Source organism: Candidatus Chlorobium masyuteum, assembly GCF_011601315.1.
Classification (GTDB): domain Bacteria; phylum Bacteroidota; class Chlorobiia; order Chlorobiales; family Chlorobiaceae; genus Chlorobium; species Chlorobium masyuteum.
The window spans coordinates 674362-757610 of record NZ_JAAORA010000001.1 but is presented as its reverse complement, the minus strand read 5'-3'; the positions used below and the strand labels follow the sequence as shown (position 1 = coordinate 757610).

Below are 83249 nucleotides of genomic sequence, written 5' to 3'. Positions count from 1 at the left end.
CATCTCGAAAAAATGGACGATGCCGATTCGGAACTGGGGCTCGGTTATCAATCAGCTTTCCATTAAATTTGAGGGCAGAATTCCGTTATGACAAATGGCCGTTTACACAGTTTTCTGTACAGACCCTAGTCGTCGGGAAACTCGCCCATAGAAGTTCAGAATGTTTTAATCCCCAGCTTCGTTCAGTTCTCGGTAAATGTCCCAAGCTTCTTGATATCCATTATTGAATGCCTTTCAGAGTCACTGTTTTCCTTTGTGCTTGTCCATTATGAAGCCGTGGCCAGCGAAATACATCTCCCCGAGTAAGCCTTGTGCTTCTTCATGACCTTGCTCGTCTTTATTAGAGGCAACATCTATATTAAGACACAGGAGATGGAGGTCAGTTAAAATCTCTATCTTTGACGAATTACGGTTTTTTATGACGATCCGCAGTAGATCGTAGAAGATTTTGTATCAATAACTTAGAAGCACTTTTATCATGTCGCAATCTGATGACTTAAGAGATGGTGATTTGTTATTGGTTAGAGGTAGAGATAAACTCTCAGAATCCAATGTTGCTCTTCAAGGTGCGTTAAAGCAAATGAATAAAAATCCTCGCAGCGAGTTGCTAGGTATTTTGAACTCCATTTATATTTTTCGAAGCAAGCTTCGGGGAATTAGACCTTTAGAGATTAAACCAAAATACTCACATGTTGCGATGGTGGTTGGTCCATGCTTGGCTATACATTCAATACCAAAAACCGGTGTTGATTATGTTGGTATTGGAAAACTTCTTGATGAGAGTGTTTTCTGGGAAGCTTGGCGATTAGTTACAGTACAAGATGACGATAGTATTCGGAAGGCTGCCAATTTTTGCTCAAGAAAGACTTATAATTTTAAAATTTATATCACTCGGTCAAATAAATTTGATTATGAGTATGAGAATGCGTTTTGTTCAGAGCTTGTTGAGGATATATATCGTCGTGCTGGCTATGATACAGGCCTTTCTGACAAAAATTTATCAAAAGTGCTGCCAAGTGATTTTGAGGGTATCGTACAAAAAAGCGATAGCTGGAGAAATGTAACACATATATATGAGAAGTATTTAAGTAAATATCAAAATAATTCATTTAGGGATAAAGATTTTGAGAATGAATACTGTGCAAATGGTAAAGAAATTGCCAATGCTCAAGCTGTTGCTGGCAGGGCCTTTATTGATTCGGTATTGACGTGTATGGAGGCAGCAATGCTTGAGGCAATAACCGATAAAAAGAAAGATGAGGATATAATGGAGTTATGGGAGCAGAAGTATGCAAAGTATATGGATGAAGAAACTGAAAAAATGATTAAAGAATTAGGGCTTTTGAGGCATGATTTAAAAAATCATATACACAAAAAAGCTATACTATGTGGCGGTACTAATAAGGAAAAAATTAAAATGATGAATAAATTTTTATTTGGCTATTTAGTATACAACGTAAATAATTTTCTGACTCGTATAAGAAATTCTGTTATTGGCTGTAATAAATAATTTACTCAGAATTTTTATTGCTTAAATTTGGCCCGACCCTAAAAAATAGACCATAAACTTGGATTGGGAAAAATTGAATCCCCTCCTGTAAGCTACATTAAATCATAATGTTGGCGGTATGTTTTCAATGCAGAAAGGTGCACTGCGAATAATGAAGTCAGTTAGAGGCTCAGAGGAATAAATGCTTCAGCTTCGTCTTGTCATCTTTCAGGCTCTCTGAAGCCCCCTCATAGGCAATTTGGCCGAGCTTCAACGAATAGACTTTCTTGCTGATATCAAGAACCTCGTGGACCTTTTGTTCTACGATCAGGATGCTGACCCCAACCTCCCGGTTTATTTCGACGATCTTCTCGAACACGACTTTAACTAGATTTGGCGATAACCCAAGTGAAGGCTCATCAAGCATCAGTAACTTCGGTTTGGGTATGAGCGCACGGGCCAACGCGAGCATCTGCTGTTCACCCCCGGATAGTTTGCCTGCGTCATATCGGGCACGCTCCTTCAGTACCGGAAACATCTTAAATATTTGCACGATACGGGTCTTCAATTCATTTCGAGAAAGCTGAAATCCTCCAATTTCCAGGTTCTCTTTAACTGTGAGGTCGGCGAAAACTAGGCTTCCCTGGGGAGCGAAGGTGATACCTTTTGCGACATTTCTGGCCGGATTGGAACCCTTGATTACATCACCATTGAAGCGTATCTCGCCCTTCCAAAGAGGAAGCAGGCCACATACTGCTTTCAGCACAGTGGACTTGCCAGCCCCATTAGGTCCGATGAGTGCAACAATCTCACTCGTACAAACTTCCAAGTGCATGCCAAAAAGCACCTGCTTCTTGCCATATCCTGTTTCGAGTTCTTTGATCTCCAGCATTCTACTCCTCAGTCTATGTAAGCATCTATGACCCTTGGGTCGCACCGTACCTCATCGGGGGTGCCTTCGCTGACCTTGAACCCTGCGTTCATGAATAGGACTCTATCGCAGACTTGCATCACGGCATCGATATTATGCTCAATTAGAATTATTGATTTGCCTTTGCCGGGCAGATCGCGAATGATTCTAAGTATATTCTCTATCATCTCCGGTGCGATACCTGCCAATGGTTCATCTAGGAGAAGGACATCCGATCCCGATGCCAGGCAGCATACAAGACTAAGCAATTTCTGTTGTCCATACGATAGTTCTTCCGCCAAATTGTCTGCTTTTTCAACTAAACCTGCCTCCTCAAGGAGTGCTATTGCTGCTTTTTGATTCTCGTGCTCTCGTTCCTGACTATGCCACCAATTGAAAAAGACGTTTCGCAATTTCTCTCCTGGCTGCCCCTGGAAAAACAGCATCACGTTGTCGATCACGCTGATCTGGCTCACAAGTCGCAGGTTCTGGAAAGTGCGGCTGATTCCAAAGTTCGTGATACGGTGAGAGGGTATCCTAGCGAGATCGCTACCTTTAAAGTTAATACTACCGGAATCCGGTCTGAGAAAACCGCTCACGATGTTGAAAAACGTGGTCTTCCCTGCTCCATTCGGCCCGATGAGGCCAAGAATTTCGCCTTGCCGAACAGTGCAGGAGAAGTTGGAAAGCGCCCGCACTCCATCGAAGCTTTTTTCAAGCCCTTGGACTTCCAAGAAAGCACTCATTGCCTGGTCTCCTTGACTTGGAAGGCATACTCGCCAAGTAATCCGCGCGGCCGCCACATCATGAAGGCGATTAACAGACCCCCATAAATAATTTGCCGTAGGTTTGCCGACGCAGAACTTGGCAGGCCGATGAAGCGGAGAAGCTCTGGCAGGACAACCAGCAACACAGAGCCAACTACTGGCCCCCATAGGCTACCGGCCCCGCCGATAATCACAATGGAGATAATGAAGACTGACTCCATCACGGTGAAACTCGTTGGATCGATAAAGCTGACATAGTAAGCATACATAACCCCGGCTACGGCTGCCATCCCTGCACTTATAACGAAGACGAGCACCTTGTAGGTTGCGATGTTCTTTCCCGCTGCTTGGGCGAACACCTCATCCTCACGGATTGCCTTCAAAACCCGCCCGAAAGGCGAACGCGCGATCCGATCACTAATCAACAAAACCATAGTGCAGAAGATTGCAACAAGAATCAGGACGCTGAGATTAGATGTAACCTGCAAACCAAAAATTGTCGGTTGCGGAATGCCTGGTAGCCCCATAGGGCCACCAGTAAAGGACACCCAGTTGTTCAAGATGCTATATGTGATAACCTGGAAGGCAAATGTTGTGATAACGAAGAAATCGTCACGGATGCGAAGTGAAGGGATTCCTACCAATGCGCCGAGCATGCCACTCAGGATAATCGCACAGATCAGGTTGAGAAGGAACGGGCTTTGAAGATTGATGGCCATAAGAGCAGCAACGTAAGCCCCCACGCCATAGAATGTAGCGTGCGCGATTGAAAGCAAGCCTGTGTAACCCGCAATCAGATTCAGAGATACTGACAGGATTACGTAAATACCTATCAGTATCAGAATGTGTATCAGATACTCCATCGTTTTACTTGCTCAAACTGTTATTTTCCTGAGTTTCTTGCCCATCACTCCTTCCGGCCTCACAAGTAGGATTGCCAGCAAAATTATGAACGCAATTGCATCCTGCCACTGGGAACCAATATGCCATGCAGCAAAGTTTTGAACCAAACCCAGGATTAAGGCTGCAAAGGCGATACCCGGTATGCTCTTAATTCCACCAATAATAACAACTACCAAACCCATCATCAATGCTTGTAACCCCATTGTTGGTGTCATGTCAACATCAAGAGCAACCAATATTCCAGCTACTCCCGCCAATGCGGATGCCAAGGCAAATGTGAACAGCACAATACTCTCACTGTCGATTCCGGAGATACTGGCGAGGGTCGGATCGCTACCAACTGCTCGCATCGCTCTCCCTACTTTACTCCATTTCAGCAAAGCTGCAACCCCTATAAGTAGCAAAACACTCAACCCGACAGATAGCATTCTGATATGCGTGATTCTAGCACCGAAAAGATCCATTCCTTCCTCAAAAGATCGCTGTTGAATTACCTTGGCGCCATCCCCGAAGGCCATTGAAATGATGTTTTGCAGTACGACGTATATACCAAGGGAGGCTATAAGGACGACAAGAGAAGAAGAATGCCTGCGCCTTAATGAGCGGTAGATCATAATCTCCATAAGGCAACCAAGAATGGTTGCCAGCAGAACACCAATAACAATCCCAAATAATAATGGCAATTTGAGCTGTACCTTGAGCAGAAAGACAAAGTACGCGCCCCACACGAAGACCGCAGCGTGTGCGAAATGGTAGAATCTGCAGACTCGAAGGACTAACCCGAAGCCAAGGGCTACAAGCGCGTATATCGACGCAGCAACTAGGCCGTTTAAGAATACCTGTACTAACATTTTAGCTCTTCTCCTCAGCTCTACACTCGTTCTAAACGACTACTTGAAAAGAGTAAATTTGCCTTGACGTACAGTGTAGAGAACAAGATTTTTATTTTTATTGTCACCATTATCGGCAAACTCTATTTTTCCGGTTACCCCATTTACAACGAAGTCGCGTCTCTTTAAAACATTTATGACAGCAGCACGCGTCGGCTGCGAAGCTTCTCCAATAGCATTAACCACTACTTTGCCAGCATCATAACCTAACGGAGCGAAGCTGACTACTTTCCCATATTTCGCTTCGTATTTTCTGAAAAATTCTGTGGTTTCTTGAGAAGAGGCTTGATCAGGTGCAATGAAGCTCACGATGGTACCTTCTGCAGCATCACCAGCCTGCTCCAAAAAAGCGCTTCCATAACAGCCATCACCGGAAACCAATGTCGCATTGAGGCCAAGTTCCTTCATTTGTCGGGCAAAAGGCGCCCCCATGTCGTAGGTAGCGCCGAGCAGGATATATTTTGGATTTAAAGCCTTGAGCTTGGCTATCAGCGTCCTGAAATCACGTGATTCTTTCAGCGCACCATCAAAGGCAACAATATTTCCCCTGTTCTGTTTGAAGGTATCACGAAACGCCTCAGCGAACCCGAGTCCATATGCTGTCAAGTCATGCACAACCGCAACAGGAGCGCCAGGATCTACTGACAGTAGGTACTTTGCAAGAAAGGGAGCCTGATCGTTGTCGGTTGGCGGTATTCGAAAAAGACTTGTGTACCCCATTTGGGTAATCTTCGGATTAGTCGGTACCGGCATAACAACCGGAATTCCCGCTCGATCATAGACCGGTGCGGCAGCAGACATGCACCCGCTTGTAAGATGCCCAATGACCGCAATAAACCGAGGGTCTTGGCACACTCGGTTTGCTACACTCACAGCAGCCTTTTGATCTCCCTGATCATCGAACATCACATAGTGGATAATCCTGTCTTTGGTGTGAGGGGTCTCATTCGCTTCGTCGAAGGCTAAGCTCGCACCATTGGAAGTATCCTTACCATTCTCAGCCAAATCACCCGTAAGAGAACTTACAATAGCTACATAGACCTCTTTTTTCCACTTTGGATCTCCGCCATTTTGTCTCAAGAAAGGGCCCCAAATCACCGCTGCCAAAAGGGCCACTGCAATGACGATTGCAAACCAAATGCTCCTGTTCATGGTTACCTCCTTGCCGTTTTATAACATTTTCCGTAACACAGTTGAGTTAAAGCGAGAACCTTTTCTCCGATCTTGAATCAGCACTGGTCATTCATTGCTATTACAAGTACTATCCTGAAACGTTGCATGATCCCCTTGATGATGATCCAGGAATTCAGCAACAACCATCTCCCATTTTGGTGGTAAAATATCCCCTGCTCTGTCACGAAACGGACATCCATGATAAATCCCGTAGCCGGGATAATCAGGTGAGTTGAATGGAGCGCTATCGTATGCAAAGCCGTGTTTTACATAGTGCCTGCGATAAGGATTCATTTCAATGGCTCGCTTCAGCGCTCCCGGTGCGAATACATCACCAAGATTCTCAATACTACCGTCTTGTTGAATCTCAGGGCACCCGCAACAAGGATAAATTCGCCCCTGCGCATTGATGTACAAACCATAAGGCAGTTGCGAACATGGCAGGCCGCCGAAATATGGCGAAGCACCCTGGAATGGGATTCCAAGTTGCTTGTTCATGGCGTAAAGCCTCAGAGCTATTTCAAGTATTTCCTCTTTAGGAATGTCTATACCCAGGCGCTTTCGCCACTCCGCTGAGCGCGTCAGACCGACAGGAACTGCTGGATCCAAATCTACATAGAGACGCTTGGTCGCCTTCAACTGATAGATGCGCTCAACATCCTGAACGCACGGTTGAGTGATCACACTCTCCAGCCCCAGACGTGTCCATGGCTCGGCGGCTTCCCCATGAGCAAAGCCGGTCATCAAAAGCTTTTCCTTAGCTGTTCTGAACGTGGGCACCTCATTGAAACCGGCCTCAATGAGGCAATCAAGAACCTTGTTCCGTTTGGCCGCATAGCCTGGTACACCTACAAGTGCATCTTCAACCTTCTCATCAAATGAATGGAATTTTAACATGATACTTACACGAAGCCCCTTCAGCCGTTCGATGAGAGCACGGGAGCTGAGGCCATGTATTCGGTAGCACTTCGCTTCATTTGCCAAGACAAAGCCGTTAGTGAACATAACTATCCACATCCCGAGTTGTTCGCTTGCGTACTCCAAAAAATCGAGCAAAGCCTTTTCCTGAAGAGGCTCCTGATCACCTACCAATTTGGCGCTCTTGCACCCGAGCGCCGAAGCATCCGCGAAAACCCTTTTCATCTGGCTTACATTAAGTTTGCCTTGGGGTTTGGTGACAATCCCAACGCGTTCACGCTCATCTGTTTCTACGAAGCAATACTTGCATTTAAGATCACAAGAAGAAGTACATGGAAAATCAAAATCAATTGTCAGCAGCCTAGGTGCTTCGCTACCTAGGAGCATTCTGATGGTTGTCTCGGGATATTGCCACCCCACTATACTATTTACCCCATTCATACTAATTGCTCATTATTTTGAATCTTCTGAAAACGTAAGGATGTCGTGGTACTTAAGAATATGGTCAGTTGGCGGTGAAATAAATATTTTATCCAATACCTTTCGAATTTCACTTGCAGAGTTATTGTTTGTAGAACCAGAAGAAGCTGCAGCCATAGAAACCAAATCCAAGACTGGAGCGAACGCCAAGTTAGCATCTGTCTTTTGCAATGTACTGGAACCTTGATCGAGTCCTATAAGGAATATCCATTGTGTACCTTCACTCGTTTGAAGATCTCTGATTGCAAAGAAATCCGTGGGAAAATCAAATGAGCGTTTGCTCCGATTGTTACCTTCGCTATTTCTTTTGTAGGGATGACTTTCAATAACAATTTTATTATCAACACAATCTTTTTCACAATCATCCATACAGCGAAAACTAAACCGCTGATTAATTTTAGGGTCTTCAGGACTTGTATCTATTTTCAAACCATGGTAGGTGAGAAGTACATCCTTAAGTTTACACCAACCTTTATCTTCAGGAAGCTGCGCAACACTCCTACCGGCAAGGGTTGCACCCAAAGATAAATCAATACCCTTTAAGAAGTCTTTTTGGATCTCCTTCCCTTCGGGTCCCGACGGAAAATATTGGTTATATTCATCTTCGGAGTTCACTATGCGGGGGAGCCAACCATCCTTTTCTGTAAGTACATATCCCATATCAAAGATTTTCTTTATTTCCCTTGGCGTGATAAAACCTTTGGGATGTGTCGGATTCTTACTGTAAGCAAAATATCTCCTCCATACTCCTTTCTTGTTTTCAACTCGCTCATTCTGAAATTCATGGTAGCCTTTCAGGAACTCCCGCCATTCTTTAATGTCCGTGGAGTTACCAAAACGAAAGAGTTCTAGTGGAGACTTTGGCATAAGTGTGTAAAATTCATATCGATCAGGCCAAGGGTTCAGCGCTTTGACAATTGCTTGGATAGTTCTTGTGTAATAGACAAAGGAGGTCATATGAAGGAGTACGCCCGGGAAGTGCCGCTCCATTGCTTCAGCTTCAAAATATCTGCCGATCGCAGTAGCCATATAAGCAGGATGTGGCAAATCATTCGGATTACTTTTTTTTATTCGTTCTGCGTATTCAATGACCGGATCATTTGTCTTCTTATCCTGAGGAGGTGTTGTTCCTGGTGGAAGAAATGGGTGCAAAGCCACTATATGATACTTTTCTAGCGCCTTATACATTCTTTCTATCGCGTCACCAACTGGCTCATACTTTTGTCTTATATCGTTAGCGGCCAATATAAGCGCTTGAACCCTTGCTGCCGCAAGCGTTGCTGTTATGGAGGTATAAATGGATCTGCTGATGACCTCAACCTTAGAGAAATGTTTTGTAATTTTTTTTGACATTGTACTTACTGTATCACTTGTATGCGTTACATCTGTGTTAGCATTCTCGGTACGGGCGATCACTAAATTGAGATTTCTTGTCAGATCGCCTACATTGGAAAATGCTTGAGCAAGAACTGAGGTTATAACTGCAAGGAATGCCGCTTGCAGTATGTCTTGTGCAAGCTTTGGGGTTACTGTCTCCCATCTAATTGACGTAAGATTTTTATTATTCTGGCCGCGTTGATTAATTGTAGACTTGGCTGCGCTGGTATCTACAGTGCCGCCCGAGCTGATTTTATTAATCCCTACAAGTTGGGTGATTGCTGATTTGGCAGGACTTTTTTCCGCACCGCTGTCCAGGCTATTACTATTAGACTGTATCGATTGGTTGATTGCTGTTAGTACCGCAAAATAAGTTCCAACTAGAAAAACGACGTACCAAAGACTAGGGAATGACCATAGGCGATTCCCGAATCTTCCATATCCACCCAACCATCCGTTCTTCGCGCAAGGCCAAGAGCAAATAAGTAGAAATCCTGAGATAATTACACACAATATGATAGGTATGATCGTCTGATTTTGAATAATCATCCACGACGAAGTACCTACAAGAATACCGAGCGCAGTCAAAAAAGAGATAAATACATCACTTGGGGTTAGACCCTCATGATTTGGTTCACTGTTGTTTGACCCTTTTTGAGGTGGTTCACCATCAGGAAGGAATTGGTTACCTTTTGTCATGAGTACATCTCCCATTTGATAAGGATAAGTTCATGTTCTCCAATCTATTCTATGTACCCCATTAACTTCTCGATTCGCCGCAAGGCCAAAGGCAAGCGCTTACTCTTGCCGAGCTGCCAACGGTTCACGATCAAGAAAGGAAGCCCGAGCTTGGCTGAGAACTGCTCCTACGTTAAACCTACCATTGAGCATAACTCCCTCTTTGCGCCAAATCGAAGCCCTTAGCTTCTGGCATAAATTATTGCCGACCTTCAACAAGAATTACTGCTTTTAAAACCGTATTAAATTAAGAAATTATCATTATAAACACTCGTGATTTCAACAGGGGAATGGTAGACATGGTTGGTTTGCAGTATCAGATGACAGCGAAGTATTCCTCGTTCTTTGAGAGTTTTTATTCGCATTCATTACAAGGGAGACTTTCCAGTATTCCTTTTTAGTATTATTGGAAATCTCATACTACTGAGGAGTTTGTCTAATTGTTTAAACGCAGAACGCGCTTTCGGAGTAAAAATTCTCAAAATTTCCCTCAAAATACACTTGCGATATTTTTGTTAAGAGGGATACCGTGTATGTAAAACTTGATTTATGCCGATATAGACAGCATCAGGTTGTTAATTAATGTATCTAATCGCATATATTTTTCAGCGGTTCTGCGCAAAAAATAAGACTAAAATAGCATTCACCAATACCCATCAGCATGTGTTATTGGCAATCATTTCTTTTATATTTAGTTGTGATAATGTATTTTATCATAACTAAATACCCCATCCAGTCCAGATCAATCAAGCACCGCTGAACCTCTCAGCCATTCAAGTTTTTCCGCTAAACAAACAATCCCGCCCTTTTATCAATCCGGCAATCTTCCGATATCCATCCCGATAAATATTAGAGGGTGAATAGTAAACTCAGAGCCCTGTTTAGTATCGGGAGCCCGAGGGGACGTTCATGATTTACTGTATTTGCTACCAATGTTTCGCCTCCAAGGAGGCTTGAACAGGAAGATTTTGAACTCTGGATGCTGAATTCTTTATTGCGGACTGCAGGGCACTTATTTCATCAGCTCGCGCCGAAACCTTGCGGGATCATTTGACGGCATGGTCAACCCCTGACGGTCCCTTAGGTCTCGACTTGTCCGGTTGGCGTGAGAATAGTTATGACTGACCGCCTCCTTTGCCCAACTCTTCAAGTAATCTGCGGCCTTTTTCGGTGAGCCGGTATTTCTGTAGGCGAGTGGTGGGTTTTTCCGGGATGGTATATTCGACCTGTCCACTTTCGACCAGTTTCTGTAAGGTTCGCTTGAAAGCACCGGTTTTTGACTGAAGCCCCAAAGCCACAGCAAGTTCGGCAGCCGATAACGGTTCTGTTCCAAGATTCTTCAGAATCGCTTCGGACTGGGCCCCCGACTGGGCCCCTGAGTCAGACGTTTTCCTCCGGATTGTCAACACAAAAGAGTCTCCGTCAAGCCTGATTTCAGGTTCAGGAAGTCCGGCGTTTTTACATCGGCGGATCAGGAACGCAATTAGGGGACGGTATTAATAACGGGTAGTTATTTGCTCAACGAGAGGTTCTCGCGCCTTTCGATATGGTGAGTGCCTGATCCGGAATCGGGTGTAAATGGGTCTCTTAACGGGTGAAAGGTGGACATAGCAGGAGTGACATGACCAACAGTGTCACTATAATTTCTGATTCAACATAAATCGAGACTTCTTATCTTGTGACGAAAAGATAACTCTCGCTTATGGCTAAAAAAATCAGCATAAAATACCATGCCACTGATACCGGTGAGTAGGAACCCGGATCGAACGCTGCGGTCTTGAAAAATCTTCTTGGACTGAAATCGAAAAAGGAAATCGACGATGCCGAAGTCGCAGCTTACGCCAGAGCATTTCAATTTACCATGCACAATTTCGCTGCCGATCAGCAACTGAGTATGGCCGATATTGATGCGATTCATCAAGCCTTTTTCGGATCGATCTACTCCTGGGCAGGACGTCACCGGGTAGTCAACCTCTCAAAAGAGGGATTTACCTTTCCCGCTGCGCGGTTTTTAACCCAATCGTTGGAGACGTTTGAAGAAACAATCCTTAAGCCCAATACACCCTGCTCCGGCACACAAGAGGAAGTCTTAGCAAAAACAGCACTGGTTCATCTTGAATTGCTCTTTATCCATCCATTCAGGGAGGGAAACGGTCGGACGGCAAGGTTGGTTGCAACCTTGATGGCTGTTCAGGCAGGTTATAACGGATTCGACTGGAGTGTCATCGAAAAGCGATTCGATGAGTATGTTTCAGCTATACAAAAGCTAAACCTTGTGCTGATGAGGGATCTTCTTCGAAATGCTTTGCTTGCCTGATACCTCTTCCTTGTACCATTTATTAAGAGCAGCTTTGGCGTTCCTGATCCCCTCGATTTTTGAAGAGCTAACAACTTCACGAAACAGCATCTCTTTCATTCCTGCTGCTGACTGAAGCTTTGGATGGGTTTGTGCAAGCGTCTGCTTCATCTCTCTTCTGTTTACTTTTTCCATGCCCTCAATATAACGCTTTCATCACCATCCCGGAAACATTGCGCACGGGCGACACTGAACATCCAGCCCTTTTCCGATGAGAACAACCCTGCTCCGACACGGTCTAATCAAGCACCGCTGAACTGATTGCATCTTGAATCATCCCTCACAAAATTCCTCTTGCACGACATACGGCATTGCCGTACATCAATTGCAACGCCAGATTATTTAGGCGAAGGCAAAGGAGTTAAAAACCATGTCAAAAGCAGGAAGTAAACTGATCAAATCCGCCTCTCAGGCCCTGACCTATGCTCGTGGTGAAATCAGCGAAGGATTTATTGCCCATGTTCCGGAGGAGGTTGACGTCAAGTCGATCCGAACCCGCCTGGGACTTACGCAACCCGAATTTTCTTTGCGGTTTGGTTTTGATGTTCGAGCGGTACAGGACTGGGAGCAAAAACGCCGTCAGCCTGACCGTTCAGCACGGATTCTCCTGACCGTCATTGCCCATGAACCTGAAGCTGTCAGCCGGGCTTTGGCTCATTAAAGCAGCAAGTAAAACCGGTTCAGCACTTCAGGCTTGCTGAACCGGCAGAGAGAGCGGGAGGGTTACTTCTTCATAACCGAGGCGTCTTCCATAAACTTTTTCAGGCCGAGGTCGGTCAGCGGGTGGTTGACAAGCTGGCGGATTACACTGAAAGGGATGGTTGCAATATCGGCTCCGATCAATGCAGAGTCAACAACATGCTGCGGATGGCGCACGCTTGCAACAATAACCTCGGTCATGTAGCCGTAGTTGTCGTAGATGGTGACAATCTGCTCGACAAGGGTCATCCCTTCGGTGCTGATATCGTCCAGCCTCCCGACAAAGGGGCTCACATAGCTTGCTCCGGCCTTGGCGGCAAGGAGCGCCTGGTTGGGCGAAAAGACAAGCGTTGCGTTTGTTTTGATCCCTTTCTCTGAAAAATGGCGGATAGCCTGCAGGCCGTCAATGGTCAGGGGGCATTTGACAACCACATTGTCGTGAATGGCTGCCAGATCCTCACCCTCGATAATCATCTCCTGCGCCTTGAGTGTTGTCACCTCGGCACTGACCGGGCCGTCAACAATATCGCAGATCCGGGCAATATGATCCTTGAAATCCTGATAGGTAAAGTTCGCCGGGTCACCGACGATTTTTGCAATCAGTGAAGGATTGGTGGTCACACCGTCAAGAACACCAAGTTCGCGTGCGGCGTGAATTTCATCAAGGTTAGCGGTATCAATAAAAAATTTCATCAGGGCATCTCCTTAATCTACAGGTTAACCTTCAAGCATGGCGTTGAAATTTTTAGCCTTGCGACCCTCCCAGTTGCGTTTGTGGTAGGCATAACCGGCGATGAGCGGCAGGGCAATGGTTGCTTCGGCAAAGACCATCTGCTCATAAACCGTATCAACCTTGCCCCACGAGCTGGCCTCCTTGAGGGTTGAGCCGGAAAGCGCACCATCACGCTCGTCGGCAACGGTAATCTGGACGGCATAGGTGTGCATGGATACGTCTTCGTAACCAAGTACCTCAGCTGCAACAACAATATCCTGTGTAAAGTTTTTCGGTACGCCGCCGCCGATCATAAAAATACCGGTTCTGTCGTTCTCGATCTTGATTTTCGTGAGTTCGCGGAAATCCTTTACCGAGTCGATGGCAACATGGTTCTCCGGATTGTGCCACTGATGATGCACCAGTCCGAAGCCTGCGGAGCAGTCCGAGAATGCGGGGCAGAAGATCGGCACCCCTTTTTCGTAGGCCTTGTAGACGATGGAGTTTTTGTCGTGGTTGTTGGCTTCGATGTATTTGGCCATCTCCACAATGAACTCACGGGAGGAGTAGCTTCCCGGCTTCATGGAGTTGGCTATGATCGCTGTCGTGTCATCACAGACCCGGAGATCATCCTCATCGATATAGGTATCGTAAATACGGTCGATGTGCATATCACGGAGAATGGCATCATCAATAAAGGGGGTTCCCTTGTAGTGCCTGAAGCCGAGCGCTTCAAAAAAGTCCTGGTCAACAATATTGGCGCCGGTGGAGACAATGGCATCAACCATGTGGTTGTCGATCATGTCAATAATAACCTGCTTCAGTCCGGCACTGATCAATGAACCGGCAAGGGTCAAAATAACGGCGCACTCCTTGTCCTGCTGCATAAGGTCAAGAATCGAAGCTGCCCTTGCAAGATTTCTGGCCTGAAAAGCCGTATCGTTCATCTGGTCTATAAGTGGAACAATATTCAGCTGCTTGATATCAATATGGCGGACCGGTGCGCTCAGTAACTCCTCTTTTCTGACTCCTGATTCCATTTCTGCTCCCGACGTGGTTTATAATTGGGTAAATAAAAAAAGAGAGTAAGCTAACTATATCACACATTCATATTACCGGATGCTGCTTCCTTCCGGATCTGACATGGTTGGGTAACTGAATGTTGTATAGGACTTACTCTCCTAATATATCGGTTTCAAATTCTTCTTTTTGATACGAACCTGAAACAAGTTGGATAATATAGTGCAAGCAATACAAAAAACAAACAAAGCCCTTTTATCTTTCTGTGAACTGTTATAACTTCTTGGGCATTCAGAGCTTTATAAAAACCACGACCCCGCCTGAAACAGCCGCACGTTCTGCCGGTTGACGCGGCAACAAAACTTTTATGGGAACACTTCGAATTTTAAGCGGTATGCGGCCGACCGGCAAGCTCCATCTTGGTCACTATACCGGAGCGCTTGAATCATGGGTTGAGCAACAGAATCAGAGAAACGAAGCGGGCGAACGGGTCTATGAAACCTGCTTTCTGATCGCCGATTATCACAATCTGACAACGTCACTTGAAACCGGTGAAATCTATACAAACACGCTTGACATGCTCATTGACTGGCTGGCCGCAGGGGTAGACCCTGAAAAAAGCCCGGTTTTCCGTCAGTCACAGGTCAAGGAGCACACTGAACTCTTTCTGCTCTTTTCGATGCTCATCACCTCATCGCGCCTCGAAAGGAACCCGACCCTGAAAGATCAGATTCGTGACCTGAATATGGAGTCACTGACCTACGGTCATCTCGGTTACCCCGTCCTGCAGGCGGCTGATATACTGCTCTATAAAGGCAATGTTGTTCCTGTCGGTGAAGATCAGCTCCCTCATGTGGAGATCACCAGGGAGATTGCCCGCCGCTTCAACAACCTCTACCAGCACCCTATTTTGGGAGAGGTATTCCCTGAACCAGCGCCGAAAATCACAAAATTCTCGCGACTGCCGGGGCTTGACGGAAAGGCAAAAATGTCCAAATCCCTTGGCAACACCATTCTGCTCTCGGACAGCCTGGAGGAGATTGCAAAAAAAATGCGCACCGCAGTAACCGACACCAGAAAGGTTCGCAAAAACGACCCCGGCCATCCGGAAGTGTGCACCGTGTTCAGCTACCATGAAAAATTTGCTCCGGAAGAACAATTATCCGAGATAGAGGCAGGCTGCCGGTCCGGCTCGCTTGGATGTGTAGACTGCAAAAAGATGTGCGCGGCAAATATTGCAGCAGAACTCTCCCCGCTGGTTGAAAAAAGAGCTTATTATGAAACGCACATGGAACTGGTGAAATCGATTCTGCTTGAAGGCGAAGCAAAGGCCAGAGCCATAGCCCGAACCACCATGCAGGAGGTCCGAACCGCCATGAAACTTGGAGAGATCACCTGCTGAATCAATCGATCATGCTTACTACCGACCCGAGATACGCCTTTATTTTTGATATGGATGGCGTCCTGACAGACAACATGCGTTTCCATGCGGATTCATGGGTTGAGCTTTTCCGGGATTTCGGACTTGAAGGACTTGATGCCGAGCGCTATCTGGTTGAAACCGCAGGCATGAAAGGCCATGATGTTCTCCGCTATTTCCTCGACCCGGAGATCAGCGAAGCGGAAGCTGCGCGGCTTACTGAACTCAAGGACTTTCTCTACAGGATCATGTCACGCGAACTGATCAAGCCCATGCCGGGTCTGGAGCTCTTTCTTGACCATGCGGCGGAAAGCCGTGTACAGCTTGGTATCGGTACCGGTGCCGGGCCGCGTAATATCGAATACGTCCTTGATCTGCTCGGCATTGCTGGCAGATTCCAGGCAATTGTAGACCCGTCACAGGTCATAAACGGCAAACCCGCCCCGGATATCTTTCTTCGGGCAGCCGGGCTGCTTGAGGTACCGCCATCAAACTGTATCGTATTTGAGGATGCCCTGCCAGGTGTTCAGGCTGCCCGGAGTGCCGGAATGAAATGTGTCGCAGTTACGACCACAAACAGCGCCGATGCATTCCGGGAGTTCGATAACGTTATTCGAATCATCGACAATTTCTCCGGGCTCCTCCCCATTGAACTCTGTGCACTGCTCAATCAGGAGCAACCAACGACCCTATCATAAAGAAATACAATGCATGAATTTTTTCTCCCGGTCATAGCTCGGGCAGTTGAAGCGGCCGGAATAGTAACCGAAAATCCGATCCGGATTGAACAGCCTGCCGACAAGAAGTTCGGCGACTTTTCAACCAACATAGCCTTTCTTGCAGCAAAAGAGTTACGAAAGAATCCCAGGGAGCTGGCCCAGCAAATCATACCCCACCTCTCTTTCCCTCCGGATACCATAGCTAAAATTGATGTTGCAGGAGCCGGGTTCATCAACTTTTACCTCACGCCGGTTTTTATCATGCAGAGTGTAGAGCAGGTGCTGCTCCAGACTGACCGGTACGGAGAGGGGGCGAGTGGCAAAGGGAAGCGCGCTATCGTGGAATATGTCAGTGCCAATCCCACCGGCCCTCTTACCATCGGAAGGGGACGGGGTGGCGTGCTTGGTGACTGCATAGCAAATCTCTATGCAACGCAGGGCTATGATATAACCCGTGAGTATTATTTCAACGATGCCGGACGCCAGATGCAGATTCTCGGTGAGTCGGTCAAACTCCGTTATCAGGAACTCTGCGGCCGCGTGATCGAATTTCCTGCCACCCATTATCAGGGCGACTATATCAGGGAGATTGCTGAACAGGTTTTTAAAGATCATGGTGCCGCTCTTGCCGACACGGAAGAGATTGAGCTCTTCAAAAACACGGCCGAAAGCATCATCTTTTCGGCAATACGCGCTACACTTGAACGACTCGGAATCCGCCATGACTCATTTTTCAATGAGCATACCCTCTACACTCCCGATGAGACCGGGACAACGGCAAATCAGCGGGTAATTGAGGCTCTCGGCGAAAAAGGCTTTATTTCATCGTATGACGGCGCCACCTGGTTCATGACAACAAAGTTGGGGCAGGAGAAGGACAAGGTGCTCATAAAATCCACCGGAGAACCGAGCTACCGTCTGCCGGATATTGCCTATCACCTCACCAAGTATCAACGCGGGTTTGATGTGATCGTCAATGTGTTCGGCGCCGACCACATCGATGAATATCCCGATGTGATTGAGGCTCTGAAAATCCTTGGCAAGGATACCAGCCGGATCCGTATCGCCATAAACCAGTTTGTCACCACAACGGTTGACGGCCAGAGCGTCAAGATGTCAACAAGAAAAGGCAATGCAGACCTGCTTGACGATCTGATTGACGATGTTGGCGCCGATGCCACCCGCCTCTTTTTCATCATGCGGGGCAAGGATTCGCACCTCAACTTCGATGTAGAGCTGGCAAAAAAACAGTCACGGGAAAATCCGGTATTCTATCTGCACTACGCTCATGCACGCATATGCAGCCTGCTGCGCCTTGCAAAGCAGGAGATTGGATTCGATCCGCACTCCGACCCGGATTACCACCTGCTCCGGCTTCTTGACAATCCTGCAGAGATTCAGCTCGGCTTTGCCCTGCTCGATTACCCTGATATGATCACAACAAGCCTGCGTCTGCTTGAACCGCAGAAAATGGTAGAGTACCTGCACTCACTTGCAGAGCTCTTTCACCGTTTTTATCAGGAGTGCCCGATTCTCAAGGCTGAGCCTGAAATTGCCAGGGCAAGACTCTTCCTCTCGCTGGCCACCCGCCAGGTTCTGCGCAACGGGTTCAGGGTACTGGGTGTGTCGGCACCGGAATCAATGTGAGCGCATCTCTCTTTATTTGTTCCGAAACCCGATTACTTCGTTGGGTGGTGCTCGAAATCCTCATCCCAGCCCCGACCTCGTCGGGACTGCGCTACCAATATGTCGCCCCTCCGGGGCTTGAACATCAAAACGCTCACGGACGGTAGATGCTGTGCTCTGCGATATAGCTGGCTATTGAAGAGGGGACATATTGTGCAATGGATTGCCCTGAAGCCGCAAGCTCACGGATGGCGGTTGAGGAGAGCGGATAGGCAAAATCGATAAATCGCATCCCCTCTCTTCCCTCCCGGGAGGCAGGCGAGGGCTCGCCCAGGGAGGAAGCTCTGCCAAAGACACAAATTTCAGCAAGCGAATAGAGCCTTTCATACGCTTTCCAGGAGTTGAACTCCCGGAAACTGTCCTCTCCCAAAAGAAGGGTAAGCCGATCATGCGGGTAAAGCGCGTGGATATAGTGCAGAAGATCAACGGTATAGGAGGGGGTGCGCTTTTCAAGCTCCCACCCACTGACCTCACTGCTCCACCCGGTAAGATTTATTTCGGATGAGAGAAGGGATGCCATGCGCTTTCTGTGCTCATCTGAGGTGCCCCTCCTCTGCTTGAGAGGATTGTTTGATACCGAAACGATGATCCGGTCGATCTTCAGCAGCTCCCTGGCAAAAAGAGCGAGAGCAAGATGGCCATTGTGCGGAGGATCAAATGTTCCGCCAAAAACTGCCAGATGCACAGCACTCTCCGTTCAGCTGTTTTTAAGATTCCGTACTATTTTTTCGCGTTCTCCGGCCATCTCCTTCTCTTTAGCCGGATAAAGCTGCAGATACTGATCAAGCGCCTGCTCTGCATCAAACCACTTTTTACGCTTCATCTGCATATCAATTTTTCCTGCCCAGGAGTGATGAATATATCCGGTATCGGAATAACGCCGGATAATCTCATCATAAAAGATCTCCGCAGCCTTGTATTTGCCGAGCTGAACATAGTTGCGGGCAATGGAAAATGAATTTCTCGCCAGCTTCTCCCTGAATTCCTGAATGGTTCTTGCCGCATAACGAACGCTGTCAACCCTCGCATACTGAGCAGAAGCCCTTGCATAGCTCTCTTTATAGGATTGATTATCAGGATTGATTTTAAGCAACTCCCTGTAGGTCACAACGTCATTTGAAATCTTCAGCGAATCAGTGGCAGGATAGAGGTCAAGATAGACGGAGAACTGCTCAATGGCTTTTACGGTGTACTGCTGATCAAGTTCATAATGCGGTGAGAGCTGCTCATATGATTTGGCAAGCATGAACTGTGCTGTTTTCGCATAGGGGGTAGAGGGGATCTGCTGAAGCAGGCGGGTGTAGATATCTCCTGCAAGCAGGTACTCTTTCGAACGGTAATAGGTCTGCCCGAGAAGAAAGAGCACATCATCCTCAAGTGCTGTAGCACGGGAGGTAAAGATCAATGATTCAAGGGCAAGTGAAGCTCCGGGATAATCCTTTTTGGCAAACAGTCTCTCAGCTTTTGCATAACCTTCATTGACAAGTGCAGTTACCGTAGCCGGAGGCTTTGTTGATGAACACCCCGACAGCACTAAACTACCTGTCGTACATATCAGCAGCATTGAACGTACAATAAATCTGGTCACCGGCATAAAGCAACTCCATTATCCTTTTATTGAAATCGAAAACATAGTATACAAAACTGCAGAAAAAGAAACATACCTGAACACCTTTTGCTCTCATATTTTCAGCAGGATAACGTAACTGCATGACGAAGCTGACCGGGCATGAAAAATCAGGATGGTGGATTTACCGTGACACGGGTCATCGAAAAGGGGGCATGAACACTGCCTGAAAGGTGCTGCAGATCACTGAAGCAGGAGTGAGAGCGGAATACCTGTGGAGCTTAGGGGAGTCGAACCCCTGACCTTCTCATTGCGAACGAGACGCTCTACCAACTGAGCTAAAGCCCCATGACTCTATGCTACAAATTTCCGTGAATGCTTACAAGCCTGTCCGGATAAATATCTAAAAAAAATAGCCTGCTGCTGCAGGCTATTAAAAAATAAAACTCGGGAGAGGGCGTTTTTATACTGCGTCCGTCATAAGTGAGTGCTTCAGCATCTCAAGCTGATGACTGACACTGCCGTCAAGAATAGTGTCTCCGATTTTAACCGAAACACCACCAATAAGATCAGCATTAACCTTCATCTTTGCCCTGATCGTCTTGCCGGTCGAAGCCGTGAGCTTGCTGACAAGGTCCGATACCTGAAGATCCGAAAGTGCAACGGCACTGGTAACGTCAGCATTGAGCACGCCTTGTTTCTCATCAAGAAGAACCTGAAACTCGTCAATAATCTCGGGAAGAAGCCCGGCTCTCTTCTTTTTTGCGATAAGGCTCAAAAAGAGATGCATTTTCTGGCCTACACTATCCCTGAAAATCTCTTCGAGAATATGAACTTTCTTGTCGCCCTGGATCAGGGGGCTTCTCAACACATGAACGAGGTCACGGGAATTGTTGAGAACCTCCCTTATCTGTTTCAGCTCTTCAACAATAGTATCAAGAAAACCACCCTCTTCAGCTGATGAAAGGAGAGCAGATGCATATCGACGGCTTGCAATTAGACTGGACATTTCGTGACCGTTTTCAATTACGTTTTGTAGAAAAATCCTGGATCATGCTGTCAACGATCTTTTTCTGCAGATCGGCATCAAGAGAGCCTCTGATAATTTTCTCGGCCCCTTTTACAGCAAGATCGGCAACCTCCGTTCTCAGCTCATTGAGTGCGCGGCGTTTTTCCTGCTCAATTTCATCCTTGGCCATGGAAATCATTTTCTGCGCTTCAGCCTGGGCTTTTTCGGTAATATCGCCGCGAAGTTTATCGGCAAAATCCTTTCCTTCACGAATGATCTTGTCTGACTCCGCATCAGCCTTGGCAAGCAGTTCACTGTTCTTGCGAAGAGCAGCTTCAGCCTCATCCTTTGCATGATATGCACGGTCGATAGATGACTGGATACCCTTTTCTCTCTCTTCCAAAGCAGTGAGGATAGGTCCCCAGGCTACTTTTTTGAGAATAAGCAGTACAATCACGAATGTAACCGCAGTCCAGAAAATAAGGCCGGGTTCCGGGCTTAAAAGACTGCCGGCAAGAAGAATAACTCCTGACGTAAGCATGAACAATGTTTCCGTTAACGATTAATAAAACCCGACTGCGGTGCTTTGAGTGTGCCGCAATCGGGATATCTTCTGTATCGAATCTGTAACAGCTTCACGCTTACTTGAGAGCGAGAAGAACGCAGATAACTTCGCCGAACAGACCAACACCTTCAATAAGAGCTGCTGCAATAATCATGGTCGTACGGATATCGGATGCAGCCTCAGGCTGACGAGCTGTTCCCTCTGTTGCAGAAGCAGCGATATTACCAATACCAAGACCAGCACCAATAACAGCAAGACCGGCGCCAATACCTGCACCTAAATAAGCTAAACCTAAACCATCCATCTTGTAATTACCTCCGTTTATTTGTTGTAAGTTTTTTGCTAAAGAGTAATTAGCAGTTTTGAACCCGTTAAATCAAAATCATAAAAATAATACTTATTCCTCAATATTCCTGACATCAAATTAATGATGGGCAACTCCGGCCTCATGCTCCTCATGTCCTTCGTGGGCAGTAGCCAGACCGATAAAGAGCGCTGAAAGCATGGTGAAGATAAATGCCTGAAGGAATGCAACAAAGAGCTCAAGCAGATAGATAAAGATCGCGAACGGAACCGAAACCGCTGCTGCAACAATATAGCTCTTGAGAATGAAGCTGATAAAAATAAGACTGAGGATGATAATGTGACCGGCGGTCATGTTGGCAAAAAGTCGAACCGTAAGAGCAAACGGCTTGGTGAAGAGTCCGATTATTTCGATAGGCACAATAATAATCCAGAGCGCCCAGTGGGTTCCTGCGGTAAGATGCTTGACAAATCCGACGAAACCATGCGCCTTCAGTGCCGCAATCTGGGTGATGATGAAGGTGAATACCGCCAGAGTCAGGGTAACATTGATGTTGCCCGTGGCCGTAGCGCCGTAGGGAATAAGGCCGAACAGATTACAGAAGAGAATAAACATGAATACCGTAATCAGATAGGGAAGGTGCTTCTCATACCCCGGGCCGATATTTGATTTTGCAACATCAAGCCTGACGAAATCAATAAGCGCTTCCATGGTATTGGCTACACCCTTCGGCGCCTGGCGGGCATTCATGTTCTTGTACTTCCCTCCGACTATGGAGAAAACGATCAGAAGGGCTCCGGATACAAGCCAGAGCATCACAACATGCTTGGTAATGGAAATATCGATGCCTGCAACTTTGGGCAGGGTCGGGAGTTCTACCTCGCCGAAAGGGGGAAAAGCAAAAACGTTGTTGTTCAGGATATGATGCATGATAACATCACCGGCCTTCTCCTCCTCTTCAGGAGCGTGAGCAGCGGCAGGCTCACTACCGGGAACAGCCGGGGCTGCACTATGCACAGCAGGAGCAGACTCTTCAGGAGATGCTGAAGCAAAGCTGTTAACACAGAACAGAAGCGGGACGACAAGCGCAATTACCCTGAAAAAAGCTGTGGCCTGTTTGACGTTAAAGCGTTTCATGCAGTATTCTTTTTCTGTTTGTTTTTCTTTTGATACCCGAGAATTTCAACAATCAAATAAATACAGTAAAAAGCAAAAAGCGAGACCACAAAGTCGTTGATAACCGCCAAATGCCGGTAAATGATAACAAAAACAAGCACCATAAGTAACAGCAGCCTTGCGGTAAGGCCGCCGAACACCGCTATGGTAAAAACCCGTGATTCCCTGGCGAACGCATACTCAAAAATCAGGTAGCCTGCCAAAGTATTTGTCGCGACCATTACCCATGCGATAAATACCGAACGATAGTCAACAGTGCCGGGATCAAGCAAGGAGTAAATCATCCCCCATAAAACGACTGTCAAAATACATAACTTTAAAATAAAATCAAACAATGGCTTCATATAAGAGCGATTCTTTCTGTTTTCGCCAAATAATAGGGGCGGTTCTACTGTTTTTTATTTGCCGACCGGACCACCTTCATGAGAATAAGCGCCATTCCGACCATACCGACAACTACTCCTGCAAGAAGCAGAAATGGAGAAGTTCCGAGCTTCGTGTCCGCCCAATATCCAAGAAAGACAAAAAAGGCAAAGCTGGCGGCAATCTGGAGGCCAAGCCCCATATAATCAGAAAGTGCTCTAACAGAACGGCCGAACTTGTCAGGAAAGCGTTCATCATCAGGACGTTTCATCATGCATCACTCCAATCCACCGACAGTGGCAACAAGATTTACTGCTGAAAAAAGTCCACAGATACGATTATCGAACTGAGGAAAGATAATACTCTTCATGAAATAATAAACCTTTATCGAAATTCTTGTCCATGGTTGCGAAACGATCGGTTAATAATCATATTTTTTTCAGAATACCTCTTTACTCTCCGGCTGCCCCGGTTTCAGAAACAGAGAACAAGCCGGGAGAGCACAAACATTTTCCTTATGGATACGACCATGGGCTATAGTACGACGGCTTCCCTGCCTGATCCTGAAGTTCTCACCCCGATCATCTTTTCCCGCTTCACCGGGCTTGTTGCCCTTCAGAGCACAAGAAAGGGAGGTAAAAGCACGGGCGATTACGCTTCGCTGAATCTTGGGAACAATACCGGAGACGAGCCGGAGCTTGTCCGGCAAAACACCCTCCGCCTCTGCACGTCAGCCGGAATCACTCCTGATATGCTGGTCAGCTCAATCCAGGTACACGGCACGGAGATACTCCATGCCGAAGCGCCCGGTCGTTATGAAGGCTATGATGCCTTCATAACCGACAAAAAAGATCTCTACCTCTGTATCTTTACTGCGGATTGCTTCCCGGTGCTGCTTTACGACCCGCAACACGAGGCTGTGGGCGCGGTGCATGCAGGATGGAAAGGGAGTGCGGGCAACATTGTCATAAAGACCCTTGCCGCAATGCAAACGAGCTTCGGCTCCATACCCGGAGAGTGCCTTGCCTGGATCGGAACAGGTATATCCGGAAGGCACTATGAGGTTGGCCGGGAGGTAGCCTCAGCGTTTAACGATGATGATTGGCAGTTGTCGCCTGAAGGTGCGGATGAAGAGAAATACCTGCTTGACCTCGGCAAAGTAAACTTCCGGCAACTGCTGGCCGCCGGAGTTCCTGCATCGAATATCGAATGCTCTCCACACTGCTCCTTCTCCCGAAGTGACCTTTTTTACTCATACCGTCGTGATAACGGCCATACCGGACGAATGGTCACGCTGATCGGGATCAGCAGCGGCAGCAACCCCGGGCCGTTTTAGGCGACAGTGATTGCCTTCCGGGTTGCTCACTCCATGAATCTTCTTCCATAAGAGCCGTAGAGCTCATGCGCCTGACGGCTGATATCCTCTCTGAAATCAGGATGGGCAATGCTCGCAAGTGCTTCAGCTCTCTGCCGAAGATTCTTGCCATGCAGATTGACAATACCGAACTCTGTCACGACATACTGCACATGCGCCCTTGTGGTAACCACACCGGCACCCGGCTTGAGTTGCGGCACAATCCTTGACTCGCCTCTGCTTGTCGTCGAAGGGAGTGCAATGATCGGTTTCCCCCCCGGGGAGAGTGCGGCTCCGCGAATAAAATCCATCTGACCGCCGACACCGGAAAAGTATTTCTGACCGATAGAATCGGCACAGACCTGCCCGGTCATGTCAATTTCAAGCGCACTGTTAATTGCCGTTACCCTGGGATTTGCCCGTATCGACCGGGTATCGTTAACATAATCGGAAGGAAGCATCTCAACGAAAGGGTTGTCATCGACAAAATCGTAGAGTCTTCGCGTACCGACCAGAAAACTGGCCACAATCGTCTCTTTATGCGTCCGCTTTTGACTGCCGTTGATCACCCCTTTTTCAACAAGTTCGATCACTCCATCCGAAAACATTTCAGAGTGAATACCAAGATTCCTGTGGTTGAAAAGGGCGGCAAGTGTTGCATCGGGAATAGCACCGATGCCCATCTGCATGGTTGCCCCGTCTTCAACAATGGAAGCGATATGGCGGCCGATACTGATCTCCGTCTCACTCAGCTTGTGCACGGGCGTTTCGGGAAGGGGGTCGGAGACCTCAACCATTGCATGAATCCTGCTTACATGAAGCATTCCCTCCCCATGGGTTCGGGGCATGTTGGGATTCACCTGGGCAATAACCAGCCTGGCTGCGTGAACGGCGGCGAGGGTGGCATCGACCGAAACTCCGAGAGAACAGTAACCATGCCGGTCGGGAGGCGAGACATGAACGAGCGCTACATCAAGCGGAAGAATTCCGCTCCTGAAAAGAGAGGGAACCTCGCTCAGAAAAACCGGAATGGCATCGGCATCACCATTCTGAACGGCCTCGCGGATATTTCTGCCCACAAAAAGGGCATTCATTCTGAAGCTATCCCGATACTCCGGCTTTGCGTACGGGGCGGCGCCTTCGGTATGCAAACTGACAATTTCAACGTTCCTCAACTCTCCGGCCCGGGCGACCATCGCCTCTATCAACCGTTGCGGAGTAGCCGCTGCTGTGTGAAGGTATACTCTGTCTCCTGACTTGATTTTTGCCACCGCATCTTCTGCGGAAAGCATGCAATAACCCATAACAACCTTTATTGATTATGAGAAAGGCTGTTTCAGATTCCGTTTTTATTTCCTGCGGAGATATGCCGGTGTATCTGTTGACCCTTTCTGAATTTTATCATCACTATCTCCTGTTCCTGCCGGTACTGTCGTCTTCTGATCAGTTGTTCCGGAATTTTTTCTGCCCTCCACCTCATGCGGATCATGGATAGACAACTGGCGCCGGATATATGCGGGAATACGCAAATCCTCTTCCTGTCGTTCGGGGTAAACGGAGCTGGACTGCCTGACAGACGAAGAGAGAGTCTGCCCCTGACGGAATCCCTGCGAAGCAGATGAAGAGCTGCGCTGTGCACTCTCATGCTCATCACCCTCCGCCACCCGCTTGAATCCGGTTACAATAACGGTAACCCTGATCTCTCCGGAAACCTGCGGTTCATCAACATAACCGTTTATAATCTTGGCATTGCTGCCGACCTGCTCCTCTATGTAGCTCATGGCATCCCTCATGTCACGCATGGTGACCTCGCCGGTAATGTTGACCAGCACCCCTTTGGCTCCGTTTACCGACACACCTTCAAGCAGCGGGCTGTTGAGAGCATCCGATGAAGCCTTCAGTGCCCGGCGCTCTCCCGACGCAGCCGAAGAGCCCATAACCGCATCACCGGCTCCGGACATAATGCTGCGAACATCAGCAAAGTCAACATTGACATGCCCGTGGCGGGTAATAATATCAGCAATACCTTTTGCCGCCCGGTAGAGTACATCGTTGGCCATGTTGAATGCCTCTGTGGCACTTACCCCCTCCTCGGCAATACTGAGAATCTTCTCGTTTTCAACAAGAATGAGCGTATCAATATATTTGCGGAGCTCGGAAATACCGCCATCAGCAATCTTTGCCTTGACCTGGCCTTCAAAATTGAAGGGTCTGGTTACAACCCCGATCGTCAGGATCCCCATATTCCTTGCAATAGAGGCAATAACAGGAGCTGCGCCGGTACCGGTTCCCTTGCCCATACCTGCTGCAATAAAAACAAGATCGGCACCCCTGAGCTGGGCGGCTATAATCTCCCGGTCATCCTCTGCTGCCTGCCGGCCTTTGGCGGGATCAGCTCCTGCGCCAAGCCCGTTGGTCGCTTTCTTGCCGATCTGCACCCTGATCGGCGCCTTGGAGTTCAGCAGCGCCTGGCGATCGGTATTGAATACGATATATTCAACACCGCTGATTTTCCGGTCAATCATATTGTTTACAGCATTGCCGCCGCAACCGCCGACACCGACAATCCTTATGGTAACCCCTTTTCCCTGCTCACTGTCAAACAGTCCGGGATCCAGCTCAAACGCCATCAGTCAGTTCTCCCTTTAAATCGCTCATGTTTGCTGCGACCATTACAATTGCTCCCAGAATTTCTTCATACGATCCACAATTTTTTTACGTGCCGGCCCCGACTCCTGAACGGGACTCTCTTCGTCAATGACGGCCTGCGCAGAATTCGGCAACACCTCGGCTGTTGAAGCGAAACCATAATCGTCGGGAGGGGTATACTGAAACGAATGGGCAACAAGTCCCATCACGGTAGCATACATGGGATTGTTGATTGAGCCCTTGATTCCGCCCGATACGCCTTCCGGATATCCGATACGGACATCAAGCCCGAGCACATCGCGGGCAAGCTCCTCGGTACCCGGCAGGAGCGAACCGCCACCGGTGATAATGGCTCCGGCATTGATGTACTCATAGTAACCCGACCGTTTGACCGAGTCCCTGACAAGCTCCAGAATCTCCATCATCCGGGCTTCGATGATCATGGTCAATGAACTTTTGGGAAATGACTTTTGCGGCCGGCCTTCAATTCCCTCAATAAGCAGCTCTTCATCTTCACCGCTCAACTGGGCATAGGCGCATCCATGCTGAATTTTAAGCTCTTCGGCCACTTCATACAGCGCCTTGACTCCGTGAGCAACATCGTGCGTTACATCATTGCCGGCGACCTTGATCACTTCAGAGTAGCGGATCGCTCCGTTATTATAGATGGCAACCTCGGTGGTACCGCCGCCGATATCAATAACAACAACTCCGCTCTTCTCCTCACGCTCTTTTATGACCGCCATACCGGAGGCTACAGGCTCAAAGGTCAGCCCGTTTATCTCCAGTCCGGCCTTCTCGACACACTGCTTGATATTGCGGATCTTGGTGCGCTGACCGACCACAATATAGGCGCTGCCGCGCATGGTCGTTCCGGCCATCCCTATAGGGTCGAGCAGCCCCTCCTGATCATCAACAATGAACTCCTGCGGAATGACATGGATAATTTCGTGATCGATATCCAGATAGCGGATATTGGTTTTGGCTTTTTCCAGAAATCGCTTGACATCAGAGTCATTGACAATTCCGGACTGATTGATGCTGATTTCCGAATTACTGTGAATACAGTGAACATGAGCCCCGGAAATCCCGACATTGACGCCATTGATACGAATTGATGACTCCCGTTCAGCGTCAGCTACAGCCGCCTTGATTGCGGCAACAGTCTTGTTGATATTGACAACGGTCGCTCTTTGAAGGCCGTCTGAATTTGAACGACCTTTGCCAAGCACATTGAGTTTACCGAGAGCATCTTTTTCGGCAACAACAACGCAAACCTTCGTTGTTCCGATATCAAGACCAACAGCAATATTGCTTTTCAGCATTGTTCTATTCTTGCATGATTATCACAGGGGATTAACCTGCGGGACTTCCGGAGATAGAGGATCCCTGGTAAAAATCCTGTCCCTGAACCTCAAGTCCACAGTCTCGAAAGTTCCAAAACCTTTAATTGATACAACCTTTTGCCAGAATATCTCGAATTTTTTCAACTTTTCCTTGAAGTTACCATCATTGCCTACAATAAAACGGGTAGGGGCCTGAACAGCAACAAAACTGGAGTGATTGTTCTCTTCTAAATGGAACTCACGAACCAGCAAAGGGGCATAATCCGTTGAAGCAAGAGCATCCAGAAACTGCTGGAGCAGGTAGCTATCACGAATATCCAGTTGCTGCAGACCATTTCGAGCGGTCCTGAGCCGGCTTATACCCCGAACCTCAAGCAATTTCGGCACCTGCCCAAACAGACCCGCTCTCGCAGGCAGAAGATACCCCTCCCGGTCTATTGCCATGACCCTGCCGCCAATAACCGTCATGGCTACCGGCACCCGTTCAAGAATCCTTATCCGCACAATCCCGTTCAGCTCCTTGCTGATCACCGCATCCTTGACATAGGGGGAGGCAACCACCCTTTTCCTGATCTCTGCGGCATCAAGCTGCTGCAGATTTTTCCCCTGATATCCTTTAAGATTTGCCGCCAGCTCGCTGCGGGAGAGAATTGAGAGTCCGTCAATGACAACCTCCCTGACAACAACCTCTTTTTTCCAGTGCGAAGCATATTGCGCAAGCGCAAAGAGGGCAGACAAGACAATCACCATAACAAACAGCAGCACCTTCCAGTTTCCGGAGTATGCCGGAAGCTGAGGATCGAAAGCGCCCCCCTTGTTTCCGGATTCCGGATACTCCTGAGGGGCACTCTCCACGGGCTCTCCCTTGTATTGCTGAAATTCAGAATCAGGCATAAAAAAGCTTTTTCATCCGCTTCATCAAGCACGCAGCTACGGAGCTCGCTGCTCCTGCGCCATCACCATATTTTCTCATCCTGCTCAAAGGAGATCCGGCCCGTCAACCGCACTGGTCCGGCAGAACTCAGCGGCTTCGGAGGCAAGCCTCGTAATATCCCCCGCACCCATGAAGAGCAGCATGGTTCCATCAACCGCATACTCTTTGAGTGCAGCAAAAAGCGACTCTCTCTCCGCAATAAACTCGACATGCTTGCCTCCGGCTTTTCTGACCGCTGTCGAAACCAGAGTGCCGTCCACTCCGGGATAATCCACCGCCTTCTCCCTTGAAGGGTAGACATCGGCAATAAAGACAATATCGGCCCGTGAAAGCGCCCAACCGTACTCATCGGCAAACTCTTTTGTGCGGGAAAAAAGGTGCGGCTGAAAAACAGCAACCACCCGGGAATCAACCCAGCCGCTCTTGGCCGCCTTGACGGTCGCCTTGACTTCCGATGGATGATGGGCATAATCGTCAACAACCATGAGCCCCTTGCCGTTATCGAATTTCACCTGGAATCTCCGCCTCATGCCGCTGTAGCATCCAAGACCGGCAATCAGCCTTTCAGGCGCGATTCCCAGCTCAAGACCCGTTGAAAATGCAGCAAGGGCATTAAGCACATTATGACGTCCGGGGACATTAATGCTGACATCCCGATACTCAATGCCATAGGCCCGAACCGTAAACGTTGATCGCTGTTTTTCGAGAACAATATCATAAGCCATAACATCGGCAGGCTCTTCGATGCCGAACGTTGTATAGAGCCGGTCCAGCGAAGGAATGATTTTTCTGATCTCCGGCCAGTCTACACAACAGATTACCCTTCCATAAAAAGGGACCTTGTTGGCAAAGGCAATAAAGGCCTGTTTCAGCTCATCAAGCGTACCGTAGGTATCCATATGCTCCGACTCAAGGCTGTTGACAATGGCAATGGTTGGCGTAAGCCTCAAAAATGCCCGGTCAAACTCATCCGCCTCAATAACCATATATTTCCCCTCACCGACAACCGTACTCCCTTTAAGATAGTCTGATATTCCTCCGATCATGACCGTCGGCGACTCACCGGACTCAATAAGCATGGTTGCGATCATGGCCGTGGTGGTTGTCTTGCCATGCGTACCGGAGATGCAGATTCCGGATTTGTAGCGCATAAGCTCACCCAGCATCTCATCCCTTTTGATAACCGGAATGCCTGCTTTTCGGGCGGCAATGATTTCAACATTTTCTTCCTGCCGGATAGCTGAAGAGTAGACCACCACATCACAGGCTGTAACCTGCTCGGCACGATGGCCCTGATAAATGACTGCGCCATGCTCAACAAGCTTGTCGGTCACCTCTCCGGTCGATACATCAGAACCCGTTACTCCGAACCCTGACTTCAGGAGCAGTTCAGCTATAGCACTCATACCGGCACCCCCGATTCCGACGATATGAACACTTTTTGTCTTCCCGAGTTCCATGAAACGTTACTCCTTAATGTTTTTTGGCAAGCGTTATAATCCGCAGGGCAAGTTGACGGGCTGCGTCAGGATAGCCCAGTTTTACCGATTCGGTGCCCATGCTTTTCAGTTTTCCCGGATTATGCAGCAGCTCAAGAATTTTTTTAATTGAATCCGAATCTCCAAGATGGTCATCCTCAATCACCATGGCTGCCCCGTCCTTTACCAGTGCCCTTGCATTATGGCGCTGATGGTCGCCGGTCGCATAGGGATAAGGGACAAGCACCGAAGGCTTTCCAAGATTTGTAAGCTCCGCAATTGATGATGCTCCCGCCCGGCACACAACCAGGTCTGCCGCGCTGTATGCAGCACCCATCTCCTCAATATACGGACAAACCGCAAGATAAGGGGAGGGAACCACCTGCTTTTTGATCCGCTCAAAGTCAAGAGCCCCGGTCTGCCAGAGTATGTTTGATGATGCCGTTATCTCCGGAACCCGCTGAAGTATGGCATTGTTGATTGAGCGCGCGCCACGGCTCCCTCCGAAGACGAGAAGGGTGGGGCGATCTTCATGCAGGCCGAAACCCGCCCTTGCCTCATGAGGGGAGTGCAGTTCAAATGACCGGGCCGGATTGCCGGTAATATAGACCGCTCTTGATCCCGGAATAAACCTGCGTGCATCTTCAAATGCAAGATGGATTTCGCTTGCCAGAAGTGAAAGCAGCTTTGTTGTGACACCCGGAAAAGCATTCTGCTCCTGGATGAGTGTTTTTTTGCCCGTCAGCTGGGCCGCAAGGAGCACCGGTGCACTGACAAATCCTCCGGTACCGACCACAACATCAGGTGCCTCACGCCGGATCAGGGCCGCCGCCCGGAAAACCGAGGCCGCAAAGCCGGAAATGATCCCGAGATTTGCCAGAATATTGGAGGGAGAGAGCCCTCTTTTCAGCCCTTTTACCGGAATCAGGTGGAGGCTGTAACCGAGTCTCGGGACTTCGGTCGCCTCAATGCCACTGGTTGTCCCGGCAAAAGAGACTTCGACCTCCGCCACAAGCTTGCGCAGTTCACCGGCCATAGCTACTGCCGGATACAAATGCCCGCCTGTTCCGCCGCCGGCAAAAAGCACTTTCATGGAACCATCCTTTTATTTGGTAGCCTCATTCCTGACAATCCGGTCAAGCTCGCGTTTCTTGTAACGGGAGATGCTCATCAGAATACCAACTCCGAGGGAGTTGAAGAGCAGTGCGGTACCGCCATAACTGATAAAGGGCAGCGCAACACCCGTTGTCGGCAGCAGATGGCAGGCAACAGCAATATTGATAAATGCAAAAAGAGAGATCGCCATGGTGATGCCGCTGGCAACATACTTGCCGAAATTATCCGGGGCATGCTTTGCGATGATTAGGCCACAGAAAAAAAATCCGGCAAAAAGTGCAATAACCGCAAGGGCGCCTAAAAATCCATACTCTTCGCCGACAACGACAAAGACAAAATCGTTATAGGAGAGCGGCAGATAGAGCTGGCGCTGCTTGCTGGCACCGATGCCAAGACCGAACAGCCCGCCGTTTCCGAGGCCGATCAACGCCTGGACAACCTGATAGCTCATCCCTTTCTCATCTCCGCTGAAAAATGAGAGCAGACGTGCTACCCGGTAGGGCGCTGCAATGGCAAAGACGGCCGCGACAGGAATCAGGGGCAATGCGGTAAGCAGCAGATGACGAATGCTGACCCCGCCTATAAACATCAGCATAAAGCCGATCATGGCGATCAGTGATGCCGTACTGAAGTTCGGCTCAAGAGCCACAAGACAAACAACAGTCAAAAGAATGGTAAGCAGGGGATAGAACGAGCTGTTGAGATCCTTGATATAACTCTGCTTTTCGCTGATGAGACGGGAAAAATGAAAAATCAGGGCGTATTTGGCAAAATCGGATACCTGAAATTTGAGCGGACCAAAACCTATCCAGCGCGCCGCACCGGAAATAATACCAACCGCTTTCAGGGCAAGAAGAAGCGTCAGCAGCACAATGCTGACAGCAAGAATAATCTTGCTGGTTTTCCAGAAAACGTGATAGTCAAGCTGGGCAATCAAAACGATAGTGACTATTCCGAGCAGGGAAAAGGTAAGCTGCCTCCATAAAAAATATTCAGTGCTCGCATATTTCGTCTCAGCCCATCCGGCTCCGCTGCTGTACACAACAACCACCCCGATGCACATGAGAATGGCAACTATGAGCATGAGCAGTTTTCCGGCAATTCCCTCCCCGCGGGAAGGAAGCGACAAGGCTTCAGGAGCAGCCCCCTCTTTGGATGCGTGATGTTGAGGAGTATTCAGCATGAGGGTAACTGTTGAACGCATTGTTTAAACTGCCTGCCGCGATCCTCGAAATTCTCGAACATGTCAAAACTTGCACACCCCGGTGAAAAGAGGACGCTCTCGCCACGCTCAACAGCGTTTCGAGCCATGGCAACCGCCGCCTGAAGCGACTCTGCCGGCCTGACGGGGACAACACCCTCAAAAGCCGAAACAAGCTTCTCTTTTGATTCACCGATAGCGACAATCAGAGCAACCTTTGTTCGGACCAGCCCGGCTATGGTTGCATAATCATTTCCCTTGTCCTGTCCGCCGGCAATCAGAACCACCTTTCCCGGTGCCGATTCGAGCGCCTGGCGCATGGCGTTGAGGTTTGTCGCTTTTGAGTCGTTGATCCAGCCGGAACCGTTGATGGTCATGACAAACTCCTGACGGTGCTCGACCCCGGTGAAATCCGAAAGCACGTCACGGAGAACCCCGCTCTCGATACCCAGTACCTTTGAGACCGCAACTGCCGCGAGTACATTATAAATATTATGACGACCCCGAAAACTCTCTTTCAGAAAATCCGCTGTCGCCACAACCCTTTCCTCTCCGCTCACGGTGCGGAAAACCACCCTCTCGTTATCAAGAAAAACCATGCTCCGGCCACTCCCGTCTGCTTCGCGCTGATCCATCCGGAATGGAACTATCTGAAAAGGAAATCTGGCGGAGTCAACGGCAAAATGTTTACTGAGCAGGGGATCATCATCATTGTATATGAGCGTGTCGCGCTCCCCCTGATTCTGATAAATCCTGAATTTCGCTGCCGCATACCGATGCATATCACCCTCATAACGGGCAAGGTGATCCGGTGTAATATTGGTAATCACCGCAATATCGGGGCGGAAGGCAACACAGCGCTCCAGCTGGTAACTGCTCAGCTCGACGACAGCAACATCCCGGGGATGCATCTCCAGAACCATCGACGAAAACGGTATGCCGATATTGCCGACACTGAATGCCCGATAGTTGTGCAGCAGGCCGTCAGCTTCGCATATCCGGTGAATCAAGGTGGCGGTGGTGGTTTTGCCATCCGTACCGGTTATACCGACAACTCTTGCCCGGCAGAAAAGAGCGGCTATCTCAATCTCGCTGAAGATCGCAATACCTCTCTCCTGCATGGCTTGTACAACCTTTGCCGTAGGTGGTATCCCGGGGCTGATGACACAGAGATCGGCATCATAAACCCGGCCGGAGTGACCCTCCTCTTCAAACGGGATGTTCAGCTCATGAAGTGACTGCTGTGCTGCCGCTCCGATCCTGCCCAGTTCGCTGACCAGTACCTGTGCGCCTTTGTTGTGGAGCAGTGCCGCTGCAGCAATACCGCTTTTGGCGGCACCAAGGACCGTAACTTTTTTTCCGGATAGATCCATAGCCCTTATCTGAGTTTTAAGGTCATGAGACTGGCAAGAAAAAAGAGAATCGTCACAATCCAGAACCTGATAACAATCTTCTGTTCCGCCCACCCTTTCAATTGAAAATGGTGATGCAGCGGTGCCATAAGGAAAATACGGCGTCCCTGGCCAAAGCGCATTTTTGTATACTTGAAATAGAGTACCTGAAGGGAGACCGAGAGCGTCTCAAGAAAAAATATACCCGCCATCACCGGAAGGAGCAGCTCCTGCTTGATAAGCAGTGCGATAACCGCAATAGCGCTGCCGAGGGCAAGCGAACCGGTATCACCCATGAATATTTCGGCAGGATTGGAGTTGAACCATAAAAAGCCTACGCAGGACATGACAATGGCCATACAGACCACGGCAATCTCTCCTCCACCGGCAATAAAGGGAATATTGAGATAGCTTGCATAGACCGCGTTTCCGGCAAGATAGGAGAAGCCGCCAAGGCCCATAACCACGATGGCAGAGCTGCCGGAAGCAAGCCCGTCAAGCCCATCGGTGAGGTTGACCGCATTGGAGACTGCAGTAATGATAAAAATAACGATAGGGATATAAAAAATCCCGTAATCGATGGTCAGGTATTTGAAAAACGGAACCGTTGTCGTTGACAGCAGCACGGAAAAAGCGGGATCGAACCAGGTATAGAGCCCTATCACCAGTCCGAGAGTGACCTGGCCTATCAGCTTGTAGCGGGCCGAAAGACCTCCCTTGATTTTAAGCACCACCTTCCGGTAATCATCAATAAAACCGATTACACCCATCCAGAGTACCGCAAGCATAATCAGCCAGACATGCGGATCATTGAATTTCGACCAAAGCAGGACCGAGATCTCTATGGAAAAGATAATAAGCAGCCCGCCCATTGTCGGCACCGCTTTTTTCTTCCGGTGCTCAGGAGGAGCCTCCTCCTTGATCGGCTCAATAATCCGGGATTTAAGGTAGTTGATGAATCCCGGCCCGACAAACAGGGTGATCAAAAGCGCCGTAATAGCTGCGGCACTTGCCCTGAAGGTGAGATACTCAATAACCCGAAGTACCGGTGGGTGAAAGAGATCATTGATGTACTTCAGCAGATAATAAAGCATTGTAATCTTACCTGTTATTGGTTCGTACGTTCATGAGTGCCTCAACCACACGCTCAAGCTTCATCCCCCTTGACCCCTTGAAAAGAATCGCGTCCCCGTCATGCACCGCATCAAGCAGTGCCTCAAGCAGCTCTTCATGAGTTGAAAAGTGACCCTGGCAGTTTCCCGGTGACTCCAGGCAGATCAACCGCGCTTTCTCTCCATAAACAAAGAGCAGGTCAACGCGGCTCTGGTGAATATAGCGGCCAATCGACTCATGTTCAACATCTCCGGCGGCACCGAGTTCAAGCATATCTCCAAGCACCGCTATGCGTTTGCCTTCACAGGGCAGATCACACAGGGCATCAATGGCCAGACGCATGGAGTCGGAGTTGGCATTATAGGTGTCATTGAGAATACGGAGGCCGAAGGAATCCATTACTTCGAGCCGTTTCCAGCCGGTAGCCGGAACCAGAGATTCAAGCCCCTCCCTGATACGGGAGAGAGGAAGCCCGAAATGAAGGCCGACAGCTGCCGCCGCAACCGCATTGATCACATTATGTTTTCCGGTAAAGTTCAGGGTAACCGGTTCAGTTCGATCGGTTGAACACAACACGAACGAGATGCGGCCATCCCGGCAAACGCTGATATCCCTCGCCCAACAGAGCCGGCCCGGGAGTTCAGCTGTTCCGTAGATGACCGGCCCATCAAGCGCCTCTCCGGCAGACCTGAGCCGTGCATCATCACCGTTTACAAAAGCGGTTCCGCCACTCTCCTGCAGATAGGTGAAAAGCTGTGTTTCAGCAGCCGCAACACCATCAAGATCAATGAGAAACTCCAGGTGCTCATGGCCGATATTGGTCAACAGACCGTGGGTCGGCCTGGCAATGGCCGTCAGCTCCTCCATCTCTCCGGGATGGTTTATTCCAACTTCAACAACCGCAATACCGGTATCGGGCCGTATCTGAAGCAGGGTGAGCGGTACACCAAGATGATTGTTCCTGTTCCCCTGGCTCATGTGCACCGTGAAGCCGGTTGCAAGTACCGAAGCGACCATCTCCTTGGTCGTAGTCTTTCCATTGCTGCCACCGATAGCCACAACGGGAATGGAAAAGGTGTTACGGTAGCATAATGCAAGCTGCTGCAGGCCCGCAACGGGATCAACGGTCACAATAAACCCTTTGCCTTCCGGAGGCTGTGGAGAGCCCTCTTTTTCATACCACTCACGGCTGACCATCACCCAGCTTGCCCCCTGCTGAAAAACATTGCTTACATAACAGTGGCCATCGGTTCGCTCCCCCTTCAGGGCAACAAACAGTTCGCCCCCTTTCACCTCCCGTGAATCAATAACCACTACAGGCGCAGTAATCGTCAGGAGTGGAGAACCATGTGTAACAACATCGCCAATCCCCCTGAAATCTTCCACACTCAAAACACCGTTCATCGCTCGCACTCCTTCTCCGGTTCTCCTTCGCAGCTGTGCTGCATAGAGGTTAATAATTGTTCACGGTCTGAAAAGAACGCTTTTCTGCCGGAAATTTCCTGATACTTTTCGTGACCCTTTCCGGCCACAAGAAGGACATCTCCCGTCCTGATCATCGACACGGCAACCCTTATGGCCTCAGCCCTGTCGATTATTCTCCGGTATCGGCCGCTGCGGTTCATACCCTGCTCTATTGCATCCAGAATAGCTTCCGGATCCTCGTCCCGGGGGTTATCAGAGGTAATGATCACTTCATCAGCAAGCTCCGAGGCAATACGGCCCATTTCCGGTCGTTTCGACCGGTCCCTGTTTCCTCCGCAGCCAAAAACGACGACCAGACGGGAGTGCTCGTCCTTCAGCGCCCGAAGGGTTGAGAGCGCCTTGAAAAGCGCATCCGGCGTGTGCGCATAATCAACAAAAGCCATCCCTCCCGAACAACTCTCGCCAACCCGCTCCATCCGGCCCTCAACAGCCGAGACCAGAGAGAGCGAACGGCATATCTCATCGGGATCAAGACCCATACCAAATCCAACCGATGCGGCTTCCAGCATATTCATGACATTAAAGCTGCCCGGAAGCCTTACCTCCATGGAGACAACGGTTTCAGGAAAATGCAGTGCGACACGGCTTGAAGCAATCGAAGCACTGGTAATCTCGGCAAAAAAGGAGTTCCCGCATGCGAGCGAGGAAGGCTGACGCGACGAAAGAGAGCAGCAATATATTTTTTCAGGCCGCACCCTCTCCGCCATAAAAGGGGCGGCAGGGTCATCACGGTTGAGCACCGCAAAACCGTCAGGAGTGAGCTGATCAAAAAGGAGCTGTTTTGCCGAAGCATAGGCCTCCATGGTTTCATGAAAATCAAGGTGCTCCGGTGTCAGATTGGTAAACACCGCCGCACGAAACCTGATACCGTGTACCCGCTTCAACATGAGCGCATGCGATGAGACCTCCATCACCACTGCTCTGCAACCACCGTCAAGCATCTGGCGGAAAAGCGCATGAAGTCCGTGAGCTTCCGGAGTGGTGCGGTCAAGCGGAATCTCCCGCTCTGCATACGTACAGAGATTGGTCCCTATATAACCGCAGGAGATCCCCCGGGCATTGAGCATGGAGGTTATCAGCTTAGAGGTCGTGGTTTTGCCGTTCGTTCCGGTAACCCCGATAATCATCAACTGATCAGAGGCTTCTCCATAGTAAATCCTTGCCGCTTCTGCCAGAGCAATACGCGCATCCGTCACTTTTATGAACAGCACACCATCCTCTATGCCGGAAGGAATCTCTTCACAGATGACGCTCCCTGCCCCCCGCTCCACAGCACTTTTGATAAAGCGGTGCCCATCGGTACAATACCCTCTTACGGCAACAAACAATGCGCCGGGAATCACTTCACGGGAATCACTGGTTACACAGGTGATCTCTCCGGCAGGCTCCCGATTTCCTGCCAGCTCCAGCGCGGAGATCCCCCCGAGCAGCTTTTCAAGCGGCACCTGCCGAATCCCTGCGCGTTGTTCAGAGCCATTCATAAGCTCTTCCGGTTACGGTTTCCCTCTGAAAGCTTCACCCTGATAACCCTGGAGAGCTCAACCATTTTGCCGGGAAGAACACTCTGAGCAGCAACAACTCCATCCAGATCTCCTGAATACTCCATTTCAAGCTTGAGCCACTTAAGCATCCGCCGGGCATCTCTTCCCCTGAGTCCGACAAGTTCCGGAACGGCAACAGCTTTAGCCGTTTCAAGCATGGTCTGTTGCGGTGAACGGAATGCAAGATTTTTCTGCATCTCTTCCGAACAGGCGATCATTCTTGAGGCTATACCGGAAAAAACCGGCGCCGCAACCGTGGCGGCGTAGTAGGCTGTTCTGGGATTTTCAACAACCACAATAATGGCATACAGAGGGGTCTCCACAGGAAAATATCCGACAAAAGATGAGACATAGACCGGGTTGGCATAGGAACCCCCGGCAGCGCGCCGTGCAGTTCCGGTCTTTCCTGCGACACTGATGCCCGGCACCGAAGCACTCTTAGCCGTACCGCTGTCAACAACCGCCTTGAAATACTCCCGTCCGATATATCTTGCGGCTTCAGGGGAAATAACCTGCCGCACTTTTTCCGGAACACTCTCCCTGACCACGTTTCCCTCTGCATCAGTCACCTTCTTGATAATAAAGGGCTTCATCAGCGTACCATTGTTGGCGACCGCCGCATAAGCCTGAAGGATCTGCAGCGGTGTCGCCATAACCTGATAGCCGTATCCCATCCAGGGGAGTGTGGTTCTGTCCCAACGGGCAAGCGTACGAACCCTTCCGGGCGACTCTCCGGTCAGTCCGACTCCGGTTTTAACGCCAAAACCGAAATTTCTTGCATAGGCGTTGAACTTTGCACTTCCGACCGCCATGGCCGTCTTTGCCGCCACAATATTGCTTGAATACATGATTGCCTGACGGAAGGTGATATTTCCGTATGGTTCGTGATCACGGATGTTGAGATTATAGATCGGCATGTTGCCGTTATTGGCAAAGACAATATCCGTTGCTTTTCTTTTCAGTACCTCTGTTGCTGCCGCCGCCATAACCAGTTTGAAGGTTGAGCCCGGCTCATAGCTGTCGGTTACCGCCCGGTTTCGGGATCGCTCCGGAGTCCATGTCCCTCTCTGGTTCAGATCAAAAACCGGATTGTTTGCCATGGCAATGATCTCTCCTGTACGGACATCCATAACAATACTTGCCGCTGCATCGGCATTAAACCGCTCAACCGCTTTGGTCAGCTCATCTTCGACAATGCTCTGTATATCGGCATCGAGAGTCAGCTGAACCGTGTTGCCTTTAACGGGATCCAGCTGCTTTGCGTCAGGCGCCGGATAACGGACGCCAGTTGCGGATCGCTGAAATATTCGTGTTCCGTCACGACCCTTCAATGCCTTGTTGAGCTGCAACTCAAGACCGCTGCTCCCCTCGTTTTTACTGTCGGTAAAACCGATCACCTGAGCCGCAACATTCAGGTAGTAGCGCTGCTGATCCTTGTCAGACCATACTCCCGGATACTTCTCCTGCATGAGCGGGAGTGCTTTTGCAACGGGAATTTTGCGACCAAGAACAACGACACCCTTCGGCTTTCTCAACGCTCCAAGGATCTCGAGCCGGTTAATGCCGAGTTGCCGGGAAAAAATCGTAGCGATTTTTGCCGAGTTGTCAAAGGTTTTCTGTTTTCCGCTTTTCCGGTCAACAACCGCCTTTCCTTTCTGATCAAAAAGCGGCGACTTCCTGATAATTGCCGGATTGGCATAAAAAGAGACCGACTCGATGCTCTCGGCAAGCATTCGTGAACGCCGGTCGAGAATAACGCCGCGCTGCGCTTTCTCGGTCACCACCCGCTCATACTGACGGGCCGCTTTCTGACGGTATTTGCCGACATTGATAACCTGTATACTGAGCAGCATGCCGATAATTGCGGCAATAAATGCAGAATAAACGAGAACCACCACCCCGAGACGCCACCCGAACTCATGATCATCCGGCCGCCGGGTATTCTGCTCTTCACTCATAAGCACTCCTGTTGAGATCGTGGCAGATCATTTATTGCGCAAGTTTCACAGAAGGTTCACCGGACGCCATAAGACCAAGAGTTTCGGCCGTTTGCACGATATTATGGATACTATGCAACTCATGTACTTTCAGTTCCTGCGAGGTTATCACACTTGATGTCATCTGAATCTGCTCCCTGAGACGCTCATTCTCTCTGGCAAGATTGATTATCGAAAGGGTATTGTTGGTCTGAAACAGAAAAACAACGGTACCGCCAAGAAGGTATAAAAAAGAGCGTAACCGCAACAACGAAGCTATATCAAAATCAAATGGATCTCCGCCGGTCTCACTGGCGCCATTGGTGTTTGACGCACTGCCGGAGAGCTCGGAACGCATTGCTTCCGGACGGGGGGGAGCGGGTGAAAAGGGCTCACCGCCACGGACAGGAGCAAACTGACTGTCAGAAGCCGTTCTGTTCCCCCCACTGAACGCTCCCTGCACCTTCTTCAGGGCTGAGATAATAACACTGTCAGCTCGCACAGGAACCTCCCTCCGGATTTTTTTCAATGACTCTCAATTTCGCACTTCGTGCTCTTGAATTTGAAGCCGTCTCCCCGGATGAAGCGATCAGCGGTTTCCGGGTAACAAGCCTGATGGCGCCTCGCTTGAGAGGCTCCCGCAAACCTACTCCTTTAGGGCCCCAGTCTTCTCGGGCACTATCGGCAAAAACTGTTTTCACGATCCGGTCTTCGAGTGAATGATAGCTGATAACCGCCATCCGCCCATGATCTTCAAGCGATTCGATACCGTCACAAAGTGCTTCACGAAGAACATCAAGTTCACGATTCACCTCTATGCGGAGGGCCTGAAACACTCTGGAAAGGGTTTTGATGACATTATCACCGCCATAAGCGATAGCGCGGATAATACCTCCAAGCTCCTCTGTCGTGCTGATCGGGCCATGCTTCTGGCGGTAGCCGATAATCGCCCGCGAAATCGCCCGGCTTCTCGGCTCCTCTCCGTACCGGTAAAAAATTTTGGCCAGCTCCCGCTCATCACAGGTATTGACAATATCTGCTGCGCTGCGCTGCCCGCTGCTGTCCATGCGCATATCAAGCGGTCCATTACGCAGATAGCTGAACCCCCGCTCCGCACTGTCAATCTGAAAGGATGATACGCCAAGATCCAGAAGAATTCCGGAAACTTTCCACGGGCGCTCTCTTTCGCTGCAAACCCTTCGTATCACTCCTGAAATCTCCTCAAAATTCCCTTTGACGAGCACCGAATTCTTCCGGAACTCCCTGAGCGTCTCTTCTGCCTGCCGGAGAGCGGCATCATCCTGATCAATCCCTATCAGGAGTGAGCTTTCGAGATATCCCGCTTTTTCGAGCGCCCGGAGAATTGCCACCGAATGGCCTCCGCCGCCAAGAGTCCCGTCAACATAGACTCCCGGCTTTTGTACCAGAAATGCAACGATCTCATCGGCAAGGACCGGCACGTGAAAAGTATCCTGTGCCATGCCCGTTAAAAATACCTTCCGGCAAGTGAAGCCATCCGGCCTGAACTCTCCTGCAGCACTGTCGAGAGCTGCTTTGGGTCCCAGACGGTCATTTTTGTATCAGCCCCGATAATCACAACATCCCCCGAAATCCCCGCATGATCAAGAAACTCCCTTGAGAGAGCAATCCGGCCCTGACGGTCAAGGGTAACAATTTCAAGACTTTCATACATCAATGTCTTCAGGAGGCGCTCTTCGGGATTAAAATCAGAAAGAGCCGAGATGGTTTTGCGAATACCGCTCCAGACAAACGGCTCATAAAGTTCAATGGAGCGATCCGGGGCTTTCATAATATAGAGCTCCTCGACCGGCCCGGCGACACACTCAGCGGATCCATCTTCGACCGGGCGACCAAACTTGCGGCGAAACCGGACAGGAATCATCAGGCGTCCTTTTTCATCGACAGCATGTATCTCTTTTCCTATAAAGCCGGCCATTTTGGCAACCCGATTAGCTTCCGTTATGCAGATATGACTCTTGAGTGGAACCCTCTCCGCTCATGCAGGAGAGGCAAAAAACAGAAAAAAACAGCGACAAAATAAACGGCAACCCCCATTTTTTACCATTTTCCTCCACATTACAAAATGTATAAAAAAGGATGCACTAAAAAAATATTCCTCTATTTTATACTGTAGTTCTTATGCATATTTCCAAAGGCAGAGAGCCCGATGAAAACCGCCTCAAGAGAGTTCGTGGTGGATGGCTACAACCTGATCCACAAGCTGATTCCGTCACCATCTGCATCGCCGCTTGAGCAGTTGCGGCTGGAAATGGAAAAAAAGCTCCTCTCATTTCAGAGAAAAAACAGATGTGCCGTCACCATTGTCTATGATGGAAAAGGAAGCGCCCGGGAGCACTCGAGTATCATTCCTCTGCATATTGTTTTCACTCCGGCCACAAAAAGCGCCGATCAATGGATCATTGATTACGTAAAATCATTGAACACAAACGTAAAAAAGGTTACTATTGTAAGTTCGGACGATGAAATACGCCGCTACAGCGAAGCGTTCGGTGCACGGTGTATAAAATCCGAAGCATTCGCGCTAAAACTCGGCGAAAACGGAACTTCCGCTCCGCTTTCGGAAGGGAAGCGTCGATCCGGTTTCGGTAAAACCATCGACAAAGCCGTAAGGGGAGAGCCGCTGAGTGATAAGGAAGTAGCACAGTGGGCGGAGTTGTTCACCCGGGGGAAAATGTAGGCACAAGCCGGCAGCGTGTATAGTCTATGCAGGGTGCCCGGAGCATGGCCGGGAAGCAGCAGGAACATTTATTAACCATTTCTTATCATAATGTCGCAGAGTACCGTCAACAATACAGCGCACAGGCAGGAACTTGACGAATGGCGAAAAAAAATCGACGTCATTGACCAGCAGTTATCGGCTCTTATCTGCCAGAGACTGCATTGCGCGCAGAATATCAGCTCACTGAAATCAAGAATCGGAGAGCAGGTGCTCCAGCCTGAAAGGGAAAAAGAGGTGCTGAACAATGTGCTGAACCATGCCGATTCACCCCGAAAATCTCTTGCGCTGGAAAAAATTTACCGCTGCATTCTTGAAGAGAGTCGCCTGGTGCAGCATGATTGGAAAAGCAGCCAGCCGGATATCCCTACCAGCTAACCGAACATCCCCTCCGAATGGCACTGCGTAAAGTTTCGTTACCAAAGCCCTTATTAGCTGCCTCAGCCCTTTTGCTGACTGCACTGGGGTTCTTTTTATTTTGGCCCGGCCTCAACACCGCCACAACCATCACACCCCTCGTCGTTCACCGGAAAACCGGATTTCAGGCCATTGTGGGTGAACTATCCCGTAACGGCACGATACAAAGCAAATGGCCGGTACTCATCACCGGAAGTATTATTCCCCGCCTGCACAGCATCAAGCCGGGGAGATATTCCATCCCTCCCGGAATGTCCAACTTCATGCTGCTCTACTACCTTCACTCGCACAAGCAGGACGAAGTTCGCATCACCCTCCCCGAAGGGATCAATCTCGAAAAAGTTGCAAGAATCCTTTCGGGTAAACTCGACTTTGATTCAACCGCATTCATGGCGGCGGCATCAAGTGAGCGCCTCCTTCGGCGATACAACATCAAGGCAAAAAATGCAGAGGGGTACCTGTTGCCCGGAACCTATGACTTTGCATGGGGCGGCTCACCTGACGCGGCTGCCGGATTTCTTGTAAAAAGATTCAGGAAATTCTATACCGACAGCCTCAAAACCGTGACCGCAAGACGGGGGATGAACGAAACCGGACTTCTGACACTCGCATCAATTGTCGAAGCCGAAACTCCGCTGGACTCGGAAAAACCCGTTGTAGCAAGCGTCTATCTCAACCGGCTGAAAAAAAATATGCGACTTCAGGCTGACCCGACGGTACAGTACGCACTCGGAGGAACGGCTCGCCGCCTCTACTATCGTGATCTCGTGGCTGACTCTCCATACAATACCTACCGCCATAACGGGCTGCCTCCGGGTCCGATTTGCAATCCCGGAACAGCATCCATTCTTGCGGTGCTTCAGCCTGCCGAAACCGGTTTTCTCTACTTTGTTGCCACGGGTACCGGAGGACATAACTTCGCCGTGTCGCTCAAAGAGCATAACGAAAACATTAAAAAATACCGTCAGGCCCGCAGAAACACGGCCCCCTGAGAGGAGAGCGACACATTACCGTCTCCTATATCCTGTCAGGTGAATTGATTATATTGTAGATTAGTACTATTTACCAGCAATTGTTTTTTTAATCAATCATAACAGCAATGCAGAAAAAGACCTTGTCAAGCGTCTCCATCCAAGGCAAACGGATATTAATGCGCGTTGATTTCAATGTTCCTCTTGACGCCAGCAAAAACATTACCGACGATAAAAGAATCGTTGAATCACTCCCCTCCATTCGCAAAGTTCTCGACGATGGCGGGCGCCTGATTCTGATGTCACACCTTGGAAGACCAAAAGGCAAAGTCAACGCGGACTTCTCTCTTGCCCCGGTAGCAAAAAGACTCTCAGAGCTCATCGACACGCCTGTAACGATGGCAAAAGATTCCATCGGAACCGAGGTCATGCAGCAGGTCCTTGCCATGCAGGACGGAGAGGTTATACTGCTTGAAAATCTGAGATTTCATCCCGAGGAAGAGGCCAACGATCCCGACTTTGCCAAAGAGCTTGCCTCTCTGGGCGAGATCTACGTCAATGATGCTTTCGGAACCGCACACAGGGCGCACGCATCAACCGAGGGGATTACCCATTACGTACAGAGTGCTGTTGCAGGCTTTCTTATAGAACGCGAGCTGCTCTATCTTGGAAAAGCCCTTCAGGATCCGGAACGCCCGTTTGTAGCCATTCTGGGCGGCTCAAAAATTTCAGGGAAAATCGATGTCCTTGAAAACCTCTTTAAAAAAGTTGATACGGTGCTGATCGGGGGAGCCATGGTCTTTACCTTCTTCAAGGCCCAGGGCTTCGAGGTAGGAAACTCTCTCGTTGAGGAGAGCAAGATTGACCTTGCACTTGAGATCCTTGCCGAGGCCAAAAGAAAAGGGATAAAGCTGCTCCTGCCGGAAGATGTGATCGTTGCCCCCGAAATTTCAGCCGATGCCGGGTTCCATACCGAACTGATATCCGCCATTCCGGAAGGGATGATCGGTGTGGATATAGGACCAAAAACGGCAGAGCTTTACAGCAGGGAGATTCTCTCTGCCCGCACGGTACTCTGGAACGGCCCAATGGGCGTGTTTGAAATTGACAACTTTGCGTCAGGCACTATGGCCGTAGCCAAAGCACTGGCTGACGCCACCGCCAAGGGAGCTATAACCATTGTCGGCGGAGGAGACTCGGCTTCTGCTATCGCCAAAGCAGGACTTGCAAAGGAGATTACCCATATCTCTACAGGAGGCGGAGCAAGCCTTGAATTCCTTGAAGGCAAGGAGCTGCCTGGTATTGCCGCATTGAACGACTAACCGTTTCCGTACACCACTGTAATCCTTTACGGAAGCAACTTTCGACAGGCCTGTTCTCTCTCTGCATCATGAGAACAGGCAGAACCAGACATTGTGATGAACAATTCCAGTCAGCCATACAGCCCCGGAGGTTTTCAGTTTATACCTCCGGCCATAAAAGCCATTATTCTCATCAATATTGCGGTCTTCCTGCTGCAAATGACGCCGTACGGAGAGGCCATCAGCTCCATCGGGGCGCTCTGGCCGATAGGTTCAGGCAATTTCAGACTCTGGCAGCCGGTTACCTACATGTTCCTTCACGGCGGCGGCACCCATCTCTTTTTCAATATGTTTGCGCTCTGGATGTTCGGCGCCGAGATTGAGAACCACTGGGGGACACGACAGTTCAATATCTACTATTTTGTTTGCGGAATCGGAGCTGCGGCGCTCAACCTGCTGATGACCAGCGGTGATCCCTATCCTACAGTAGGGGCATCAGGGGCAATCTACGGCGTGCTGCTTGCATTCGGTATGATGTTTCCCGATCGCTACATCTTCCTCTATTTCCTCTTTCCTCTGAAGGCAAAATATTTTATTGCCGGTTATGCACTGATCGAGTTTTTTTCCGGACTCGGCAGCCGGGCCATGGGAAGCGGCAGCAACATCGCCCATTTCGCACACCTTGGAGGGATGCTGATCGGTTTTATCTACATCACCATAAAAAGAAACGAGTGGTCGATCTCCGGGGTGCTCCAAAAATTCCGCTCTTCGGGAAAAAAGAGATCCGGCCCTCAGCTCTACAAGAAACAGAAACCTGCAGAACCTGCGTCTGAAGCCGAAATTGACGCCATTCTTGACAAGATTTCGGCGCATGGATATACCTCACTGACCGAAAGCGAGCGCCAGACACTCCTCAAAGCGAGCCGAAAATAAGAAGAGCCATGAGTAAACGATTTGAGAAAACCCGGAGAAAGGCTGAGCAGGCAATCAAGGATCCCGTGAAGAGAAAAAAACTGCTCGAAACGGCAGTGAAGCTCTCGAAACCGGGTAAACACACCTCGCAGCTCTCGGAAATATCCGGAAAAATCCAGTCGCTGGCACGGATGCTCCGCTGCTACATTACAAAAGAGTACACCGATATACCCTGGCAGACCATTGTGCTTGTTACCGCGGCACTGATCTATTTTGTCTCCCCGTTTGACGCCATAGCCGACTTCATTCCGCTCATCGGCTTTGCTGACGATATCGCCATCATATCCGCCGTTTTTGCCTCCATCATCCAGGATGTAGACCGCTTCTCCGCCTGGGAAGCCGCAAAAGCTTCCGAAGCGGAACCCGCCAGCTACACCCTGATCGACAATCCATAAAAGGATCAAAAGAGTACCCCGATTAATCGTCGTGAGCGGTTTGTTTATTCAAGCCCCGGATGGACAAAACAGTGGTAGACCGACACAGTCGGGATGAGGATTGCGAGCACCGCCCAACGATGCCATCGAATCGCGGAACAGATTAATGGGCACCTCTATTTATTGTTGTGAGAAGCACGAGAACAAGACGGATGGAGCGCAGCAACCGGAATGTACACAGGAGTACATGAGGATTGCGAGCACCACCCAACGCAGTAATCGTGTTTCGGAACAAATAAATAGCGGTGACCTAATAGGGGCGCTCCAGCTCGAAACAGGCCACACTCTCTATATGCGCCGTATGCGGAAACATATCCACCGGCTGAACTGATTTGAGCGTGTAGCCCTGAAGTGCAATCTCCTTGCCGTCGCGGGCAAGACTTGCCGGATTGCAACTGACATAGACAATTCGCCTTGGCCGGAAACGGAGCATGGTTTCAAGCGCCTTCGGGTGCATGCCCGCTCTCGGCGGATCGGTGATGATCACCCCCGGAGCCCCATGGCTTTCAAGTTTGTCGAGTATGGCGTGGAAATCCTTCAGATCAACCTGATAAAAGGCTGCATTCTCAACACCGTTCAGAGCCGCATTGCTGCGGGCATCGTTGATTGAGCTTTCAACCACCTCAAGACCGACCGCACTCCTGCAGTGTTTTGCCATGTAGAGCGTGATGGTTCCGGTACCGCAATAGAGGTCATAGACGGTGTCATCCTCGTTGAGTCCGGCAACATCAAGAATGGCGTTGTAGAGCACTTCGGCCTGCCGGGAGTTGGTCTGAAAAAATGAGTTGGCAGAGATTCTGAAATCAAGCTCGCCGAGCCGCTCGGTAATGATACCTGATCCGCTGAGCAGAAACTCCTCTTCGCCGGTAGCAACACCGTTCTTTCTTGAGGTCACATTATTGACCACCGTCACCTTCTCGCCTTGAAGTTCTGACTGGAGCGCGGCATTGTAGTGCTGCATCAGCTTCTCATCATACCAGGAGGTAACGAGGTTGACCATCAGCTCCCGCTGATCTTCACTGAAACGCACCACAAGGTTGCGCAAAAATCCGGTATGCGCCCGGACGCCGTAGGGCTCAAGGTTGTTGGCAAGGGCAAATTCCCGGGTCAGCTTGAGCACACGGTTCATCAGCTCCGTGGCAAGGTAGCAGTAGTCGATATCGATCACCTTCTCGAAATTGCCGGGGGTATGAAATCCCAGCGCAAAAGTTTTCGGGCGTAGCAGCTCCTCCTGCGAAAGCTCTTCCGGCAGGAGATAGCGCATGCTGGAGCAGGAGAACTCGATCTTGTTGCGGTAGTGAACGGGAGAGGCCGCCGCCAGAACAGGCGAAACCGGCGGATTGGAAAAACTTCCGAGATGCTCAAGCGCGTCCTTCACCTTTTTCTCTTTGTAGGCAATCTGCGCCTCGTACCTGATGTGCATCAGCTTGCAGCCACCGCAGACACCGAAATAGCTGCACACCGGCTCCGTTCTGTCCGGAGAGGCTTCAAGCACCTCAACGGCAATAGCCTCAAGGTATCGCTGCTTCACCTTTTTGATCCTGGCCGACACCCGGTCGCCGACCGCAAGCATACCGTTGACCATAACCGCCATCCCGCTGTCAAGCCGCCCGAAACACTGCTCCTTCTCCGCCAGATCGGTTACGACCAGCTCAATGATATCCCCTCTCCTGAAAACAATATCCTCTGCCATGAAAATCTTTTTATGCCTAATAAAAACAGTACGTTAAAGCAATCCCGACACTACAGGTGCTCTGCGCAACCGGAACAGCAACCCGTTAACATACAAAACCGCCTGCTTTCGGTGCAGAAAAAAACGAAGGATTTTGACGCTCTTTTGTAAGCGGCATAGCTGAACCCACTGTTTTGAATGTCATATAGTGAGCGTCAACAACGCGGCGCCGAAGACTCCGGCGCTGTCGCCGAGGAGGGGCTTGAGGATGGGGATGCGGAGTTCGCTGTTGAAGAGGTGGCGCTCGATTGCTGTACGGGCCTCCGGTGAGTACAACTGCTCAACCTGACCGACTCCTCCGCCGATTATACAGAGATCAGGATCGAGGATGTTGATCACCCGGGCGAGTGCTTTGCCGAAACAGAAGAGCAGGCGATCGATGGTCTCGGCCGCTGCGTCATCCGAGCTGCAATCAGAAGCGATCTGCGACAGCGGCTTGAATCTGCCCGTAAGCGCTTTGTAGTAGCGCTCAAGCGCCGGGCCGGAAATAACCGTCTCCACGCATCCCGATCTGCCGCAGTAGCAGGCCTCTCCATCCGGCAGAAGCTCATTATGCCCCCACTCTCCGGCAATGCCGTGGGCGCCATGGCGAACCCTGCCGCAACACACTATCCCGCCGCCGACACCGGTTCCGAGAATAATGCCGAAGGCCATCTTTGAAGGATCACGCATCACTTCGGCCCCACAGCCAAGCATCGATTCAGCAAGGGCAAAACAGTTGGCGTCATTTTCAATGAGCAGCTCCCGATGGAGAAGCTGCTCAAGATCGCGTTTCAAATCGCGACCGTTCAGTGCAACCGTGTTTGAGTTTTTCATGAAGCCCGATACTTCATCATACCTTCCGGGAGTGCCGATTCCAATACGCTCCGGCAATGCGAGTCCGCTCTCACGGGATACCATGTCAAGAAGCGTGCTGATGCGCTCAAGGATGTGGATGTAGCCGCCTTCAGCCTCAGTAGCGATCCTGCGCCGCAGGAGAGGTTTCATGGATCTGTCGATCACCACCGCCTCGATTTTGGTTCCGCCAAGATCGACGCCCCAATACACCTCACTCACCGGAAAGGGCATTTTGACGCATGAAGCGTGGCTGAACGATGTTCTTAACGATCCAGGAGAAGAGCAGATAGACAATAGCTGCACTGAAAAGTCCGATCATGATGCCGCCAAGCACATCTCCGGGATAGTGAACGCCGACGTAGATCCTTGAAAATCCGATGGCAAGAGCATAGGCGATCATGAGAGAGGTAAAGAGTTTTTCGATTCTCTCGCCACGGTGAAAGAAAATCCAGGTCATGGCGGCAACCGCTGCCGAGTTCGCCGCATGGGATGAGGCAAACGAGTAGCTCCTCGATTGATGGATGAGCAGGCGGACCTGATCAAGGGCAAAGCAGGGGCGGATGCGCTCGACAAGCGGTTTGAAGATACCGGAGGCAATGAAATCAGCCATGCCGACAGCAAGAAGGGCAAGCAGGATTACAAGAAAACCCTGCCTGCCCCTGCGGATGACCATAAAGAGCGCTGCCAGAATGCCGATATGACGGGAAAGAGAGCCGTTGGTCAGAAAAACCATCAGGTCGTCGACTGCCGGATGAACCAGACGAAGGTTCAGTAACCGGAAAAGCCACACATCGGCCTGCTCGATTGGCGCCATAACACCACTATTTACTTTTTCGCCGCCCCTTTGCTCTTTTTACGGGATCCGCCTGAAGAGGGCGCTGTGAGCGTCACATTCGGCATATCGGCGGCAGTGGTGGTCTTGTTGATATAGAACTGCTGTGCTACACTGAAAATGTTGAACATCAGATAGTAGAGACCGAGGCCTGCCGGCATGTTGTTGAAAAAGAGGAGCATCATGGCCGGGAACATGTACATCATCACCTTCATCTGATCATTGCTCTGCGTCGTCGGTGTGATTTTCTGCTGAATAAAAACCGTCACCGCCATGAGAATCGGGAAGACCGCAACGTGATTTCCATACATGGGAATGCTGAATCCGAAGTCGAGTATGGAATCCGGAACGGAGAGATCCTTTGCCCAGAGGAAGCTGTGCTGACGAAGCTCTATCGAGGAGCGGAACACATAGAACATGGCAAAGAGCAGCGGCATCTGCAGCACCACCGGCAAACAGCCGCCAATCGGGTTGACTCCTGCCTCCTTGTAGATCCTGCCAAGCTCGCTCTGCAGCTTTGCGGGGTTATCCTTATACTTCTCCTGCAGCTCCTTGAGCACCGGCTGAAGTGCCGACATCTTTTTCATGGACTTCGTCGAAGCCATCGAAAGGGGGTAGGTGACCAGCTTGATCAGGAAGGCAAAAATGATAATGATAAGACCGTAGTTGCTTACAAAGGTGTTCATCCAGCTGAAAACCGGCAGAATGATAAATTCGGCAAAAGGTCTCGTCAGCCAGTCCCAGCCGAAATCCATGATTTTTTCAAGACCGGCGTTCTGTGCCTTGACAATATTGTAGTCAAGCGGCCCGAGATAGAGGCTGAACTTGTCATCCGATACCGTTCCGGTTGATGGAACGCCCATTTTCAGCGCTGCCGTATAGTTCTCAAACTCGTTACCGGCTGTTCTTTTACCGTCAAGATGGATGCCTTCTGTACGCCTGGAGGGAATAAGTGCTGCAACAAAATATTTGTTGCGGACTGCTACCCATTTGGCTTCTCCGGACTGCTCTTCACGGTAGGTCTCGTTCTCTTTGGCCGCATCAAGCTTAACGAGGCTTCCTCCAAGATAGGCGCCGGCCAGAACACTCTGCGACTCATCCTTGCGGTCTTTTTCCGAATAACCGAGTCCACCATCCCATTGGAGCTGATACTCATTACCGGCAAGCTCACTGGCAAATCCTGTCAGTTTGACATCATAGCCGACTTTATAGCTGTCGCCGGAAAAGAGATAGGTTATATCAATAGCCTGGGCGGGGGCAATGTCAAGGTGATAGCGAACCGCATAACTCTGTTTGCCGCTGATCGCACGAACAGAATCAAGCGTTACCGTGCTGAAATAGAGATCGCGGGTATCAATTTTCTTCCCTTCACGGGTCAGAAAGAGCAGTGAAAGGGCTCCGTTCCTGGTGTTGCTGACCAGATCGAACGGCTTGCGCTCTCCATTCAGATGCTTTTTGAGAACCAGTGACTTCAGTGTGGCGCCCTTGGAAGAGAGCGTTGCCCTGAAAAGATCATTATCCACCTTTACGAGTTGCTCACGACCTCCGGCCGCAGTGGCAAAAACACCGAACGTATCTGCGGAAGGAGCCGCTGCCACAGGGGATGAAAGTGCCTGCGGATTGGTCTGCTCTGTTTTCACCGCTTCCGGTGACTGTAACAGTTTTTTCTCCGGCGACATGAACTGCAGCCAGACGAACATAATCAAGCCTATAAGCGCAAGGCCTGTCAATGATTTTCTATCCATTACCTCTCTCTTTAATTTTACCGTGAAGATCGTTGTTACGCAAGGGTACCGGGTCAAACCCGCCCTTTGCAAAGGGGTTGCATCGAAGAATACGCCACACTGTCAGCCAGACGGCGTAAAAAAAATTATGAGTGCGAAAAGCTTCAAGCGCGTAGGCGGAACAGGTAGGGTAGTATCTGCAGGAAGAGCCAAGAAGAGGCGAAAGAAAAGCCTGGTAAAACTTTATCAGTAAAATCGGTACCTCATTGACATACTTCCAGATAGTCATGCTTTCATCCTTTATCCGGCAAAAAACGCTGCCCGTCATGAGTGCTGCATTAGATATAAAAGCCTGTCTTTGACTCCCTCTGTCAGGAAAGTCTCATCCCCTGCATTAACCGTCTGATCTCCTCCCTGAATGCCTGCAACTCCGGGAGTGTTTTTTTTCTGCCCGTAAAAAGAAAGACAATACAGAGTCTCTTTGCCTCAGCACCATCCTGCTCATCGCTACTGCTCCTTATTACCGATGACCGCTCAATCCGGTAGGCCTCTCTCATCATGCGCTTTATCCTGTTGCGCCGAACAGCAGATGGAACAGTTTTTTTACTTACCGCAAACAGAATGGCCGGAATGCCTGGAAAAGAGCGGCTCTCCTGGCGGAGATCAGCATAGACCATTTTCAAAAAATCACCTCTCACACCGATCCCGCTTGAAAACAAAAGGGAAATCAGTTGCTTTTTTCTCAATATCTCATGCTTTCGCAGAGCGTGAAGGTGTGGCTTGTTCAAATCCTGAAAAGAGCAATTGATTCAACCCGACAGCCTGAAGGCCTGACGGGAAACTACTTACTGTCCGGCCGTACCCATTGCGCTGCTGACCGAAAGCGCGTGACGACCTTTTGCTCTTCTTGCAGAAAGAACTTTACGACCATTCTTGGTTGCCATTCTCGACCTGAATCCGTGCTTGTTCCTTCTTTTTCTATTCCGCGGCTGATAGGTTCTTTTCATCGCTTAAAACTCCAAACTTTTATAATAATTCAAAATTACTGGGCGCGTAATTTAGCACAATGAACACTCAATAACAAATACTACAGTCCACCGCAAGAGTCTCTGCCCATAAAACAACATGCAACGAGGTAAAATATCGGATTCCCGCCACAACTTATCAACAATGTGGATGGTTTGTGGATAAAAAAAGTCACTCACCCAAAAGCCCCGACAGGACGCCCTTCCGAAAGAATCCACACATGTTGACTACTGTAACAAAGAATACCGTTAAAACCAATAAATAAAATAAAATACGATGTTGAAAACTTATGCCGGCCGGGGCACGGAATCTTGCGGGATTTTCATTAAGGAAATTGTTTTTTATCCACTTAAAACACTAACTTGTGAACAGTAAATGTTGATGGCTCACACAATTTCGCTCCTTACCTCTCAAATCCCAGTATTCTATGCCCGAAGTTACGTCAAAGGCGCTCCCTGACTATCCGCAGATCAAAAACCAGAAAAGCGCCTCAATGGAACATCAGGTCTGGGATGCCTGCATGGAAGCCATCAAAGAAAAAATAAATCCGCTTGCATTTAAAACATGGTTCTCCCCGATCAAACCATTAAGCTTTTCCGGGAGTGAACTGACCATTGAGGTTCCGAGCCAATTTTTCTATGAGTGGATTGAAGAGAACTACTCCTCCTTTTTAAAACAGGCACTCAAGGTTGTCATCGGCCCCGAGGCCGGATTGATGTATTCAATCGTTATGGATAAATCGCAGGGGCAGCCGGTAACGATTGAACTGCCGCACCAGAACACCATGAACAGTGATTTTATTGCGGCAAACCAGAGTATTGAGTTAAAAACCAAAAGAAACGGTACGTTTGAACGTGATCTGGCCCGTTTTGAAACGCATCTGAACGTCAAGTACACCTTTGACACGCTCATTCGCGGCGATTGCAACTCACTGGCATTCGCCGCTTCGAAATCCGTTGCACAGAGTCCCGGCCAGAATGCCTTTAATCCTCTTGTCATCTACGGTGGTGTAGGGCTTGGAAAAACACATATGATGCAGGCTATCGGCAACAGTGTTCGTGAAAACCGGCCATCTGCCCAGGTGCTTTATGTGTCGAGTGAAAAATTTGCGATTGACTTTGTTAACGCAATACAGAATGGTAAAATACAGGAATTTTCATCCTTTTACCGGGCCATCGACGTGCTTATCATCGATGATATTCAGTTCTTTTCCGGCAAGGAAAAAACGCAGGAGGAGATTTTTCATATTTTCAACACCCTTCACCAGTCCAACAAACAGATTATCCTCTCCGCGGACAGGCCTATAAAGGATATCAAAGGTATTGAAGACCGTCTTATTTCGCGTTTTAACTGGGGACTCTCAGCCGATATTCAGCCTCCGGACTATGAAACACGAAAGGCCATCATACTCAGCAAACTGCGCCAGGGTGGCGTTCCGCTTGATGAAGATGTTATTGAATTCATTGCAACAAATGTAACGGAAAACGTCAGGGAGCTTGAAGGATGCATTGTCAAACTGCTTGCGGCACAATCTCTTGACAACAGGGAAATTGATTTGAATTTCACTAAATCAACCCTCAAGGACATTATCCGACATACAACAAAACGTCTGACACTCGACACGATTGAAAAAGCTGTATGTGCCTACTTCTCCATTACTCCCAATGATCTGAAGGGAAAATCCAAAAAAAAGGAGATTGCTGTCGGCCGCCAAATTGCCATGTATCTCGCAAAAAACCTTACCGACTCCTCATTGAAGACCATCGGCCTTCATTTTGGTGGCAGAGATCACTCAACAGTCATTCACGCAGTCACTACCATTACAAAAAGAGTCGATACATTTACCGAAGAGCGGAAAAAAATTGAAGAGATCCGCAAAAGAATCGAGATTCTTTCAATGTAGGTATGGTTATGTTTACAACATGTTAAAAAGGTGTTGGCGCAATCTTGGCAAGTGAAGGGTTATCAACATAAAAGGTTCAAAACCTATCTTATCAACAAACTTCGCACAGACCGCCTGATTAAAACAGAGGGGGTTATCAACAGAGAAGAGGTTATGATAAACTTGATTAACTGTAATCTTTACAATACAATAGAAGAGTCTTGAATGGAGTTGTCCAGATATCAACACTCTCTACAACAACAACAATGTTCTATAAATATTAAATAGTAAAAGTTGGAGCAGATGAAATTAACTTCCTCAATTCGTCAACTGCAGGATGCTGTAAGCAAGGTTGCACAGGCAATTCCTGCAAAAACTATGGATCCGCGTTTTGAAAATGTTCACTTATCCATAGAGTCCGGAACTCTGACGCTTTTTGCAACAGACGGAGAACTTTCCATTACCGCCAGAAGTGATGTGGATACCTCTGACACCGGCAACATCGGAATCAAGGCGAGAACTCTCCAGGATTTTCTCAGAAGCATGTATGATACCTCTGTTACCTTCGAAATCGAAAGGCAGGAGATCAGTGATCATGGTACTGTTCACATCAAAACTGACAAGGGCCGCTATAAAATACCCTGCCAGTTTGAAAGCAAACAGGAGAAGTACGAGAAGATCTACGACATCTCTCTTGAACTTGCAACAGAGGAACTTCAGGATCTCATTCAGAAAACAATTTTTGCCTGTAGTGTTGATGGTATGCGGCCGGCCATGATGGGTGTCCTGTTTGAACTTGAAGGATCGGTTATTACCGCAGTCTCGACTGACGGGCACAGACTGGTAAGGTGCAGAAAAAGCTCATCAACGGATATTGCTGAAAAACAGAAAATAGTTGTTCCGGCAAGAGTTCTGTCAATAATCCAGAAGCTTGCACAGCATGAAACCGTTACCATGAGTATCGATTCAGAGCGGCGTTTTGTGCGATTCATCAGTGGAAATATTGTTCTTGATGCAGCGCTCATTGTTGAACCATATCCTAATTATGATGCGGTTATTCCTGTAGAGCATGACAAGCATATGATTGTTGATCGGTCGTTGATCTATGATTCTGTCAAGCGGGTAGGACGTTTTTCAAGTATCGGAGATGTCAAGATTGTTATTGAAGGTGAAGTGCTGAAAATACTGGCCGAAAACACCAATGAGGGTGAAGCTGCACAGGAAGAATTGCCCTGTACCTACAGTGGTGAACCTATCACCATCGGCTTTAATTCACGGTTTATCGAAGCTGCCCTTGCACATCTTGATGACAATGAGATTCGTATAGAATTGAAAAGTCCTACAACGGCGGTGATTTTCAAGCCGCACAAGGAGGAAGAGGATGATAAACTGATTATTCTGGTCATGCCTGTCCGAATCAATAATTGATGGTTATCGTCTTCAATTTATTGTCGTTAAGCTATCTTTGAATGATAGGTAAAAGAATCTCCTCTCCCGACACGTCGGGAGAGGACTGTTTATGTGCGCCATTCTACTTGTTAACCATTTCTTACTCAGAAATAACCGGGATGCCTTGAACGATGAGGGGAATTATTGCTGCTTGAACATATACAGTATGAGAATTTCAGGAATCACCGCTCGTCAGTTTTTGAGCCGTCAGAAGGGATTAATCTTATTTACGGCCATAACGGATCAGGAAAAACCTCGATTCTTGAAGGTATCCACTATTGTGCACTGACAAAAGGGTTTGTCGGCGCAGCGGATAGTGATTGTCTTCTTTTTACTACGGATTATTTTCTGCTTGAAAGCACGTTTAAGGATTGTTCAGGCTACGGTGTGACGGTGAAAATCAGCTATACCAAAGAGAAGGAGAAGCTGGTAGCGGTCAATAACAGTGAAATAAAGCCATTTTCAAGCCATATAGGCCGGGTACCCTGCATTACCTTTTCTCCTCCGGAAATGATTATTGTCAATGGCGCACCTGCGGAAAGAAGGCGGTTTATTGACAACGCTATAAGCCAGACAGACAGAAGATATCTTGATGATCTGATCGCTTATCGAAGGGTTCTTCAGCAAAGAAATGCGCTGTTAGCCCAATTAGCTGAGAAAAAATTCCCGCAGGAAGGAATGCTTGCCCTCTGGACTGAAAATCTGTCAAGACTTGCCGCTTCAATTGTACACGCACGGCTCTCATTTATACATGAATTTTTTTCGCACTTTCGCGAGCTTTATCTGCAATTATCGCTTCATGAGGAGCCATCTCTTCTCTACAGAAGTTCACTGGGTACGCTCAGTGCAGATAGTTCAGTCGATGAGCTATATCGTCGATTCACGCAAAAATATCACGAGACCGAAAGCTATGAGATGATGCGTGCTCAGACAATGAGCGGACCTCACCGCGATGAGCTTCTTTTTTTCATCAACGGCAAAGAGATCAGGAAATACGCCTCACAGGGTCAGTTACGAACATTTCTTATCGCACTGAAGCTTGCTCAGCACCGTTTTTTTTACGAAAAGACCGCTGAAAAGCCGATCTGTCTGCTTGATGATATTTTCAGCGAACTTGATGCTTCAAGGATTGCTGATATATTCACTATTCTGGAAGATTGCGGGCAGACCATCATTACATCGACAGAAAAAAAAGATCAGAAAAACATTACGGCATTCTCTGTGGAATCACTGAAAGACAACCGGGAGCATTGAGCGGTGTCAAGAACAAAAGATCCGAAAAAAATCTCTTCTGTAGTCGGCGCTATGTGCCAGTCGTTAGGGCTTACAGAGGCATATGAGCAGTACAAGACACTCCAGATATGGAACAGTGTTGTTGGTGAGGCTATTGCCGGTGCCACCTCCATTGAGCGATTTACCGGCGGACAGCTCTTTATCCGGGTGAAAAATCCCTCATGGCGCATGGAACTGAATTTTCGAAAACAGGATATACGCAACAAACTTAATGCCGCCCTTGAGCGTCCGATAGTTGAAGAGATTATTTTTAAATAACGTACTTCACCGCTATCGCTCTCCGTTAAGCCCCGACGAATCAGCGGCCGGGTAGCGGCGACGGCCATCTCCATAGTAGCTGTATCGTTAATTGTATATAAAAAAAGGGTTACCGTTTCCGGTAACCCTTTTTGGTTTTCAACAGCCAATACCTCTGTTTGATCACAGATTGCAGCTCAACTGGTAGATCTCAATCATTTTATCTGCATAGGCCTTGCCGAAATCGATGCATTTTTCAAATTCAGGCTCATGAGGTTTGAACTTTACCATAACATTCTGTTCAAAAACTTTCAGCTTGAGCAGTGAGAAATTTGTTTCAATCATTTTTGCTGCCTCACCGCTCCATCCATAAGAGCCGAAAGCGGCGCCGAGCTTTCCCTTGTCACGGATCGGGTTTATGGCCGCGAAGAGTTGATAGATTTGCGGCAGTATATTCTGGTTTATCGTAGGCGATCCCACGATAATTCCTGAACAGTGGGCGATCTTGTCCTCAAGTTTTGAAAAATGCATAGACTCTATGTCACAAATCTCAATATTGAAATCACACGACCGGCGGAGACCCTCTGCTATTTTATGGGCAAGCAGAGTGGTGTTTTCATAGGCAGAAACATAGGCAATCAGGATATTTTTTTCCTGTGGCATCGCAATGGCTGTAGTCGCATATTTTAAAGAGAGATCTACATATTTTTTCCAGTTTGATCTCAGGATGGGACCATGACCGGGACAGATGGTCTGTATGTCAAGAGCTCTGATTTTTTCTACCGCCTGAATCATGTATTTACTGAACGGTCTGAGAATAGCATCAAAATAGTAGGTAAAGGCATCGTCAAAATCACCCACAAGGTCATCAAACATCTCTTCGTGCGAGAAATGGGAGCCGAAAGAGTCACAGGTGAAAAGAATCCGGTCCTCCTCAAGCCAGGTATAGATGGTGTCAGGCCAGTGAAGATTGGGCGCATTGATGAAATGAAGCGTTTTATTGCCAAGATCAAGCGAATCTCCTGTTTTTACAACAAGTGATTTAAAGTCATGGCCGGTCTGGTCGCGGAGAAATTTGATCGCGTTACCACTGCCGACTACGGTTGCATTTGGAGCCACGGCAAGCAGGTTTCGGACATTGCCTGAGTGATCCGGTTCCGTGTGGTCAACAATGATATACTCTATCTCAGAAGGGTCGGTAACCTGTTTTATTTTGGCAAGATATTCAGGCCAGAATTTCTCCTTTGTTGTCTCTATAATGGTCTTTTTCTCCGCATTGATGAAATAGGAGTTATAGGTTGTGCCATATTTTGTCTCCATTACGATGTCAAAGGTAATAAGACCGGGATCGAGAACACCGATCCAGCTGACATCACTTGAAACAGGAAGTACTTTATTGTCTGCCATGTTAGTTTCAAAAAAATATTTAAAAATTATGTTCCAATAGCCTGTAACACTACAGGGAAACAGGATATATAGTTCCTCAACAGAGGACAAAAAGATACAGTATAAACAAACAAAACCGAAACAGGCTTTTCATAAAGCAAGATCACTCCCTGGGTTGTAGCTCTCGGTATGGCGGATATCCCTTATCAGCTCAATCCCATCGGCAGAAAATGAAAAGAGCGTATCATCAGAAAAAAGCATGCTGAAATCCTGCGGCTTGAAAAAAGGAAGAAATTTCTGGCAGTGTTCATCAAGTCGTTTAAGATAGAAGTGCGTGTTCTCGTCAGGATTCTCTTTTTTCCATTCCGTGGAGAGCTTGCCTTTCTCATACGAGGCACTGCCCGCTCCTGTTCCGGAGATATAGTAGGTGATCCGGTCCCCTTTTGTTACCCGAAGGCCTTTCTTGATAGCGATTTCATAGGTTATTGCCTTTGAACGTTTGCCTGATTTCACATCTTCGGCGTATTGTTCAACGGTGCTTTTCAGCGATTCTGTTTTTGTAAACTCGGAAACATCAAGTTCATGGTTTAGAATTTTATTCCGGTACTCGGTGAAAAGATTGTGAAGCCCTTCAATATCTTCGCTGAGAAGCTTTTCAAAGCCTCTGCGGACAAAATCACGCCCGAACTTCTCGCCGCTTCTGCTTGTAAGCGAAGATCCTTTCAGAATCATGACGTTCTCATAGCTGAGCAGCGCATAATTTTTTTTCATGTAGGAGATCATCTTTCTGTATCGCCCGTCAAACCCTATTTTAATGCCTTCCGGCATAAGCGCAGAAACTTCGCTGACAAGCAATCTTTCATCAGTTTCACGTATCACTTCAGGTGGTGGAATAAACAGAATACCATCCGTATCAACCTCAATAACACGGCATCCTCTGGCTTCAAACTCGACAATCATTTTTTTTGCAATACTCTGTCCGGTTGATGTCACTCTGTCCGCTTCTGCAAAATCATTGAATATCCCTCCGCTGAAACCAAGATAGCCGTACATGGCATTGATAACTATTTTGAATGAGCTTTGCATGGCATCAAAATTATCGGCAAGCGATTTGTTTCCGCACTCTTTTTCTTTGAGTGATCGATCTTTAGCCTTGAAACGCAGCTCCTTCAGATCATTGAGCACACCCGGAAAGACCTTCAATTCATCACTTTTTGGACATATATCGTAAGAGAGCATGATAGAGGGGTAGAGTGACTCAACATCAGCATAGACAATAGGGCCGAGAATCCCTTTCAGGAAGACTTCGGTATATCCTCCGGAGTGCTGTTGACCGGCAGTGGGCCTGGGGATAGAGTGTTTAAGGCGGAGGTATTCGCGGACCAGAAGAACCTCGATCTTCGCAGCCTGGCCTATGCGGGCGGTCATTGCATAGGTATACGGCAGCATTTGTGAGAGATAAAAATTGCTGGCAGAAAGTAAAGAGGAGAGAGCCCTTGTTTCGCGAACATCATCAAGCGCATAGGCAAGAAGTTTTGCATGATTATTTTCCCAAAGCGCGGCTATATCCTTGTAGTCAACGTAGGTTCTGTCGGGTGAAGCAAAACCAAAATGTTTAGCCACGGCTTTCAGACCGTAGCTCTGCATGGAGCGCTTCGAGATATCGTAACTCTGCACCAGGAAAAGAGTATCAATAACATGCCTCCCGGGGATATCATAAAAGGTGTAATCAATACTCCGTTCAGCGAAACGTATGCTTGACGGGTATGTTTTAGGCTGAAGGTTGTTTCTCCCTATCGAAAAAGGAATACCATATTTTTCGCATCTGCGCTGCAGATAGGGAAGATCAAAGCTGAATATGTTGTGCCCCTCGATAACATCAGGATCTTTTTCACCTATAAGTGCCACTGCCGCTTTAAGCAGCTCCCGTTCAGAGCTCTTTTTTGAATGGAGAACAGCCTCCCATCCACGATTATCACAAAAAGAGATAATAATGATCTCATCAGAACCGATCCCGTTTGCCGCGCCATCACGCTTTTCGGGATTGTAATTCGTTTCAATATCAAGCTGCATACGGTAGAGATCATCAAAGATCATACCCTTGAAGAGGGTTTTGCCGCTCTGAAGAAAATACTGAGTGACGGCATCGCCTTTATTATATATGTGTGAACTGTTCTCAACTGCCGGACTCTGGATACCTTGATCGGCACTCTCGCCAAAACGTCTGTTGCTTAAAGAGTCAAGAGCCCCGCGATAGTTTCGCCAGCTTTTGAATATGGCAAGATATTGATAGTAGTTCGAGCCGCCGAGTTTTACCAGCCAGAACTTTTCGTCACACTCGGGAACAAACCCCTCAAGCAGGGAGCTGTCAGAGAGAAAAAAATAGGGGAAAAACGTATCGTCATGGTGTGTTACCGAGCCGCCATTACGATTGAATACTCTTATTTGTGTGTCGCTCAGCTGGTATGCGCCAACTATCCCCTGCTCTTTATCTTTACCGAACAGCAGATCATTATTGACAATGTCACCGATTATACTTTCCATGGAATAAAAATATGAATATCAGGCCTGATACTATAAATGGTGTTTCACGTGAAACAATATGGCTCGCTTAACGTCCAAGGCGAACGGTAAGAACTGAAATATCTGAAGGGGAAACGCCCGGTATTCGTGAGGCGACTCCAATTGTTTCGGGCTTGTGTTTTTTCAGCTTCTCTTTTCCTTCGTTTGAAAGCCCGGATATCCCGTCATATTTGAACTGGGGCGGTATCCTGAGTGATTCCAGTCTTGAGATCTTTTCAGCCATCAGAAGGTCACGTTTAAGATAGCCTTCATACTTAAGGTCAATATCAACCTGTTCATAGATTGAGCGGTCAATGGTTATCTGATGAACACTGTTTCGAAATGCTTCTGATTCAGCAAGAATCAGCTCAAGGGTGATTCCTGGCCTTTTCAGCAGTGATGCCACATGCTGGCCGATCTCTACAGGGGCATAGCCTGATTTTGCCAGTATGCGGTTTATCTCTTCGGGCTGCAGTCTTGTGTTTGCACATAATGCCTTAAGATGATTAATCTTCTCTATTTTAGAAAGGCACTGATGATAGGTTTCATGCTGAACAAGTCCCGCTTCATATCCAAAGGTCACAAGGCGCACATCCGCATTATCATGGCGAAGGTGGAGGCGATGTTCAGCAGAAGAGGTAAACATTCTGTAGGGCTCGAGCGTCTCTTTTGTGATGATATCATCAATCAGGACGCCGATATAGGCCTCTGAGCGCCTGAGATTGATAGGTGGTCGGGATCTTGCTTTCAATGAAGCGTTTATGCCGGCCATTAATCCCTGGGCGGCAGCCTCCTCGTATCCTGATGTCCCGTTGATCTGCCCGGCAAAGTAGAGGTTTTCTATGAGTTTGGTTTCCAGCGTACCCTTTATCTGGTACGGGAAGAAATAGTCATATTCAATTGCGTATCCCGGCCGGATAACTTTTGCATTGCACAAGCCTGGTATGGAACGCAACCCCTCTTCCTGAATATCTTCCGGCAGTGACGTCGAAAATCCATTCACGTACATCTCATTGGTGTCAATCCCTTCGGGCTCAAGAAATATATGGTGGCTCTCTTTATCAGGGAAGCGGCAAATCTTGTCTTCTACAGACGGGCAGTATCTCGGGCCGATGCCCTGAACTTTTCCGGTAAAGAGCGGGGAGCGGCTGAACCCTTTTTTCAGAATCTCATGAGTTTGAGGCGTTGTTTTGGTGATGTAACAGCTTACCTGTCGTCGATTGAGGTCAAGTGATTTGCTGAACGAGAATGCCGATGGCTCCGCATCCCCCTGTTGGCTCTCCACCCGGGAGTAATCTACACTGCGCGCGTCAATTCTTGGGGGTGTTCCGGTTTTCAGTCGGCCTGCCATAAAGCCGAGACGCAAAAGATCCTCGGTTAATCCGCGAACCGGAGGCTCTGCCGTTGTTCTCCCTCCGTCATAATGGTTCATTCCTATATGGATGAGGCCGTTAAGAAATGTTCCGCAGCAGAGAATTGCGGCGCCTCCCGCAATGACTTTTCCGGAAGAGATTCTTGCTCCCTGAAAGACGCCTTCATGTGATTCGATTCCTACTACGGTGTCCTGCAGCAGGTCGATATTGGTCTCGCGCTCAATAACTTTGCGCATATAGAGGGAGTACATCGCCTTGTCTGCCTGCGCTCTTGGCGAGTGCATGGCAGGCCCCTTGCTGCGGTTAAGCATTCTGAACTGGATCCCGTTTGCGTCTATAGCTCTGGCCATCTCTCCGCCAAGAGCGTCAATCTCTCTTGTGATCTGACCCTTGGCTACGCCACCTATGGCGGGATTGCAGGACATTCTTGCAATCGACGAGAGGTCTGTCGTTATGAGCAGGCATGAGCATCCGGACCTCGCCGCGGCAAGCGCAGCTTCGCAGCCTGCATGGCCGGCCCCCGCAACGATAATATCATACATGTTTTGAGGATTGTTTCACGTGAAACATTTTGGTTGCTGTTTGTTTATTCCCTGCTCAAGATACGCATATTTAAGGGGATCTGCCGTACAGGAATGGCTACAGGCGCGCCCAGCAGGGCCGCCGCTGCCGACTGACCGGAGATATCCGGCAAGCAGAGTAAAAGTAAAGTAAAAGTGTTTTCGGCAAGCACTGTTTGATTATAGCCGTTATCGCGGTCACCGCAAGGGCAATAGGGACTAAAATGTCCTCTTATGGTAATAAAAACAATCGAATGATTTCAGCTTATCTGCTGGAGCGCACGCAATCACGCTGTTTAGTCATGGATCCGCTCCTGGAGGAGGGTTATATCTATACGTAAGGGCTGGTTTTTTTGTATTCCGCTGAAGATATGGAGGGGTATTCTGTTGATTCGGCAGGCTTGCGGGATGAGGGGTAGTAGATGATTAACGAATAAGAGCCATAGCGTCGGTAAAAACCGGGGGAAACGCCGATAGGTACCTGTTATGGGCCCCGAGCAGATTGTTAGCTAATCAATACCCCATTTTATATATTGGCTGAATTATTTCTTCTGAGCGCAAAGCGATGTCATCAATGAAAAATAAACGTTTTAATCTTCTTCTGATTGCTCTGGTCACTCTTGTTGCGGTTTGGTCATTATGGCCTACCTGGAGTGACTACTCCCTTTCCCGGCAGCTTAACAGTTATAGATCGGCTCAGGATAGTCTCAAATATGCGCTGAGTCACCGTGAAGAGCTTGAAAATGCACGGAAAAAGAGTCTTAAACTTGGTCTCGATCTCAGAGGGGGAATGCATCTGGTTATGGAAGTTGACCAGATTGATCTCTTTGAGCAGAAAGCGTGGAACAAGGATGCAAAGTTTACCGAGATCATGAATTCGGTAAGAGCAAAGGCCGCGAAAAGCGATGCGAGTGTGCTTGAACTGATCGTAGCCGAGTTCAAAATCGAGAACATTCGACTGAGCCGCTATTTTTATGATATACGCAACAGTGACCGGGAGATTATTTCGAAGCTTGAAAAGGAGTCCGATGATGCCCTGAGTCGAGCCAAGGAGATCATCAGAAACCGAATTGACCAGTATGGTGTAGCCGAACCGGTCATTACCACCCAGGGGAGCAGAAAAATCATCATAGAGCTTCCGGGTATTTCTGATCAAAACAGGGTAAGAAACCTGCTTAAGGGTACGGCGAAGCTTGAGTTCAGGCTTTTGAGGGATCCTGAGGTTCTTGTCAGAACGCTTGACCGGATCAATACCTATCTTGTCCAGAACGGTACCGCACCACCGGCAGCCGTTTCTGACTCCTCGGCATCAAAGCCATTATCAGCATCATTGCCGGTACCCGGATCACCTGCCGGAGCGGCACCTGCGGCTCCGGCCACTGCGGCAAATCAAAACGCAGCAAAACCGCTTTATAATGTAGTCGGCGTTTCTGAAAACGGTAACGCATACACTTCGGAACAGTCAAAAGAGTTCGTGCTTTCCCTGCTCAAGCGAAGCGATATCCAGGCCCTGCTTCCTCTGGATACCGAGCTGCTTCTTGCCGCCAAGCCTGATGTCGGTCCGAGCGGAGAGAAGCTCTACTCGGTCTACCTTGTCAAAAAAAGCCCTGAACTTACCGGCGGGGTCATAACCGAAGCCAAGGCAACATTCGGCTCAGAAGGTGTACAGCCGGAGGTGACGATGTCGATGAACTCTGAGGGGACGTCGAAATGGGCACGCATTACCGGCGCAAATATCGGAAAGCGTATTGCTATAGTGCTTGATGGTGCGGTTTACAGCGCTCCCGTTGTGCAGTCAAAGATTCCCGGAGGGAACTCCGTCATTAACGGTATTGAGAGTCTGGAGGAGGCAAAGGATCTGGAAATTGTGCTGAAGGCCGGCGCTCTTCCCGCCCCGGTCAGAATTATTGAGGAGCGTACCGTAGGGCCGTCTCTTGGTGCTGATTACATTCGAGCCGGGATGCTCTCCCTCTCCTGGTCATTTCTGGCAGTATCCGTATTTATGCTGCTCTACTATAAAAAAGCAGGTATTGCCGCCGATATAGCGCTTGTTCTTAATATTCTCATCGTGCTTTCGGTACTGGCAGGTTTCAGTGCCTCGCTCTCGCTGCCGGGTATCGCAGGTATAGTCCTGACCATCGGGATGGCAGTGGATGCCAATGTTCTGATCTATGAGCGAATCAGAGAGGAACTTGATGCCTCCAAGGGGTTGACCTCCTCCATAGAGTTGGGTTATGATCGGGCATTCTCCTCGATTCTTGACTCACATGTTACCACAATGGTTGCAGCATTTCTGCTCTATACCTATGGTATCGGGCCTATACAGGGTTTTGCCCTTACACTTATGATCGGTACGGCAGCGAGCCTGTTTACCTCGATAGTTGTGACAAAAGAGATCTTTTCGTTTCTCATGGGCAAGAACCTTTTGTCTGAAAAAAGTTTCGGTTAATTTTCAAGATGTATGACCAATGAGGATTTTTCACAAGACAAACTTTGATTTTATAGGATTCCGTAAAATTGCCTACGGTTTTTCACTGATTCTGCTTGCGTCCGGCCTGATCTCCCTTGCGGTAAAAGGGCTGAATTACGGTATTGACTTCCGGGGCGGATCGGAGGTACTGATCCGTTTTGATAAAAATATTGATGTCAGTGCGGTTCGTGCTGTGCTTGATGAGGCAGGTATTTCCGGATCGCTCAAGCAGTATGGTCTTGATCGCTCGTTTCTGTTCAGTACCGTGTTCAGCGGAGAGACCAATGAACTGAAATCCCTTGTTTCGGGCGCTTTTGATGCCCGGCTCAAGAATAATCCGCATGAAATTGTCCGTATTGATGCCGTTGGCCCAAGTATTGCCTCCGACCTGAAATGGTCAGCATTGAAAGCACTGCTGGCTTCGCTCATTGCAATTTTGCTCTATGTCGGTATCCGTTTTGAGATAAAATTTGCAACCGCCGGGGTGATTGCCATATTCCATGACATTCTTTCAGTTCTCGGTCTCTTCAGTCTCTTGGGCGGGCTGTTTGATTTTATGCCGCTTGAGATGGACCAGAGCATCATTGCTGCATTTCTTACCATTGCCGGTTACTCGATTACCGATACCGTTGTTGTCTATGATCGTATCCGGGAGCGGATTCGCGGTCAGAAACCGGCGGACTATGAAAGAATATTCAATGAAAGCATGAACCAGACGCTGAGCCGTACGATTATTACCTCAGGAACCGTTCTGCTCTCTGTTTTTGTTCTCTTTATCTTTGCCGGTCCGGCCATCAGGGGCTTTGCTTTTGCTGTTTTTTGCGGCATTCTTATCGGAACCTACTCTTCGATCTTTGTTGCTGCACCGCTTGTTTTTGACTGGCTCAGATTATCTAAAACCCCTGTGCATCTGAGAGGCAGCAAGGTTTCCTGAGTCTGTTTGCCTTTTCCGATTTACGGATACGCTAGTTATGTTACTGTTTCGGTGTCTGAACAATATTTATAAGTCAGGATCATTGTAATGAAAAAAATATCAGGGAAAGCAGCACTGCTCTTTCTTTCCGGTTTGGCATCAATCACCACACCATCTTATGCCGAAGTTGCCGACCGGATTGTCGCTGTGGTTGGTCGCGAGGTCATCCTGAAATCGGAAATTGACTCCCGGGCTCTTATGGCTCGACTTCAGTCCCCTGAACTGGCTAAGGATACCGGCTTATCCCGCAGGATACTTGACGGTCTGATCGAGCAGCAGATTATTCTTTCGAAAGCAAAAATTGACAGCGTTAAAGTTGATGAAAACGCTATTTCCTCTACAGCAGGAGACCGATTCAAGCAGTTGAGAGCAAGATTTGCCTCTAAAGAGGAGATGGAAACCCGTTTCGGTAAAACGCTCCCCGCTATCCGCGACGAGATTCGCACGGAGATCCGCAATCAGGAGTTGATACAGACCCTTCGGCGGAAACGCTCGGCCGGAGTTAAGGTTACTTCAGGTGAGGTGATGGACTATTATAACGCCAACAGGGAGAAATTTTCATTGATTCCGGAAGGGGTTAAAGTTTCCCAGATCATGAAATATCCCGCAGTGTCTGCTGACGCACAACTTCAGGCGCTTACCAAGATCCAGGCAGTTCGCAAGGAGCTTCAGGGCGGCGCGGACTTTGCCTTGCTGGCAAGGAAATACTCCCAGGATCCCGGTTCGGCCAGGCTTGGTGGTGATCTCGGATATGTTCAGAAAGGGTCGCTTATTCCAAGTTTTGAAACGGCAGCTTTTTCGCTCAAGGAGGGTGAGGTTTCCGGTATTATTGAAACCCGCTACGGCTATCATATCATTCAGCTGCTGAACAAGGAGCCGAATGCCATTCACGTCCGCCATATTCTTGTCGCCTTCGACCATTCGAAAGATGATTTTAGCGGAGTGGACCAGCTCCTGAATTCAATTCGGGCCGATATACTCAGCGGCAAGTCATCGTTTTCCGAGATGGCATCCAAATATTCTGACGATCCATCCACAGCAAAGCTTGGTGGCGTTATCTCTTCAATCGGTGGTGTGGGTGAGTATATCTCCCTTCCCTCCCTGCGTCCGGAGCTGAGGGCAATTATCACGGCCCTGAAAAATCCGGGAGATATCAGTCCTCCTTCGAAGATCGATCCTCCGCAGGGGGAGTCCTTCTACACCATCATCAGGCTGAACGAGCGGGTTGCTGCCCATACGGTGAATCCGGAGAAGGATTACTCCTTTCTTGAAGAGGAGGCTCTTGACAACAAAAACCGCAGGTTATTTTCAGAATGGGTACAGCAACTCCGCAAGGAGGTCTATGTCCGCACCTCAGACATCTAAGCGGCGGACATATCTTGCGTTTTTCTCGATAAACTCCCTGCGAGGCTCAACCTTGTCACCCATGAGCGTCGAGAATACCTGATCGGCTTCCATGGCATTTTCGACATTTACCAGCAGCAGTGAACGGTGAGCAGGGTCCATGGTTGTACTCCAGAGCTGCTCAGGGTTCATCTCTCCAAGACCCTTGTAGCGCTGGATATGGATATTGGCCTTGCCTTTCTGCATTTTTTTCATGGACTCCGTAATGCTGTTGCGCTCGTCATCATCCCACGCATACTGCTGCTCCTTGCCTGATTTTACCAGATAAAGAGGCGGCTGGGCAATAAAGACACGGCCGGCTTCAATAAGTGAGCGCATATGGCGGAAGAAAAAGGTCAGAAGCAGGGTTCTGATATGCGCGCCGTCAACATCAGCATCGGTCATGATGATGATTTTCCCATAGCGCAGCTTTTCGGTTGAGAACTCCTCTTCGCCAAAGCTTGTTCCAAGGGCGAGAATGATGGTCTTGATCTCCTCGTTTTCAAGCATCTTGTGCAGCCGGGCCTTTTCGACATTAAGGATTTTTCCCTTCAAGGGCAGGATAGCCTGAAAGCTTCTGTCCCGTCCCTGCTTGGCACTGCCGCCTGCAGAGTCACCCTCTACGATATAGAGTTCACAGTGTTCCGGATCATTGATGGAGCAGTCCGCAAGTTTTCCGGGAAGTCCCGAGCTCTCCAGTACCGATTTTCTGCGGGTAAGCTCCTTGGCCTTGCGTGCAGCCTCTCTCGACATGGCCGCACCCTTCACCTTTTCAATGATCATCTTGAGTACATTCGGGTTGCTTTCGGCAAACTCCGCAAGCTGCTCATTGACTATGGTTTCGACGATACTCTGTGTTTCCGAGTTACCAAGTTTTGTCTTGGTCTGGCCCTCAAACTGGGGTTCAGCAACCTTTACCGAGATAACGGCAGTCAGGCCCTCCTTGAAATCGTCACCGGTCAGGGAGAGCTTGAGGTTCTTCAGAAGATCATTTTTCTGGGCGTAGGCATTGAGTGTTCTTGTCAGTGCCTTGCGGAATCCGGTGACATGGGTACCGCCTTCATGGGTATTGATGTTGTTGACATAGCTGAAGACGTTCTCCTGGTAGGAATCGTTGTACTGCAGGGCGATTTCAACAATGGTTGAATCCCTTTCGCCATAGAGATAGATCGGCTCCTTGAGCAGGTTGATCCGGTTCTGATCGGTAAACTGGACAAACTCCTTGATGCCTCCTACATAGTGAAAGATCTCGTCAATACCTTCAGTATCCTGAACCGTGATGCTCAGCTCCTTGTTGAGGAAGGCCAGCTCACGCATACGGTCGATAATAATATCCTTGCGGAACTCGGTTGTCTTGAAAATCTGATGGTCGGGCATGAAGGTGGTTTTCGTGCCTTTTTTATCGGTTTTCCCGATAACCCGGACATCTCCCTGGGGAATGCCGCGTTCAAAGCGCTGAAAATAGATGTTCCCGTCACGGTATACCTCAACCTCACACCATTCCGAGAGGGCGTTGACCACCGAGGCTCCAACGCCGTGCAGCCCGCCGGATACCTTGTAGGCGCCCTTGTCGAACTTTCCGCCGGCACCGATTACGGTCATGACCAGCTCAAGGGCGGATTTCTGCTTTTCAGGATGAATGTCCACCGGAATACCCCGGCCGCGGTCGATTACCGTTACTGAGCCATCAGGATTCAGTGAGACAAAGATGTAGTCATTGAATCCGCCGAGTGTTTCATCGATGGAGTTATCGACAATTTCATAAACAAGATGGTGAAGGCCCCGGCTGTGAATATCGCCGATATACATGGCAGGACGCATGCGGACATGCTCTATGCCGTCAAGAACCTGGATGTTGTTTGCTCCGTAGGTTGATGGAGCGGTAGGGGCTACTGTGCTCAGAATATCGTCTTCCTGCATAATTATCTGCTCTAACTGATGAGATGAAAATTGAGCTTCAAGATAATAAAAATGCGGTCATTATGCTTGTCTTTCGAGCACCGCCAACCGCAGTAATCGGGTTTCGGAACAAATAAACAGCGTTGATCTTTCATGTTGATCAATCGGCCCAGAATGCATCCTCAAAATGCTCGACAGTAAACCTGTCGATTCCGCTTTCATGCATGCTCTCTATCAGAATTGCGATAACATCGAACCGGCAGTCACACTCTTCATGAACGCAGAATGCAAGGTATGCGCGGGCAGCCTTGATGATCTCCTTCTGTTTCCCGGGTGTTACGGCTTCTGCCGGATGACCTTTTTCGGTTGAGGAGCGGGTTTTCACCTCTATAAAACAGAGCGTTCTTTTATATCGGGCAATGATATCAATCTCATTGCGGTGATAGCGGTAATTTCGTGAAATGATCCGGTACCCCTTTTTTTCAAGGAAGTCGGCGGCGAGCTGCTCACCCTGTTGTCCGAGCTGGTGCGGATCGTGCATGGCTGTCGCTATTTTTCTCCCAGTTCTTTCAGCCTGAAGCTTACTCTGTGCAGAGGGCATCGCCCGTACTGCCGGATTGCCCGAACATGTTCGGCGGTTGCATAGCCGAAGTGGCGATCAAAGCCATATTCGGGCCAGCTTCTGCTGCACGCTGTCATGATCTCATCCCTTCGGGTTTTGGCAAGCACGGATGCTGCCGCAATGGAGAAGACCTTGGCATCACCCTTGACAATGGCTTCGTACGGTATCGGCAGATGAGGCCTGAAACGGTTGCCATCCACGAGCAGCAGATGCGGCAGCATGCCGAGGGTTTCAACCGAACGGTTCATGGCAAGCATGGTTGCCTGAAAGATATTGATCCGGTCAATAATCTCCGGATCGATCTCCGTAACAGCCCAGAAAAGGGCGGCGGCCTTGATTGCCGGAGCAAGCTCTTCTCTCACTCTGGCAGAGAGTTTTTTGGAATCATCGAGCTTCTCGAGGATGCTCTCTTCCGGATTGAACCATCGGGGAAATACTACCGCTGCGGCAACTACCGGCCCGGCCAGCGGCCCCCGTCCCGCTTCATCAATACCGCAGACAAATTCGGAGGTTTGCCATAGCGGCCATTCATAGGAGGTGTTCATCAGGCATATTCTTTACCATGATCGGATACGTCGACAACGATATGCGGCAACATTTTCCGGATGCTCAAAAAACGGGTATCATGAAGTTATACAACAGGATCTTGCCCTGAAAGAAGAGGGCGGAAATTTCAGCTGTTTTTTGTCGCCACCGGTTTCCATCCCGGAGTTGTCCGGGCCGGTATTGCTGTTTCCTTATATAATTTATTATCTTGACAACTGGCTTGCAGTTCCCGTTCCCTGCAGGGTTTTCTGCGTTCCTGATGGATAGCTTCAGGGTATCTGTTTATTCCGCAATATCGTCTCTTGTACAGCTCCGGAGAGCTGGATTTAATTGAAAGCCCAAGGCAATCAGGCGGAGACTCAGGGATAGCCGGGCGAGGATATAAAAAAATATTTATACAGCGTTACAGAAGGTGTTCCGCCTCTGGTTCTTACCATTATAAAAAGAGTTAACGAATGAAGAAGAGTTTGAATAAGCAGTTGTTGATGAACAAGACCGGCGATGAGATACAGGTCGCTCTTGTTGAGGAGGGCCGTCTGGCGGAGTTGATTATTGAGCGCCCTGAAAGCCGGAGAAGTATCGGTGATATCTATCTCGGACGGGTTCACAAGGTTGTTGAGGGCCTGAAAGCCGCGTTTGTCGATATCGGACAGAAGTCCGACGGATTTCTGCACTTTTCCGATGTAGGCACAACGAGTGAGGATTATCGTGCGCTGATTGAGGATGATGATGATGATGATGCTGTTGTCGGCGCAGAGGATGCCGACAGTGATGACTTGTTAAACGCGGCTCCGGTACAGGTACAGCCAGCGGCTGATCAGAGTGTAAAAGCCTCTGCCAGAAGCGGCGGCAAGCGCCCCTCAGGCGACGAGCAGGAGAAGGCTGAGAAGCGGCAGTCCTATACCCAGATGATCGCCGGAAAACTCAAGCCGAATGACTCCATTCTTGTTCAGGTTATCAAGGAACCTATCAGCAGCAAGGGATCACGACTTACCTCAGATATTACCATTGCCGGTCGTTTCATGGTGCTCCTGCCCTTTGGCGGCGGGCAGGTTGCCGTTTCCCGTCGTGTTGTTGTGCGCAAGGAGCGGTCAAGGCTGAAAAAACTGGTGCGCTCCATGCTGCCGGAAGGATTCGGTGCGATTATCCGCACGGTTGCCGAAGACCAGGAGGAGACCCTTCTGAAGCAGGATCTCGAAAAGCTTCTTGCCAAATGGACCCAGATTGAGGAAAAACTTCAGGATGCCGCTCCTCCGCAACTGATATTCAAGGAGGATACCATCATCTCCAGTGTTCTGCGTGACTCCCTGACCTCCGACGTTACGGAAATTGTGGCCAATTCATCGGTGATTCACAAGGAGACGCTGAACTATATACAGTGGGCAGCTCCTGAGATGGTTAAAAACGTCAGCCTCTACCAGGGCAAACTGCCCCTTTTTGAAGGGTACGGTATTGCCAAGGATGTTGAATCGATCTTTTCCCGCAAGGTCTGGCTGAAGTCGGGCGGTTATATCATTATCGAGCATACCGAAGCCATGGTTGTTGTTGATGTCAACAGCGGCCGGTATGCAGCAAAGCGGGAACAGGAGGAGAACTCGCTGAAAACCAACCTTGAGGCGGCACGCGAAATTGTCCGGCAGCTTCGGCTTCGGGATATCGGCGGTATTATTGTTGTTGATTTTATTGACATGCTCGATCAGAAGAATGCCAAAAAGGTCTACGACTCCATGAAGACCGAGCTGCGTAACGATCGGGCTAAATCAAATATTCTGCCCATGTCGGATTTCGGCATCATGCAGATTACCCGCGAGAGAATACGACCGAGTCTGATGCAGCGCATGGGTGACCAGTGCCCCGCATGCGGAGGAACCGGTGTGGTTCAGGCTCGCTTCACCACCATCAACCAGATTGAGCGATGGCTGAGAAAGTATGCGCTGAAGCACCCCTTGAATTTTCAGCAGCTTGATCTCTACGTCAGCCCTACGGTGGTCGAGCCGTTGCAGAACAGTGACCTGAAAACCGAGCTGAAATGGTTTCTGCAGCACCTGCTCTTTGTTCAGGTCAAGCCGGATGAGAGCCTGAGAAGTGACGATTTCAGGTTTTACAGCAGAAAGAACAACAAGGACATTACCGCCGAATACGGCGATATCTAAACATCAGACGGGATTATGGGACAGTACGATGCATTGCAAGAGCAGATACTTGGATTTTCATCATTCGGTGCGGCTGCACTTCAGGAGATTCCTGAAGCGCGCACGGTTTTCAGGCAGTTCAAGCAGCTGCTCAACGACGGAATTATACGGGCGGCAGAAAAATCCGGCAGTGACTGGATTGTAAACACATGGGTCAAGCAGGGTATTCTGCTCGGCATGCGACTTGGCAGGCTTCAGGCAGCAATGGTACCGCTTGATGAGCATGGAGCCGGTTTTACCTTTATTGACAAGGATACCTACCCGCTTAAACAGTTTACACTGGAGAACAATGTCCGCATCGTTCCCGGCGGATCGGCGGTACGTGACGGCTCGTATCTGGCCCCATCGGTGGTCATGATGCCTCCTGCCTATGTCAACGTTGGAGCCTACGTCGATGAAGGAACCATGATTGATTCCCATGCTCTTGTGGGGAGTTGTGCCCAGGTTGGAAAAAAGGTCCATCTCTCTGCCGGCGTTCAGGTAGGCGGTGTGCTGGAACCGGTTGGAGCCATGCCCGTCATTATTGAGGATGAGGTGATGGTTGGCGGCAACTGCGGCATCTATGAAGGTACGATCGTAAGGGAGCGTGCCGTGATCGGGACAGGCGTTATTCTTAATGGTTCAACACCGGTTTATGATATTGCCCTGAACAGGGTTTACAGAAAAACGGCAGATCATCCGCTGGAGATTCCTGCCGGCGCGGTGGTTGTTGCCGGATCCCGCACCATCAAGGGAGAGTTTGCCGCTGAACATGGTCTTGCCATCTATACGCCGGTTATCATCAAGTACCGCGATGCCCGCACGGACAGCGCAACGGCACTTGAAGAGGCGCTCAGGTGAGTCATGCAGCTTAACAGGCAATATAGGGGAGCCTATGTCGGTGCGGCGCTGACCACTCTTTGGCGCAGAGTGTCAGGCTTCATGATTGTTCTCTGCCTTTGCTCCTCCTTTTCTGCCCGGCCGCTCTACTCCATGCCGGCTGATGAAAAGGAGTATTTCGGTATTATAAAGAGTATTGATCTTCTTGGGGAGGTCTACCGTCAGTTGTCACTCAACTACGTTGACAAGCCCGATGTCAGAGAACTGATGTATGCCGGAATTGACGGAATGCTGCATACCCTTGATCCCTACACGGTGTTTCTTGACAAGAGTGACTCTCAGGAGCTTGATGAATTGACCAGTGGTCAGTATGCCGGTATCGGAGTTACGATAGCCTCGATTGATGGATCCATTTATATAGCTTCAGTTGTGGAGGGATATGGGGCATCGAGGGCGGGAGTCAGGATGGGGGACATTATTGCCGCTGTTAACGGTACCGGGATAAAGAATAAACCGCTCAATGAGGTAAAGGAGCTGCTCAAGGGGCCCCTCGGAGCAACCCTGACGCTCGGCATAGAGCGGGAGAGTGAGCCGTTTTTTACGGTCAGCATAAAACGGGAGGAGATCAGGGTAAACACGGTGAGTCACTCCTGCTTTTTTGGTGATACCGGCTATATCGAGATGAAAAGCTTCGGCGCCCGCTCGGCTGATGAACTGAGAGAGGCTCTTCAGGATCTCCAGCGTCAGGCCGCAGCAAAGCATATTCCACTGAGAGGAGTCATACTTGACCTGAGAAACAATCCGGGCGGTCTTCTCAATGCATCGGTTGATGTTGCTTCGCTTTTTGTCAGGAAGGGCAGTAATGTGGTGTCCATTCGGGGTCGGGTACATGAACCTAAAGTCTACGTCACCGTTACCGATCCTGTGCATGAAACCGTGCCGCTTGTTGTTCTGATCAACAGCCAGAGTGCCTCTGCGGCTGAAATTGTAGCCGGCGCGATCCAGGACCTTGATCGCGGGGTGATTATCGGTGAACGTTCATTCGGCAAAGGGCGGGTGCAGTCGGTTTTAAATCTCTCCTATGACAATACGCTGAAGCTTACTACAGCAAAATATTATACCCCATCCGGTCGTCTGATCCAGAAAGAGGCTCCTCCGGAGCCGGAGCAGCGAAATGTGCTCCCTGAGGTTCAGGAGGACAAGCGCTCTACGCCCTTCTTCACCAAAGGGAGGCGGAAGGTCTATGGAGGAGGAGGTATCAAGCCCGATATTGAGATCTCCGACAGGAAGGATTCACCATACCTGATGGAGCTGCGAAATAAAGGGATGCTTTTTCTTTTCTCTTCGAACTATCGTTCCCGGACACCGCTCAAGCCGGTTCAGCCAATTGAGCGCAAGGGGCTTATGCGCTCATTCAATGACTTTCTGCAGAGCAGAAAATTCACCTATACATCACAGGCTGAACGACAGCTCGATGAACTGAAGGCTGCGCTGAAGGGCGAGGATGCGGTCAACGCAATTAATCCGGTGAAGATTCCTGATGAGCTTCTGAAGGGTGTTGCGCTTCTGAAAGCGCAGGAGATTGCAAAGGAATCGGAAGCTGTTGCCGAAGCTCTTGAGCTTGAGATCCTGCGGCACTATGACAAGCCTCTTGCCCGAACGGGAGAGCTCAGCCATGATCCTGTTGTGAAGAGAGCGCTTGAGGTTCTTGCCGACTCACGTCAATACTCCAGGACGCTTCACCCCTGACCTGATCCTGCCAGGTTTGTTTCATACTCCCGGATTTTACGGTGTGCGCCGATGGCGATCATAAGATTGCTTATGGTCAGCAGGCTTTCGGCCATCCCGTGAAGCAGGTCGTCATGTGAGAGCGTCGGAAATCCCCGAACCACTGTTGCCAGATACATGCAGAAAATGGTGACTGAAATAAATACCAGCACAAACCAGAACCCCGCAACGGTGAGCCCGGAAAAAATCGTCCGGTCACGCCGGTAGACCAGAAAGAGCAGCACCAGAAATGAGATATAGACTACGCTGGAGAGCTGCAGTATGGTGTCAAAGATATCTTCCCCCAGGTATGATTGCGGTTTGCCGGAAATTATGATGGCTCCGAGTGCGGCTGCAAAGCCGAGTGAGGGGGCTTTTTTTGTGGATTTCAGCAGGTTCAGTGTTGCCAGGAGCAGTGAGATGCTGCCGAAGAGATTGATGATCTCCGACAGATCAAGAAGCAGTGGAACCGAGTCCCCTGAAACATGGTAACCAAGCACAAAAAAGCTTCCTGACCAGTGCGGCAGCATGGAGAGGGCAAAAATCCTGATGTCGCGCCGGTTGCACAGCCTGCCGTAACGGAAGAGCAGTGCTGCCCCGAGCCCCCATTCAAGAGCGGAAGAGAGATGAATAATCCAGTTTGGAAAAGAGAGCAGCATCAAGAGCCCTTGATCAGGTGGTAGATGTTTTTTGAAAAGATTTTCATCTGAACCGGCCAGGGGGCAGGCACCATTTTCTTATAAAGATAGGAGTCAAAGGTGATTTGCTGCACATCATCATCGGCGCATATGGCGACAAAACTCTCCCGCAGCCGGTCCGTTTTGTAATAAACAGCCTGCAAAACTTCCAGACCGAAAAAGATCGGAGCGTAGAGCCTGCGGAACTCTTTTTCATAGTTCGCAAGCGGAGCGCCGTTTTTCAGGTGCTCAATCATTGCCTGTGCGCCGAGTTTTCCTGATCGCATGGCAAAGAATATCCCCTCACCGTTTGCCGGTGTTACCAGTCCGGCGGCATCCCCGACCAGAATGGCCTTCTCCTGGGTAAAGGATTTGCGGGGCTTCATCGGTATTTTGGCCGCCTCATCAAGGTAGGGTTTGTCGGTAATCCCGATTTTTTCGATAAAACGCCGCTGCAGCGCCTTGATGTTGTGCCGGTGATCCTCGGTGCCGGTGCCGATGGCAAGATGATCCGCCTTCGGGAAGATCCATCCGTAAAAGTCGGGAGAGACCTCTCCGTCAAACCAGATCTCAACAATATTGCTGAACTTTTCAATTGCGGGTGAGTAGTGGAAGCGCTGCTGCATGGCGATCACCTTCAGCTCGTTTGGCGGAAAGTGCAGCTCGTCGGCGGTTTTGGAGTTCGCCCCGTCAGCCCCGATAATCCGTGCAGCCTTGAGCGGTGCTATTTTGTCATTGAGGGTTTTGATGAGAAAGCCGTCAGCAGAGGGGGTGATGGTGTTTACCAGCCCTTCGGCAACGGTTGCGCCGGCTTTTTCAGCTTCAGTGCGCAACCAGCGGTCAAATTTTTCGCGCCTGACCATCCCGACATATCCGTTCGGCATGTTCATCTCGATCACCCGCCCTTTCGGGGAGCGGGCCTTCATGCGGGAGAGTTTTTTTTCTACCAGTTCTGAAGGAATGCGGAACTCCTCAATCAGTCCGAGCGGTATTGCTCCGCCGCATGGTTTGACATTCTCAAAGTTGCGTTCAATGAGAATCGTTGAGAGTCCAGCCCTGGCAAGCTCGGCCGCGGCAACCGATCCTGAAGGGCCACCGCCTAATACAGCAACATCATAACGCATTGGAAAATAGATGAGTTACCAAAAAATTAAACCAGCTTTTCGCCTATAAACGTCCTGACCCGTGACAGGTCAATCCGCTCCTGTGCGGCACTGTCACGGAAGCGCACGGTAACCGTACCCTCTTCAAGCGACTGATGGTCAACCGTGATGCAGAATGGTGTGCCGATCTCATCCTGACGGCGGTAGCGCTTGCCGATAGAGCCGGCGTCATCGTACTGGACAAGGAACGATTCGGAAAGCTCGTCACGCAGCTGAGCGGCCTTTTCGCCCATGCCCCCTTTTTTCATCAGAGGAAGTACTGCGGCCTTGACCGGGGCTACTTTTGGCGCGAGCTTCAGCATCACCCGCTCTTCACCGTCCACAACATCTTCACGGTAGGCATCTGCCAGGAGCGCCAAAAAGAGCCTGTCGCATCCGGCGGATGTTTCAACCACATAGGGGATAAAGCGCTCATTGGTGAGCTGGTCGATATACTCCATGTTCTTGCCGGAGTACTCCTGATGCTGTTTGAGGTCAAAATCGGTTCTGGAGTGAATGCCCTCAATCTCCTCTATGCCGAAGGGGAACTCATACTTGATATCATAGGCAAGATCAGCGTAGTGAGCCAGCTTGTCATGCTTGTACCAGTGCAGCTTTTCCGCTCGCAGTCCGAGTGTGGCGCTGTACCAGGCAAACCGCTCCTCACGCCATGCTTCAAACGCCTCTTTCTGGGTACCGGGTTTAACAAAGTACTGCATCTCCATCTGTTCAAACTCCACCATGCGGAAGATGAAGTTCCCTTTAACGATCTCGTTGCGAAATGCCTTGCCGATCTGCGCAATACCGAACGGTACCCTCATGCGCGACGACTCCCGGACGTTATGGAAGTTGACAAAAATGCCCTGCGCGGTTTCAGGCCGCAGGTAGACGATGCTTGATTTATCCGCCACAGCTCCCATATTGCACTGGAACATCAGATTGAACTGACGAACCTCGGTCCAGTCTCCAGAGCCGGTGTCCGGCGCCTTGATCTTTTCAGCAAGAATCAGCTCATAGAGTGCCCGGTTGGGATCTTCTGCATTGGCAATGTTCTCGTAGGCACCTTGTACCCTCAACAGCTCCTCATCCCTGCCATCCCGGCGCAGTTTTTCGATATGGTTCTCGATCAGGTGGTCTGCACGGTAGCGCCGCTTTGTTGTGCGGTCATCAATCATCGGATCATTGAAGCTCGCAACATGTCCTGAAGCCTCCCAAACCCTCGGGTTCATGAGTATGGAGGCATCAATGCCGACAATATTCTGGTGGCGACGGGTCATGGTGTTCCACCACAGCTCCTTGATATTCTTTTTCAGCTCGCTGCCGAGCGGCCCGTAGTCAAAGCAGGAGGAGAGCCCCTCATAGATCTCGGACGACGGGTAGATAAACCCCCGGCGTTTGGCCAGCGAAACCAGCTTGTGCATCACTTTATCGGGAGGCAGATTCACGCTCTGCACCCTCGCTTGATCAGAATTGCTCATCGTTCGTTCAAACTATTTTGATAAAACTGTTCAAGAGTCCGTATTCAGCTCGATAAAACATTGAATATAAGAAACCAGTGGGGATAATCAGTGGACGGTGGGGGCTTGATTGGATGCTCAAGGGTTGTTACTCATAAGATTTGTGCTTCAGGCGGGGCTCACTTATGCAATGAACAGCGTAATATTTTTTATTATCTTCTGTTAGTGTGTAATCTGCGCAGTATTGGGTTACTCAGGAGATAATTCTGCAGTCAATACTTTTGACTGCGGTTTGGTCATTTCTAAACGTGCCGTTTCCCAAAAATCAGGATAACATCTCTCTTTTAAAAGGAGCATGAGCGATTGAGCGAGCTGTATAAGATCTCGGGTTGTGAAAACAACAACCGGAAAGCTGACGTGATTTTTATTCACGGTCTCGGGGGCAATGCATTTGAGACGTGGCGAAACAGCAATCAGTTTTTCTGGCCAGAGTGGCTTGGCAAGGAGTTTCCCGAAGTGGGAGTCTGGTCACTTGGGTATGCTGCGAGCCCAACAAAGTGGCGCTGGTTTAGGTCGCGCAATCGCGAAGAAGGTTACAGTATGGCGCTGCCAAGCCGTGCGACGCAGGTACTTGACCTTATGATGCCGTGCGACTTCGGCAAGCGTCCGCTGTTCTTTATCTGCCACAGCCTTGGTGGTTTGCTTGCCAAACAGTTGCTTCGCAAGTCTTTCGATGATCCGGAAGCTCGAAGGCAACAGGTGGCACAGCAAACCCGTGCACTTCTTTTTCTTGCAACACCGCATTTTGGAGCCAAGCTGGCATCTTTCATTAATGCATTTAAAAAGCTTTTTGGGGCAACGGTTACCATTGAAGAGCTGTGTGCTCATGATGCCAATCTCAATGACCTCAACGACTGGTACCGGACCCATGCTACCTCTCTTGGTATTCATACCGTTACTTTCTACGAGCAGCTCCCTGTAAATGGTGTGCTGCCAATCGTTAACCTCTCCTCGGCTCATCCGGGTGTTGGCACTGACCCGGTGCCACTTGATGAAGACCATCTCTCCATCGCCAAGCCTTCTTCAGGCAATGATCACGTCTGTGGCTCTGTTTGCGATCTGCTGCGTAATCACGTTCTTGTGCCACGCTCGCCTTCACCTACGGAGCAACCGCCTAAGGTCTTGCTAAGAGAGCCTCAAGAAATTATTGTCAAGCTTGAATCGGCAATGGTTGCAGGCGTTTCGCGCATTCCGCACGAATTGCCACCTGCGGCGGAAGAGTTTTTTGGCCGCAAGAGCGAGCTCGATCAACTGACAGATCGATTGAAAAAGAGGAAGAACACGGCTGTTGTTGGCTGGGCAGGGCTTGGCAAAACCGCTTTGGCCGCACAGGCAGTTCTTTGTGTCACCGGAGCGCAGCCTGCGCAGCTTTCCAAAAGCCCTTATCCCGATGGTGTTCTCTATTTTGATCTCTACACCAGCAACGGGCAGGCTGAGCCGGTATGGAACGCGCTGGCGAACAAAGTTGCCGGATATGGCTTTTTGGCCAGTTCACCGCCCAAAGAGCGTGCCACCGAAGCCTGCCGCAGTCGTCGCATCCTGTTCATCATTGAGGGAGGTGAAGAGGCTGACGGAAAGGAGGGGCGGTGCAGCATTCATGAACTTTTCAGTGTTCTTTCGCCGGAGAATCGCTGGCTTCTGCTTACCCGGCTCTCTGTGCAGGCAGCTCCAGCCGAAAGTGTGGAGCTTAAGGAGGCATTGCATCCTGACGACGCAGCGAATCTCTTTGACTCCTTGTGTAAGAGGCGTGTGAGCGGCGAGGTGCGTGATCGTATCCTTGCACTCCTTGACGGTCACCCTCTTGCCATTACCTGGGCAGGCAACCTTGTTGCGCGTAATGACGAAGATCCTGATGAACTGCTGCGTGAGTGGGAGCATAAGCAACTCCCTCTGCTCAGTGATCCCGCACAGGCCAGCCATACGCTTGAGTGGCTGTTCAGCCGAAGTGTGAGAAGGCTTGATAGTGCGGCACGCAGGGCTCTCGAAGCCGCCGGTCTGCTTGCCCATGCTCCCTTTCCGCTTTCTGCCATTGAAGCGGCTCTTTCCGACTCCGGTGCCGATATCCGGCTGCACAACCGCGACATGCTCCGCTCACTGGTGCAGTGCGGTCTTTTACGTCGCTCTGCGGCGGCTGACTACTGGCAGTTCACTCACGTTCTCGGTTATCGTTTTGCTCGGCACGAAAGAGGTTCTGATTTACAGCTCAGGCGCTCTCTGGGAGTGTGGATGCAGCGTCATCTCTCGGCTTTACTTGACTATTCCGAGAGAGAGGGGCAGTCTTTCTCGGTTATAGCTACTATTGAGCATGCCGCAGCATTGTTGCGTGCAGACAGTGACCAGAAGCTTTGGTTCCCTCTGGCAAACTATCTCCTGTATGACGTAGTGGATCGTCTTACCAATTTTGGCCGACTTGATTTGGTGCAACTCGTCCTTGGAGCAGTAGCGGATTGGTTCAATCTTCTCCCGTACGAAACGTTGATCGAATCGGATTGGCAAAGAGAGTGTTCCGCCTTGCTGAATTTGCAAGCCAACGTTTTTCTCCACCAGGGCGATTTAGAGGGAGCGTTAAAGATCTACAAGGAGTCGCGTGAAGTGAGCGAACGGTTGGCGAAATCCGATCCGTCGAACGCGACGTGGCAGCGCGACCTGAGCGTGAGCCTCGACAACATAG

The 83249-nt window shown here is 49.3% G+C and carries 73 protein-coding genes, 1 tRNA gene, 1 other RNA gene and 1 pseudogene; 24 read left to right on the top strand and 52 right to left on the bottom strand.

Going from position 1 to position 83249, the window contains the following annotated elements:
- The first annotated feature begins 478 nt into the window (after nucleotides 1-478).
- Nucleotides 479-1510: a C40 family peptidase gene (locus G9409_RS03580; RefSeq protein ID WP_166807421.1), complete on the top strand. Its 1032-nt coding sequence runs from the start codon at nucleotides 479-481 to the stop codon at nucleotides 1508-1510.
- 169 nt (nucleotides 1511-1679) lie between these two features.
- On the opposite strand, the gene G9409_RS03575 is transcribed toward G9409_RS03580, so the two are convergent.
- The 8 genes from G9409_RS03575 to G9409_RS03540 all read right to left on the bottom strand — a co-directional run bounded on the left by G9409_RS03575 (nucleotide 1680) and on the right by G9409_RS03540 (nucleotide 11054).
- Nucleotides 1680-2381 carry an ABC transporter ATP-binding protein gene (locus tag G9409_RS03575; protein ID WP_166807420.1) on the bottom strand — a complete coding sequence of 234 codons (702 nt, stop codon included), beginning with the start codon at nucleotides 2379-2381 and terminating at the stop codon, nucleotides 1680-1682.
- An 8-nt stretch (nucleotides 2382-2389) separates the two neighbouring features.
- Entirely contained in the window at nucleotides 2390-3145 is a 756-nt protein-coding gene (locus G9409_RS03570; RefSeq protein ID WP_166807419.1) for an ABC transporter ATP-binding protein, read from the bottom strand.
- Nucleotides 3142-4029 carry a branched-chain amino acid ABC transporter permease gene (locus G9409_RS03565; RefSeq protein ID WP_166807418.1) on the bottom strand — a complete coding sequence of 296 codons (888 nt, stop codon included), beginning with the start codon at nucleotides 4027-4029 and terminating at the stop codon, nucleotides 3142-3144. The genes G9409_RS03570 and G9409_RS03565 overlap by 4 nt, the downstream gene beginning before the upstream one ends.
- A gap of 12 nt (nucleotides 4030-4041) precedes the next feature.
- Nucleotides 4042-4920, bottom strand: coding sequence for a branched-chain amino acid ABC transporter permease (locus G9409_RS03560; RefSeq protein WP_166807417.1), 879 nt, complete (start codon nucleotides 4918-4920; stop codon nucleotides 4042-4044).
- A gap of 39 nt (nucleotides 4921-4959) precedes the next feature.
- Nucleotides 4960-6111 carry a branched-chain amino acid ABC transporter substrate-binding protein gene (locus G9409_RS03555; RefSeq protein WP_166807416.1) on the bottom strand — a complete coding sequence of 384 codons (1152 nt, stop codon included), beginning with the start codon at nucleotides 6109-6111 and terminating at the stop codon, nucleotides 4960-4962.
- 87 nt (nucleotides 6112-6198) lie between these two features.
- Nucleotides 6199-7491 carry a radical SAM protein gene (locus G9409_RS03550; protein ID WP_166807415.1) on the bottom strand — a complete coding sequence of 431 codons (1293 nt, stop codon included), beginning with the start codon at nucleotides 7489-7491 and terminating at the stop codon, nucleotides 6199-6201.
- 12 nt (nucleotides 7492-7503) lie between these two features.
- Nucleotides 7504-9606 (bottom strand): hypothetical protein, encoded by a 2103-nt coding sequence (locus G9409_RS03545; RefSeq protein ID WP_166807414.1) that lies wholly within the window; start codon nucleotides 9604-9606, stop codon nucleotides 7504-7506.
- A gap of 1154 nt (nucleotides 9607-10760) precedes the next feature.
- Nucleotides 10761-11054, bottom strand: a complete 294-nt coding sequence (locus G9409_RS03540; protein ID WP_328700112.1) for a Fic family protein — start codon at nucleotides 11052-11054, stop codon at nucleotides 10761-10763.
- A 368-nt stretch (nucleotides 11055-11422) separates the two neighbouring features.
- On the opposite strand from G9409_RS03540, the gene G9409_RS03535 reads away from it, so the two are divergent.
- A complete protein-coding gene (locus tag G9409_RS03535) occupies nucleotides 11423-11962 on the top strand; it encodes a Fic/DOC family protein (protein ID WP_166807413.1) in 540 nt (179 codons plus the stop codon).
- Here G9409_RS03535 and G9409_RS03530 read toward each other — a convergent pair.
- Nucleotides 11912-12136: a hypothetical protein gene (locus G9409_RS03530; protein ID WP_166807412.1), complete on the bottom strand. Its 225-nt coding sequence runs from the start codon at nucleotides 12134-12136 to the stop codon at nucleotides 11912-11914. The two genes, G9409_RS03535 and G9409_RS03530, sit on opposite strands and share 51 nt — an antisense overlap.
- Before the next feature lie 235 nt (nucleotides 12137-12371).
- Here G9409_RS03530 and G9409_RS03525 point away from each other — a divergent pair, with 235 nt between their 5' ends.
- The gene (locus G9409_RS03525; protein WP_166807411.1) at nucleotides 12372-12662 is read left to right on the top strand and encodes a helix-turn-helix domain-containing protein; all 291 of its coding nucleotides are present in this window, start codon (nucleotides 12372-12374) and stop codon (nucleotides 12660-12662) included.
- A gap of 62 nt (nucleotides 12663-12724) precedes the next feature.
- Here the strand turns inward: G9409_RS03525 and fsa are convergent, their stop codons facing one another.
- The 3 genes from fsa to ffs form a co-directional block, all read right to left on the bottom strand.
- Nucleotides 12725-13393 (bottom strand): fructose-6-phosphate aldolase, encoded by a 669-nt coding sequence (fsa, locus tag G9409_RS03520; protein ID WP_166807410.1) that lies wholly within the window; start codon nucleotides 13391-13393, stop codon nucleotides 12725-12727.
- Between the two features lie 24 nt (nucleotides 13394-13417).
- Nucleotides 13418-14452 carry a 1,9-bis(guanidino)-5-aza-nonane synthase gene (locus G9409_RS03515; protein ID WP_166807409.1) on the bottom strand — a complete coding sequence of 345 codons (1035 nt, stop codon included), beginning with the start codon at nucleotides 14450-14452 and terminating at the stop codon, nucleotides 13418-13420.
- A 40-nt stretch (nucleotides 14453-14492) separates the two neighbouring features.
- Nucleotides 14493-14591: signal recognition particle sRNA small type (gene ffs / locus G9409_RS03510), an RNA gene on the bottom strand.
- A gap of 208 nt (nucleotides 14592-14799) precedes the next feature.
- Between ffs and trpS the strand changes: the two genes are divergently transcribed.
- From trpS to argS, 3 genes are read left to right on the top strand one after another with little or no spacing between them, the layout of a single operon-like run.
- Nucleotides 14800-15834, top strand: coding sequence for a tryptophan--tRNA ligase (trpS, locus tag G9409_RS03505; protein WP_166807408.1), 1035 nt, complete (start codon nucleotides 14800-14802; stop codon nucleotides 15832-15834).
- Between the two features lie 11 nt (nucleotides 15835-15845).
- Nucleotides 15846-16550, top strand: a complete 705-nt coding sequence (locus G9409_RS03500; protein WP_166807407.1) for an HAD family hydrolase — start codon at nucleotides 15846-15848, stop codon at nucleotides 16548-16550.
- A 9-nt stretch (nucleotides 16551-16559) separates the two neighbouring features.
- Nucleotides 16560-18218, top strand: coding sequence for an arginine--tRNA ligase (gene argS, locus G9409_RS03495; RefSeq protein ID WP_166807406.1), 1659 nt, complete (start codon nucleotides 16560-16562; stop codon nucleotides 18216-18218).
- A 133-nt stretch (nucleotides 18219-18351) separates the two neighbouring features.
- On the opposite strand, the gene nadD is transcribed toward argS, so the two are convergent.
- The 9 genes from nadD to G9409_RS03450 form a co-directional block, all read right to left on the bottom strand.
- Nucleotides 18352-18942, bottom strand: coding sequence for a nicotinate (nicotinamide) nucleotide adenylyltransferase (nadD, locus tag G9409_RS03490; RefSeq protein WP_166807405.1), 591 nt, complete (start codon nucleotides 18940-18942; stop codon nucleotides 18352-18354).
- A gap of 12 nt (nucleotides 18943-18954) precedes the next feature.
- On the bottom strand, nucleotides 18955-19851 hold the full coding sequence (locus G9409_RS03485; RefSeq protein WP_166807404.1) for an outer membrane protein assembly factor BamD: 897 nt from the start codon (nucleotides 19849-19851) through the stop codon (nucleotides 18955-18957).
- A 248-nt stretch (nucleotides 19852-20099) separates the two neighbouring features.
- Nucleotides 20100-20172 (bottom strand) — tRNA-Ala (locus G9409_RS03480).
- Nucleotides 20173-20287: 115 nt separating this feature from the next.
- Complete coding sequence (locus tag G9409_RS03475) at nucleotides 20288-20833, bottom strand: F0F1 ATP synthase subunit delta (RefSeq protein WP_166807403.1); 546 nt, start codon at nucleotides 20831-20833, stop codon at nucleotides 20288-20290.
- Nucleotides 20834-20846: 13 nt separating this feature from the next.
- Nucleotides 20847-21374, bottom strand: coding sequence for a F0F1 ATP synthase subunit B (locus G9409_RS03470; protein ID WP_166807402.1), 528 nt, complete (start codon nucleotides 21372-21374; stop codon nucleotides 20847-20849).
- Nucleotides 21375-21474: 100 nt separating this feature from the next.
- The gene (gene atpE / locus G9409_RS03465; protein ID WP_006367086.1) at nucleotides 21475-21702 is read right to left on the bottom strand and encodes an ATP synthase F0 subunit C; all 228 of its coding nucleotides are present in this window, start codon (nucleotides 21700-21702) and stop codon (nucleotides 21475-21477) included.
- A gap of 120 nt (nucleotides 21703-21822) precedes the next feature.
- Complete coding sequence (locus tag G9409_RS03460) at nucleotides 21823-22839, bottom strand: F0F1 ATP synthase subunit A (RefSeq protein WP_166807401.1); 1017 nt, start codon at nucleotides 22837-22839, stop codon at nucleotides 21823-21825.
- On the bottom strand, nucleotides 22836-23222 hold the full coding sequence (locus G9409_RS03455) for a hypothetical protein (protein WP_006367084.1): 387 nt from the start codon (nucleotides 23220-23222) through the stop codon (nucleotides 22836-22838). Before G9409_RS03455 ends, G9409_RS03460 begins: the two co-directional genes overlap by 4 nt.
- A 44-nt stretch (nucleotides 23223-23266) precedes the next feature.
- On the bottom strand, nucleotides 23267-23512 hold the full coding sequence (locus G9409_RS03450) for an AtpZ/AtpI family protein (protein WP_040433681.1): 246 nt from the start codon (nucleotides 23510-23512) through the stop codon (nucleotides 23267-23269).
- Between the two features lie 246 nt (nucleotides 23513-23758).
- On the opposite strand from G9409_RS03450, the gene pgeF reads away from it, so the two are divergent.
- A complete protein-coding gene (pgeF, locus tag G9409_RS03445) occupies nucleotides 23759-24577 on the top strand; it encodes a peptidoglycan editing factor PgeF (RefSeq protein ID WP_166807400.1) in 819 nt (272 codons plus the stop codon).
- Between the two features lie 26 nt (nucleotides 24578-24603).
- Here the strand turns inward: pgeF and G9409_RS03440 are convergent, their stop codons facing one another.
- The 15 genes from G9409_RS03440 to mraZ all read right to left on the bottom strand — a co-directional run bounded on the left by G9409_RS03440 (nucleotide 24604) and on the right by mraZ (nucleotide 42782).
- Complete coding sequence (locus G9409_RS03440) at nucleotides 24604-25899, bottom strand: acetyl-CoA hydrolase/transferase family protein (protein WP_166807399.1); 1296 nt, start codon at nucleotides 25897-25899, stop codon at nucleotides 24604-24606.
- Nucleotides 25900-25944: 45 nt separating this feature from the next.
- On the bottom strand, nucleotides 25945-27225 hold the full coding sequence (gene ftsZ / locus G9409_RS03435; RefSeq protein WP_166807398.1) for a cell division protein FtsZ: 1281 nt from the start codon (nucleotides 27223-27225) through the stop codon (nucleotides 25945-25947).
- A 42-nt stretch (nucleotides 27226-27267) separates the two neighbouring features.
- Nucleotides 27268-28569: a cell division protein FtsA gene (ftsA, locus tag G9409_RS03430; RefSeq protein WP_166807397.1), complete on the bottom strand. Its 1302-nt coding sequence runs from the start codon at nucleotides 28567-28569 to the stop codon at nucleotides 27268-27270.
- Nucleotides 28570-28590: 21 nt separating this feature from the next.
- Complete coding sequence (locus tag G9409_RS03425) at nucleotides 28591-29484, bottom strand: cell division protein FtsQ/DivIB (protein ID WP_166807396.1); 894 nt, start codon at nucleotides 29482-29484, stop codon at nucleotides 28591-28593.
- Nucleotides 29485-29568: 84 nt separating this feature from the next.
- Nucleotides 29569-30984 (bottom strand): UDP-N-acetylmuramate--L-alanine ligase, encoded by a 1416-nt coding sequence (murC, locus tag G9409_RS03420; protein WP_166807395.1) that lies wholly within the window; start codon nucleotides 30982-30984, stop codon nucleotides 29569-29571.
- A 13-nt stretch (nucleotides 30985-30997) separates the two neighbouring features.
- Complete coding sequence (gene murG / locus G9409_RS03415; RefSeq protein ID WP_166807394.1) at nucleotides 30998-32095, bottom strand: undecaprenyldiphospho-muramoylpentapeptide beta-N-acetylglucosaminyltransferase; 1098 nt, start codon at nucleotides 32093-32095, stop codon at nucleotides 30998-31000.
- Nucleotides 32096-32107: 12 nt separating this feature from the next.
- A complete protein-coding gene (locus G9409_RS03410) occupies nucleotides 32108-33322 on the bottom strand; it encodes an FtsW/RodA/SpoVE family cell cycle protein (protein WP_166807393.1) in 1215 nt (404 codons plus the stop codon).
- Nucleotides 33295-34692, bottom strand: coding sequence for a UDP-N-acetylmuramoyl-L-alanine--D-glutamate ligase (gene murD / locus G9409_RS03405; protein WP_166807392.1), 1398 nt, complete (start codon nucleotides 34690-34692; stop codon nucleotides 33295-33297). The genes G9409_RS03410 and murD overlap by 28 nt, the downstream gene beginning before the upstream one ends.
- A gap of 5 nt (nucleotides 34693-34697) precedes the next feature.
- Complete coding sequence (gene mraY, locus G9409_RS03400; protein WP_166807391.1) at nucleotides 34698-35804, bottom strand: phospho-N-acetylmuramoyl-pentapeptide-transferase; 1107 nt, start codon at nucleotides 35802-35804, stop codon at nucleotides 34698-34700.
- Nucleotides 35805-35811: 7 nt separating this feature from the next.
- Complete coding sequence (locus G9409_RS03395) at nucleotides 35812-37227, bottom strand: UDP-N-acetylmuramoyl-tripeptide--D-alanyl-D-alanine ligase (RefSeq protein WP_166807390.1); 1416 nt, start codon at nucleotides 37225-37227, stop codon at nucleotides 35812-35814.
- Nucleotides 37224-38789 (bottom strand): UDP-N-acetylmuramoyl-L-alanyl-D-glutamate--2,6-diaminopimelate ligase, encoded by a 1566-nt coding sequence (locus G9409_RS03390; RefSeq protein ID WP_166807389.1) that lies wholly within the window; start codon nucleotides 38787-38789, stop codon nucleotides 37224-37226. Before G9409_RS03390 ends, G9409_RS03395 begins: the two co-directional genes overlap by 4 nt.
- Nucleotides 38786-40807, bottom strand: a complete 2022-nt coding sequence (locus tag G9409_RS03385; RefSeq protein ID WP_166807388.1) for a penicillin-binding protein — start codon at nucleotides 40805-40807, stop codon at nucleotides 38786-38788. Before G9409_RS03385 ends, G9409_RS03390 begins: the two co-directional genes overlap by 4 nt.
- Nucleotides 40808-40838: 31 nt before the next feature.
- Nucleotides 40839-41327 carry a hypothetical protein gene (locus G9409_RS03380; RefSeq protein ID WP_166807387.1) on the bottom strand — a complete coding sequence of 163 codons (489 nt, stop codon included), beginning with the start codon at nucleotides 41325-41327 and terminating at the stop codon, nucleotides 40839-40841.
- A complete protein-coding gene (gene rsmH, locus G9409_RS03375; RefSeq protein WP_166807386.1) occupies nucleotides 41317-42306 on the bottom strand; it encodes a 16S rRNA (cytosine(1402)-N(4))-methyltransferase RsmH in 990 nt (329 codons plus the stop codon). Before rsmH ends, G9409_RS03380 begins: the two co-directional genes overlap by 11 nt.
- Nucleotides 42307-42311: 5 nt before the next feature.
- A complete protein-coding gene (gene mraZ, locus G9409_RS03370) occupies nucleotides 42312-42782 on the bottom strand; it encodes a division/cell wall cluster transcriptional repressor MraZ (RefSeq protein ID WP_040433675.1) in 471 nt (156 codons plus the stop codon).
- A 231-nt stretch (nucleotides 42783-43013) separates the two neighbouring features.
- Between mraZ and G9409_RS03365 the strand changes: the two genes are divergently transcribed.
- The 6 genes from G9409_RS03365 to G9409_RS03340 all read left to right on the top strand — a co-directional run bounded on the left by G9409_RS03365 (nucleotide 43014) and on the right by G9409_RS03340 (nucleotide 47639).
- Entirely contained in the window at nucleotides 43014-43544 is a 531-nt protein-coding gene (locus G9409_RS03365) for a YacP-like NYN domain-containing protein (protein WP_006367064.1), read from the top strand.
- A 90-nt stretch (nucleotides 43545-43634) separates the two neighbouring features.
- The gene (locus G9409_RS03360) at nucleotides 43635-43961 is read left to right on the top strand and encodes a chorismate mutase (RefSeq protein WP_166807385.1); all 327 of its coding nucleotides are present in this window, start codon (nucleotides 43635-43637) and stop codon (nucleotides 43959-43961) included.
- A 17-nt stretch (nucleotides 43962-43978) separates the two neighbouring features.
- Nucleotides 43979-44992 (top strand): endolytic transglycosylase MltG, encoded by a 1014-nt coding sequence (mltG, locus tag G9409_RS03355; protein ID WP_166807384.1) that lies wholly within the window; start codon nucleotides 43979-43981, stop codon nucleotides 44990-44992.
- 107 nt (nucleotides 44993-45099) lie between these two features.
- Nucleotides 45100-46293, top strand: a complete 1194-nt coding sequence (locus G9409_RS03350) for a phosphoglycerate kinase (RefSeq protein ID WP_166807383.1) — start codon at nucleotides 45100-45102, stop codon at nucleotides 46291-46293.
- A gap of 96 nt (nucleotides 46294-46389) precedes the next feature.
- Nucleotides 46390-47205, top strand: coding sequence for a rhomboid family intramembrane serine protease (locus G9409_RS03345; RefSeq protein ID WP_166807382.1), 816 nt, complete (start codon nucleotides 46390-46392; stop codon nucleotides 47203-47205).
- An 8-nt stretch (nucleotides 47206-47213) separates the two neighbouring features.
- Nucleotides 47214-47639 (top strand): YkvA family protein, encoded by a 426-nt coding sequence (locus tag G9409_RS03340; RefSeq protein ID WP_166807381.1) that lies wholly within the window; start codon nucleotides 47214-47216, stop codon nucleotides 47637-47639.
- 289 nt (nucleotides 47640-47928) lie between these two features.
- Here the strand turns inward: G9409_RS03340 and rlmD are convergent, their stop codons facing one another.
- The 7 genes from rlmD to rpmH form a co-directional block, all read right to left on the bottom strand.
- Nucleotides 47929-49371, bottom strand: a complete 1443-nt coding sequence (gene rlmD / locus G9409_RS03335; RefSeq protein ID WP_166807380.1) for a 23S rRNA (uracil(1939)-C(5))-methyltransferase RlmD — start codon at nucleotides 49369-49371, stop codon at nucleotides 47929-47931.
- Between the two features lie 180 nt (nucleotides 49372-49551).
- Nucleotides 49552-50466 (bottom strand): ROK family protein, encoded by a 915-nt coding sequence (locus G9409_RS03330; protein WP_328700111.1) that lies wholly within the window; start codon nucleotides 50464-50466, stop codon nucleotides 49552-49554.
- A complete protein-coding gene (locus G9409_RS03325) occupies nucleotides 50459-51061 on the bottom strand; it encodes a phosphatase PAP2 family protein (protein WP_166807378.1) in 603 nt (200 codons plus the stop codon). The genes G9409_RS03330 and G9409_RS03325 overlap by 8 nt, the downstream gene beginning before the upstream one ends.
- 11 nt (nucleotides 51062-51072) lie before the next feature.
- Nucleotides 51073-52824 (bottom strand): membrane protein insertase YidC, encoded by a 1752-nt coding sequence (gene yidC / locus G9409_RS03320; protein WP_166807377.1) that lies wholly within the window; start codon nucleotides 52822-52824, stop codon nucleotides 51073-51075.
- Nucleotides 52817-53092, bottom strand: a complete 276-nt coding sequence (gene yidD, locus G9409_RS03315) for a membrane protein insertion efficiency factor YidD (RefSeq protein ID WP_166807376.1) — start codon at nucleotides 53090-53092, stop codon at nucleotides 52817-52819. The genes yidC and yidD overlap by 8 nt, the downstream gene beginning before the upstream one ends.
- A gap of 82 nt (nucleotides 53093-53174) precedes the next feature.
- Nucleotides 53175-53591 carry a ribonuclease P protein component gene (locus tag G9409_RS03310; protein ID WP_268896848.1) on the bottom strand — a complete coding sequence of 139 codons (417 nt, stop codon included), beginning with the start codon at nucleotides 53589-53591 and terminating at the stop codon, nucleotides 53175-53177.
- 57 nt (nucleotides 53592-53648) lie between these two features.
- On the bottom strand, nucleotides 53649-53810 hold the full coding sequence (gene rpmH / locus G9409_RS03305; RefSeq protein WP_076789579.1) for a 50S ribosomal protein L34: 162 nt from the start codon (nucleotides 53808-53810) through the stop codon (nucleotides 53649-53651).
- 446 nt (nucleotides 53811-54256) lie between these two features.
- On the opposite strand from rpmH, the gene dnaA reads away from it, so the two are divergent.
- The 4 genes from dnaA (at nucleotide 54257) to G9409_RS03285 (ending at nucleotide 58711) form a co-directional block, all read left to right on the top strand.
- On the top strand, nucleotides 54257-55732 hold the full coding sequence (gene dnaA, locus G9409_RS03300; RefSeq protein WP_166807375.1) for a chromosomal replication initiator protein DnaA: 1476 nt from the start codon (nucleotides 54257-54259) through the stop codon (nucleotides 55730-55732).
- Between the two features lie 282 nt (nucleotides 55733-56014).
- Entirely contained in the window at nucleotides 56015-57139 is a 1125-nt protein-coding gene (dnaN, locus tag G9409_RS03295) for a DNA polymerase III subunit beta (RefSeq protein WP_166807374.1), read from the top strand.
- Between the two features lie 165 nt (nucleotides 57140-57304).
- Entirely contained in the window at nucleotides 57305-58414 is a 1110-nt protein-coding gene (gene recF, locus G9409_RS03290) for a DNA replication/repair protein RecF (protein ID WP_166807373.1), read from the top strand.
- 3 nt (nucleotides 58415-58417) lie between these two features.
- A complete protein-coding gene (locus G9409_RS03285) occupies nucleotides 58418-58711 on the top strand; it encodes a DUF721 domain-containing protein (protein ID WP_166807372.1) in 294 nt (97 codons plus the stop codon).
- A 162-nt stretch (nucleotides 58712-58873) separates the two neighbouring features.
- Here G9409_RS03285 and G9409_RS03280 read toward each other — a convergent pair whose 3' ends face one another.
- The 3 genes from G9409_RS03280 to mnmG form a co-directional block, all read right to left on the bottom strand.
- Nucleotides 58874-60097, bottom strand: coding sequence for an FprA family A-type flavoprotein (locus G9409_RS03280; RefSeq protein WP_166807371.1), 1224 nt, complete (start codon nucleotides 60095-60097; stop codon nucleotides 58874-58876).
- Nucleotides 60098-60226: 129 nt separating this feature from the next.
- A complete protein-coding gene (locus tag G9409_RS03275; RefSeq protein ID WP_166807370.1) occupies nucleotides 60227-62620 on the bottom strand; it encodes a DNA polymerase domain-containing protein in 2394 nt (797 codons plus the stop codon).
- Nucleotides 62621-62687: 67 nt separating this feature from the next.
- Nucleotides 62688-64553: a tRNA uridine-5-carboxymethylaminomethyl(34) synthesis enzyme MnmG gene (mnmG, locus tag G9409_RS03270; RefSeq protein WP_166807369.1), complete on the bottom strand. Its 1866-nt coding sequence runs from the start codon at nucleotides 64551-64553 to the stop codon at nucleotides 62688-62690.
- A gap of 583 nt (nucleotides 64554-65136) precedes the next feature.
- Here mnmG and secD point away from each other — a divergent pair.
- From secD to G9409_RS03255, 3 genes are all read left to right on the top strand, one after another.
- Nucleotides 65137-67020, top strand: coding sequence for a protein translocase subunit SecD (gene secD, locus G9409_RS03265; RefSeq protein WP_166807368.1), 1884 nt, complete (start codon nucleotides 65137-65139; stop codon nucleotides 67018-67020).
- A gap of 19 nt (nucleotides 67021-67039) precedes the next feature.
- Complete coding sequence (gene secF, locus G9409_RS03260; RefSeq protein WP_166807367.1) at nucleotides 67040-67975, top strand: protein translocase subunit SecF; 936 nt, start codon at nucleotides 67040-67042, stop codon at nucleotides 67973-67975.
- 87 nt (nucleotides 67976-68062) lie between these two features.
- Nucleotides 68063-69379, top strand: coding sequence for a peptidylprolyl isomerase (locus G9409_RS03255; RefSeq protein ID WP_166807366.1), 1317 nt, complete (start codon nucleotides 68063-68065; stop codon nucleotides 69377-69379).
- Here G9409_RS03255 and gyrB read toward each other — a convergent pair.
- The 3 genes from gyrB to G9409_RS03240 all read right to left on the bottom strand — a co-directional run bounded on the left by gyrB (nucleotide 69368) and on the right by G9409_RS03240 (nucleotide 72466).
- Nucleotides 69368-71317 carry a DNA topoisomerase (ATP-hydrolyzing) subunit B gene (gene gyrB / locus G9409_RS03250; protein WP_076789608.1) on the bottom strand — a complete coding sequence of 650 codons (1950 nt, stop codon included), beginning with the start codon at nucleotides 71315-71317 and terminating at the stop codon, nucleotides 69368-69370. The genes G9409_RS03255 and gyrB overlap by 12 nt on opposite strands.
- Before the next feature lie 139 nt (nucleotides 71318-71456).
- On the bottom strand, nucleotides 71457-71837 hold the full coding sequence (locus G9409_RS03245; RefSeq protein WP_166807365.1) for a YraN family protein: 381 nt from the start codon (nucleotides 71835-71837) through the stop codon (nucleotides 71457-71459).
- A gap of 8 nt (nucleotides 71838-71845) precedes the next feature.
- Nucleotides 71846-72466: a ribonuclease HII gene (locus G9409_RS03240; RefSeq protein WP_166807466.1), complete on the bottom strand. Its 621-nt coding sequence runs from the start codon at nucleotides 72464-72466 to the stop codon at nucleotides 71846-71848.
- 453 nt (nucleotides 72467-72919) lie between these two features.
- Here G9409_RS03240 and G9409_RS03235 point away from each other — a divergent pair, with 453 nt between their 5' ends.
- From G9409_RS03235 to G9409_RS03225, 3 genes are read left to right on the top strand one after another with little or no spacing between them, the layout of a single operon-like run.
- The gene (locus G9409_RS03235; protein WP_166807364.1) at nucleotides 72920-74617 is read left to right on the top strand and encodes an Rne/Rng family ribonuclease; all 1698 of its coding nucleotides are present in this window, start codon (nucleotides 72920-72922) and stop codon (nucleotides 74615-74617) included.
- A gap of 15 nt (nucleotides 74618-74632) precedes the next feature.
- Nucleotides 74633-75496 carry a 2,3,4,5-tetrahydropyridine-2,6-dicarboxylate N-succinyltransferase gene (locus G9409_RS03230; RefSeq protein WP_166807363.1) on the top strand — a complete coding sequence of 288 codons (864 nt, stop codon included), beginning with the start codon at nucleotides 74633-74635 and terminating at the stop codon, nucleotides 75494-75496.
- Between the two features lie 3 nt (nucleotides 75497-75499).
- On the top strand, nucleotides 75500-77224 hold the full coding sequence (locus G9409_RS03225) for a S41 family peptidase (RefSeq protein ID WP_235923222.1): 1725 nt from the start codon (nucleotides 75500-75502) through the stop codon (nucleotides 77222-77224).
- On the opposite strand, the gene G9409_RS03220 is transcribed toward G9409_RS03225, so the two are convergent.
- From G9409_RS03220 to G9409_RS03210, 3 genes are read right to left on the bottom strand one after another with little or no spacing between them, the layout of a single operon-like run.
- Nucleotides 77215-77901 carry a DUF3593 domain-containing protein gene (locus G9409_RS03220; RefSeq protein WP_166807362.1) on the bottom strand — a complete coding sequence of 229 codons (687 nt, stop codon included), beginning with the start codon at nucleotides 77899-77901 and terminating at the stop codon, nucleotides 77215-77217. The genes G9409_RS03225 and G9409_RS03220 overlap by 10 nt on opposite strands.
- Complete coding sequence (locus G9409_RS03215) at nucleotides 77901-79043, bottom strand: geranylgeranyl diphosphate reductase (protein ID WP_166807361.1); 1143 nt, start codon at nucleotides 79041-79043, stop codon at nucleotides 77901-77903. Before G9409_RS03215 ends, G9409_RS03220 begins: the two co-directional genes overlap by 1 nt.
- A gap of 26 nt (nucleotides 79044-79069) precedes the next feature.
- Nucleotides 79070-80539 (bottom strand): glycine--tRNA ligase, encoded by a 1470-nt coding sequence (locus G9409_RS03210; RefSeq protein WP_166807360.1) that lies wholly within the window; start codon nucleotides 80537-80539, stop codon nucleotides 79070-79072.
- A gap of 342 nt (nucleotides 80540-80881) precedes the next feature.
- Between G9409_RS03210 and G9409_RS03205 the strand changes: the two are divergent.
- Nucleotides 80882-83249 (top strand): annotated as a pseudogene (locus tag G9409_RS03205) (hypothetical protein); the annotation flags it as partial.

What these genes read in the sequence shown, in the direction of transcription:
- murC (WP_166807395.1), bottom strand. Translation starts at nt 30,984, where the DNA reads ATGGAACTCGGGAAGACAAAAAGTGTTCATATCGTCGGAATCGGGGGT.
- G9409_RS03275 (WP_166807370.1), bottom strand. Translation starts at nt 62,620, where the DNA reads ATGGAAAGTATAATCGGTGACATTGTCAATAATGATCTGCTGTTCGGT.
- ftsA (WP_166807397.1), bottom strand. Translation starts at nt 28,569, where the DNA reads ATGCTGAAAAGCAATATTGCTGTTGGTCTTGATATCGGAACAACGAAG.
- G9409_RS03365 (WP_006367064.1), top strand. Translation starts at nt 43,014, where the DNA reads ATGAAAACCGCCTCAAGAGAGTTCGTGGTGGATGGCTACAACCTGATC.
- secF (WP_166807367.1), top strand. Translation starts at nt 67,040, where the DNA reads ATGAGGATTTTTCACAAGACAAACTTTGATTTTATAGGATTCCGTAAA.
- mltG (WP_166807384.1), top strand. Translation starts at nt 43,979, where the DNA reads ATGGCACTGCGTAAAGTTTCGTTACCAAAGCCCTTATTAGCTGCCTCA.
- mraY (WP_166807391.1), bottom strand. Translation starts at nt 35,804, where the DNA reads ATGCTTTATTATCTGCTGAAGTACATCAATGATCTCTTTCACCCACCG.
- atpE (WP_006367086.1), bottom strand. Translation starts at nt 21,702, where the DNA reads ATGGATGGTTTAGGTTTAGCTTATTTAGGTGCAGGTATTGGCGCCGGT.
- ftsZ (WP_166807398.1), bottom strand. Translation starts at nt 27,225, where the DNA reads ATGGCGTTTGAGCTGGATCCCGGACTGTTTGACAGTGAGCAGGGAAAA.
- fsa (WP_166807410.1), bottom strand. Translation starts at nt 13,393, where the DNA reads ATGAAATTTTTTATTGATACCGCTAACCTTGATGAAATTCACGCCGCA.
- secD (WP_166807368.1), top strand. Translation starts at nt 65,137, where the DNA reads ATGTCATCAATGAAAAATAAACGTTTTAATCTTCTTCTGATTGCTCTG.
- rsmH (WP_166807386.1), bottom strand. Translation starts at nt 42,306, where the DNA reads ATGGCACAGGATACTTTTCACGTGCCGGTCCTTGCCGATGAGATCGTT.
- G9409_RS03440 (WP_166807399.1), bottom strand. Translation starts at nt 25,899, where the DNA reads ATGGGTTATTGCATGCTTTCCGCAGAAGATGCGGTGGCAAAAATCAAG.
- G9409_RS03560 (WP_166807417.1), bottom strand. Translation starts at nt 4,920, where the DNA reads ATGTTAGTACAGGTATTCTTAAACGGCCTAGTTGCTGCGTCGATATAC.
- G9409_RS03340 (WP_166807381.1), top strand. Translation starts at nt 47,214, where the DNA reads ATGAGTAAACGATTTGAGAAAACCCGGAGAAAGGCTGAGCAGGCAATC.
- murG (WP_166807394.1), bottom strand. Translation starts at nt 32,095, where the DNA reads ATGAAAGTGCTTTTTGCCGGCGGCGGAACAGGCGGGCATTTGTATCCG.
- G9409_RS03580 (WP_166807421.1), top strand. Translation starts at nt 479, where the DNA reads ATGTCGCAATCTGATGACTTAAGAGATGGTGATTTGTTATTGGTTAGA.
- G9409_RS03255 (WP_166807366.1), top strand. Translation starts at nt 68,063, where the DNA reads ATGAAAAAAATATCAGGGAAAGCAGCACTGCTCTTTCTTTCCGGTTTG.
- G9409_RS03550 (WP_166807415.1), bottom strand. Translation starts at nt 7,491, where the DNA reads ATGAATGGGGTAAATAGTATAGTGGGGTGGCAATATCCCGAGACAACC.
- G9409_RS03570 (WP_166807419.1), bottom strand. Translation starts at nt 3,145, where the DNA reads ATGAGTGCTTTCTTGGAAGTCCAAGGGCTTGAAAAAAGCTTCGATGGA.
- G9409_RS03575 (WP_166807420.1), bottom strand. Translation starts at nt 2,381, where the DNA reads ATGCTGGAGATCAAAGAACTCGAAACAGGATATGGCAAGAAGCAGGTG.
- G9409_RS03500 (WP_166807407.1), top strand. Translation starts at nt 15,846, where the DNA reads ATGCTTACTACCGACCCGAGATACGCCTTTATTTTTGATATGGATGGC.
- G9409_RS03455 (WP_006367084.1), bottom strand. Translation starts at nt 23,222, where the DNA reads ATGAAGCCATTGTTTGATTTTATTTTAAAGTTATGTATTTTGACAGTC.
- G9409_RS03385 (WP_166807388.1), bottom strand. Translation starts at nt 40,807, where the DNA reads ATGAGTGAAGAGCAGAATACCCGGCGGCCGGATGATCATGAGTTCGGG.
- yidC (WP_166807377.1), bottom strand. Translation starts at nt 52,824, where the DNA reads ATGGATAGAAAATCATTGACAGGCCTTGCGCTTATAGGCTTGATTATG.
- rlmD (WP_166807380.1), bottom strand. Translation starts at nt 49,371, where the DNA reads ATGGCAGAGGATATTGTTTTCAGGAGAGGGGATATCATTGAGCTGGTC.
- G9409_RS03565 (WP_166807418.1), bottom strand. Translation starts at nt 4,029, where the DNA reads ATGGAGTATCTGATACACATTCTGATACTGATAGGTATTTACGTAATC.
- gyrB (WP_076789608.1), bottom strand. Translation starts at nt 71,317, where the DNA reads ATGCAGGAAGACGATATTCTGAGCACAGTAGCCCCTACCGCTCCATCA.
- G9409_RS03225 (WP_235923222.1), top strand. Translation starts at nt 75,500, where the DNA reads ATGCAGCTTAACAGGCAATATAGGGGAGCCTATGTCGGTGCGGCGCTG.
- G9409_RS03545 (WP_166807414.1), bottom strand. Translation starts at nt 9,606, where the DNA reads ATGACAAAAGGTAACCAATTCCTTCCTGATGGTGAACCACCTCAAAAA.
- G9409_RS03555 (WP_166807416.1), bottom strand. Translation starts at nt 6,111, where the DNA reads ATGAACAGGAGCATTTGGTTTGCAATCGTCATTGCAGTGGCCCTTTTG.
- G9409_RS03485 (WP_166807404.1), bottom strand. Translation starts at nt 19,851, where the DNA reads ATGCCGGTGACCAGATTTATTGTACGTTCAATGCTGCTGATATGTACG.
- G9409_RS03470 (WP_166807402.1), bottom strand. Translation starts at nt 21,374, where the DNA reads ATGCTTACGTCAGGAGTTATTCTTCTTGCCGGCAGTCTTTTAAGCCCG.
- mraZ (WP_040433675.1), bottom strand. Translation starts at nt 42,782, where the DNA reads ATGGCCGGCTTTATAGGAAAAGAGATACATGCTGTCGATGAAAAAGGA.
- argS (WP_166807406.1), top strand. Translation starts at nt 16,560, where the DNA reads ATGCATGAATTTTTTCTCCCGGTCATAGCTCGGGCAGTTGAAGCGGCC.
- G9409_RS03425 (WP_166807396.1), bottom strand. Translation starts at nt 29,484, where the DNA reads ATGCCTGATTCTGAATTTCAGCAATACAAGGGAGAGCCCGTGGAGAGT.
- G9409_RS03350 (WP_166807383.1), top strand. Translation starts at nt 45,100, where the DNA reads ATGCAGAAAAAGACCTTGTCAAGCGTCTCCATCCAAGGCAAACGGATA.
- G9409_RS03215 (WP_166807361.1), bottom strand. Translation starts at nt 79,043, where the DNA reads ATGCGTTATGATGTTGCTGTATTAGGCGGTGGCCCTTCAGGATCGGTT.
- G9409_RS03245 (WP_166807365.1), bottom strand. Translation starts at nt 71,837, where the DNA reads ATGCACGATCCGCACCAGCTCGGACAACAGGGTGAGCAGCTCGCCGCC.
- G9409_RS03410 (WP_166807393.1), bottom strand. Translation starts at nt 33,322, where the DNA reads ATGCGTTCAACAGTTACCCTCATGCTGAATACTCCTCAACATCACGCA.
- G9409_RS03360 (WP_166807385.1), top strand. Translation starts at nt 43,635, where the DNA reads ATGTCGCAGAGTACCGTCAACAATACAGCGCACAGGCAGGAACTTGAC.
- trpS (WP_166807408.1), top strand. Translation starts at nt 14,800, where the DNA reads ATGGGAACACTTCGAATTTTAAGCGGTATGCGGCCGACCGGCAAGCTC.
- yidD (WP_166807376.1), bottom strand. Translation starts at nt 53,092, where the DNA reads ATGACTATCTGGAAGTATGTCAATGAGGTACCGATTTTACTGATAAAG.
- G9409_RS03235 (WP_166807364.1), top strand. Translation starts at nt 72,920, where the DNA reads ATGAAGAAGAGTTTGAATAAGCAGTTGTTGATGAACAAGACCGGCGAT.
- G9409_RS03515 (WP_166807409.1), bottom strand. Translation starts at nt 14,452, where the DNA reads ATGGAATCAGGAGTCAGAAAAGAGGAGTTACTGAGCGCACCGGTCCGC.
- rpmH (WP_076789579.1), bottom strand. Translation starts at nt 53,810, where the DNA reads ATGAAAAGAACCTATCAGCCGCGGAATAGAAAAAGAAGGAACAAGCAC.
- dnaN (WP_166807374.1), top strand. Translation starts at nt 56,015, where the DNA reads ATGAAATTAACTTCCTCAATTCGTCAACTGCAGGATGCTGTAAGCAAG.
- G9409_RS03450 (WP_040433681.1), bottom strand. Translation starts at nt 23,512, where the DNA reads ATGAAACGTCCTGATGATGAACGCTTTCCTGACAAGTTCGGCCGTTCT.
- G9409_RS03530 (WP_166807412.1), bottom strand. Translation starts at nt 12,136, where the DNA reads ATGGAAAAAGTAAACAGAAGAGAGATGAAGCAGACGCTTGCACAAACC.
- G9409_RS03460 (WP_166807401.1), bottom strand. Translation starts at nt 22,839, where the DNA reads ATGAAACGCTTTAACGTCAAACAGGCCACAGCTTTTTTCAGGGTAATT.
- dnaA (WP_166807375.1), top strand. Translation starts at nt 54,257, where the DNA reads ATGCCCGAAGTTACGTCAAAGGCGCTCCCTGACTATCCGCAGATCAAA.
- G9409_RS03475 (WP_166807403.1), bottom strand. Translation starts at nt 20,833, where the DNA reads ATGTCCAGTCTAATTGCAAGCCGTCGATATGCATCTGCTCTCCTTTCA.
- G9409_RS03280 (WP_166807371.1), bottom strand. Translation starts at nt 60,097, where the DNA reads ATGGCAGACAATAAAGTACTTCCTGTTTCAAGTGATGTCAGCTGGATC.
- G9409_RS03390 (WP_166807389.1), bottom strand. Translation starts at nt 38,789, where the DNA reads ATGAATGGCTCTGAACAACGCGCAGGGATTCGGCAGGTGCCGCTTGAA.
- G9409_RS03220 (WP_166807362.1), bottom strand. Translation starts at nt 77,901, where the DNA reads ATGCTGCTCTCTTTTCCAAACTGGATTATTCATCTCTCTTCCGCTCTT.
- G9409_RS03210 (WP_166807360.1), bottom strand. Translation starts at nt 80,539, where the DNA reads ATGAGCAATTCTGATCAAGCGAGGGTGCAGAGCGTGAATCTGCCTCCC.
- mnmG (WP_166807369.1), bottom strand. Translation starts at nt 64,553, where the DNA reads ATGTATGATATTATCGTTGCGGGGGCCGGCCATGCAGGCTGCGAAGCT.
- G9409_RS03325 (WP_166807378.1), bottom strand. Translation starts at nt 51,061, where the DNA reads ATGGCGCCAATCGAGCAGGCCGATGTGTGGCTTTTCCGGTTACTGAAC.
- G9409_RS03525 (WP_166807411.1), top strand. Translation starts at nt 12,372, where the DNA reads ATGTCAAAAGCAGGAAGTAAACTGATCAAATCCGCCTCTCAGGCCCTG.
- G9409_RS03230 (WP_166807363.1), top strand. Translation starts at nt 74,633, where the DNA reads ATGGGACAGTACGATGCATTGCAAGAGCAGATACTTGGATTTTCATCA.
- G9409_RS03345 (WP_166807382.1), top strand. Translation starts at nt 46,390, where the DNA reads ATGAACAATTCCAGTCAGCCATACAGCCCCGGAGGTTTTCAGTTTATA.
- pgeF (WP_166807400.1), top strand. Translation starts at nt 23,759, where the DNA reads ATGGATACGACCATGGGCTATAGTACGACGGCTTCCCTGCCTGATCCT.
- G9409_RS03395 (WP_166807390.1), bottom strand. Translation starts at nt 37,227, where the DNA reads ATGAACGGTGTTTTGAGTGTGGAAGATTTCAGGGGGATTGGCGATGTT.
- murD (WP_166807392.1), bottom strand. Translation starts at nt 34,692, where the DNA reads ATGGATCTATCCGGAAAAAAAGTTACGGTCCTTGGTGCCGCCAAAAGC.